We start from the raw sequence: 112917 nt of genomic DNA on the forward strand, positions 1-112917 counted from the left end.
CGGCGGCCAGCACCGCCCAGGCCAGCCACCTCGGAGCGGCGTGCGTACGGGCGGGGCGGGTCTCGTCTCTCGTCTCCATGGGACCGTCTGTACCCCGCGGACGCCCCGTTGAAGCGGGGTGTCCTGCCGCAGGCATCCGAATTGATCTTGATTACAGATCATCTGTGTGACAGCATGGTTGTATGGTCGTCCATCATCCGCAGATCCGTGAGGCGCTCCCGGCCTCGCTCGCTCGACGCGCCCTCGGACCGGGCGACCCGGCCTACCGATCGGTGTCGTCGACATATCTGCGAGGCGGCCGCCCCGCTCTCGTCCTGCGCCCGACCTCGGTCGCGGAGGTGGTGGAGGCCGTCGCCTTCGCCCGCGAGTACCGGGCGCTGCCGCTGGGCATCCGCAGCGGCGGCCACGGCATCAGCGGCCGGTCGACCAACCGCGGCGGCCTGGTGATCGACGTCAGCGCCCTCGACGGCGTCGAGGTCCTCGACGAGGCGGCGCGGCGGGTGCGGATCGGGCCGGGGGCCACGTGGAAGCAGGTCTCGGCGGTGCTGCACGAGCATGGCTGGGCAATCGGATCGGGCGACTACGGCGGTGTCGGGGTCGGCGGCCTCGCGACGGCCGGAGGAATCGGCTACCTGGGCCGGCGATTCGGGCTGACGATCGACCACGTGCGCGCCGTCGAGCTCGTGCTGGCCGACGGCAGCACGATGCGCGCCTCCGACGACGAGAACCCCGACCTGTTCTGGGCCGTTCGGGGGGCCGGCGCGAACTTCGGGGTGGCCACCAGCTTCGAGCTCGAGGCCGACGAGCTGGGCCCCGTCGGCTGGGCTCACCTGACCCTCACCACCTCCGATCTCGCCGGTTCACTGACCCGTTTCGGCCAGCTGGCCACGGCAGCGCCCCGCGACACGACGGCATTCCTGGTCGCCGGGCGACCGCACGGCACGGAGACGCACCTGGCGCTGTACGCGGTCGTCGCCGATCCGGAGCCGGACGTCATCGTGGAGCGGCTCACCCCGTTCCTCGACCTGGGCACCGTGGTGCGGCAGCAGGTGGTGGTGACGCCCTACCGCGACATCATGCAGCTGGCGCCGGACGTCGGGCCCGACGGGCACCACGGGTTCGGGGAGCCATCCTCGCGCTCGAGCTTCCTGCCCATCCTCGACGGGGACACGGCGCAGCGCATTGAGGCGATGCTCGCGACCGGCCAGATCTTCTTCCTGCAGCTGCGCACCATGGGTGGAGCGATCAGCGACGTGCCACCCGACCGCACCGCGTTCGCCCACCGTTCCCCCGCCTTCCAGCTCACCGGCTTGGGCACCCCCGACCTCGACGCCGCCTGGGCGCTCGTCGAGCCGGTGTCCGACGGGCTGTACCTGAGCTTCGAGACCCGCACGGGACCCGAGCAGATCCGTGCGGCCTTCCCCGGCGCGACGCTCTCGCGACTGATCGCGCTCAAGCACCAGCACGACCCGGAGAACCTGTTCCGGGACAACTTCAACGTCCTCGTGACCGAGGCAGACCCAGATCAGGAGACACAGCCATGAGCATCGACTACCGACACGACCTGCTGTTCGGCAGCTTCGTGACCCCCACCGCCCACGATCCGCAGCACACCGTCGATCTGGCGGTCACCTCCGAGCGCGCGGGGCTCGACCTGGTGACCTTCCAGGACCACCCCTACCAACCGGCCTTCCTGGACACCTGGACCCTCATGTCGTACGTGGCCGCCAGGACCGAGCGCATCGCCCTGAGCGGCAACGTCCTCAACCTGCCGTTGCGGCCGCCGGCGGTCCTGGCGCAGGCCGCGACGTCCCTCGACCTGCTCAGCGGAGGTCGCTTCGAGCTCGGTCTCGGCGCCGGCGCCTTCTGGGACGCCGTCGACGCGATGGGCGGACGGCGCCTCACCCCGGGGCAGGCCGTGGACGCGCTGGCGGAGGCCATCGAGGTCATCCGTCAGCTGTGGGACACCGAGCAGCGGGACCGGACCCACCTCGACGGCGAGTACTACCGCCTCCGCGGCGCGAAGCGCGGGCCCCGTGCGGCCCATCCCATCAACATCTGGGTGGGCGCCTACAAACCGCGGATGCTCGCACTCGTCGGCCGCGCCGCCGATGGGTGGCTGCCCTCGATCAACTACCTGGACGGCGGACCCGCCGCCCTGCCCGAGCTGAACGAACGCATCGACGATGCGGCGCAGGCAGCCGGTCGCCGGCCTGCCGACATCCGGCGTCTCCTGAACTTCGCGACCCCTCGGTTCAGCCAGAGGTCCGCCGGCCTGCTGGACGGCCCGGCCGGGTCGTGGGTCGACCAGCTGAGCGCGCTGGCGCTGGACCACGGCATCAGCGGGTTCATCATCGCCAGCGACGACCCCCGCACGATCGAGCAGTACGCCGCAGAGGTGGCCCCCGCGGTGCGCGAGATCGTGGCGCGCGAGCGGGCTTAGCCCGGGCACGCCGGCCGCTCAAGGATCACGAGCGCTCGGTGTCCGGCCGGCCCGACACGCGCGTCGAGTCGCTCGTCGAGCGTGGCCTCCTTCGTCGACCGAGTCCGGGGCCAGGCGCATGGCACGCGCGGGACTCACGACCGACAAGGTGGCGCAGGCCGGCGCCCAGCTGGCCGACGAGCTCGGGTTCGAGCACGTCACGATCTCCGAGCTGGCACGGCGCCTGGGCGTCCGGGTCGCGGGGCGGTCAGGACGCGATGCGCTGATAGCCCTGGCCGGCGTGTACCGCGGGTACGCGACGGAGCACCCCGGGCGCTACGACGCGGCGCGGCTGCGGCTGGCCCCGGAGGTCCCCGCCGCCAGCGCCGGGCCCCGCCTGTCCCAGATGCTGCGGGACGCCGTGCGCGGCTACGACCTGGCCGAGCCCGAGCAGACCCATGCCGTGCGGCTCGTGGGCAGCCTGTTCCACGGTTACATCAGCCTGGAGGGCAGCGGGGGTCTCGCGCACAGCGAGCCCGACTCGGCCACCTCGTGGGCCAGCATCCTGGACGCCCTTGACGTGATGCTGCGCAGCTGGCCCGCCCCCGCCCGAGCCTGAGGCCGGGCGGCCGGGCGGTCCTCACTCGGGGTTGAACCGGTACCCGAGCCCGGCCTCGGTGATGAACAGCGACGGCCGTCCCGGGTCCGGCTCGAGCTTGCGACGGATGCTGGCCAGGTGCACCCGCAGGTAGTTCGTCTCCTGCTCGTAGCCGGGCCCCCAGACCTCGTGCAGCAGGTCGACCTGCCGCACGAGGCGGCCGCGGTTGCGCACCAGCGCCGAGACGATCTTCCACTCGATCGGGGTCAGATGGATGATCTGACCGTCGCGGCTGACCCGGGAGTCGGCGGTGTCGATCAGCAGGCCACCGGCCTGCACGACGGGCTCGGCGGCACCGCTGACGGACCTCCGGGTCGCCGCCCGCACCCGGGCGAGCAGCTCCTCCAGGTCGAAGGGCTTGGACACGTAGTCGTCGGCGCCCAGGTCCAGCGCCTCGACCTTGTCGTCGGACTCGGCGCGCGCCGAGACCACGATGACCGGCACCTGGCTGAACGACCGCAGCTGGCGCAGGACCGCGATGCCGTCCAGGTCGGGCAGGCCCAGGTCGAGCAGGATGACATCGGGCATCCGCTCGTGGACGATCTCGAGGGCCGACCGCCCGTCCGAGGCCACCTCGACCTCGTAGCCGCGGGCGCGCAGGTTGATCCCCAGCGTGCGCAGGATCGCGGGATCGTCGTCGACCGTGAGCACGATGGTCATGGCATCTCCTGGGGGGTGGTGAGCTCGAGGACGAGAGTGAGGCCGCCGCCGGGCGTGTCCTCGGCGCCCAGCGTCCCACCCATCGCCTCGGTCAGTCCCTGGGCCACCGCCAGGCCGAGGCCCACGCCGTCGCCGGCGGGCACGTCGCCCAGCCGTTGGAAGGGGGCGAACAGGCGTCCGTGGCTCTCCTTGCTGACGCCCGGGCCGCTGTCCGCGATGCGCAGCAGGACCCGGCCGGCCGCACAGGAGGCGTCGATGGTGATCGGCGCGCCGTCGGGGGCGTACTTCAGCGCGTTCTCGCAGATGTTGGCGATGACCCGCTCGAGCAGCCCCGGGTCGGCCATCGCCACCGCGCCCTCGCCGATGTGCACCGCGATCCGGCTGCTGTCGGGGATCGTGTCCAGGGCCTGGCGCACGGCCGCACCGAGGTCGACCTCGGCCAGCACCGGTGTCAGCGCGCCGGTCTGGATCCGGCTCATGTCCAGCAGGTTGGCGACCAGGGCGTTGAGCCGGTCGGCGGAGTCCTCGATGGTCTCCAGCAGCGCCGCCTCGTCCTCCGGCGACCAGGCGATCGTGGTGTTGCGCAGGCTCGCGGCGGCTGCCTTGACAGCTGCCAGCGGCGAGCGCAGGTCGTGCGAGACCGCCGCCAGCAGGGCGGTGCGGGTCTTGTTGGCCACCGCGAGCTGCGCCCGCTCGGTCTCGGCCTGCTGGGCACGGGTGCGCTCGGCCAGCACCGAGGCGTGCGCAGCGTAAGCCTTCAGGAGCCGGCGGTCGGAAGCGTCGAGCTGACGGCCGCACATCGCAAGGGTGGTCGAGTCGTCGATCGAGACGGTGACGTCCGCGGTGTCCGGTGAGGCAGGTGGCGAGCCGGACGACACGATCGCCTCGGCGCGTCCATCCACCGTGGTGAAGATGGCCGCCCCTCGGGCCCCGAAGAGCTCGCAGGCACCCGCCAGCAGCGACTCGATGTCGTCACCGACGTGCAGCAGGCTGTGGGACAGCACGGTCAGCGCCTCGGACTCGGCCCGGGCCTTGCGCGCGAGCACCGTGCTGCGCGCGGCACGATCCACGACCGACGCGACCGCGATGCCCACGACCAGGAACAAGCCGATCGCGAAGGCGTTCTCCGGGTCGGAGATCGTCAACGACCGCCGCGGCGGGGTGAAGACGACGTTGAGCAGGATGCTGCTGAGCGCCGCCGAGACGATCGCCGGGATGATGCCTCCGACCAGGGCGGTGGCGACCACGACGGCCATCAGGACCATCGCCTCGGTGGGCAGCCCGTGGAGCGGATCGGTCACGACCATCACACCGCTGGCCAGCAGCGGAGCCAGAACCGCGAAGGCGTAGCCGAGGACGAGCCGCCGGCGGCTGAGGTTGCTCGAGGTGCGGACGGTGAGGTTCTTGCGGCGCGCGTAGTCGTGCGTGACGACGTGGGCGTCGATGTCGCCGGAGGCCGCGATGACCCGCTCCCCCACCCCGGGGCGCAGGAGCGTCGCGAGCCGGCCCCTCCGGCTGGCACCGATGATGACCTGGCTGGCGTTCTCGGCCCGCGCGAACTCCAGGATCGCGGTCGCGGTGTCGTCACCGACGACGCTGTGCAGCGTGCCGCCGAGATCCTCGGTCATGGTGCGCAGCTTGAGCAGCTGGTCGGGCGTCACGCCGGACAGTCCGTCGCGGCGGGCTACGTACAGCGCGAGCCACTCTCCGCCGGCACCGCGGGATGCGATCCGCGCGGCGCGGCGCAGGAGCGCCGCCGACTCCGGGCCGCCGGTCAGCGCCACCACGATGCGTTCGCGGGTGGCCCAGGTGGACTCGATGTCGTGCTTGTCGCGGTACTGGTCGAGCCCTTCCTCGACCCGGTCGGCCAGCCACAGCAGCGCGAGCTCCCGCAGGGCCGCCAGGTTGCCCTCCCGGAAGTACTGCCCGAGCGCGGCGTCGACCTTGTCGGGCGCGTAGATGTTGCCGTGAGCCATCCGGCGACGCAGGGCCTGAGGGCTCATGTCGACCAGCTCGATCCCGTCGGCCTGACGCACGAACCGGTCGGGGACCGTCTCGCGCTGGCGGACGCCGGTGATCGACTCCACGACGTCGTTCAGCGACTCCAGGTGCTGGATGTTGACGGTCGTGATGACATGGATCCCGGCCGCGAGGATCTCCTCGACGTCCTGCCACCGCTTGTCGTGCCGGGACCCGCCGATGTTGGTGTGGGCGAGCTCGTCGACGACGACGACCTCGGGCCGGCGCGCGAGGATCGCGTCCAGGTCCATCTCAAGGTAGGTGGTGCCGCGGTAGTCCATCGACCGCCGCGGCACCACCTCCAAGCCTTCGAGCGCCCGGGACGTGTTCTCCCGCCCGTGGGTCTCGACGACCCCCACGACGACATCGGTACCGCGCCGCAGGCGGCGGTGTGCCTCGTCGAGCATCGCGTAGGTCTTGCCCACGCCGGGGGCCGCGCCGAGGTAGACCCTCAGCTTGCCTCGGTTCTCCACTGGTTATCAGCCCGCCGTCTGCGTTGCCGCGTCCTTCACATCCACATTCAACCGCAGGACGTTGACCCCCGGCTCGCCGAGGAAGCCCAGCGACCGCCCATCGGTGTTGTTGGCGACCATCTGCCGGACGGCCGCGACGCCCAGGCCATTGGCCTTGGCGACCCGCTCGACCTGGATCCGGGCGTACGCCACCGAGATGTGGGGGTCCAGGCCGGAGCCCGAGGCGGTGACCGCGTCCGGCGGGACGTCCGACGGGTCGACCGACTCGGTTCTGGCGACCTCGGCACGACGTTCCTCGATCAGGGCCAGCAGATCGGTGTTGGACGGCCCGAGGTTGGAGGGCGCCGAGGCGAGCGTGTCGTAGTCGTTGGGCGACGGACGGGAGTGGAACCACTCCTCGCCGGTGAAGTTCTGCCCGATGATGGCCGAGCCGACGACACGCCCGTCCGTCGTGATCGGCTGCCCGTCGGTCTGGTGGTGCACGGTCCGTCCGACACCCCAGACGGCTGCCGGATAGGCGACGCCGAGGATCACGGTGAAGACCAGGAGGATGCGCAGTCCCGCGAGGGACTGACGGCCGAAGTCCTTGAGCATGGTGAATTACCCGATTCCTGGGATGGTGGAGATGAGCAGGTCGATGAGCTTGATGCCGACGAACGGTGCGATGACGCCACCGACACCGAACACGAGGATGTTGCGCCGCAGGATGGCCGAGGCCGACGCGGGACGGAACTTGACGCCGCGCAGGGCCAGCGGGATCAGTGCCACGATCACCAGGGCGTTGAAGATGACCGCCGAGAGGATCGCGGACTGGGGAGTCGCCAGCCCCATGATGTTGAGCGCGTCGAGCGATGGATAGGCCACCAGGAACATGGCCGGGATGATCGCGAAGTACTTCGCGACGTCGTTGGCGATCGAGAACGTGGTCAGCGCGCCGCGGGTGATGAGCAGCTGCTTGCCGATCTCGACGATGTCGATGAGCTTGGTCGGGTCGGAGTCCAGGTCGACCATGTTGCCGGCCTCCTTGGCGGCCGACGTGCCGGTGTTCATCGCGACGCCGACATCGGCGGCGGCGAGCGCCGGCGCGTCGTTGGTGCCGTCACCGGTCATGGCGACCAGGCGCCCCCCGGCCTGCTCCTTGCGAATCAGGTCCATCTTGTCCTCGGGGGTGGCCTCGGCCAGGAAGTCGTCGACGCCCGCCTCGGCGGCGATCGACTTCGCGGTGAGCGCATTGTCGCCGGTGACCATGACCGTCCGGATGCCCATCGAGCGCAGCTGGGCGAAGCGCTCGACCATGCCCTCCTTGACGACGTCCTTGAGGTGGATCACGCCCAGCACCCTGCCCTGGTCGCCGGTCCTCGACGCCACGATGAGCGGCGTGCCGCCATCGCCGGAGATCTGCTCGATCATGATGGTCAGCTCGGCCGGCATGGTCCCGCCGATCCAGCTGTGGATCGCCGATCCCGCGCCCTTGCGGATCTGGGTGCCGTCGACGAGGTCGACCCCCGACATGCGGGTCTGTGCGGTGAACTCGACGAACGACGCGCCGCTGGGCAGGTCGTTGTCGTCCGCCCCCTCGGCCAGGGCCAGCGCGACGATCGACCGGCCCTCGGGTGTCTGGTCGGCCAGGCTGGACAGCCGCGCGACATCACGCAGCTGCACCTCGGTCACGTTGCTGACCGGGACGAACCGGGCGGCCTGGCGGTTGCCGTACGTGATGGTGCCGGTCTTGTCGAGCAGCAGTGTGCTGACGTCACCGGCGGCCTCGACCGCGCGGCCGGACATGGCCAGCACGTTGACCCGCACCAGACGGTCCATGCCGGCGATGCCGATTGCGCTGAGCAACGCCCCGATCGTGGTCGGGATGAGGCACACCAGCAGCGCGATCAGCACCGTCAGGTCCTGCGGGGCACCGGCGTACTCGGCCATCGGCGCCAGCGTGGCGACCGCGAGCACGAACACCAGCGTCAGGCTGACCAGCAGGATCGACAAGGCGATCTCGTTGGGCGTCTTGCGGCGCGAGCTGCCCTCGACCAGCGCGATCATCTTGTCGAGGAACGTGTCACCGGGGGCCGACGTGATCTTGACGGTGATCTCGTCCGACAGCACCTTGGTGCCGCCGGTCACCGCCGATCGGTCGCCACCGGCCTCGCGGATGACGGGGGCGGACTCGCCGGTGATGGCCGACTCGTCGACCGAGGCGACTCCCACCACGACGTCGCCGTCGCCGGGGATGACCTCGCCCGCCGCGACGAGCACCAGGTCACCGATCCCCAGCTGGGTGCCGGGCACGGACGTCTCGGTGCCGTCGGGCCCCACGACCCGGGCGATCGTGTCGGTGCGGGCGGCGCGCAGCGATGCGGCCTGCGCCTTGCCACGTCCCTCGGCGACGGCCTCGGCGAGGTTGCCGAAGATGACCGTCAGCCACAGCCAGATCGCCAGGGAGATCGTGAAGGTGCTGGGATCGGCGAAGACTGCGATGGTGGTCGCGACCGAGCCGAGCCAGACGATGAACATCACCGGGCTGCGCCACAGGTGGCGCGGGTCGAGCTTGCGCAGCGCTGCCGGCAGCTGCGCCAGCATCTGCCTGAGAAGGAGCTGAACTGTCATGCGAGGGCCTCCGCGATGGGACCGAGGGCCAGCGCCGGGAAGAAGGTCAGTCCTGTGATGAGCAGGATGACGCCGACGAGCAGGCCTCCGAAAAGGGGTGTGGTGGTGGGAAGGGTGCCTGCGGTCTCGGGGACCTTGGCCTGCTTGGCCAGCGACCCGGCGAGCAGCAGGACCAGCACGATGGGGACCAGGCGGCCGAGCAGCATGGCCAGGCCGATCGTGATCTGGAAGAAGTCCGAGGTCACGGTGATGCCGCCGAACGCGCTGCCGTTGTTGTTGGCTCCCGAGGTGTAGGCGTAGACCACCTCGCTGAAGCCGTGCCCGCCCGGATTGCCCATCGCACCCGGCGTGCTGCCGAGCGAGATCGCCGTCCCGACGCCGACCAGGATGATCGCCGGCACCGTCAGCACGTAGAGCGCGACGTACGTCATCTGCTGCGCGCCGATCTTCTTGCCCAGGAACTCGGGCGTGCGCCCGACCAGGAGCCCAGCGATGAACACCGTGAGGATCGACATGATCAAGATGCCGTAGATGCCCGAGCCCACGCCGCCGGGCGTGACCTCGCCGAGCATCATGTTCAGCAGCGCCATGCCGCCGCCGACCGGGGTCATGGAGTCGTGGGACGCGTTGACCGCCCCCGTGGAGGTGCCGGTCGTCATGACCGCGAACAGTGACGACGCCCACTCCCCCAGACGCGTCTCCTTGCCCTCCATCGCCGCACCGGCGGCCTGCGCGGACTGCGAGTGCGCGCCGGCCTCGGCCCAGGTCACGACCGCGACGAAGGTGCCCATGAGCGCGACCATCGCGCCGAGGACCGTCAGCCCCTGGCGGCGGTTGCCCAGCATCGTGCCGAGCGTGCGGGTCAGGCAGATCGGGATCAGCAGGATCAGGAAGATCTCGAACAGGTTGGTGAAGCCGTTGGGGTTCTCGAAGGGGTGGGCGGAGTTGGCGTTGTAGAAGCCGCCACCGTTCGTGCCGAGGAGCTTGATGACCTCCTGGCTCGCGACCGGCCCGCCCGTGATCGTCTGGCTGTGACCGGCCAGCGTGTCGACCGAGGTGTCGGTGAAGTTCTGCACGACCCCGTTGCCGGCCAGGACGAGAGCGCCCACGACGGCGATGGGAAGCAGGATCCGCAGGGTCCCGCGGGTCAGGTCGACCCAGAAGTTGCCGAGCTCGCCGCTGCCCACACGGACGAAGCCGCGGATCAGGGCGACGGCCACGGCGATGCCGACCGCGGCGGACAGGAAGTTCTGCACCGCGAGCCCGCCGGCCTGCGCGGCGAAGCCCAGCGTCGACTCGCCGCCGTACGACTGCCAGTTCGTGTTGGCCACGAACGAGATCGCCGTGTTGAACGACATCCACCACGGCATGCCGGGCAGGTCACGGCTGAACGGCAGGTGCGCCTGGCCGAGCAGGATGGCCATCAGGACCACGACGCTGACCAGCGAGAAGCCGACCACGCTCATCGCATAGGCGCGCGGACTCTGCTCGGCATCGGCATTGACGCCGCCGAGGCGGTAGATGCGCCGCTCCACGAGGGAGTGACGCGAGGTCGTGAAGACCTTGGCCATGTAGTCACCGAGCGGCACGTACACGAGGGCGAGAACGCCCACGAGCGTGACGATGGTGAGCAGGCCGCTCCAGGTGTCGGACATCAGAAGCGCTCCGGGAAGATCAGGGCCGCCAGCAGGTACGCCACGAGCGCGGCGACGAGGGCGATCAACACACCGTTTTCGATACTCATGGGTGCCAGTCAACTGCCGGATCCGCGTGGATCGGGGCGCCTTGACAGCCTCTTAGCGGGTCTTGGCGCGTTCTTAACGCGGGCAGGTCGCAGCGTCCGCGCACACCCTGTTTTCGAGCGGGTCGACGCTCAGACGTCGGTGCTGGTGGCGACCCATCCGGGGGACGCGAGGGACACACCTTCGGTCCCGACGAGGTCGCGCAGCGCGGCCTCCAGCGCGGTGACCGTCTGCGCCCCCACCCGCTGCTCCCACTGCCGGCACACCTCATCGAGGATGCGTTCGCCCGCGGCCAGCATGGCCCTGCCGCGCGGCGTCACGTGCACGTGCATGCGCCGCCGGTCCAGCGGGTCCGCCGCGCGCGTGACGTACCCGCGCTCCTCGAGCACGGCGATCGTCTTCGCCGCGGCCTGCTTCGTCACGTCCGTCCTGCGTCCCAGCTCCGAGGCGGAGTCGGCGCCCGCCAGGATCGCACGCAGCGCGAAGTCATGGGCGGGACGCACGTCCTCGTAGCCGAGCTCGGCGAGGCCAGAGGTCGCCGCATCCACCATGGTGCGAAAGCCGCCCAGGAGCAGCAGGGCGAGGTCGGGGCCAGATCTGGACACGGCAGAAGCCTAGCCGGGATCTTGTGATCGACAACCGGGTTGTCTAGTATTAGACAACCGCATTGTCCATTTTGGAGCTGTCCCATGACGACCATCGATCCGATCGGCGCCACCATTTCCGGCGTCCAGCATCATCTCGACGACATCAACGGAGTCCCACTGCACCACGTCACCGCAGGAGACGCCGGGACGCCGTTCCTGCTGATCCACGGCTGGCCGGAGACCTGGTACGCCTTCCACCGCCTGATCCCCCTCCTGGCCGCGCGGCACCGGGTCGTCGCCGTCGACCTGCGGGGATTCGGCGACTCCGGGACCGAGGCCGAGGTCTACGACGAGGAGTCGACCGTCGAGGACCTCCACCAGCTGGTGGAGCGTCTGGCCATCGGTCCCGTCCATGTCGTGTGCCAGGACATCAGCGGCGGCGTCGGCTTTCGGCTCGCCGCCGAGCACCCGGGTGACGTGCTGAGCCTGACGGGCATCGAGACCTCGTTGGCCGGCTTCGGGTTGGAGATGCTGGCCGATGTCCTGCACGGCGGCTCGTGGCACGCGTCCTTCCTGGGCACACCGGGCATCGCGTCGATGCTGGCGCCCGGACACGAGCGCGAGCTGATCGCCGACTGGGCCTATCCACTGATGACCGGTCCGGCGGGCGGGATCAGCCCCGAGACGATCGACGAGATCGTCCGCGCGTACTCGCGCGACCACGGCTGGCGCGGCACCGAGGGCCTCTATCGGCAGCTGTTCATCGATGACGGCGCGACGCGGGCGCGCGCCACCGCCCATCCGGTGCGGGTGCCCGTCCTGGCCGTGGACGGCGTCAACCGCCCCTTCACCGAGAGCACGCTGCGCCAGGTCGCCGGTGGCGACTTCGAGGCGGTCACCATCGAGGGCGTCGGGCACCTCGTCGCCCAGGAGGACCCGGAGTCCCTCGCCGACGTGCTGCTGCGCTTCGCGGGGAGGGTCGACCCTCACTAGTGTGGGGCGGGACGTCATCCGAACTGACGAAGGGCGAAGACCGATGAACGGACGATCACTGCTGGAGCTGGCCGAGACCGAGCTGGCGACCGCACGCGCGGCCAGCAGCGGCCGGGCCGCCACGACGGTCTACGGGGGCCAGGAGCACGATCTGCGCCAGACGCTGATCGCACTGGCCGAGGGGCACTCCCTGGGTGAGCACGAGCCACCCGGCGAGGCCACGCTGCAGGTGCTGTCCGGGCAGGTGCGCCTCACCGCCGGGGACGACTCGTGGGACGGCGCAGCCGGCGACTACCTGATCATCCCGGGTGCACGTCACGACCTGCTGGCAGTGACCGATGCTGTCGTGCTGCTGACGGTCGCCACCGGCTCCTGAGCGTCTGCGCGCGGCGTCAGGCCGTGGCCGCCGGGCGCCGGCGGGCGGCCCGGCGGATCACCGAGCCGGGCTTGGACGCCAGCAGCGGGTCCCAGTCCTCGGTGATCTCGGTCAGCTTCGACTCGTCCACGAACACGGCGCCGTCCTTGACCTCCTGCTCGAGATCGCGCCCCAGGATCGTGCCGGCGGTCTTCATGCCGCCCCAGATCGTGGCGTTGATGCCGAACATGTGCTCGGTGCTGGCGCCACCCAGGAACAGTCCCGGGATGTGGGTCGTCACGCGCGGGCGGAACGGGCCGAGGTTGCGCATCAGCGGCGCGATGCCGTAGCAGGAGCCGTCCGAGGTCAGGGTGAAGCGCTCCTGCGTCATGGGGGTGGACGCCTCACAGAACACCATCCGCTCACGCAGGTCAGGGATCATTAGCGAGGCGGTGTCGAGGACGCGCTCGGTGAGCTCGTCCTTGAGCTTGCGGTACTGCTCGTCGCGGCCGTACTCGGCACCCTCCATCGGGTCGGTCTGCACGTTCCAGAAGGCGTGCTCCTTCGGCGCCCAGCTGACCAGCTCGAGGGTCGAGTAGCCCGGCGGCGCCGAGTGCGTGCCGTCGGGATCCTTCGCCGTGGGGCAGCTGATGCCGACCGGCATCTGCTCGGGGCAGCGTCCGGCGGCGACCTCGCGGTAGTAGCCGTCGACGTCGTTGTTCGGCCAGACCCAGGCCAGCGGCGGGGTGTCGCGCTCACGCAGGTCGACGTCGAGCGCGACGTAGACCGCGAACATCGGCTGGGTCATCTCGAGGCCCGCCAGGCGCTTGCGGAGGCGGCGGGTCAGGTGCTCGTCGCCGACCAGCTCGGTCCACGTCTTCTTGTAGTCGCCCGCGGCCACGACGATGTCGGCCCGGATCTCCTCGCCGCTGCGCAGACGCACGCCCACCGCGCGACCCTCCTCGATGAGGATGCGGTCGACGCGCGCCTTCGTGCGGACCGTGCCACCGTGGGTCTGGATCACGTCGGTGAGGTGCGCGCCGATGACCTGGCCGCCGCCGCGGGGGTAGTAGGCGCCCGCCTGGAGGTAGTGGTGCAGCAGGCCACCGTGCATGACGGCGGGCGTGCGGTGCGGCGGCCACGTGTAGTCGCCGTTCTCCGCCAGGATCACGGCCTGTGCGTCAGCGCTGAGGTTGCAGGCGTCCATGAGCGTGGTGATCGGACGCAGGCCCCATCGCAGCAGGTTCCACGCCTTGCGCCGCGGCTCCTCGCCGGCGGAGATGATCCGCAGGATCCGCACGCAGCGTCGCAGGCCCGCCTCCTCGTCGGGGAAGGCCTCGATGAGCCGCTCGAGGTAGGTGTTCCAGCCGGTCGGCGTGTGGAACGTGGTGCCGGGGATCATGATGCGGCAGTGACCCTCGGGGTCCTGGCGCAGCCAGTCGATGCGCTTAGTGAGCGACAGGCCCGACAGGGCGGTCTGCATGCGTCCGCCGGGTCCGCACTCGCCGACGTAGTGGGTGCCGACGTCGAACTCGAACTTGTTGCCCACGCGGCGGAACACCTGGGTGCTGCCGCCGACGACCTGGTTGGCCTCCAGCACGAGGACCTTCTTGCCGTTGGCGGCCAGATAGGCCGCCGTGGTCAGGCCGCCGGGGCCGGCTCCCACCACCACCGCGTCCCAGGTCTCGTGCTCGGCCTCGGGGGTCGGGGTCAGGGGCGGGGCGGTCTGCGTCATCGGGTTCGCTTCCAAGAAGGGTGAATCTAGAGTCGGACTCCAGTTAACTCGTTGGCGGCCGTCGTGCCAAGTGGACACCCCGTCAGGAGGACGACGATTCGGCGATCAGGCCGTCGAGCAGCATGAGCCCGGCCTCGATCACCGCGCCCTCGACCTGCTCCGGCGACAGCGTCAGCGCGTCGCGGCGAAGGGCCAGCGCGGCGACCCCGTTCCACGCCCCGAACAGGAAGTACGACATCAGCTCGGGGTCGACCGGGCGGATCGCCTTGCTGTCGACGGCGTCGCGGATGCTCTGCTCGAACTCGCGGCGCAGCTGGCTGAACCCCGCCACCACATCCTCCTCGGCGGGGGTGCGGGGCCCCCGCTCCCCCGTCGCCGTCAGGTACCTGAGCACTGCGGGGTGGTCGACCAGCAGGCGCAGGTAGGCCGCGCCGACGCCGGCGAAGCGCTCCAGTGGCGAGGTCTGTGCGGCGTACGCCGACCGGAGCGCGTCCGTGGCGACGGCCAGCACCCGCTCGGTCACGGCCGCCAGCAGGGCGTCCTTGGTGCCGAAGTGCACGTACACCGACGCCGGCGAGATGGACGCCTGGGCCGCGACGTCCTCGACCCGGATCTCGTCGGGCGCCCGCTGCGACAGCAACAGCTCGGCCGCGTCCAGCACCTGCGCACGCGTGCGCTCCCTGCGGCGCGAACCACGCGCAGCGGCGTCGGTCGCCGGGGCGTCGGGCTTCTCGGCGTCGGTCACGCTGACCACCCTAGGGCCGAACCTCAGCGCGCCAGCTTCACCGCTCGCCCGGGTGGGCCGGCTCCCGATGCGGCGGTGGTCGACGGCGGACCCGTACGCTCCGTCCCATGACCACAGACATCGAGACCACCATCCGCGCACTCGAGAAGCAGCGCTTCGCCACGATCGTGGCCGAGGACTGGGACGGATTCGCAGCACTCTGCGACACCGACCTGCGCTACATCCATGCCAGCGGCGCGATCGACACCCGCGACTCCTACCTCGAGAAGCTGCGCGGCGGCTTCTACGACTACCACCGGATCGACAGCGCCGTGGATCGCGTCCTGGTGACGCCCGACGTGGTGCTGCTGCACAGCACCATGTCCCTCGAGCTGCGCGCCGGCGAGCGCGAGCTGGCGCTCGAGAACGTCCTGCTCTCCGCCTGGGTGCGACGCGACACCTCGTGGCTGCTGTACATCCACCAGTCCACCGGCATCTGACAGGTCTGGTCCTCGGGCCGATTTCGCAGTAGGCTCCTGGGTGTTCATCCAACGAACACTCGTTCGCATACCGAACCGGAGTCATCACTCATGCCGGAGTCACACCTCTACGCCGCCGCTCGCACGCCTTTTGGACGATACGGAGGCGCGCTGGCGGCGTCACGGCCCGACGACCTCGCCGCCACGGCACTGTCCGGGGTGCTCGCGAAGTCGCCGGGCCTCGACCCGTCGACGATCGGCGACGTCTTCTGGGGCAACTCCAACGGATGCGGCGAGGACAACCGCAACGTCGGCCGGATGGCCGTGCTGCTCGCCGGCCTGCCGACATCCGTGCCGGCCGTGACGGTCAACCGGCTGTGCGGATCGAGCCTCGACGCGGCCATCATGGCCTCGCGTGCGATCGAGACCGGCGATGCGGACGTCGTCGTGGCCGGCGGGGTGGAGTCGATGACTCGAGCCCCCTGGGTGCTGCCGAAGCCGGCTCGTGGATTCCCCGCCACCGACATGACGGCGGTCTCGACGACACTCGGGTGGCGCTTCGTCAACCAGCGCATGCCCAAGGAGTGGACCGCGTCGCTCGGCGAGTGCAACGAGCTGCTGCAGGAACGATTCGCCATCAGCCGCGACCGGCAGGACGAGTTCGCGGCCCGCTCGCACCGCTTGGCGGCCGCCGCGTGGAGCGAGGGTTTCTACGACGACCTGATCGTCCCCGTCGACGGTGTGGAGCTCGCGCGCGACGAGTCCATCCGCGAGGGCACCACGGCCGAGAAGCTGGCCGGGCTCAAGCCCGCCTTCCGTCCCGACGGCACCATCACCGCCGGCAACGCGTCACCGCTCAACGACGGAGCCTCGTCGCTGCTGATCGGCTCCGCCGACGCGGCGTCGTCGATCGGTCTGGACCCGCTGGCCCGCATCGCCGGTCGTGGCGTCCACGCCCTCGATCCGCAGGACTTCGGCTTCGCACCGGTCGAGGCTGCCAACGCCGCGCTCAAACGTGCCGGCATCAGCTGGTCCGATGTCGAGGCCGTGGAGCTGAACGAGGCATTCGCGGTGCAGTCGATCGCCTGTGTCGACGCCTGGAAGATCGATCCGGAGATCGTCAACACCAAGGGTGGAGCGATCGCCATCGGTCACCCCTTGGGCGCGTCCGGCGCCCGCATCCTCGGCACCCTCGCGCACCGGCTCGTCGAGTCGAACCAGCGGTGGGGCGTGGCCGCGATCTGCATCGGTGTCGGACAGGCCCTGGCCGTCGTGCTCGAGAACGACCGGCTGACCTCCGGCCGTCCCGTCGCCCGATGACCGTCATCGCCCCCGATGCCGCCTCGGCCGTCGCAGACGTCCAGGACGGAGCCACCGTCCTGATCGGCGGATTCGGCATGGCAGGGATGCCCGTCGCCCTGATCGACGCCCTGATCGGTCAGGGCGCGACCGACCTGACCGTCGTCTGCAACAACGCCGGCAACGGCGACACCGGCCTGGCCGCGCTGCTGCAGGCCGGGCGGGTACGGAAGGTGGTCTGCTCGTTCCCTCGGCAGGCCGACTCCTACATCTTCGACGATCTGTACCGGGCCGGGAAGGTCGAGCTCGAGGTGGTCCCCCAAGGCAATCTCGCGGAGCGCATGCGCGCCGCAGGGGCCGGCATCGGCGCCTTCTTCAGCCCCACGGGTGTCGGCACCCCCTTGGCCGAGGGCAAGGAGAGCCGCACGATCGACGGACGCGACTACGTCCTCGAGCTGCCCATCAAGGGCGACTTCGCCCTCATCAGCGCCTACGCGGCCGATCCGATGGGCAATCTGGTCTACCGCAAGACCGCCCGCAACTTCGGTCCCGTCATGGCCACGGCGGCGGCGGTGACCGTCGTCCAGGTGAGTCACCTCGTCGATGTCGGAGCCCTCGACCCCGAGGCCGTCGTGACCCCGGGCATCTACGTCGACCGCATCGTGCGCGTCGCGGGCACCACGCACGAGCAGGAGAACCCGGCATGACGCCTGACGACCGCACGACCGAGCGTCCCGACGCTGCCCCGCTGACGCGCGACGAGATCGCCGCGACCATCGCCCGGGACATCCCCGACGGGTCGTACGTCAATCTCGGCATCGGCCTGCCGACCCTGGTCTCCAACCACTTGTCCCCCGGCTCGGGGATCGTCCTGCACACCGAGAACGGCATGCTCGGGATGGGCCCGGTCGCGGCCGGCGACGACATCGACCACGACCTGATCAATGCCGGCAAGATCCCGGTGACCGAGCTACCCGGAGCGTCCTACTTCCATCACGCCGACTCGTTCGCGATGATGCGCGGCGGCCATCTGGACGTCTGCGTGCTCGGTGCCTTCCAGGTCTCCGAGCACGGCGACCTGGCCAACTGGCACACGGGTGCTCCCGACGCGATCCCCGCGGTCGGCGGCGCCATGGATCTGGCGATCGGCGCCAAGGACGTCTTCGTGATGATGAACCTGTTCGCGAAGGACGGCTCCGCCAAGCTGGTCCCCCATTGCACCTACCCGTTGACCGGGCTCGCGTGCGTCAGCCGTGTCTACACCGAGCACGCGACCTTCCTGACCGGTCCTGACGGCGTCACGGTGCTGGAGACGTTCGGCACCACCGTCGACGAGCTCGCGACCCGACTGGACGTCCCGCTGCGCCGGCTGCAACCCTGACGCCATGACTCCCGAGCCTCGCGTCGCCGGTGAGCAGTTCGTCCAGTCGCTGTCGCGGGGGCTCTCGGTGATCACGGCCTTCGATGCCGAGCACGCCGCGATGACCCTCAGCGAGGTGGCGGTCCGCACCGATCTCAGCCGGGCCACCGCACGACGCTTCCTGCACACCCTGGTCGAGCTCGGCTACGTCCGCACGGACGGCCGGCTCTTCAGCCTCACCCCCCAGGTGCTGAGACTCGGCACGGCCTATCTGTCCGGCTCCGGCCTGCCCCAGATCGCGCAGCCCCATCTCGAACGGCTGTCCGCCGAGCTCGGGGAGTCGACCTCCGCCGCGGTGCTGGACGGCGCCGACATCGTCTACGTCGCCCGCGTCGCGACCCGCCGCATCATGAGCGTCGGCATCACGGTCGGAACCCGCTTTCCCGCGTATGCCACCTCGATGGGGCGCGTCCTGCTCGCCGGCATGACATCGGATGCGCTCGATGCCTGTTTGGCTGCGACCGACCTGGTGGCCCTCACCCCGTCGACCCTGCACACCCCGGCCGATCTGCGTGCCGAGGTGGCACGGGTCCGCGAGAACGGCTGGTCGTTCGTGGACCAGGAGCTGGAGCAGGGCCTCAGATCGCTGGCGGTGCCGGTGACCGACCCCGGCGGACGTGTCGTGGCCGCCCTGAACGTGTCGGCCTCGATGGCGGCGGGCGATCCGGCCGACTTCGTGTCGGCTGCGCTCCCGCCGTTGCAGGCTGCGGCCGCCGCTGTGAGCGCCGACCTCGCCCACACGGCCTGACGGGCCTCGCCCGTCAGGCCGTGCCGGTCACTGCTGCTCGGGGGCGAGCACGATGTCGAACGCGACCCGGCTCCAGCTGACGTCACCGAGGGCGCGGCCGTCCGGGGTGGGTGTTCCCGCCGGCTGCTCGACGAAGTCCTTGACCAGCGAGTCCTTCACGCCGAAGACGCTGTCACTGGCCAGCAGCTCGTCACCGCGCACGAAGATGTGCGTGACCAGGGTGCGGCAGCCGGGGGCGTCGACCATGAAGTGCAGGTGCGAGGCCCGCATGGGCGAGCGTCCGGTCGCGGCCAGCATCGCGCCCACGGGACCGTCGTGCGGGATCGGGTAGGGCGTGGGTGTCACGGCCCAGAACCGGAACGATCCGTCGTCGTCGCTGAACAGGTGCGCGCGTCCCGCCACCCGGTCGTCGGTGTACTGCACGTCGTAGAACCCGTCCTCGTCGGCCTCCCAGACCTCGATGCGCGCTCCGGCGACCGGCTGTCCGTCGGCGTCCCGGACGGTTCCCTCGACCCAGCAGGGCTGCCCCGAGGCGCTCCCGGCGATGTCGCCGCCGAGCTCGACCCGTGGTGAGTCCTCGACGAAGAACGGGCCGAAGACCGTGGCCTCGGTCGCATCTCCGTAGGCCTCGTTGTTGATCGCGATGGTCTGCATCGAGGCACCCAGGGTGTCCGAGAGCAGGATGAACTCCTGACGCCGGTCGTCGGTGATGTGGCCGACGGCCGTCAGGAACTCGATGGCCTGCTGCCACTCCCGCTCCGTCAGCCTGACGTCACGCAGGAAGGCGTGCAGGTGTCGGACGACGCCCTGCATCAGCTCCTTCAACCGCGCATCCGGCGTGCCGTCGAACGACGACAGGACGACCTGGACCAGCTCCTCCTCGCGATCGCGTTGTTCGTCGGACAGGCGCATGTCAGTGGTCATCGCGGTTCTGCTCCTTCCCACGCGGCCTGCAGCAGCGTGGTGATGTTCTCGACAGTGACGTCGGTGGGGTTGTCCTTGGGTGCTGCCTCGACGACGGCGCGGGCCGCCTGCTCGATGCCGTCCTCGGGCATGCCGTAGTCGCGCAGCGCGGTCGGGGCGTCGATCCGATCACGCAGCGTCGCCAGCCCGGCGACAGCGGTGGCGCTGCCGAACGCGGACGCGATCCGCTCCGCCGCCTCCGGGGCAGCAGGGACGTTGAACGCGAGCACGTGCGGCAGCACGACGGCGTGGGTCTGGGCGTGCGGCAGGTCGAACATGCCGCCCAGGACGTGACAGATCTTGTGATGCAGGCCCGAGCCGGCCGAGGCGAAGGCCACGGCTGCCAGGTAGGCGCCGTAGAGCGCCTGCTCCCTGCCGTCCAGGCCGCTCGGGTCGTCGAGGATCGCCGGGAGCCCCAGGTTCAGGGCCCGGATCCCTTCCACTGCGAGCGCAGCGTTGATCGGGTCCGCCCGAGGCGCCCACATCGAGTCGACGCAGTGCGCCAGCGCGTTCAGTCCCGATGCGATGCTCAGGTGCTGCGGCAGGCTCAGCATCAACGAGGCGTCGTAGATGACCGTGCGCGGCAGCACGCGGTCGTCCACGCCCGTCGTCTTCTTGGCCGACTCGGTCATGCCCCACACGTTGGTGGCCTCCGAGCCGGCGTACGTGGTCGGCACCGCCACGATCGGGATCCCGGACGTCAACGCGACCGCCTTGGCCAGACCGGTGGTCGACCCCCCGCCGACACTGACGATCACGTCGACCTGGTGCTCGGTGGCCACCTCCCGGGCCCGGCGCGCCACGTCGGTCGGCACGTGCATCACGACCTCGTCGTGATGCACGACCACGGGCAGCCCGGCGGTCACCCGTTCCGCGAGCTCGCGCTCCTCCGTGCCGGCGATGAGCATCGCCCGGGCCGAACCCAGCAGGTCCAGCTCGGCGGCGAGGCTCTCGCGCGCCTGTCCCGAGGCGAACCGCACCCGCTGGCCGAGTGTCTCGTGATTGAACCGCATGTCAGTCCTGACGGGACAGGATCGTCGAGAACGCCTCGCGCAGCGCGCTCTCGGGATCGTCGGCCAGCTCGTTCGACCGCCAGCAGATGTGCTTGTCCGGTCGCACCAGGAGGGCTCCGCTCTCCTCGACCTCCCGCAGCCGGGACCAGTCGAAGTACAGATCGGTGACCTCGTGGCCGGGTCCGATGACCACGGTCTTGACCGGCAGGCCCAGCTCGCGCCCAACGGTCTCCAGGGCCGCCTCCCAGGCCGATCCCGCAACACCGGTGATGAGCGTGAAGTGGTCGTACGGCGCGAGGTCCATCATGGCGACCTTGTGCCGGTGGTCGCCGACCCATGCGTGCGGCAGGTGGGACCCGGGGACCGTGGACACCTGGTAGTACAGGTCCGGGTCGCGCTCCGGCTCGGGCAGTGTCGAGCCGTCCGAGGCAATCGCCGTCGAGGTGTAGAACTGTCCCAGCTCGACGCCGTGTGCGTTGAACTCGTAGTTCTTGATCGCCATGGCCTTGACCAGCGCCGCCCGCTTCGCCGCGCCCTCGGGGGTGTTGGCCTTGCGCTCCTCGATCTGCTCGATCATCTCCTGCTCGGTCTCGGCGTCCGTGACCCCCAGCGCCACGAACAGATCGGCGAACTCGCGTCCGGACTGGTTGGCACGCTTGACGATCCGCTCCGCGACCGGCGCGCGCTCGGTGGAGTAGGTGTCCAGGAGAGCCGGACCGGCCTGCCCGCGGAGCACCGCTGCGATCTTCCACGCGAGGTTGTAGGAGTCCTGGATCGACGTGTTCGAGCCCAGCCCGTTGCTCGGCGGGTGGCGGTGGATCGCGTCGCCGGCGCAGAAGACCCGGCCCTTTTGCAGGTGCGTCGCGTAGACCTCGTTGTTGCCCCACAGCGACGTGCCCGTGATCTCGACCTCGAGCTCGGGCATGCCGAGCAGGTTGCGGACGATCTGGATGGCCGCGGCGTTGTCGACGACCGGGGGCTCCTGCGTGATGTCGAAGCCCCAGACGATCAGCCACTCGTTCCACGGGCGCACCATGCGGACGAGTCCGGCGCCGATGCCACCGACGTTCGAGCCCGGCTGGATGACCCAGTAGAGCACCGAGGGCCGGTGACCCACGAGCTCGGCGATGTCGGCCTTGAAGGTGATGTTCATCGAGCCGGCGATGTCCATCGAACCGACGAGCGGAAGGTCGATGTCGGCGGCGACCTTCGAGCGGGCGCCGTCGGCCCCGATCAGGTACTTCGCGCGAATCGTGTAGGCCTGGCCGGTCAGGCGGTCCACGACCGACACGTTCACCCCGTCGGCGTCCTGCTCGTGCGACACGTACTCGGTCGAGAACTGAGTCTGGGTTCCGCGCATCGTGGCGTTCTTGACCAGGATCGGCTCGAGGTAGGTCTGGGGGATGTCGACCGTCAGGCACGGCGATGCGAGCTGGTAGTCGGCCTCCCGGTCGGCCCCTGTGCCCCAGGTCCGGATGCGTCCGATCTCCTCGCCCGCGATCGAGGTGCAGAAGACGGTGTCGCCGACGAGGCCGTGCTCGGTCGCGTCCGCGAGCACCTGGTCGTCGATGTCCATGTCGCGGAAGATCTCCATGGCCCGCTGGTTGGTGATGTGCGCCCGCGGCGTGTTCGCCGTCCAGCGGTACTTCGTGATCATGATGTTCGGGATCCCGAGCGTCGACAGGAACAGCGCCGCCGACGATCCGGCCGGGCCGGAACCGACGATGAGCACGTCGGTCTCGATCACCGAGGAATCGGGCAGGGCGGTCATCTGCTGACCGTCATCGAACACGGGCATCCGGGTCACCTCTCGTCATGCTCGCTGCGCGCGAGCGTCCCGATCAGTGTCGTGCGTCACACGCGCGAGGAGGCCCCACGGCGCCGATCACGGCGCAAAGCCCAAGAAGTGGCCGATTCAGGAAGCGGACATGGCCCGCGCCGCAGCAGCGTCGCGGCGGACGTCGGAGGCGCGCTCGGAGAACTTCAGCACGAAGGCGTTGGAGAAGTGCGCGGCCGAGGCGAAGCCGCAGTGGTGCGCGATCTCGGCGATCGTCATGGACGCCGCCGCTGGCTTCTCCAGCAGGGCACGGGCCACGTCGAGGCGACGCGCGAGGATGTACCGCGGCACGCTGACACCGTCGGCGGCGAACACCCGCGACAGATGCCTGGCGCTGATGCCGATCGCGTCGGCGACCTTCGTCGCCGACAGGGACGGATCGCTGATGCGACCCTCGATGAACGCCTTGGCGGCGGCTCGATGAGCCGTGTTCAAGTCGTCGCGTGCCCCGCTCGCCAGCACGGAGACCAGCTCGAGGATCGCCTGCTCGTCCGGCGGCACGCGCTCGTTCGAGCGGGTCGCGCGGTTGACGTGCTGCGCCAGCGCCGCCGCGTGCGCATTGCCGCCCTTGCTGAAGTCGAAGACCATCGGATCGGTCAACGCCCTGATGTCCGCCACGTCGGCGAAGATCGAGCGGGGCATCTTGATGACCAGCTCCTCCAGGCCTCGCGAGAATCCGCGCATGAACGCCTTGTCGGCGTCGCACAGCAGCAGCTGGCCCGGCCGAACCGTCCGCACGCCGTCCTCGGAGTAGAAGAAGGCGTCTCCCACCAGGCTGAAGTACATGACGACCGAGTCGGACGGCCGGCGACGGATCAGCTCGGCGTCACGCTCGACCACGTGAGACGTGCCGACCACGCGCGCCAGTCCGATCGAGTTCAGCTGGACGTTGACCTCGGTGGCCTCGAGCTGCGACGCCTCCAAGGTCCGGCACCGCAACCCGATCAGGGCATCGGCGTTGTGTCCCTCCCACAGCTCGATGCGCTCCTGGTCCGGCAGCCCCACCGTGGAGAACTCGACCGGCGAGAGGGCACTCATGGCCGACCTGTCCGGGCGGTGCGGTGTGACGTACGCCATAGCACGCAGACTACTCGACGGACCGGTCACGGCGTACCCGGAAGGTGACGGGGAAGAGTGAGAACCGGCCCCGCGACAGCAGGCTCCAGACACCACGGGGGGCCACCAGCACGATGAGGATCGCCACGACGCCCAACGCCACCAGGTACCAGGTGCCCTGCTGGGCGAGCTGCTGCTGCAGCACGAAGAAGATCACCGCACCGATGATGGGACCCTCGATCGTGCCGATCCCGCCGATGACGACGATGAAGATCATGAAGGCGCTGTAGTTGACCGAGTAGATGGAGTCCGGGGCGACGCGCAAGGTGTTGATGGCGATGAGCGCGCCGGCCAGGCCTGCGCCTGCGGACGAGAGGACGTACACGATGCGCTGGGACCTGCGGACCGAGACACCGAGACTGGCGGCCGCCGTGGGATCGTCCCGGATCGCCAGCAGGGCCAGACCCATGCGCGACCGCATGAGCAGATAGGTGCCGGCGACCACGAGCACGGCCAGCGTCAGACCGAGCCAGTAGACAGTGGCGACCCGCTCGGTCCGATCCACGCCCCTGAATGCCTCCAGCGACAGGCCCGAGCCGCCGCCGAGCAAGTCGATCTGGGTCGTCAGCAGCTTGAACACCTCGGCCACGACCCAGGTGCCGATCGCGAAGTAGCCGCCCACCAGGCGAAACACCAGGAAGGAGGTCGGAAGTGCCAGCGCGGCGCACACCACGGCGGCCAGCAGCACAGCAGCCACCAGCGGGACGCCGAGCTGGTCGGCCACGTAGATGACGCCGTATCCGCCGGCCCCGACGAATGCCTGCTGACCGATCGAGACGAGTCCGCCGTAGCCCGCCAGCAGGTTCCAGGTGGTGGCCATGATGATCAGCACGAACAGCCCCACCAGGTCGGTCAGCGCGCCGAGCGACACGTTGTACGGCACCCAGAGGGCCAGGAACAGCACCCCGGCGGCGAGGCCCGCCAGGCCGACGAGAGAGCGTCGCCCCCCTCGGTCGACGCGCGATGGCGTGGAGGTCGTGGCCGGGGCGGTCGTGGTCATGCGGTCACCATCTTTGGCATCAGGCCGCTGGGGCGGAAGGCGAGCACGGCAAGGAACACGAGGTGGCCGGCGAGCACGCCGTACGCGGGGTCGATCTGGGCACCGATGGTCTGCGCGACGCCCAGGACCAGCCCGCCGAGCAACGTGCCCCACAGGGATCCGAGACCGCCGATGATCACGGCTTCGAAGGCGAAGATCAGCACCAGGTCGCCGTAGCCGGGTGTGAACTGTGTGCTCATCCCGATGAACGCGCCGGCGAGGGCGACACTGCCGACCCCGATGGCCGTGGCGAGCGCGTAGAGGTGACGGTCGTTGATGCCCATGAGCTGCGCCGCCTCCCGGTCGTCACTGGTGGCCCGCATGGCGCGACCCACCCGCGTCCTGGCCAAGAAGAGCTGGATGCCGGTGATCACCACGAGCGCCACGACGAAGGTCACCAGGGAGAACACGCCGACCGACAGCCCGGAGACGATCCGGATGCTGGCGGTCCCGAGATCGCCGATGTCGATGCTGCGCGAGTTGGCGCTGGCGGTCTCCTGCAGGACGTTGACGACGATGACCGCCAGTCCGAACGTCACCAGCAGGGGCGCCAGCTCACCGCGGGACAGGGCGGCGTTGAGCAGGCCGCGCTGCAGCACGTACCCGACGCCGGCCGCGACGGCCACGGCCAGCGCGAGCGCGATCGGCAGGGGTGCGCCGACGGTGTCCACCAGGAACAGCACGACATAGGCCGAGGCCACGGCGAGCGCCCCGTGCGCGAGATTGACGATGCGCATGACGCCGAAGATCAGCGACAGACCGCACGCCAGCAGGGTGTACTGCCCGCCGAGCAGAAGTCCCTGGACGAAGGCGTTGATCCAATCCATCAGCGGGCCTCCAGACCGAAGTAGGCCGCTGCCACGTCGTCCCGCGTCACCGAGGCGGCCGATGCCTCGAGCACCGTCCGGCCCTCGAGCAGGCACTGCACGTGGTCGGCCACGGAGAGCGCCTGCGACACGTCCTGCTCGACGATCAGGACGGTGGTGCCCCGGGAGCTGATCACGGGCAGGGCCTGGTAGATGTCCTTCACGACGACAGGAGCCAGACCGAGCGACACCTCGTCCAGCAGCAGCAGGCGAGGATTCGCCATGAGGGCGCGGCCGATCGCGGTGGCCTGCTGCTCACCACCGGACAGGTGGATCCCGGTCCGGCTGCGACGCTCCGCCAGCAGCGGGAACGCCTTGAACACAGCGGCGAGATCCCAAGGGCCCGGGCGGCCGCTGTACCCGCCGACCAGCAGGTTCTCCTCGACCGTCAGCGACTTGAACACCCGGCGTCCCTCGGGGACCAGGGAGATGCCCGCGGCGACGCGCTGGTGCGGTGCCATGCCGGCCAGGTCCTGCCCGCCGAAGCGAACCGCTCCCGCGGATGTGGCCATCAACCCGGCCACTGCCTTCAGCAATGTCGACTTGCCGGCGCCGTTCGCGCCCATCACGGCCAACGTCTCGCCCTCGTCCAGGCTCAGGGAGACGCCATGGATGGCCTGGAAGTCCCCGTAGTGGACGTCCACCGACTCCAGATCGAGCAACGCGGTCACGGGGTCTCACCCTCCGGCTCGGGGATGCTGCCGAGATACACCTCGGTGACCTCGGGGCTGCGCATCACGGTGTGCGGATCGCCGGTCGCCACGACATCGCCCATCGCGAGACACATGAGGCGGTCCACGACCTGCAGCAGCGCGTGCACGATGTGCTCGATCCAGATGATCGCCATCCCGTCGTCCCGCAGGCGGGCGATGACCTCGATCAGCTCGGGCAGCTCACGGTCGGTCAGGCCACCGGCGATCTCGTCCAGCAGCAGCAGCCGGGGCGAGGTGGCCAGGGCCCGGGCGAGCTCGAGCCGCTTGCGGTCGAGCAGGCGCAGACTTCCGGCCTGCACGTTCTCCAGGTGGGTCAGTCCTGCAGTCTCGATGGCGTCATGGGCTCGCCCGAAGGCCTCCCCTCGCCGGGTCTGTCCGGCGAAGGTCGCTCCGACGAGCACGTTCTCGAACACCGTCAGCCCGCCGAACGGCCGCGGAATCTGGTGGGTGCGGGCGATACCGCGCCTGCCCCGCGCGGCGGCGTCCAGGGACGTCACGTCCTGGCCGTCGAAGTGGATGCTCCCGGCGTCCGGACGCTGACCGCCGTTCACCAGGTCGAGCAAGGTGGACTTGCCGGCACCGTTCGGGCCGACCACCCCCAGCACCTCCCCCGCGCTGACGTGGAAGGAGACGCTGTTGGCGGTCGTGACCCGGCCGAACCGCTTGGCCAGACCTTGCGCCCGCATGATCGGGGCCACCCCCGTGGCGGTGCTCATGGGAGCGGCTCAGCCTTGCCGCCCAGCGGGACCTCGGGAGCCAGCTTGTTCGACACGACCACCAGGTCGAAGGGGTGGTCCGTGCCCGGTCGCCACTGACCGCCCGCCACCGGGGTCTTGGCAACGTACGGCGGGACGTTCGGGTCCTTGCCCCAGGCCACGTCACCGACGACGGTCGACACCGCGAGGGACTTCATCGCCTTGGTGATCGCCTCCGGATCGGTCGAACCGGCCTTCTCGACGGCGGCTGCCGTCACCTCGAACAGGGCGTGGGCGAAACCGAGCGGCTGGGTCCACTGCTGCCCGGTCTTCTGCTCGTACGAGTCCGCGAGCTCCTTGGCGCTCTGTCCCGTCAGCGAGCTCTTGTAGGGAGCCGTCGGCGTCCACCAGACCTCGCTGGACAGGTTCGTCGCGATCTTGCCCAGCGCCTCGACCGAGGACGGGAAGAGCAACGCCTTGCCGATGGTCGCGACCTTCGGCTCGTAGCCCTGCTGCTTGGCCTGCTTCCAGAAGGTCGTGAAGTCCGGCGGGATCGGGACACCCAGGAGGATGTCGCTGCCCTTGAACGCCGAGATCTGCGCCGAGAAGTCCTTCGTGCCGTTCGCGTAGTTGCCGGGATCATCGATCGTGACCCCGGAGTCCTTCGTCAGCGTCGGGAAGTTCGCTCCCCAGGCCTGACCATCGGGATCGTTCGGGAACAGGCCACCGGCCTTTCCGTTGTTGTCCACCTGGCTCCAGATGTCGGAGTAGACGGCAGCGACGTCCTCGAGTCCCCAGAAGAAGTGGTGGCTGTACTTGAGATCAGCCGGCTCGTCGCCGCTGCGGATCGCGAACGGCTGCCACGGTGCGACCGTCGTGATGCACGGGACCGAGTTGGCCTCGCACTGCTCGGACACGGGGTTCACGATGTCCGGCGTCGACGAGGCGATCACGACATCGACGTTGTCGCGGTTGATCAGCTGCGAGGCGACCTCGCCAGCACGCGTGGAGTCGCTCTGCGCATCACGGACGACGATCTTGACGTCGTACGTGTCGGCCCCGACCTTCAACGGATTCTTCTTGAAGTACGCCTTCATCTCGTCGACGACGAACGTGTTCGCCTCGCCGAACGGTGCCGACGCCCCCGTCGTGGTCGACACGAAGCCGATCGTCAACGTCTTGTCGCTGGCCGAGTCCCCACCGCCCACCGAGCCCGAGCAGGCCGACAGGGTGACTGCCATGACGGCAGCTGCCGTCGGGACGAGTGTGCGTGAGATTCTCATGGAACCCTCCTGAAACCGTGTGCCGTGGGCAACGACGTGCAGAGCCTCTGCACGCCACAGTCTGTGACCTGCGTCATGGTCCACCCGGTGTCGAGGACCATTCAGGGCACATCTGCGAACCGATGGCGGTTTCGGACAGGCCGATCCCGGAAGGGACCGGCCCGTCCGCGCGGGTCAGCGCTCCGGAGTGAGCTCGAGGTGACCGGGAGCGACGGTGACGAACAGCATCCAGCGGTCGCCCTGACCGCGGGTCAGGTGCCCGTCGCCCGTGACGTCGTCGATGTAGGCGATGTCGCCCGCCACCGGCGAGGTGATCGTCCCGTCACCGGTCTCGTTCTCGGCGCATCCGTTGAGGGTGATGCCGAGCTGTGAGCGCGGCCCGTTGTGCCACACCCCTGGGACGTAGCCGTCGTCGCCGTAGTCGCGCCGGGTGACGAAGGCGCCGCGGGACCTCGGCCACTGCTCGACGGGCGGGACCGGCGCCAGGTCACCGGGCCATCGCAACGGCTCGGAGCGCGAGGTCCCGGCGTCGTCATAGATCCAGGTCAGCAACGGCCGACCGGCGCGCTTGACCGCATCGGGCCGTGCCTCGTTGTCGCCGATCTCGGGCAGCCAGCCGTCGGTCGTGAAGTAGAGCAGCCATGCGAAGCCGTCCCACGACAGCTCGAGCGCATCGTCACTGTGGACGTCGGCGAACAGCACGTCCCCAGCGGTCAGCACGGTGCGCTGTGCCCCGCGCGGCTCCACCCCCACCTCGCCGGACAGCACGACGACCGCGTGGCTGCCCAGCGCGGCCGGGGCCGGCACGTCATCCGTGCCGGCCCGCGTGAGCCAGAACGCCGTCGCAGGGATGACGTCCGCCGGCCCCTTCACCCGCGAGTCCCGGTGGGGCAGGTACCCGCTCTCGGCGTCGACCCCGGTGGAGGTCTCGCGGACCCGCAGAACCCTCATGCGCTCGTCAGGCCGACGGCGCGTAGGGGCCGGTCAGCTGCGGAGGCGTCCTGCCCTCGTTGCCGGCCTCGGTCCACTCCAGACGCGTCTGGCGGCTCCACGTGCGGTGCAGGTCGTCGCGGATCGAGATCGTCAGACGTCCCAGCTCGCCCACCTCGAGATCGATCTGGTCGCCGTCCTGGAAGGAGTGCAGACCACGGTGGTTGGTGCCGGTCGCGATGATGTCGCCGGGCTCGAGGGTGTGCATCGCCGACACGAAGGCCACCGACTCAGCGATGTCGTACGCCATGTCGCTGGTGTTGAAGTCCTGCTTCAGCTCGCCGTTGTTCCACAGCTTGACCGGCAGGTTCTGCGGGTCCGGCACCTCGTCGGCCGTCACCAGGTAGGGACCGATCGGGCAGAACGTCTCGCGCGACTTCATCTGGTAGAACGCGTTCTGCATGGGCGGGATGCCACGTGCCGAGCCGTCGATCAAGTTGGTGTAGCCGAAGATGTAGTCGAACGCCTCGGACGCGGGGACATTCTGCGCGCGCTTGCCGATGACGATCGCGAGCTCGGCCTCGCCCTCGAAGATCGTGGCCGGGATGTCGGGCAGCACCATCGTGTCGCCGTGCCCGATGATCGAGTTCGGCGACTTGGCGAAGCCGTTGATCGGAGGCCGCTCCGAGAGGGTGCCGTTCTCCATGTAGTTGCGCGCCATGCAGTCGATGTTGAGCGGACGAGGCAGGGGCGGACGGACGCGAACGGCCTCCAGCGGGACGCCTGCCCCGGCGCTGACCGCCGCCTCCAGGCGAGGCTGGAACTCGCTCCAGCCGGCGATGACCGCGTTCATCAGGTCCTGCGGGTGGGCGGCAGGGACGTCCTTGACCTCGCCGCTCACGTCGATGACCTTTCCGTCATGCAGGACGCCGAGCTTGAAGTCGTCGAAGAACATCAGCTTCATGGGGTGGTGCCTCTCTGATGGGGTGGGTCTGGTGGTGAGAACGATGGGATGCAGGTGGTCAGGGCTGCTGGTGCGGCACGAAGCGCCCGTACTGGCCGCGGAAGAAGACCAGGGCGTGGCCGTCCTCGACGGCGTCGAGGGCCGCGACCCGGGCGACGACGATCGTGTGGTCGCCGGCGCCGTACTCGGCGTACATCTCGCAGTCGAGGCGCGCGACGGCGCCGTCCAGCGCCGGGCCGGCAGGCTCGTCGTGCCACGTCTCACCGGCGAAACGATCCTCGCCGGGGGCGGAGAACCGGCGACTCGTCTGCTCGTGATGATCGGCCAGGACGCTGATGCAGAACCGTCCGGCGGACCGGATGCGGGGCCACGAGGTCGAGGTCCGGGCGACGCAGATCGACACCAGCGGCGGGTCCAGCGAGACCGAGGTGATGGAGTTGACGGCCATCCCGACGGGTCCCGACGCGGTGTGCGCTGCGACCAGGACGACGCCCGTCGGCAGATGCCCCAGCACCTTGCGGAACTCGCGTCCGGTCTCTGCCGCCTCGAGGGCGGCGTCCGACTTCGGGGAGAGTGCCGTCATGGTGCCTGCTCCGTCCGAATGTGATTCCGTCTGATGAAATATGATTTCATCAGATCGTAGGGCACAGATTTCGGGACCGTCAACCCCTCGGACGAAAGGGCGCGGGACGGACCTTCTCGGGCCCTCGGCTCAGAGAGCTTCTTCGTCGGGCTCGGCCAGGTCCAGCGCCGACGCCGGCAGGTCGCCGGCACCCTTGAGCCGCTCGGACATCTCGCGAGTCAGGGCCAGCATCTGCTGGACGATCTCCTCGTCCTGCGCCGGATCGATCTTGCCCAGGCACAGCATCGCGGCGATCGGACGCCCCTCGGTGTCCATCACGGGCGCTGCGATGCCTCGACCGACGGCGAACCGCTCGTAGTTGTCGACGGCGTAACCACGTTCCTGGATCGCGACGAACTCCCGCTCGATCGCCTCCGGGTCCGTGATCGTGTTGGGCGTGAACATCCGCAACGGCTCGGCCTCGTACAGCCAACGACGCTGCTCCACCGGCATGTACGACATCAGAAGCTTGCCGTCAGCCATCGCGTGCGCCGGCTGCGGATGCCCCGGCTCGAACTCGATGAACTCCGTGGCAGAACCCGCCACGCGGGTCAGCTGCACCGTCTTGAAGCCCACCAACGTGCTCAGCACCGCGTCGTGACCCGACCACTGAGCCAGCCGGGACAGGAACATCCGCGCATCGTGGAGCACCGGGTTGGAGACCAGGCCCACCATGCCCACACCGACGGCCTGCATGCCCAGCCGGTACTTCGCCGTGCGGGTGTTCTGCTCGACCCACCCCACCTGCACCAGCGTCACCAGGATCCGGTGCACGCTCGCGGGCGACAGCTGCACGAATTGCGCCAGCTCGACGATGCCCAGGGGGAAGGGATGCTCGGCCAGTGCCGTGACGATGCGGGTCGCGCGCGCCACCGCACGTACCTGCCCCGAGTCGCGGCTCTTGCCACCGGACGACGTGGATCCGGACACGGCAACCTGATCGCTCACGACATCTCCATACCAGGATTATGTCCTACTGCGTGCCCTCTGCGCACTGTTGTCACAGTATGATTCGCGCCTCCGTCTGGTCCACCACGTCCTGGAATTCCACCCCGGGCGCCAGCTCGCGCACGATGAAGGCGTCCTCGGCAACGTCCAGGACGGCCAGGTTCGTGATGACCCGATCGACGACGCCACGCCCGGTGAGCGGCAGGGTGCACCGCGTGAGGAGCTTGGGCGCACCGGTGCGGTCCGTGTGCTCCATGACCACGATGACCCGCCGCGCGCCGGCGACCAGGTCCATCGCGCCACCCATTCCCTTGACCAGCTGTCCCGGGACCATCCAGTTGGCCAGGTCACCGCCCAGCGACACCTGCATGGCACCCAGGATCGTGACATCGACGTGTCCCCCGCGGATCATCGCGAACGATGTCGACGACGACACGAACGACGCACCCGGCAGCACCGTGATCGGCTCGGTGCCCGCGTTGATCAGATCCGGGTCCAGTTCTTCGGGACGTGGCGACGGACCGGTCGCCAGCACACCGTTCTCGCTCTGCACGACGACGTGCACGCCTGCCGGGACATGGTCTGGGACACGAGTCGGCAGACCGATGCCGAGGTTGACGCACTGGCCGTCCTGCAGCTCCTGGGCGGCGCGGCGCGCGAGCTCGTCGCGGCCCCAGCCCTTGCCCGTCATTCGATGATCTCCTCTGGCACCTCGACGACACGCTGGACGAAGACACCGGACAGGTGAACCATGTCGGGGTCGAGCATCCCCGGCTCGACGATCTTCTGGGCCTCCACCACGGTGACCCGACCGGCCATGGCGACGTCCGGGTTGAAGTTGCGGGCCGCGGCATGGAAGATCGCGTTGCCGTGGCGGTCGGCGACCGCTGCCCGCACGAGGGCGAAGTCCGTGACGATCCCCTCCTCCAGCACGAAGTCGCGCTCACGCCCGTCGACGGTGAATCGACGGACCTCCTTGGGCGGCGACGCCGTCACCACTTCCCCGCCGGGGCCGTGACGACGCGGCAACCCGCCGTCGGCCACCAGCGTCCCGACCCCCGTGGGCGTGTAGAAGGCGGCGATCCCCGCTCCGCCCGCGCGCAGACGTTCGGCGAGGGTCCCCTGGGGATTGAACTCGACCTCGATCTCACCGGCGAGGTACTGACGTGCGAACTCCTTGTTCTGGCCGATGTACGACGCGATCACCCGCTCGATGCGGTGGTCGTGCAGGAGCATCGCGAGACCGGCGCCGTTCACGCCACAGTTGTTGGTGACGACAGTGAGGCCCGACGCACCTTGGGCGCGAAGGGCCCGCACGAGGGCCCACGGCACCCCGGACGTGCCGAAACCCCCCACGGCGACGGTCGCGCCGTGGGGGATGTCGGCGATCGCCTCGGCGGCGGACGTGACGAGCTTGTCCACCCGTCAGCACCCCGACTGGAGCGTCACAGCAGGACCAGCCCGCCGTCGGGACAGATCGTCTGGCCCGTGAGGGCCTGCGCCTCGGGTCGCGCCAGGAAGGCCACGACCTCTGCGACGTCGGCAGGGACGAGCGGGCGGGTGAGCGCCTGCCTGGACTGCACGTCCTCGCTGACCTCCTCCGTCATGACCTTGACGGGCGGGGGTGTGAGGCCCGGCGCGACACAGTTGACCGTGATCCCCGATGGACCCAGGGACCGGGCCAGTGACCGCGCTGCGCCGATGAGCGCTCCCTTGCTCATGATGTAAGGGAGCATGTCCGACACTGGCGGCGGGTTGTAGAACGTGTCCGACACGAGGAACACGATCCGCCCGAACCCCCGTTCACTCATCGACGGCTGCAGCTCCTGGGTCAGCCACAGGGCGGCCTCCACGTTGACCGCCATGACGTCCCGCAGCAGCGAGGCGCTGAGATCGCCGAGGGTCGCGCGGTGGAACGAGACCCCCGCGTGCACCAGCACGTCGACCCGACCGTGCTCGGCGAGCACGCTGCGCGCGGCAGCCCGCACCGCCTGCTCGTCGGAAAGATCCACGGCGATGTCGCCGCCCTTCAGGTCGAGCACGACGACACGGTGGCCCGATGCGCGCAGCAGCTCGACGATCGACGAGCCGATGAACCCGGCCCCCCCGGTCACCAGGGCGACCGGGGATTCGGTGCTCTCAGGCACCGAACTGGCTGTTCAGACCGTTCAGGGCGCCGTCAATGTCCGCGCCGATGCCCATCCGCGCCATGTCCTGCATCTCGTCGGGCACGTCGGCCTCGATCGCGTACTCGACCTCGGAGCCCTCGCCCGCCTCGCGCACCGTGAAGGTCGCTGCCAGGTGCTGCATGGGTCCGGGCTGTCCCGGCACGAGCTCGTACGTCAGGGTGCGAGCGGCGTCGTCCTGGCTGGCGATGCGGTCGAACACGGAGTCGCCGCGGGTGAAGTCGACCTTGCGGTCACCGTTGGGCTGCATCTCGACGGCGTCGATGTGCGGCTGCCAGGAGGCGTAGCCGCCGAAGTCGCTCACGAACGCCCACACCGTGTCGGCGTCGGCGGGAAGGGCGGTCGTCTTGCTCAGCTGGACAATCGTCATGGTGGTGTTTCCTCTTCTGGTCGGCATCTTGCCTGGTGCACGATGCTGGGGTGTGTCGCAGGTGCGACGTGGTGCTGGGTGCTCGGCTACTTCTTGGTCGCCTCGGCGAGGCGCGCCTTCGCGTCCTCGACGGACTGCATCTCCATGACGCCGGGGAGCGGACCGCTCATGCCCTGCAGGAAACCGCCCTCGTGCAGGTCACCGGTGTCGACGGCCACGCCGCCCACGGTGGCCAGCAGCTCGGCGACCTTCTTCTTCGCATCGGCGTCGTCGCCCGCGACGTACACCGCGTGCTCCGATCCGTCGCCGGTCCCCAGCGTGGTCGCCATGATGTGGATGGGGGTCACGTTCAACGCCTTGACCAGGCGCGCGCCCGGCACGTACTCGGCGACGATCTCGCTCGAGATGCGTCCGTCGATGTCGATGAGCCCGTCCGGGCCCGGTGCACGGCGGTTGTTCGTCGTGTCGACGACGATGCGGTCGGTCCAGTCGTCGACGACGGAGACCGCCTCGGCCGTCTTGGCCCACGGTGTCGCGAGGATGACGATGTCAGCGCCTTCCACGGCGTCGCTCACGGTGCCGGCGGAGCAGCGCTCGTTGAACTCCTCGACGACGTCGGTCAGTGACTCCGGACCCCGCGAGTTGCTGAGCACGACGTCGTGGCCCGCCCGGGTGAACAGTCCGGCCAGCGCCTGGCCCATACGGCCTGCGCCGATGATTCCGATCTTCATTTTTCTCCTCTTGATGGTGTCATTGATGTGTGGTCGTGGGTGGACGGATCCAGATCGCTGTCCTCCCACTGCTCGCCGCCCAGATAGCTGGCCCGCAGCAGGCTCTGATCCTGCCGTAGTGCCGCCGCGTCGTGACTGGCCGAGATGTCACCGTGCGCCATGAGATAGGCGCGGTCGGCGATCTCGAGTGCCAGCTGGACGTGCTGTTCGACGAGCAGCACCCCGCAGCCCGTGTCATCGGCGAACCGGCGGATGACCGGAAGCAGGCTCTGCACGATGACAGGGGCCAGTCCCAGGCTCAGCTCGTCGAGCAGGAGGAGGGCCGGCCCCCTCGCGAGGGCCCGCCCGACCGCGAGCATCTGCTGCTCGCCGCCCGACAGGACTCCGGCCTGCCGTGTCGTCAGGTTGCGCAGTGCTGGGAAATAGCCGTACGCGATGTCCGCGTCCAGGTGTTCACCCCTCCTGCTGAGCTTGAAGTGCTCGGCAACGGTGAGGCCCGAGAAGATGCCGCGGTCCTCCGGCACGTGGGCGATTCCGCGACGGGCGCGATGCGTCGGTGAGACGCCTCCCAGGTCTTCACCCAGGAGCTTCACCGTGCCGCCGAAGGACTTGACCAGACCCGAGACCGACTGGAGCGTGGTCGTCTTGCCGGCCCCGTTGGGCCCGAGCAAGGCCACGACCTCGCCGGCGCCGACCTCGATCGCGATGTCGCGCACGACGACCGACCGCTTGTAGCCGGCCGAGAACTGCTGGACGCTCAGTACCGAGCTCATGACTGATCCCCTTCTCCTGCGGGTTCTTGCCCGAGGTAGGCCGCGATGACCCGTGGATCGGACCGGATGACGCTCGGCTCCCCCGAGGCGATCACCTGGCCGAACTCGAGCACGACCACGTGATCGCACGTGCCGAACACGAACGAGATGTCGTGGTCGATCAGCAGCATGGGCGTGCCTTGGTCGCCCAGCCTGCGCAGCTGCTTGCCGAGGTGCGCGCTCTCCGCGGTGTCAAGACCCGCGGCCGGCTCGTCCAGGCACAGGACCTTGGGTCGCGCCGCGAACGAACGAGCGATCCCGACCAGCTTGCGCTGCCCCTCGGACAGCTCGGGCGGGAAGGCCTCGGCCAGCTCGGAGATGCCGACGTCCTCGAGGGTGTCACGAACACTCGACACATCCCCTGAGTGGCGACCGACCAGGTCGCGGACGGTGGACCGCAGGCTCAGCCGCCGTGAGGCGACAGTGAGGTTCTCCTCGACGGTCAGGTCGTCGAAGAGCTCGACCCCCTGCCAGGTGCGACTCAGACCCGCGCGGACCCGCGCGTGCGGCCGCTGATGGCTGATCTCCCGGCCCCCGATCTGGACCGATCCGGTCGACGGCACGAACCCGGTGATGGCGTCCACGAAAGTGGTCTTGCCGGCACCATTGGGTCCGATCAGTCCGACGATCTGGCCGGGTCGAACCTCCAGATCGACGCCGCGCAGGGCGCGGACGCCACCGAATCGAACCTCCACCCCGCGGGCAGCAAGCACCGTGGCGCTCATCAGCGCACGCTCCCTTCGAGCTGTGGTGCGGGCGCCGTCGCCCGGGGCCTTTGTGCCTTGTTCTGCTTCTTGACCGAGCTCGCGACGAGCAGGCCGTCGGGGAAGAACCGCAGCTGGATCAGCAGTCCGCCGCCGATGAGGAGCTGGACGTACAAGGACACCCGGTCCTCGGGCAGGACCCACTTCTGCAGGATCAACGGGATGACCGAACCGATGGCTCCGAATCCGGCCAGCACGGCTCCCTGCGCCAGGGTGACGCCCAGGACGTACACGCTGGCCACCAGGGTCAGGGCCACCGTGATCGAGTAGCTGTTCGCCGAGACCGTGCCGAACTGGTAGGCGTACATGACGCCGGCGATGCCGGCCAGGGCCGAGGTGATCCCGAAGGCGACGATCTTGACCGAGCGCACGTTGACGCCCGACGCGGCGGCCGCCCGCTCATTGGAGCGGATCGCCAGCATCTGGCGACCCAGGTCGCTGCTTCGCAGGTGGGCGACAAGGATGTACATGAGCGTCGCGACGACCAGTGCCACGAATCCGAAGACCGGGCTGGGCAGCGAACCGTCCAGACCGCGCAGGCCGGCGTCAGGACCGAAGTTGAGGCCGAACAGGCTGGGCGAGTCGACCCGCGCACCCGTCTGACCGCCGCCCCACTGGGAGTTGGCGAAGACGAAGTTCTCGATCGCCACGGCAGCCGCGAGTGTCACGACCACCAGCGTCACCCCGCGTACGCGAAGCGCCGCCGCGCCGATCGCGATGCCCAGTGCGGTGGCCAGGACGATCGCGATGATCGGGGCCAGCGGGAACCCCAGCCCGAACTCGGTACCCAGCCGCGACACTGCGAACGCCGCGAAGCCTGCCAGGGCGAGCTGGACGACGGACAGCTGACCGACGTAGCCCATGATGACCACGAACGACAAGCACAGGACCGTGGCCACCAGACCCACCGTCACCGCTTGACGGAACTCCGATGGCAGCACGACCAGGGCCACGGCACCGGCGACGAACACCGGTGCGACCTTGCGCATCAACCGTTCCTGGCGCGGCACGGGCGGCAGGGACCGACCCGCGATCTCCCCTCTTTGCGGCAGGGTCGAGCCACGCCACCAGAGGGCGATGACGATCAGCAGGAACTCCGCGAGCTGCTGGAGGCCTGGCAGCGCCAGCCCGTCCTGGGACGGGAACCACGGCTGGGTCGAGGCGTACGACAGCAACGACTCGGCGATGCCGATGAGCAGCCCCGCCGCGCAGGCGATCCCCAGCGAGGTGAAGCCGGCGAACAGTGCCGCGGCCAGGGCCGGGATGATCAGCAGCGGCAGCGTCGAGGCACTGATCCCCACGATGGATGCAGCCAGGATGCCCACGAAACCCGCGGTCACGTACGCCAGGACCGAGTTGGCCATCGAGATCGATGCCGGCGAGAGACCCGCGAGCACCGCCGATCGCTCGTTCTCGGACGCGGCGCGTGTCGCGACGCCGAAACGCGTGAAGCGGTAGAGCGCCGTCAGCGCGAGCGCGATGGCCACCACGACGCCCGCCAGGATGAACTGGGCGACGGGCACCGTCGCGCCGGCCACCGTCACGACCGACTCGGTCAGCACGGGCGGGCTGTTGAGCGGCGACGTGCCGAAGACCAGCTGCACGACCGACTGCAGCAGCAGCAGCACGCCGATCGACGCCACCAGCTTGGCCAGTGGCGAAGCCGATCGCAGCGGCTTGACCGCGGCGGTCTCGACGAGCACCGCGAGCACGGCCATCAGCACCAGGGTCAGGACCAGCGCCGCCGGGGTCGTCAGCGCGGGGAAGAAGAATCCCGTGCGAAGGGCCCAGAAGAGGTACCCGGCCACCATGACGACCGCTCCCGCGGCGATGTTGATCGTTCCGCTGCCACGCCAGCTCAGCACCACGCCGATCGCGATGCTCGCGATCAGCGCGCCGGATCCCAGACCCAGAAGAGCGAACAGAAGCAGAGTCTGCATCTGCGTCACACCTCCCGGGTGGGGCTCGCGACGGCCGGCATCACGCGCGGATGTCCAGCTGCAGGTCGAAGTGCTGCTGTGCGACGACCGTCGCGTAGGCCTCGTACTGCAGGCCGATGTTGGTGCGCGCGGTCGAGATGTCGCGGTAGTACCGCTGCATCTTGGAGCCGTTGCTGCCGCCCTCGCTGGTTCCGGAGGTCCGGAACAGCAGCTCGACGGCTTCCCAGATCAGGTTCACGGCGTGGTGCGTGCTGGAGTTGATGCTCTGCAGCTCCTCGGCGTCGAAGCCTGCGCCGGTCACGGCCTTCTCGCTCAGCTCGGCGAAGTACTCGCTCATCTGCAGCAGGACGTCCTCGGCGGCGTGGATCTTGCCGGAGGCCAGGCCCCAGTAGCGCTGGAAGTCCTTGTTGTGGAAGCGCGGCACCGGGTTGGGGCCCAGCGTCTTCTTCTCGCGCAGGATCCGCTCGTACTCGTCAAGCGCTGCGTAGCCACATCCCACGAGGACCGAGGTGATCTCCAGCTGCAGGAAGCCGGTCGAGTGCCCGGCGTACATCGCGTTCTTGTGCACCTCGTACCCGGGGGTATCCAGACCGCCCTCGAGCTGGAGCACGTTGCCGCGCACGACGAACTCGTCCGGCACGCGGGCACCCTCGACGATGATGCTGTTCGAGCCGCTGCCTCGCATGCCGAAGGCGCGGTGGCGCCAGTCGTCCTGCAGGATCCAACCATTCCGCGGGACGAGGGCCAGGCCCTGCCCGGTCATCTCGTCGCCCTCCATGATGCGGACGCCGACGATGGCGTGGGTGGCGTACGGCGAGCCGGAGCAGTAGTCCCACTTGCCCTCGATCGCCCAGCCGCCGTCGTCCTGGCGGGTCGCGGTGCCCATCGGGATGCCGCGCATGGGCGCGATGAACTCGCCGTTCTCGCCGATCGCCTGGCTCTGCGCCTTCTCGCCCCACAGGCTGCCGATCTGCAGGCCGTGACCGGCGCCGAGGCTCAGGCACCAGCCGGTGCCCGGGCATCCGCGGGCGATCTCGACGACCATCTTGACGAAGGTCTTGACGTCGAACTCGAGTCCACCGAAGCGGCTCGGCACCAACGTGCGGTACAGGCCGGCCTCGCGGAACAGCTCATGTGTCTCGGGTGAGTAGGTGCCGCGGTCGTCGGTGGCGTCCTGCTCGCTGCGCAGGTGGTCGCGGAAGGATCGCGCCCGCTCGATGAGGTCTTCGGGGCTCAGACCTGGATCGGACTGTTCGGACTGGGCGTTAGCGATCGCGGTCACGATGGCCTGCTTTCTCGGAGATGGAAGTGGTGTGTCGAAAAGGAAGGGCCCGGTCGGCCGGCGGACCGGCCGACCGGGATGGAACTACTTCGCCGACGGGTCGAGCCAGTCGGTGAGCGCCTTGTACGCGCCGTTGCCGGAGTACTCGAACACTCGGGTCTGCGCGCCGCAGAGACCCGGCGCGGTCGAGTCGCTGCCGCACGAGAGGGTCTGGCTGCCCAGCAGCAGAGGACCTGCGAAGGACTTGGCCTGCTCGGCGATCGTCACCTCGGTGGCGTCGGCGCCACCTGCAGCATTGGCCAGACGAGCAGCGGTGAACACCAGGCCCCACGCGAGGGCCGCGTCAGGAGTTGACTGCGACTGCGGCGACAGTCCTGTCTTGGAGGACGCCTCCACGTACGTCTGGACGTCGGGCTGCGACTTGTCGGCGACATTGGTCTGGGTGGAGATCTGCTGCCACTTCGGCGCCTCGCCGCCGAGGCCCTGAGCCACCGGCGCCGAGAAGCAGAAGGCTCCGGCCGACACGACGGGGGCCTTGACCTTCAGGGTGTCCAGGGCCTTGGCCGCGGCGACGCACGCCGGCGGCGACGAGACGAGCGGAATGATCGCGTCGGCGTCCGCAGCGCCGGAGGCGACCGCCGCCGACGTCAGGTTGGTGGTCGACGGGTCGAAGCCGACCGCCTTGACATCGATGTCGAGGGCGCCGAGAGCCCGCTCGAGGACCTTCACGCCATCGGCGCTCTGTGCGTCCTGGGGATAGATCACCGAGACCTTCTTGGCCTTCACGACGGTCCCGAGGTAGGTCGCCAGACCGCGGAAGATCGAGCCCGGGTTGCCGTTGAAGATGAACACGTTGTCGGCCTGGGCGTCGGTCGAGCTGATCGAGTTGGCCATCAGGACCGGCTTCTGTCCCTTGTTGACTGCCAGGAACGACTGGTTGCCGGTGATCGTGGAGCCGAACAACACGGTCTTGACGGCCTTGTTGTTGACCAGCTTCAGCCCGCAGGCGTTGCCGTCCTGCTCGTTCTCGACGACGAAGCACGTCTCGAGCTTCACGGGGTGCCCGCCGATGCCGCCGAGATTCTTGTTGATGTACTTGACGGCCGCTTCGGCCCCGTCGGTGGCGCTCGGGAACCCGAGGGCGCCGCCCTGCTGGTTGACCCAGCCCAGTGTCACCGGCTCCAGGCTGTCGTCGGCTGCGCCGGCCGAGCCTCCGGTGTACTTGACCAGATCGGTGACGGCGGCCGGGTTGTCGGCCACGGCGGTGGGTGTGTCCCCGCCCGCCGAGCCGTCGGCCGCGTTGCCGCCGTCGGACTCCGCGGCACACGCCGCGGTCACGAGCGTCAGCGCGATGAACCCCGCGGCCATGCGCGCGGTCCTGGTACGGACGGTCTTGGTGACCGTGCGACCCACAAGAGAGTTTGCCATTTCCAGTACTTCCTTCGAGAGCATCCGGCGGAGATGCGCACGCGCTTCCCGAGCGGCTCGCACGACAACTGTGGAATATGTTTCCGAGGTACGGAATGGATCGTAGCCATGTGGGCCCGGTCACACAACCTATTTGGCGATCTGTTTTTCCGGCCGTTGCCGCGGCGGGGGAAAGTCAGAAAAGCGGGGCCGTCAGCGCGCGCGCCGACCCGGCAGGAGCCAGCGCGACGTCGAACCGGACGCTGGCCCACTCACCGTCCAGGGCGCGGCCGTCGGGGGCCGGCGTCCCGCTCGGGTGGTGCGCGAAGCGCTGGACCAGCCCGTCGCGAACCCCGAACACGCAGTCGTCCTCGAGCAGCGGGTGGCCCGCGACGAAGACATGGGTCACCACGGTACGAAGGTGCTGCGCACTGACGCGCAGCCTCAGGTGAGGGGCGCGATGCCCAGCGCGCCCCAGCGCGTGGAGCAACGTGCCGACCGGGCCGTCCTGTGGCACCTCGATCGGCGAGGGGACCGATCCCCAGAAGGCGTAACGCCCTGACGAGTCGGTCATGACGTGGGCTCGCGGCGCTGCCCGTTCATTTCCGTACTCGGCGCCGGCACGTCGGTAGTCGTCGGTCTCCCAGACCTCGACGCGGGCGCCACGAACGGGGCGCCCAGCAGCGTCCGTCACGGTCCCCTCGATCCAGCAGGGCACCCCCTCCACGCGAGGGAGGACGTCACCCACGGCGATCTCAGGACTGTCGTCGATGACGTACGGCCCGATCACGGTCGGTGGGGTCGAGCCGCCGGGCACCGTGTTGAGCGCCACGACCTGGGCCGACGCCCCCAGGACATCGCACAGCAGCACCAGCTCTCGGCGCTCGTCGTTGGTGAACTGGCCGACCGAGACGAGGAAGTCGAGCGCCTTCGCCCATTCCGTCTCGGTCGGCCGCACCTCCTGCAAGAAGGCGTGCAGGTGCTCGGTCAGCGAGCCCATGACGGTCTTCAGCCGCGGATCCTGACAGCGGTCGAACGATCCGACGACACGGGACACCAGGAGGTCTCCCGCATCGTCTGCTCGGTCACGGGTCGTGCCCGAGGTGGTCACGCCATCCATGGTCAGTGCAGGTGCTTGTCGTAGAACTCGAACACCCGGATCCAGCCGTCGACCGCCTGGGCTTGTTGATAGTGCGGATGATCCGACGCGAAGAAGCCGTGCCCTGCACCGTCGTATCGGTGGAACTCGAACTCCTTGCCGAGCCTCGTGAGCTCAGCCTCGATCGCGTCGACCTGGGCCGGATCGGGGTTGGTGTCGTCGTTGCCGAAGATGCCCAGCAGCGGGGCTGACATGTCGGGCGCGCGGTGGATGACACCACGTGACGGCGCATTGGGCTTGTCGGGGTCGGCCGGCTGCGGCATGATGCTGCCACCCCAGCAGTCGACCGCCGCGTCCAGCGTCGGCACGTCGCACGCAGCCAGGAATGCCTGGCGGCCGCCTGAGCAGAAGCCGATCACGCCGGTCTTGCCGTTCGAGGTCGGCTGCGACTTCAGGTGGTCGACGGCGCCGGAGATGTCACCCATGACCTGGTCGTTCGGCATCGCCTTGCCGAGCCCTTCGGCGCGCGCCGCAGCAGCGACGTCCGCCCAGTGGCCGGGACCGCGCCGGTGATACAGATTCGGCGCCAGCGCCGCATATCCGCCCTCCGCGAACCGGCGCACGACCTCCCGGCACCAGAAGTCGAGCCCGGGCGCGTGGTGCAGGACGACCACGCTGCCCATCGGCTCGGTCGTGGTCGGCCGTGCCGAATAGCCTTCGATGATGTCGCCGTTGTGACCGGGAAACCCGATCACCTCGGCGATCATTCCGTCCTTCACCGTTGGTCCTCTATTTCCTAGGCCGCGACCATGTCGTCGAGCACCTTCATCAGCTCTGCCTCGGACAGGTGCAGGTCGATGGGCTCGCTGAACGGCTGGGGCCAGTTGATGCCGGTCGGCCAGTAGACCTCGACGCGGTTGCCCTCGGGATCGCGGAAGTAGCAACCGATGGCGTTGCCGTGGTTGCTGATGTGGTCGACCTCGTACTTGCGCTCGACGATCTCGGCGTAGAACTGGCGCAGGTCGGCCAGGTTCTGGACGTGGAACGACAGCTGCTGCGGGTCGGTGTGGCGCTCCTCGTTCTTGGCGAGGAGGAGCTCGTGGTGCTCCTCCTCCGGACGAGCGCTGAGGAAGACCCGTCGCTCGTCGCGGTCGGTGACCGTCATCCCGAGGAAGTTGGAGTAGAAGTCGAGCATGATCTCGGTGTCCTTGACGAACAGTCCGACGTGGCCGAGACGGGTGACAGCGGGCATGATGATGGAGCCTTTCGTGTGGGTGTTGCCGTGGTTGAGTGGGTGCGAGCGGGTCCGGGCTAGGCCCAGGACACCGATCCGGTGATGACGTCGAGCAGCCGGTCGAGGTCGTCGGGCAGCGCGTCGCCGCGCCAGGCCACGTGGTGGTCCGAGCGGATGAGCGCCGCGCCGGTCTCGTAGAGCATCGTGAGCTCGGCGAGGTCGGGCTCCTCGACGGTCAGGACCTGCAGGGGGACGCCGCGGGACTCGGCCAGCCGGACGAGCTCTCCGGCGTCGAGGTCGCCCAGCACCAGCAGGGTGAAGCCGTTGCCGAGGTGGTCGTAGAGCGACGATCCGTCCTTGAGCCAGTGGTGCGGCGCGCGGTTTCCGGGCGCGGACGACGGCACGTAGTCCTCGAAGGACGGCGCCGGCTGATCCGTGCCGTCCCGGAAGATGACCGGTGAGGACGAGTAGCGGTAGCCGAGCTGTCCGCCCATCCGCTTGAACTGGCGCGCCTTCTGGATCTTGATGTCCTCGGCGACCTGGGCCCGCACGGCGTCACCGATCGGGCCGTCCTCCTCGATGCCGTCGCGCACGAGCTCACGCGGTCCGACCGCCTGGTTGCTCTCGCAGCCCTTGAGGATGAACCGTGCCGCCTCGCCGCGCTCGATGCTGTAGCTGGGGATCAGCGCCGGGCCGCCCCAGCCGTCCAGGACGGCGGCAAGCTTCCAGCCGAGATCGGCTGCGTCGCCGATGCCGATGTTCATGCCGAACCCGCCCATGGGCGACACCATGTGGGCGGAGTCGCCGATCAGCAGGACGCGCCCGAAGTCGTACCGGGGAGCCTGGATCGAGTGGGTGATGAAGGTTCCGCCCGCCAGCGGCTCGACCTCGAACTCCTCGCCGATGGCGCGGAACAGCATCGCGCGGCAGGCCTCCCAGTCGTCGCCGTCGACGCCGTCCGGGACGGGCGAGGCGAAGTAGGCCCAGTGATCGGTGCCGGACTGGGGCACGAGGCTGTCGCCGGCGCGGTCCTCGTTGTAGAACAGCAGCATCGACGACATCTCGGTGGCCTTCCACAGCTCGGCCAGGCCCGGGGCGTAGATGTGCCAGAGGAAGCTGCGCGCCAGGTTCGGGTGACCTTCCATGCGGACGTTGAGCCCCTCACGACGCAGCTTGCTGCGACTGCCCTCGGCCACCACCAGGTACTGGGCGGTGTGTGACTCCTCGCCGTTCGGGCCGTCCACCGTCACCGTGACACCCTGGTCGTCCTGCTCGAAGGACAGGACCTCGCTGTCGAAGCGCAGGTCGATGATCGGGAGGGATCGGACGCGGTCGCGCAACGTCTTCTCGATGGCCTCGTTCGGGGCCCACTCGGCCACCTCGGACGCGATCGGCAGCCGCTCCGACCACTCGTACGCGCGGGGGAACCGCAGGATCTCGTGACCGCTCAGGCGGGTGACGAATGCGACGTCGCGCTGGACCTCGGTGCTCACCGGGTCGTTGTCGCGCAGCGCATCGGCGATCCCCCAGCGGCGGAAGTGCTCCATCGAGCGCACGTTCGTCATGTTGGCCCTAGCGACGATCCGCTCCTCCTCCGAGCGCTTCTCGAACAGCACGCTCGGAATGCCCCGCAGTGCGAGGTCGATGGCCAGTGCCATCCCGACGGGACCCGCGCCCGAGATGGCGACCGGGGGAACATCCTGACGAACTGACACGAGCGCTCCTAGGGCGAGAAACAGATATGTGATTCCGTCTAGCGGTATCGGTTTCCACGGTAGCAGCGCACGTGGGCCGTGTCCAGCGTCACATCAAGCCGGCTGGACGGTTTCAGCCGACGGGGCCGGGGGCCCGCAGAATGCAGCGAAATCCGATGTGCGACATCGACGACTCGATCGGCTGGGCCTGGCGAGCGGCCGGGCGATACCGCTGGCAGTAGTTGTCCGAGCACAGGTGCGACCCGCCCTTGAGGACCCGGCGCGGAATCCGCGCAGCGGTGTCCCCCGCGTCATCGCCGCCCTCGGGGGTGGCCACGCGCGGATTCTGCTGCGGTCCGCAGCACGCGCGGCCGCTGGTCTCGGCATGGTCGGATCGGTAGAAGTCCGACGTCCACTCCCAGACGTTGCCGGTCACGTCGTACAGCCCGTAGCCGTTGGGCGGGAAGGAGCGCACGGCCATCGTGCGCTGCTGGCCGGCAGGATCGAGGTTGCGCCACGGGAACTCCCCCACCCAGTACTTCGCCAGGCGCCTGCCGTACGGAGACCGCTCGTCACCCCAGGCGTAGGTCGCACCGTCGAGCCCGCCGCGCGCGGCGCGCTCCCACTCGGCCTCGGTGGGCAGGTCCTTGCCGGCCCAGGCCGCGTAGGCCGAGACGTCCTCCCACGCCACGTGCACCACCGGGTGGAGCTCCCGACCGCGCGTGTCGGATCCGGGGCCCTCCGGGTGCTTCCAGCTCGCGCCGGGCACGTAGCGCCACCACGTCCGCCAGTTGTCCAGCGGCACCGGGCCGGCCGTGGGCGTGAACACCAGGGAGCCGGGCACCAGCAGCGAGGCCTCCACCCCCGGGTAGTCGTCGGGGTCGATCGGTCGTTCGGCCACGGTCACGTGACCGGTCGCCTTCACGAAGCGCCTGAACGCGGCCACGGTGACGGGAGACTCGTCCATCCAGAAGCCGTCCACGGTGACGTCGTGCACCGGGCCCTCCTCGGGATACTCCGCGAGGTCAGAGCCCATGGCGAACCGTCCACCGGGAATCCATCGCATCGATCGCGTCGACACGGCGGTAGATGCGGGCGGTGCGGCCTGGGTCGAGGTCATGATCGTCACCGTACGTGAGAGGCAGGCTCACAGACCTGGTCGATCACGACTCAGATCTGCTCGTGCGGCGCGAAGGTTCCGTAGGAGCCGCGGAAGAACACGAGCGCGCGGCCATCATCCGTGGACCCCAGGTCGCGGACCTGCGCCACCACGATGGTGTGGTCACCGGCCGCGTACTCGGCGTAGACGTCGCAGTCCAGCCACGCGACGGCATCGTCCAGGGCCGGACCACCCGACTGCGAGCGCCATGACGCTCCTGCGAACCGGTCGGGGTCGGGCCCCGCGAAACGGCGGCTGGTCTGCTCGTGATGCTCCGCCAGGATGCTGATGCAGAAGCGGCCCATCGACCGGATCCTCGGCCACGTCGAGGAGGTTCGAGCGATGCAGATCGAGATCAACGGGGGGTCGAGCGAGACCGAGGTGATGGAGTTGACCGCCATGCCGATCGGCCCGTCCGGGCCGCTCGTCGCCACCACGGCGACCCCCGTCGGCAGGTGCCCCAGAACATTGCGGAAGTGCCGCCTGGGATCGACCTCGATAGCGGGAAGGGTGGATGCGGTCAGGGTCATCAGGACTCCTAGTTTCACCTGGCGGAATGTGATTTCACAACCAAGTTACGGTGTGACCCAGATCGCGTCAAGCCGAACGCTGCCGAAAAGCGCCTCAGTTTCCCGCCGGCACGGGGTGCAGCTGCTGCAGGAGGCGGGCGAGCTCGTCGAGCAACGCGATCGAGCTGCGGTCCATGCTCTGGGTCGACGCCACCTCACCGCCCTCACCGACGACCTGGCGAACACCGGAGATCGCCACGGCGTCGAAGACCGGGATCATCCTCACCGTCGCGACGATCTGCACCAGCTGCTGGACCGCTCGGGTACCCGCTGCGACCCCGCCATAGCTCACGAACCCGACGGGTTTGTCCCGCCACTCGGCGTGCAGGAAGTCGATCGCGTTCTTCAGCACCGCGCTCGGCCCGTGGTTGTACTCGGGCGTCACCAGCACCACCGCGTCGGTCGATCCGACCAGCGCCGCCCAGTCACGAGTGTGCTGGTGCGCGTAGTCCCCGAGTCGGGGGTGCCGTGGCTCGTCGAAGAATGGCAGAGCGATCTCTGCCAGGTCGGCCACCACGGGCTCGAACTGCCCGTGCTCGCGGACCCGGTACTCGAACCAGCGCCCCACGTGGTGACCCAGCCGACCGGGTCTCGAGCTGCCGATGACGATGAGGAGCCGAGGAAGATCCGAAGATGACATGCGCCGATGATGGCATCGCCGCGGCGACGGCGAGCGGGCGCATCGACCGGTCGAGGACCAGCAGACACGACAAAGGCCCTCACAGATGAGTCTGTGAGGGCCTTCGTGGTGGTAGCGGGGACAGGATTTGAACCTGTGACCTCTGGGTTATGAGCCCAGCGAGCTACCGAGCTGCTCCACCCCGCGTCGGTGGTTCAAGTCTACTGGAGAACTCCCCCACCCCCAAATCGCCCCCACCCGCGAACAGGTCAGGAAGCCACGGCACCGAGGATCTGCTCGTAGCGGGCCTTGGGGTCGAGCGTGAGTCCGGACTTGATGAACCGCGCCCAGTCGTCCCCCAGCACCTCCTGCGCGCCGGACTCGATGGCGTCCAGAGCGGCGCTCGCCAGGTCCGCGGGCGAGACCTTCGGCCCGTCGAGGCCGCGGACCATGTCGGTGTCGACCAGCCCCATGTGCACCCCGACCACGTGGGTGCCCTGGGACGCAAGCTCCAACCGCGTGCTGTCGGTCAGCATCCAGTTCGCCGCCTTCGACGCGGCGTAGGCCCCGTCGCCCGGCGACGTGAACCACGACAGGGCCGAGACAAGGTTGAGGATCGCGCCGCCTCCATTGGCCGCCAGCACAGGTGCAAAGGCGCGGGTCAGGAGCAGTGGACCGTAGAAGTTCGTGTCCATCTCGCGCCGGATCTGTTCTTCTGGCCCGGTCACCAACGGAGTGCCGGTCGAGATCCCTGCATTGTTGATCAGCACCTGGACGTCGCCGGCCTCACGCACCGCAGCGCTGATGTGATCGGGATTGGTGACGTCGAGCTCCAGCGCATGGATGCCCTCGCCGTCGAGGGCACTCACATCGCGCGCGCCCGCATAGATCTTGGCCGCTCCACGCTTCTTGAGCTGCTCGACAAATGCCGCTCCGATGCCCCGATTTGCTCCGGTGACCAGCACGACCGCGCCTTCGATGTTCATGACAAACCCTATTCTGTAGTGATCGCTATTGATAGCTCGGCCAGCGTAGCACGTTCTGTATCGATCACTACGGTATGCTGGGGCGCATGGCAGGAAGACCACGCAGCTTCGACCGGGGCGCAGCCTTGAGAGTCGCCGTTGAACAGTTCTGGCGGTCCGGCTACGAAGGGACGTCCGTCGCGATGCTCACGGCGGCAATGGGGGTGACACCACCGAGCCTCTATGCCGCCTTCGGCGACAAGCACCACCTGTTCGAGGAGGCCTCGACCTGGTACTTCGAGCGGACGTGCGAGGCCGTCGATCACGCGGCGGCTCTGCCGACCGCGTACGAAGCGATCAGGCAGGTGCTGGACGACGCGGCCCGGGCGCACACCGACTCGGCCACCCCGCCCGGCTGCCTGCTGCTCACGGAGCCACGCCTCGGGCCGCAGCGCGAGGTCATCCGTCAGCGGCTCAAGAGCCGCCTCGACCAGGCTCAGCGGGACGGGGACCTGGACGCCACGGCAGACACCGAGCGACTCGCCTCGTTCCTGGTGGCGGTGATGCGCGGCATGTCGGGCTGCGCGCGCGACGGAGGCACCGCCGAGGAGGTCTCGGCCATCGCAGAGGTCGCCGCGACGGCCCTGCTGAAGGCCTCGCGACCGAGTCAGGCCGCACCAGCGTGAACCGATGATGCGAAAAGGCCCGGGATTCTGAGAATCCCGGGCCTTTTCGATCTGGTAGCGGGGACAGGATTTGAACCTGTGACCTCTGGGTTATGAGCCCAGCGAGCTACCGAGCTGCTCCACCCCGCGTCGCGTGATCGACTCTACCCACACGACCGAACGCGAGCGACCCCGGGGTCCGTGGGCCCCGGGGTCGCTCGCGTTGCCGTGCTACTTCTTCTCGGTGCCGAGGCTGTCCTGGGCACCTTCGATGGCGTCGTTCATCACTTCGATCTGCCGCTGGTAACCGGCCAGATCGCCACCCTCCAGCGCCTTCTGGGCCGCGTTGTAGGCGTCCGACGCATCCTTCAACCACTGCTGGGTGGTCTTCTCGGCGGGCTTGTCACCCTCGGCCGGGGGCTTGGCGCCCTCGTCCTCCGCAGGCGGCGCCGTGCCCTCCTCGATGCCCAGCGCCACACGCAGCGCCTCGTCCAGCGTCGTGCCGAAGCCGACCGACTCACCGAACGTCGCAGCCACGAACTGCAGCACCGGGAAGCTTCCCTCGGCGGCACTGCGCTGGATGTAGACCGGCTGGACGTACAGCAGCGATCCGCCCACCGGCAGCGTCAGCAGGTTGCCGCGCAGGATCCGCGCCTCCCTGGACTGCTCGAACTGCAACAGCGCCTGGGTGACCCCTCGGTCGGTCTGGAAGCTGTTGGCGATCTGGCTCGGACCCGGTATCTGGGTCTCGCTCGGCAGCTGCAGGATCTGCATCTTGCCGAAGTTCTCGGTGTCGGTCGCCTCGGAGTTGACCGACACGAACGCCGCCAGGTTCTGCCGGCTGTTGGGCAGGTAGACGCTGGTGACCGAGAACTTGGGCTCGGTCTCGCCCGGGCGCGCCGTCGACAGGTAGTACGGCGGCTGCAGGGCCCGCGAGCTCGCAGGCGCCGTCGGGTCCTCGGGCACCTTCCAGCGCTCGCCGTCCTCGTAGAACGTCTGCGCGTCGGTCACGTGGTAGCGCTGCAGGACGTCACGCTGCACCTTGAACAGGTCGACCGGGTAGCGCAGGTGCTCCAGCAGGCTCTGGTCGATCGACGACTTGGACTCGACGATCCCGGGGAAGACCTTCTTCCACGTCTTCAGGACCGGGTCCTTGGTATCCCACTCGTACAGCTTGACCGTGCCGTCGTACGCGTCCACGACGGCCTTGACCGAGTTGCGCATGTAGTTGACCTGGTCGGTCGGCAGCGCGGCCTGCGCGTTGCCGTCGGTCAGGGTGTCGGCCGTGGCCTCGCGCAGCGAGCGGTGCTGGGAGTACGGGTAGGAGTTGCTCGTCGTGTAACCGTCGACGATCCACACCACGCGACCGTCGACGACGGCCGGGTAGGTGTCGCCGTCGACCGTCAGCCACGGAGCGACCTTCTTGACCCGGTCACGCGGCTCACGGTCGTACAGGATCTTCGACTCGGAGTTGACGCGCCCCGACAGGACGATGTTGGGCTCGGCGAACTTGAACGCGTACAGCATCTTGTGGAACAGGTTCCCGATCGGGACGCCGCCCTTGCCGTCGTACGTGTTCTGGGTGACGTTCTCGGCGTCGGTGTCGGCGGACGCGGCCGCGCCTCCGCGGGGGATGTCGACCTCGATCGGCTTGGCGCCCTTCGGGCGTCCGACGATCGAGTAGGACGGGGACTGCTCGCCGAAGTAGATACGCGGCGGCGTCGTCGTCTTGATCTCACCGGCCGGCGGGATGTCCTTGGCCGTGAAGACCGGCTCACCATTGGGTCCGCGCTGGTTGCCGCGGGCCGCGATGATGCCGTAGCCGTGCGTGTACACGGTGTGGTCGTTGGCCCAGTTGCGCTGGTTGGACTGCAGGCCGCTGAGGTTGAGCTCGCGGGCCGCGATGATCGTGTCCTGCGGCTGGGTGTCACCCGGCAGCGTGTAGCGGTCGACGTCCAGCGTCGTCGGCACCGAGTAGTAGCCACGCACCTGCTGCAGCTGCTCGAAGGCGTCCGAGATCAGCGTCGGGTCGAGCAGACGGGTGCTCACCCGCGACTCGGCGGACGCGGCGAGCGCCTGCGGCGTCAGGTCGGTGGTCGCGCTGTACGACTCGACCTCGGTGTCGGCCACGTCATAGGCCTGTCTGGTCGCCTCGATGTTGCGCGCGATGTACGGCGCCTCCTTGTCGGGCTCCGACGGCTTGACCTGGAAGCCCTGCATCACGGCGGGCCAGATGGCGCCCAGCAGGATCGAGGTGACCGCCAGGAGGCCCAGGCCGATCGCCGGCAGCGCCCACGAGCGGAAGAAGGCCGTGGCGAAGAACAGCAGCGCGCACGCGATGGCGACCCAGATCAGGATGTTCTTGGCCGGGATGCGCGCGTTGATGTCGGTGAAGGTTCCACCGTCGACCAGTCCCCCGTCGGAGATCAGCATCCCGAAGCGGTCCAGGTAGTACGAGACCGCACGGGTCAGGATGCCGATGCCCACCAGCACCGACAGGTGGATCTGCGCGGCGCGGGTCAGCTTGGGCCCACGGCCGGCGATGCGGATGCCGCCGAACACGTAGGTGACGAAGACGACCGCGAGCACCGTGACGATGATCATCGCGAACGAGAACGACGTCACGAAGCGCCACCACGGGTAGTCGAAGACGTAGAAGCTGACGTCCTTGCCGAACTGCGGGTCCTTCGTGCCGAACGACGTGCCGTTGCGCCACATCTTGAACGTGTCCCAATGGCTGGCGGCCACCGAGCCGGCGAATGCGGTCAGGACCACGAACAGGCCGATGCCGATCGGCTTGAGGATCGGCGTCAACGCCAGGCGGTACCGGTAGGCCGGGTCGTCACGACGGGCCGGGACGGTGTCGGGCCGCGTGCGGTACGCGATGTAGAGGTTGGCCATCACGAACAGGCCGAAGAACAGGCCCATGATCACGAACAGCGCGATCCGGCTGAACAGGACGCTGCGGAACACATCGCTGTAGCCGACGGACTTGAACCAGAGGCGGTCCGTCCAGACGCTGGTGAAGATCGAGCCGAGGAACAAAAGCACGGCCAAGGTGATGAGGGTGGGGATCAGCACCTTCTGACGGCGGCCGGCCGGCGGACGCGGCTGTCGTGGTCGGGGGGTTCCGAAGATGTCGCTCACAGGGCTCCTGGGTAGGGGTGGTTCATGACTCTATGTCAGGGTGTCGCGCAGGTGCTCGATCAGACCGGGGACCAGATCAGGGCCCTCCAGCAGCTCGGCGTCGGCGGGCTCCTTGGCGCGGACGGCGCTGTGCGCCTGCTTGCCGCGGGTGACCGCTGCGACCAGCCGCACCTCGCGGCGATCCGGGTGCGCCGCAGCGGCCGCCAGCAGGGCGTCCGGGTCCTGCGGCAGCGACTCCTCGGCCTCGGGCGGCAGCATGATCCGCTCGATTACCGCGGCGCAGCCGATCACCGAGTCGGGCCACTCGATCTCGGTGAGCAGGTCCTCGAGCTCACGGTCGTGGTCGAGCTCCTGCTCGATCGGCGTGATGCTCGCCGGATCGGAGGACAGCTGGTCGGCCAGCGCGGGCTCGCGGGCGATCAGGTCGGCCGTGGGCACCAGCGCGAACAGCCGAGGAGGCTGGTCCCAGCCCTCGGCCGCCACGTGCCGCTCGATCTCGAGGGCTGCCTGGCGCAGGGGTGAGTCGGGCATCAGCTGCATGCGGGAACCTTTGCGTCGGGATTCTTCGCGAGCGCCTCGAGGGAGGAGATCGCGTCGTCGAGTTTAGTGATCTTGACCAAGGTCAAGCCGTCGTCGTCGCCGTCGGTCGCCTCGGCACAGTTGGCGGCCGGTACCAGGAAGATCGACGCCCCCGCATTCGCGGCTCCGCGCATCTTCTGGCGGACGCCGCCGATCGCGCCGACCACACCGTCCGCGGTGATCTCACCGGTGCCGGCGATCTTCTTGCCGCCGGTGAGCTGGCCGGGAGTGAGCTGGTCGTAGATCGCGAGGGCGAACATCGATCCTGCGCTGGGGCCGCCGACATTGCCGCCGACATTGTTCGTGATCTCGATCGGGTACGTGTACTTGGTGCCCAGCGCGATGCCGATCCGCGGCACCGCCGGGTCCGCCTCGTCCGGCCTGGTCACGATGTCGAAGCTCTGGTCCTTGCCGTCGCGCTCGATTCCGATGTCGACCGGGTCGCCGGGCTTGACCTTCGCGATGGCCGTCACCGCGTCACGGGCGGAGGCGACCTTCGTGCCGTTGACGGAGGTGATGATGTCGCCCGCCTTCAGGACCGCCGCCGCCGGACCGTCCTTGACGACCGAGTCGACCTGCGGCCGCGCGGTCACGGTGTACCCGGCTGCGCGCAACGCGGCCACGGTCGAGGCGTCCTTGGAGCTGTCGAGCTGCGCGGCTGCCTCGGCATTGGACTGCTTCGCGCTCTCGTCGTCGGGATAGCGCAGCGACCTCGGGACCACGGCCACGTCGCGTTCGAAGTACGCCCGCACCGCGTCCGCGAGCGACAACTTCGCATCCGGCGGCGACACCGAGACCGTCGTGAAGTCCAGCGCGCCGGTGGTGGGATAGGTCTTGACGCCCGCACCGAAGCTGAACACCGGCTTGCCGTCGAACGTGCCGAGCGTGTTGAAGGCCGGGCCGGGTCGCATCGTCACGTACGGCACCGGAATGAGGTACGCGACGCAGGTCAGGACCACCAGGGAGATCGTCGCCACGACCATCGTCGAGTAGCGACGGCTGAGTCGTGCGGGGTCTGACACAGGGTGAATCCTAGTGACTCCGGGCAACCTAGTGGGGATGCACCCACTCGGCGTCGCCGGAGACGAAGGTCTGGTGCTTCCAGACCGGCACCTCGGTCTTCAGCTCGTCGATGAGCCGACGGCACGCCTCGAAGGCGTCGGCACGGTGCGCGGCGGACGCGGCGACGACCACGGCGAGGTCGCCGATGGCCAGGTCACCCACCCGGTGAACCCCTGCCAGGGCGACGACATCGCACTCGGCGGCGATCCGCTCGGCGACCTCACGCAGCCGTGCCGCAGCGGTCGGGTGCGAGGAGTAGCCCAGCGCCGCGACGGCCTGGCCGGTGTCGTGATCGCGCACGGTCCCGACGAAGACGCAGATCCCGCCGGCGGTCGGGTCGGTGACCGCACCGTAGACCTCGTCGAGGCTCAGCGGGGTGTCACGGACGTCGATGAGGCGGACGGCAGGGTTCACCGATTCATCGTAGGGCGAACACGATCGGTGAGGGGTTGTCGATCGCAGTCGGTAGTGTTGGCACATGGCCGATGACGACAAGGAAGAGCCCCAGAACCCGTTCGCGGGCACCCCGATGGAGCAGATCTTCGGAGCGTTCTCGAGCGGCCAGATCGACATGAACCAGATCCTGGGCCAGATGCAGAAGATGTTCGCGCCGCACGAGGGCAGCGTCAACTTCGATCTGGCCAAGGACGTCGCCCGGCACACCCTCGCCGCCGCGGGCCCCGATCCGTCCCCCACGGCGAACCAGCAGAGCGCCGTCGACGACGCCGCACGCCTGGCCGAGATGTGGCTGGACACCGCGACGTCCTTCCCCGCCGGTGCCACCAGCGCCGTCGCGTGGAGCAAGGCCGAGTGGATCGAGGCGACCGCCGGCACCTGGCAGCAGCTGGTCGAGCCCATCGCCGCGCACGTCGTCACGGCCATGAGCCAGGCCCTTCCCGAGGAGGCCAAGGCCATGGCGGGCCCGCTGCTGGGCATGCTGTCGCAGGCCGGCGGCGCGATGTTCGGCCAGCAGGTCGGTCAGGCGCTGGGCGGTCTGGCCGGTGAGGTGCTGTCGTCGACCGACATCGGCCTGCCGCTGGGCCCGCCGCGCGTGGCAGCGGTGCTGCCCTCGGGGATCGCCGCCTTCGGCGACGGGCTGGAGCACCCGGCATCGGACGTCCTGCTCTACGTGATGCTGCGCGAGTGCGCGCACCATCGCCTGTTCCAGCACTCCCCCTGGCTGCGGTCGGCCCTGGTCGGCGCGATCGAGGAGTACGGCCGCGGCACTCGCATCGACGTCGCGTCGATCGAGTCGCAGATGCGCGGCCTCGACCCGTCGCGCCCCGAGGACATCCAAGAGGCCCTGGCCGGTGGCCTGTTCGAGCCCGAGCGCACGCCGGAGCAGCAGCGCGCCCTCGACCGGCTGGAGACCCTGCTGGCCTTCATCGAGGGTTGGGTCGACGAGGTCGTCGCCCAGGCCACGAACGGGCGGATGCCGGCGGCGGCCCCGCTGGCCGAGGCGATGCGCCGCCGCCGGGCCACCGGCGGGCCGGCCGAGCAGACCTTCGCCGCCCTCGTCGGGCTCGAGCTGCGTCCCCGCAAGCTGCGTGAGGCGACGACCCTGTGGGCCGCGCTGCGCGACCGCCAGGGTGCCGAGGCACGCGACGCGGTCTGGCGCCATCCCGACCTGATGCCCGTCGCCGCGGACCTGGACGATCCGCTCGGCTTCGCGCAGGGCGAGGGTCGCACCCAGAGCGATGACGACTTCGATGCCGCCATCGGCGAGCTGCTCGACGGCCAGGACCCACAGGAGTGACGCTGCGCGACGATGCGCACGACGTCCTGTCCCGGTGGGAGGCTCCCGACCCGCAGCAGCAGCGACTCCGCGGGCTCTACCTGGACCACCTGGTCGCCCGTCCCGATGCGATGAGCCGCGCGTGTCATCCCGATCACCTCACCGCCAGCGTGCTGATCGTCTCGGCGGACCACACCCGGGTGCTGCTGACGCTGCACCACATCATCAAGCGGTGGCTGCAGACCGGCGGCCACTGCGAAGCCGGTGATGCCACGCTCGTCGACGCCGCGCTGCGCGAGGGACGCGAGGAGAGCGGGATCCACGACCTGGTCGTCGATCCCGTCCCCGTGCTCCTGTCCCGTCACGAGGTGCCCTCCTGCGGGCCGATCCGGCCCTCGCACCACCTCGACGTCCAGTACGTCGCCGTCGCTGCGGCGGACGCGCAGGAGGTCATCAGCGACGAGTCGGACGATCTGGCCTGGTTCGGTGTCGACGACCTGCCGGTCGACACCGATCAGTCGGTCCGTGACCTCATCGCTGCTGCCACGACACGCCTTCGAGGAACCCCTTCGCCCGCTCAGCCTGCGGGTAGTCGTTGACCAGGGCCCAGAACCTGTCGCTGTGATTGGCCTCGATGAGGTGCGCCAGCTCGTGGACGAGCACGTAGTCCACGACGAATGGCGGCATCCCCTGGAGCCGGTGGGACAAGCGGATGCTGCGGTCGGCGCTGGAGCACGAGCCCCAGCGCTTGTCCATGTTGGTGACCCAGCGCACCGATGACGGCACGGCCCGGCCGGCGAACCACTCCCGCGACAGGGCGGTGGCCCTGGTGAGCAGCTCGTCGTCGCTGGGACGGACCCGTTGCTCGCGCTTGTCCAGGCGTGCCAGCAGGCTGCGGACGTGCTCCTGCTCCACTGCCCGCGGGAGGTTCGCGGGCATCAGGACGATCGTCTTGTCGCCCTCGCGGTAGGCCCGCACGGTGCGCTTGCGCCGTGCGCTGCGACGGATCTCCACATCTCCCACCTGGGCAATCTATCCGGCGACGTCCACCATCGGTCATCCACAGGCCGGAATCGACGAAGGTGCTGGTCACCCGGGCGGAAGACGGCCGCTCGGCGCGGTCGCGCACAGCTTGTGCACCGCTTCGTCCACAGGGTTTCGCGGCGATCCCCACAGGTTGTCCCCAGTTGCGTCCACAGGCGTGGAAAAGCAGGGACCGGAATCGGTTGACGTGGCGGTTCCGTGGCCATAGCGTCAGCCCACACCAGGCTCCGGGTGGCGCGCGCAAGGGGAAGGCATGCGCCGCCCGGGGCCGTCTTTTCGTGCCCGGACACAAAACTGCGGAAGGCCCGGACGTGCCGGGCCTTCCGCGAGATGTGGGGAAGTCACGGGACATGGGGTCCCGTGGCGTGGATTCAGGCCTTGCCGAGAATCCGGTTCAGCTTCGTGCCACAGACCGGGCAGACTCCCTTGGCCATGCGAGTGCCCTTGTCACTGACGTGGACCTCTCCTGACGTCTCGCGCTTCTCCTTGCACTTGACGCAGTAGAACTCGCCACTCCATGTTTCCGACATTGCGGCCTCCTTGCCGATGTGGTGCTGATCACTGTCAGCGTACGCGGGAAGGGGTCATTTCACGCTCCGTGCGGACCAAAACGCCCCGGCGAGTCGCACAGGGCTCTCGCGGGGGCGCCGCCGGCCCGGCCCCACTGTGGACGGACGGTTGGTCGCACGGCGTCATCGGAGCGACGCTGACGGCATGTCCTACCGTCCCGCGCTGCGCCCCGGAGCTCCCCTGTTGCGCCGCGATGCGACCCACCTGCAGATCGGCACCTCCCCCGGGATCGTCGTGGCCGACCGCCCCGGCCTCCTGCCCCTGCTGCGCCTGCTGGACGGGGTCCGCGACATCGACCGGCTGGAGGCCATCGTGCGGGTCACGGTGCCGGAGCTCGAGGGCACCGCCGCCGCGGCGCTGGCCGAGCTGCGCGCCGCCGGGGCCGTCGTCGATGCAGGAGGAGGCGCCGGCCGTCACCGGGCACGGGCCAGACGGCGGGTCGGCTTCGAGATCGCACCAGGCACGGACGACGTCGCGGCCGCCGCCCGCTCGATCCTCGCGGCTGCCGGTGTCGCCCAGCTCGCCTCGCCGGAGCCGGAGCTGCTGGTCATCGCGTCGTTCGGCGAGCCGGCCCGCAGCGTCTATGAACGACCCGCGCTGCTGGGCATCGACCATCTGCCGGTGGTCGTCGACGAGGACCGCGTCCGCCTCGGCCCGCTCGTGCGGCCGGGGCGGACCCCCTGCGTCGGCTGCCACGACCGCTACCGCACCGACTGGGACCCGGCGTGGCCGGTGCTGCTGCACCAGCTGGGGCGGCGACCGCCCCTGCCCCGGGTCACGGCGCTGGACCCGTTGACGTCCCACGCCGCCGCCATCGAGATCGCGGCGGAGGTCCTGGCCCATCTGGACGGTCAGGTGCCACGCACGACCGGCCACTGCCTGTACATCGGGCCGCGCCACGACGAGCGGACGTCCCGATTGGTGGCATTCCACCCCCGGTGCGCCTGCGATCTGTTGTCCGCGGCGTGATGCCGGCGTCCGGACTATCCTGACCACGTGCCCGACACCCCCGAGAAGGATCCCGCCAAGGGACGGCCGCTCAACGGCAGCGCGTTCGCCCGCACGGCCCGCCTCGCGTCGCTGCCCGTCGGTTTCGCCGGCCGCACGACCCTCGGTCTGGGCAAGCGCATGGTCGGCGCCCCCGCCAACCTCGTGATGGACGAGGTGCAGCGCCGCACCGCCGACCAGATCTTCAGCGTCCTGGGTCAGCTCAAGGGTGGCGCGATGAAGTTCGGCCAGGCCATGAGCATCTTCGAGTCCGCCCTCCCCGAGGAGCTGATCGGGCCCTACCGCGAGACCCTCGTCAAGCTGCAGGACTCCGCGCCGCCGATGCCCCCGGCGACGGTCCACCGGGTCATGGCCCAGGAGTTCGGCGCCGACTGGCGCGACCGCTTCCCGTCCTTCGAGGACAAGCCGGCCGCATCGGCGTCCATCGGCCAGGTGCACCGGGCGACGTGGGAGGACGGCCGCGCGGTCGCGGTCAAGCTGCAGTACCCGGGCGCCGCGAAGGCACTGATCTCCGATCTCAAGCAGATCTCGCGCCTGGCCCGGATGTTCGGCGTCATCGCACCCAACCTCGACGTCAAGCCGCTGGTCAGGGAGCTGCAGGACAGGGTCGCCGAGGAGCTGGACTACAGCCTCGAGGCCGGCGCCCAGGGCCTCTTCGCCGAGGAGTTCAACGGCGACGCCGACATCGTCATCCCCGAGCCGCTGGCCCACACCGAGCGAGCACTGGTGTCCACCTGGCTGGAGAGCGACTCCTCCCTCGCCCAGATCATCACCACCGGCAACCAGGAGGAGCGCGACCGCTACGGCGAGGCCTATGTCCGGTTCCTGTTCGCCGGCCCCAGCCGGGTCGGGATGTTGCACGCCGACCCCCACCCGGGCAACTTCCGGATCATGCCCGACGGACGTCTCGGCGTCGTCGACTTCGGCGCGGTCGCCCGCCTCCCCGAGGGACTCCCGCTCTCGATGGGCCGGCTGGTGCGGTACGCCGTCGACGACCGCTACGACCTCGTCCTGGAAGGGCTGCGCGACGAGGGCTTCCTGAAGAGCGCCTCGGATCTGGACCCCGAGACGATCGCCCGGTACGTCGGTCCGTTCGTCGAGCCGGCCCGGGTCGAGCGGTTCAGCTTCAGCCGCGAGTGGATGCGGGAGCAGACGCTGCGGGTCAGCGCCCCGACCGCCGAGGGCATGGGCACCGCGATGAAGATCAACCTGCCGCCGCAGTACCTGCTGATCCACCGGGTCTGGATCGGCGGCATCGGGGTGCTGAGCCAGCTCGGCGCGACCGCACCGTTCCGCCAGATCCTGGAGGAGTCCCTACCGGGATTCGGCGACGAGGCCTAGCACCTCGTCCGCGTACTGGTCCAGCTTGGCCGGCCCGACCCCGGGCAGCCGGGCGAGCTCTGCGGCGTCGGCCGGTTTCGCCTCCGCGATCGACTGCAGCGTCGCATCGGTGAAGATGACGTAGGCCGGCTTGCCCTGCTCGGTGGCCTGCTCACGGCGCCAGGTGCGCAGCGCCTCGTACAGCTGCTCGTCGTAGGTCGCGGGGCAGTCCTCGCAGCGTCCGAGCTTGCGATCGGCGACCGCCAGAACCGTGTTGCAGACGCGGCACTTGGCGACCTTGCGCTGGCGGGCCTGCGAGGAGACCTGACGCGCGGAGTGGTTCGCCGGCAGCAGCGTGTCGAGGAAGCGGGTCGGCTGGCGGTTGCCACGCCCGCCGGCCTTGCGAGCCGCAGCCCACGAGATCATCAGGTCGTGGCGGGCCCGGGTGACGCCGACGTAGAACAGCCGGCGCTCCTCCTCGACCATCTCCGGGGTGTCGGCGTGGATGCTGGGCATCATGCCCTCGTGCATGCCGACGCAGAACACGGCGTCCCACTCCAGGCCCTTGGCCGAGTGCAGCGTCGCCAGCGTGACGCCGTCCGCGGCCGGCGCGTGGGCCTGCTCGATACGGCGGTCGAGATCGGCGACCAGCTCGGTCATGCCGGCGGTCGGGCGTGCCTCGGCCAGGTCGGACGCCATCGAGACGATCGCGTGCAGCGACTCCCACCGGTCGCGGACCGCACCGGCCCCGCTGGGCGGCTCGTCGGTGTGCCCCATCGTGGACAGGATCGCGCGGACGTCGTGGACCAGGTCGGTGCCCTCGGCCTCCTGGGCGCGGGCCGAGCCGCGCAGCAGCGTCACGGCCTGGCGCACCTCGGGCCGGTTGAAGAAGCCCGTGGCACCCCGCATGACGTACGGGATGCCGTGCTCGCCCAGCGCCTCCTCGAAGGCCTCCGACTGGGCGTTGATGCGAAACAGGATCGCCATCTCGCGGTACGGGACGCCGCGGCGGTGCAGCAGCGCGATCTCGCTGGCCACCGCATTGGCCTCGGCGGGCTCGTCGGGGTAGCCGATGTAGCTGACCGGGTCGCCGGGCTCCTGCTGTGACTGCAGGCGGATGTCGCCGGTCGTCGGGGTGCGCGCGAACACCGCATTGGCCGCGGCCACGATCTGCGGCGTCGACCGGTAGTTGCGGACCAGCTCGATGCGCTGGGCGCCCTCGTGGCGGCGGGCGAAGGAGGCCAGGATCTTCGGCGAGGCACCGGCGAACGAGTAGATCGTCTGGCGGGGGTCACCCACCACGCAGATGTCGTCGCGACCACCCAGCCACAGCTCGAGCAGCGTCGACTGCAGCGGGTTGACGTCCTGGAACTCATCGACCACGAACCAGCGGTACTGCTGGCGGACACGGGCGGCGATCCGCTCGTCATCGGCCAGGATCGCGGCCGTGACCAGCAGGATGTCCTCCATGTCGATGCGGCCGCGCTCGCGCTTGACCTCCTCGTAGGCGGCCAGGACGTTGGCGACCTCGCCGGGGCTCAGCTCGGCCACCTCACGGCGGGCCGGGCCGGCCGCGTCGGCATACGCCGTCGGGACGATGTTGGAGACCTTGGCCCACTCGATCTCGGCGGACAGGTCGCGCAGCAGCGGGGTGTCCGCGCGCTTGCCGAGGCGTCGCACGGCCTCGGCGACCAGGGCGAACTTGGACTGCGTGACCTCGGGGAACTCACCGCCGTAGACATGCGGCCAGAAGTACCGGGCCTGCCGCAGCGCCGCGGAGTGGAACGTCCGGGCCTGGACGCCCTCGGCACCCAGGTCACGCAGCCTCACGCGCATCTCGTTGGCGGCCTTGGTCGTGAAGGTCACCGCGAGGACCTCTGTGGGCTTGTAGACGCCGGTCGCGACCCCGTAGGCCATGCGGTGGGTGATGGCCCGGGTCTTGCCGGTGCCCGCTCCCGCGATGACGCTCACCGGCCCGCGCAGGGCCAGGGCGACCTCCCGCTGCTCGGGATCGAGACCGGTCAGCAGGTCGTCGGCGTCGGGCACTCAGTCTCCTCGTGGAATGGCCATGGGCCACAGTGTGTTGAGATGTCCAGAATAGTCGTCGAAGGAGACACCCAATGGCCGGCACGTTCACGATGTACTCCACCCCCTGGTGTGGCTACTGCCACCGACTCAAGGGACAGCTGAAGCGCGAGGGCATCAGCTTCGAGGAGGTCGACATCGAGCAGCAGCCCGAGGCTGCGCAGATCGTCGAGAAGGCCAACAACGGCAACCAGACCGTCCCGACGCTGGTCTTCGAGGACGGCACCGCGCTGACCAACCCCAGCCTGGCGCAGATCAAGGCCCAGCTCGAGCTCGCGTCCCAGGCCTGACACCGCACCCCACCTCACCTCACCCGCACCCCATCCGCTGACGCGTGGGTTGCGCACCGTGACGCGTGGGTTAGCGCGACGCCAACCCACGCGTCGGCGTGCGCAACCCACGCGCCAGCGTGCGCAACCCACGCGTCACCAGGTGCCGTGGATGGCGCCCTGGTGCCACTGCTGCAGGAGCCAGCGGGAGATCGAGACGTTCGGCGGGAGCAGCAGATCGCTGGACGCGGTCATCGCGGTGACCTCGTCGCGGCTGAACCACCGGGCCTCGGCGATCTCGTCGTGGTCGACGTGGATGTCGGTGCTCAGCGCCTCGCCGAAGAATCCCAGCATCAGGCTGGACGGGAACGGCCACGGCTGGCTCGACGCGTAGCGGACCTCGCCGACCTCGATGCCGACCTCCTCCATGACCTCACGGCGCACTGCGTCGTCGAGCGCCTCCCCCGGTTCGACGAATCCGGCCAGCGTCGAGAACCGTCCCTCGGGCCACACCGGCTGGCGACCCAGCAGCGCACGATCGTCCCCGTCGGTGATCAGCATGATCACGGCCGGATCGGTGCGTGGGAAGTGGTGGCCGCCGCAGGCCGGGCACACGCGGACGTGCCCGGCCTTCGCCACATCGGTCGGGTGCCCGCACCGGGCGCAGAAGGTGTGCGTCTGGTGCCACCGGGCGATGCCGACGGCGTGCACCGCCAGCGATGCCTCGTCGGGCGCGATGGTCGGGCCGATCACCCGCAGGCTGGCCGGGTCGAGCTCGGCCGGGACCCGGTCGACCATGACGGCGGCGTACCGCTGGTCGCCCTGGGTGCCGAGGAAGATCGCGTCCCCCTGCGGCGCCTCCTCCAGCGTGACCCAGCGAAGGCCGCGCCCGCCGACGGTCGCGACGTGCTCGCCGCCGATCACCAGCACCTTGACGTCGGGACCACCGCCCCGACGCCAGGCGTCATCCTTGCGAAGATGTGCGGCGCGATCGTGCTGGGCGTGTTCGAAGGCGAAGTCCACGCCCTTGACAGTAGTGCGGTCAGGCCAGCCCGAGCCGCTGCTCGAGCTCGGCCCGGTCCGGCAGGTCGGTGAACCGCTTCACCTCGCCCAGGCGCACGTAGTAGAAGACGCCGGTCACGCAGGACGGATCGACGCCGCGCAGCTCGGCCCAGGCAAGCCGGTAGATGGCCAGCTGCAAGGGATCGGCGTTCGCCGACCGGTTGGTCTTCCAGTCGACGACCTCGAATCCGTCGGACGTCTCGTAGACCGCGTCGATGCGCCCCATGACCTGCTGGCCGCCCAGCAGGATCGAGAACGGCACCTCGGCCCACTGGGGGGGCTTGTCCGCGTACGGCCCCTCGTCGAACAGCTCGGTCAGCTCGCGCAGCTCGGCATCTGACTGGATGTGGGGGTCGGCCTGTCCGGGCAGGTCCGTCGGGTCCAGCAGGGTCTGCTGACCGAACCGCGCCTCGACCCAGGCGTGGAAGCGGGTGCCGAACCGGGCCGCCGACGAGGGCCGGCGTGGCATGGGCCGGGCCAGGTGGCGCGCGAACGCCGCCGGATCGGACTCCAGCTCGAGCGCGGCCGTCGCCGAGATGGTCGGCGGCAGGCTCACGCTGCGCACGGGGTCGGCGGCCCGTTCAGCCTCGGCGATGAGCATCTCCAGCTCCCCCTCGATGACGTCGAGCTCGCGCAGGGCCGCGTGGTCCTCCGGCAGCGGCTGGGGCCGTTCGGGCACGATCCCGTCCAGGTGCGCCTCGACCAGATCGGCCAGCATCCTGCGCCGGTCGAGCCGCGGGAGGCCGGCCGGCCATGCCATCCGGTCCTGCAGCTCGGTCATCGGGTTGACCGCATCGGGCTCGGGCTGCGGCTCCCACAGGCGGACCTCGCCAGCGCCGGAGGCGACGACCCAGTCGCGGGTGCCCAGCAAGAAGGACGAGGGACCACGGGCGCCGACCTGCGTGCGCCCCCACCAGTGGCCCGACAGGTGCAGATCGTGCTTGGCGCGGGTGTAGGCGACGTATCCGAGCCGACGCTCCTCCATCAGGGCGTCGGCCTTGTTCGCCGCGGCGAACACCTTCTCGGCCGCAGCCGTGTAGTCCTCGAGATCGGGGACGTTCGCCGCGTCGCCGCGCAGCGGCACCGGCAGCACCGACGGGCTGGAGAACCAGCGGTTGCGGCCCTTGCCACCGGGAAAGACCTTCGCGGACAGGAAGGGCACGAACACGGTGTGCCACTCCAGGCCCTTGGCCTTGTGGACCGTCAACAGCTTGACCGAGTCGGCGGTGGACGGCGTGGAGACCTCCATGCCGTCGTTGAACTCCTCCTCGGCCGCCAGGTACGCCAGCAGACCCGACAGCGAGGCGAACCGGTCCTCCTCGGCGTAGGCGGCGATCGCATCGTGCAGCAGGGCCAGGTTGTCCAGACCGCTGGGATGCCCGACCGCCTCGAGCTCGACGTCGAGGTCGAGCGCGTACATCGCCCGGCGGGCGAGCTCGGGCAGCGGTTCGCCGACGTGGCGACGCAGCCCGGCGACCATCCGGCTCAGCGAGCTGAACCGGACGCGTGCCTCGGTCGAGTACGACAGGTCGCCCGGATCCTCGACCGCATCGGCCAGCGACACGATCTCGGTCGGGTCGGCACCCTCGACGGCACGGGCCAGCTGGGCCATCAGGTGGTCGTCGGACACGTGACCGGCCACGCGTCCGCTCAGTGCCAGCGCCCGGCGGCCCAGCAGCCGCAGGTCGCGCTGACCGATGCGCCAGCGGGGCCCCGTGAGGAGTCGCAGCATCGCGGGGTTGTCCGTGACGTCGTCGAGCACGCCGAGCAGCGCCAGCAGGTCCTGGACCTCAGGCTGCGACAGCAGCCCGGACAGGCCGACCACCTCGAAGGGCACACCCGCGGTGCGCAGGGCTCGGACGATCGCGTCGTTCTCGCGGGTGATGCGCACCAGGATGGCGATCTCGCTACGTGGCACCCCGTTGGCGACGGCCTTCTGGACCTGCACGACGAGATCGTCGATCTCGTCGGCGACGGTCTCGTGCAGGGCGACCGACACGTGGCCGTCGGGGCTGTCGGCGTGGGCCGCCAACGGCTGCACGACCTCGGAGGTCGCGTAGAAGTCGGCGGCCAGGTCGTTGGCGGCGCCGATGACACCCACGGCGCAGCGCCGGCTCTCGACCAGCGCGTACGGGACACCCGGCGCCCCGTCGGCGGCCGGGAAGTCGGTCAGGAACTCGGTCAGGTTGCCCGACGCCGCGCCGCGCCAGCCGTAGATGCCCTGCGCCGGGTCACCGACCGCCGTCAGGCTCGGCGCGTCATCGCGTCCCGGCGCCCAGGCGAACAGGTGCTGCAGCAGATCGCGCTGGGCGACGGAGGTGTCCTGGTACTCGTCGAGCAGGACCGCGTCGTACCGGCCGCGCAGCTCGGCGCCGACGTCCTCGATCTCGGACAGCTCGGCGCCCCAGGCCATCTGGTCGGAGAAGTCCATGACGCCGTCGCGCATCTTGGCTGCGCGGTACAGGTCGACCAAGCGGCTGAGCTCGATGCGGCGCTGGCTGGCCTCCACGACGGCCTTGTGCAGCGCGTAGGCCTTGTCGGCCTTGGCCACCTCGGCGATGACCTCGGTGTCGAACCGGCGCAGCTCGTCGGTGCCGACCAGGTGATCGGACAGCTGGCCGTCCAGCACCATCGTCTGGTTGATCAGGGTCGGGACGTGGGTCGACACGTGCCGCAGCGGCTGGTCGTACGCCTCGACGACGCGCGCCATGCGCTGGAACCGTGAGGCGTCCGACAGGATCCGCAGGTCGGTCTCGCGACCCAGGCGCAGACCGTGCTCGGTGATGAGGGTGCCGGCGAAGGCGTGGTACGTGGACGTCAGCGGATCGGCGGGCGCCTCGTCGGCGTCGGCCAGCAGGGCGGCCAGTGCCCGCCGCACCCGCATGCCCAGCTCGGCGGCCGCCTTGTTGGTGAACGTCAGTCCCAGGATGCGGTCGGGCTCCAGGCCGTGGTGGCCGACGAGCCACACGACGCGCGCCGCCATGACGGTCGTCTTGCCCGATCCTGCGCCGGCGATGATGACCGACGGGCGGTCCAGCGGCGCCGTGATGGCCTCGACCTGCGGCGGCGAGAACGCGAACGGGCCCCCGAACAGGCGCGAGAACACCGCGTCGAGGTCATCCATCGTCTCCAGGCGTGTCATGAGGCTCCGTCCAGGATCGTGCCGCCATCGGGCTGGGCCGGGCAGACGCGGCGGAACTCACAGCGCCGGCAGACCTTGTCGGACGGGCTGGCCTCGAAGTGTTCGTCGACGATCGTGCGCACCGCGCCGGCGAGCTGGTCGACCGCGAACGACGGCTCGCCGGGGGTCGGCGCCGCCTGCTGCTGCACGATCGGCTGGTCGGGGGTCTTGGCCCCGGACTGGCGCAGCTGCACGAGCTCGGCGCCGCCGGGAGGTGCGCCCGGCGCGATGCCCTCGGTGGCGCCCAGCCCGACCGCCAGCTGGTAGAAGCCCAGCTGGGCGTGCCGCTCGACCTCCTTGCCGCTGACCTTGCCGGTGCCGGTCTTCAGGTCGACGACGTGCACGGCGCCGGCCTCGTCGACCTCGACCCGGTCCATCGACCCACCGAGGCGGACGGCCCGCCCGTCCACGACCGCCGATGCCTCGAAGTCGTACTCGGCCGCGAGGGCCCGGCGACCGTGCGCGTCGTGCCACGTGACGAAGCGGTGCAGGGCGGCCCGCGCCTCCTCGCGTTCGCGGTCGGCGATCCACGGGGCGGCGTGGTCCAGCCGCGCCCAGACCGCGTCGACCTGGGCGTCCAGCACCTCCAGGTCCGCGGGCAGCCGCCCGGCGACGACCTCTGCCGCGATCGCGTGCACGACCGAGCCGAACCCCTGGGCCGCGGACGTGCCGCTGGATCCCTTGGCCTCGTGCGACAGGAACCACTGCAGGGAGCACTCGGTGATGCCGCTGACGGTGCTGCCCGACATCGCCAACGGCTCGCCGGGATCGCGCAGCGGCTCGGCCGATGCCGTGGCCTCGACCAGGCCCCACCACCGGTCCGGATGGGCGGCGCGGGTCTGGCCGGACCCGCGGGCCGCGAGGGTCGCCAGCAGCTGCGCCACCCGGTCGCGGACGGCCGGGCTGTCGGTGGACTCCCCCATCCGGCGCAGGGCAGCGATCGATCCACGCAGCGACAGCGGCCGGACCGGCCGGGTGCGCGGGCTGCGGGCGGGCACCCGCTCCGCGCCGGAGTGCAGGTGCTCCCACAGCTCGGCGACGAACACCGACGGCTGTTCGGCGTCCTCGCGGACGTTCTCGACCGCCGTCACGACGAGCCGGCGACGCGCCCGCGTGCAGGCGACGTAGAACAGCCGGCGTTCCTCGGCCAGCAGCTCGCGCGGCGACGGCGGGAGCGTCTCGCCGTAGGGGCCGAGGCGGTCCGAGCGCAGGAACGAGCCGCGTCCCCGCGCGGACGGCCAGGTGCCCTCCTGGACGCCGGCGACCACGACCAGATCCCACTCCAGGCCCTTGGACCGGTGGGCCGTCATGAGCTGCACGGCGCGTCCGACCACGGGCCCCTGGGCGAGCGAGTCGGCCGGAATGGCCTGCGCGTCGAGCTCACGCACGAACGCGGCGACCGAACGGCGCTGCTGCCGGTCCTCGGTGCGTGCGGCCTGGGCGAACAGGGCACACACCGCGTCGAGGTCGTGATCGGCGCCAGCCGCCTCCTCACCGTCGCCGAGCGCTGCCTCGCGCAGCCGGCGGGGCCAGTCGGTGCCGTCCCACAGCGTCCAGAGCACCTCCTCGGGAGTGGCGTGGGAGGTGATCTGCTCGGCCGCGTGGTGCAGCAGCGCGGACACCCGCAGGGCACCCTGCGCGGCGACCGCCAGCGGCGAACCGGGACGGGCCGACAGCAGCCGCAGCTGGGCCGGGTCCTGCAGGCTGGCGGCCCGCAGCATCGCGGAGGGACGCGGGGCGTCCCCGTCCGCGGCGTCCGCCGTGCGCAGCGCCCGGCCGAGCCGCCGCAGTGCCGTGGCGTCGAGGCGTCCGAGCGGCCCGGTCAGGACCGTGTCGACGACGTCGACGGTCAACGGCCGGCCGTGCGCCAGGTCGTCCGCGACGCCGAGCGCCACCAGCAGCGTCCGGACGGCGGACTCGGCGCGCAGGGGCATCTCGTCACCGGCGACCTCGACGGGCACCCCGCCTGCGGCCAGCGTGCGGCGCAGACGCGTCAGCTGGCTGGAGGTCCGCACCAGCACGGCCATCTGCGACCACGGGACACCGTCGTCCAGGTGGGCCCGCCGCAGCATCAGCGCCAGGTGCTCGGCCTCGGCGGCGGGGGTCGCGAACGTCTCGACCTCGACCGTCCCGTGCTTGGGCTCGCGCGGCACGAGGCGGCGCAGCCCCGCATGGGCCCCGCCGTCGACCGCGCCCAGCACGCCCCGGTTGGTGATGATCGAGCCGGCGGCCGCCGAGATGCGCGCCCCGTAGCGGCTCGTGCGGGTCAGCGTGATCTGCGGCGCGGGCCGCCCGCCGGCGGTGCGGAAGCGGTCGGGGAACTCGATGATGCCGCGCACGTCCGAGCCGCGGAAGCCGTAGATCGACTGGTACGGATCGCCGACCACCACCAGATCGCGTCCCTGGCCGGCGAGCAGCTGGAGCAGCTCGACCTGCAGCGGGTCGGTGTCCTGGTACTCGTCGACGACCACGAGCCGGTACCGCGAGCGCACCTCGTCACCGCGCGCGGGATCACGCAGCAGCTGCACCGCCTGGTAGACCAGATCGGTGTGGTCGATGACATTGGCCAGCGAGGAGACCTCGGCGTACTCGCGCAGGAACTGCGCCGCGGCCGACCACTCGTCGCGTCCGGACGCCGCGGACACCCGGGCGAGATCCTCCGGGTCCATGTCCAGCGAGCGGGTCGCGGCGATCAGTCGTTGCATCTCGGCGGCCAGGCCCCGGGTCTGCAGCGCCGGGCGCATGAAGTCGGGCCACCGGCGCGCGTCGCCGTCCCGGATCAGGTCGGCGATCATCGCCTCGTGCTCGGCGGCGCTCAGCAGCCGCACCGGCTCGGCGTACGACTCCGGGTCGAGCGCCTCACGCACCAACCCGTAGCAGAAGGAGTGGAAGGTCATGGCCGGCGTGGACGCGGTGGTGCGCGCGAGCCGGCGCGCGATGCGCGACTTCAGCTCGTCGGCGGCCTTGCGGCTGAACGTCAGGACCAGGATCTGCTCGGGCGCCACCCCACGGGCGACCCGGTCGGCGACCACCTCGACCAGTGTCGACGTCTTGCCCGCGCCGGGCCCTGCCAGCACCAGCAGCGGGCCGCCCGGGTGCTCCACGACGGAACGCTGCTCGTCGTCCAGCGTCGGGACGTACGGGGGCGCGGCAGCAGGCGCCTGCAGCACGTACTCGGTAGGCATGACCCCATCCCATCAGACGGGTCCGACACTCACTCGTGGAACGTCCACAGAGCCTGTCGCATGTCGACCGCCGAGCCACTGGCCCGCATCGGGGTGCCCTCCTCGGCGTAGTGCTCCTGCGCGCCGATGCCGTGCGCCGCGGTCAGGCTGCCGTCGGCACGGACGACCCGCCACCAGGCGACCGCGCCGCCCTCCATCGCCATGACGCGGCCCACCTGACGGGGGCCGCCCTCGCCGAGGATCTCGGCGATCGCCCCGTACGACAGGACCTGGCCGGGCGGGATCCGCTCGACCAGGTCCAGGACCCGTTCCGTGAACTCAGCGTTCATGGCACCCCTACCCGCTGAGTGCGACGTTTGCGACGCGGGCGCCGCGGGGACGGGCGCAGAAACGTCGCACTCAGCGGGGTGGTGGGTCAGTAGGTGGGCTGGCTCGGGTCGATCTGGTTGACCCAGGCCACGACACCGCCACCGACGTGGACGGCGTCCTTGTACCCCGCGCCCTTGAGCACGGCCAGCGCCTCGGCCGAGCGGACGCCCGACTTGCAGTGCAGGACGATCTGCTTGTCGTTGGGCAGCTGCTCGAGCGCCTTGCCGTTGAGGAACTCGCCCTTGGGGATCAGCACCGAGCCGGGGATCTTGTTGATCTCGTACTCGTTCGGCTCACGCACGTCGACCAGGACGAAGTCACGGCCCCCGTCGCCCCGCTCCTTCAGCCAGCCGTCCAGCGTCGCCACCGAGATCGTCGAGTCGGCTGCCGCATCGGCGGCCTCGTCGCTGATCGCTCCGCAGAACGCCTCGTAGTCGCTCATCAGCTCGGTCGGCAGGACACCGTTGGGGTCACGACGGATCTTCAGCGTCGAGTACCGCATCTCCAGCGCGTCGTAGACCATCAGACGGCCGATGAGCGGATCACCGATACCGGTGATGAGCTTGATCGCCTCGGTCACCATGATCGAGCCGATCGAGGCGCACAGGACGCCCAGCACGCCGCCCTCGGCGCACGACGGGACCATGCCCGGCGGCGGCGGCTCGGGGTACAGGTCGCGGTACTGCGGTCCCTCCTGGGCCCAGAACACCGACACCTGACCCTCGAAGCGGTAGATCGAGCCCCAGACGTACGGCTTGCCCAGGATGACCGCGGCGTCGTTGACCAGGTAGCGGGTCGCGAAGTTGTCGGTGCCGTCGACGATCAGGTCGTACTGGCTGAAGATCTCGAGCACGTTGTCGGTGTCGAGACGCTCGTTGTGCACGATCACGTTGACGTACGGATTGGTCTCCGCGACCGACGCGGCGGCCGACTCGGCCTTCGGCTTGTCGATGTCGGACTGGCCGTGGATGATCTGGCGCTGCAGGTTGGACTCGTCCACGACGTCGTCGTCGATGATGCCCAGCGTGCCGACACCGGCCGCGGCCAGGTACAGCAGCGCGGGGCTGCCCAGTCCGCCGGCACCGATGACCAGGACCTTGGCGTTCTTGAGACGCTTCTGACCGGTCATCCCGACGTCGGGAATGATGAGGTGGCGGCTGTAACGGCGCACCTCGTCGATCGTGAGCTCGTCTGCGGGTTCCACGAGTGGGGCGACCACGGGTTCTCCTCTGGTACGTGCGTAGTGCACGGCATAACGCCGCGTACGGTCCCCATTGTTCCCGGTCCCCGCACAACCGCCGCCGCCCGTCCGCATCATGGGCCAGCCGCTAGGGTGAGGACGTGACCGAAGCCATTCCGATGCGTCCGCGCACCAGCCGTCTGCCGCGCACCGCGCGCCGGGCCCAGCTGCTCGAGGTTGCCCTCGAGGTGTTCGTCGAGCAGGGATACCACTCCGCGTCGATGGACGAGATCGCCGAGCGTGCCGGGGTCTCCAAGCCGGTCCTCTACCAGCACTTCCCGGGCAAGCTCGACCTGTACCTGGCGCTGCTGGAGACCTCCTGCGACACCGTCATCGAAGGCGTCCGGACGGCTCTGGCCTCGACGCAGGACAACCGCAAGCGCGTCCAGGCCACGATGGAGCTCTGGTACGACTACGTCGCCGACCAGGGCGCCGCGTTCCGCCTGGTGTTCGAGTCCGACCTGACCAGCGACCCGTCCGTGCGCGAGCAGGTCGACCGGGTCGTCGAGGAATCGGCAGCCCTCGTCGCCGAGGTGATCCGCGAGGACACCGGCCTGCCGCTGGCCGCATCCCACCTGCTCGCCGTGAGCCTGGTCGGCATGGGTCACGTGGGAGCGCGCAACTGGCTCTCGCAGGACTCGAGCCTGACCCGCAGCGAAGCAGTCCAGCTCGTCGCCGGCCTCGCCTGGCGAGGTATCGGCGGATTTCCCCGCAACGAAGATGACAACATCCAAGGAGTTGAGTGACCGTGGAGGTCAAGATCGGCGTGCAGTACGCGCCTCGTGAGCTGTCCGTGTCGACCGAGCAGGAGCCGGCCGCCGTGCTGGCGCAGCTCGACGACGCGCTGAAGAACGGCACCGTCTTCACCCTGACCGACACCAAGGGACGCACCGTGGCGGTCCCCGCCGAGAAGGTCGCCTACCTGGACTTCACCTCGGACGCCGGCCGCAAGGTCGGCTTCGGGCTGGCCGCCAGCGAAGCGGTCACCGCCAACAGCTGAGCCCTTCGCCCCTTGGGCTTGTCGAAAGGCCCTTTCGACAAGCTCAAGGGGCGTTTGCTCGCTCAAGGGGCGTTTGCTTGCTCAAGGGGCCTTTCGACAAGCTCAAGGGGCCTAGGCGGCGAGGCCGAGCTTTTCCATGCGGGCCGCGTGGGCCTCGGTGAGGCGGGTGAACATCCGGCCGATCGCGGCCAGGTCCATGCCCGGGTGGTCGACGCCGCCGACGAGCACGGTGCTGAGCGCATCACGCTCGGCCACGACCATCTGCGCCTGGCTGAGCGCCTCACCCATGAGCCGGCGCCCCCACAGCGCGAGGCGGCCGCCGAGACGGGGGTCCTGCTCGATCGCCGCGCGGATCGCCTCGACGACGAACTCCGAGTGCCCCGTGCCGCTCAACGTCTCCAGCACCAGCTCGCGGGTCTCGGCGTCCAGGTAGGCGGCGATCTCGCGGTAGAAGTCCGCCGCCAGGCCGTCCCCCACATAGGCCTTGACCAGCCCCTCCAGCCAGTCCGACGGCTTGGTGTGCTGGTGGTAACGCTCGAACGTGGCGGCGAACGGCCGCATGGCCTCGAACGGGTCCTCACCGATGGCGACCAGGTGGTCGCGCAGCTTCGCGAAGTGGCCGAACTCGGCCGACGCCATCGCGGCGATCTCGACCTTGAGGCGCAGATCGGGGGCCATCTTGGCGTCCTCGGCCAGCCGTTCGCACGCGCTGATCTCGCCGTAGGCAAGCAGGCCGAGCAGCTCCAGCACGCCGGTGCGGTACACCGGATCGTCGACCGTCGACGGGGGCGGGACGTCATTGAGGACCATGCTTGGCAGCGTAGCGCGTGGCGACGGCCCGTCAGCCGGTAGACTGGAAGCAGAAATCCCACGAATCTGAAGAATTCGAGAAGACCCTGACTACGTTCAAAGATCTGGGCGTCACGCCCGAGATCGCCGACGCGCTGATCGCCGTCGGCATCGAAGAAGCTTTCCCGATCCAGGAGATGACGCTCGGCGTCGCACTCCAGGGCACCGACCTCATCGGCCAGGCACGCACCGGCACGGGCAAGACGCTGGCATTCGCCATCCCGGTCATCCAGCGCATCTCGCTGCCTGCCGACGCCGATTACGACGAGGAGCTCGCCGGCAAGCCGCAGGCCCTCATCGTGGCGCCCACGCGCGAGCTCGCGATCCAGGTCGCCAGCGATGTCGCCGTGGCCTCCAAGGGCCGCGGCACCCGCAACCTGACGATCTACGGCGGTGTTCCCTACGAGTCGCAGCTCGACGCCCTCACCGCCGGCGTCGACATCGTCGTCGGAACCCCCGGTCGTCTGCTCGACCTGGCCAACCGCGGCGCGCTCGACCTGTCGCACATCCGCACGCTGGTGCTGGACGAGGCCGACGAGATGCTCGACCTGGGCTTCCTGCCCGATGTCGAGTCGCTGCTGGCCAAGACGCCCGAGTCGCGCCAGACGATGCTGTTCTCGGCGACCATGCCCGGCGCGATCGTCGGCCTGGCGCGCAAGCACATGCGCCACCCGATGAACATCCGTGCGGAGTCCGGTGACGACGACAGCCAGATGGTGCCCGCGACGGCGCAGTTCGTCTGGCAGGCGCACGACATGGACAAGCCCGAGATCGTCGGCCGCATCCTGCAGGCCGAGGACGTGGGCCGCGTCATCATCTTCACCCGCACCAAGCGCACCGCGCAGCGGGTCGCCGACGAGCTGATCGACCGCGGCTTCCCCGCGTCGCCGCTGCACGGCGACATGGCCCAGCCGGCCCGCGAGAAGGCGTTGACCCGCTTCCGCGAGGGCAAGATCGACATCCTGGTCGCCACCGACGTCGCCGCCCGCGGCATCGACGTCGCCGGCATCACGCACGTCATCAACTACAACTGCCCCGAGGACGACAAGACGTACGTCCACCGCATCGGTCGCACCGGCCGTGCCGGCGCCTCCGGCATCGCCGTGACCTTCGTCGACTGGGCCGACATCACCCGCTGGAAGCTCATCAACAAGGCCCTCGGCCTGCCGTTCGACGAGCCGCAGGAGACCTACTCGACGTCCGAGCACCTGTTCCACGACCTGGGCATCGACCCGAACGTCAAGGGACGCCTGAAGCCGGCAGCCCCCCGCGAGCCCAAGAAGGACGACGACCGCGGTGGTCGTTCGCGCAGCGGTGGCGGACGTGGCGAAGGCGGCGGACGTGGCGAGGGCGGCGGACGCAAGGGTGGCTCCCGCGGTGGCGACCGCAACGGCGGACGCTCCGAGGATCGCGGCGGACGGCAGAAGTCATCGGGCGGCGGCAAGCCCGCGGTGACCGAGGACGCCCCGGCGCCCCTGCCCACCGGCGAGGACGCGCCCCGCCTCCGCAAGCGCACGCGGAGCCGCACCCGCGGCAGCCAGCGGGCCGGCAGCGCCGAATAGCCCGTCAGGAACAAGAGAATCTGGGTCTGTCCGCACCACTGCGGACGGACCCAGATTTCTTTGTCCCCGGCCCGGGTCAGGGAGTGACGACGACCCGGGTGCCGACGGGGGCGAAGTCCCACAGGGCGATCGCGTCGGGCTTCCACTGGCGCACGCAGCCCGCCGACAGCGGCGTGCCGAGCTGGGCCCGGGTCTGCTCGAGCTTGCCGGAGTTGTCGCGCGGCACGGAGTGGAAGCCGATCGGCTCGCTGAATCCTGTCGCGAAGCGGACGAAGTACTCCATCGTCCCGCTGGCGTCGAACGCCGTGGCGTGGCGCGTCTTCGACTGGACGGTGTACGAGCCCGGCTCGAGGTTGTCGAAGCGGCTGCCCGACACCGCATAGGTGCGCTCGGCCGTGCCGTCGGAGCGCACGAGCCAGACCCGCTGGTCGCTCTGGTCGAACACGATTCGCCGCCCTGTCCCCGATCCGGCCGGCACGGCTGGATCGGGTTGCGGCACGGGCGGAGGAGCCTGGACGACCGGCGGCTGGACCCACGACGGGGACGCCTCAGCGAGCACCGTCGCCACCGTGGACGTCGCCGGCGTACCGGCCGTCGCGGCCCCGGACATCAGCTGCGGCACCACGGCCACGGCGGTGGCACCGGCCACGATCGTGACGCCGAGCGCGAGTGCGACGCGGTTCACGCCCCCGCGGCTGCGGGTGGTGCGATGCTCGGCGCGGTGCTTGGACACGTCCTCATTCTACGGCGGGGACAGGATCGCTCGCCTCGGCCGGGCACCGGCGCAGAGGCTCAGGGCGCCAGCAGGCCTGCGGCGACCTGCCGGTAGGCATCGGCGCCCTTGTGGCTGGACGCCGTCGAGAGGACGGAGCGGCCGAACGCGGGCGCCTCGGCGAACCGGATCGTCTTGGGGATCGGCGGTGTGACGACGGGCAGCCCGTACGTGTCGCCGATGGCCTGCAGGACGTTCTGGGCGTGCTTGGTGCGACCGTCGAACATCGTGGGCAGCACCCCCCAGATCTCCAGCTTGGGATTGATGAACTGGCGGACGTCATGGATCGTGTCGAGCAGCTGGCCGACACCGCGGTGCGACAGCGTCTCGGCCTGCAGCGGGATCAGCACCCGCTGGGCGGCGGACAGTGCACCGACGGTCAGCACTCCCAGCGTGGGCGGGCAGTCGATCAGGATCCAGTCGTAGTCGTCGGCGATCTTGTCCAGCGCGACCCGCAGGCGCTGCTCGCGGCCGGTGCGGCCGACGAGGCTCTCCTCGGCCTGGGTCAGCGTGATGTTGGCCGGCAGCAGGTGCATCCCGTCATCGGTGATGACGATCGCGTCATCGGCCTGCTTGGTGCCCAGCAGCACCTGGCCGACCGTGACGTCCAGGTCCTCGGGGTCGATGCCCAGCGAGAACGTCAGGCTGCCCTGGGGGTCGACGTCGACCAGCAGGACCCGCTGCCCGGCCTCGACCAGCGCTGCCCCGAGGGACACCACCGTGGTCGTCTTGCCGACCCCACCCTTTTGGTTCGTCACCGCGATCGTCGTCGTCACGATCGCCATTGTGTCATTGATGACACCTGTGGGGACCCCGTCAGCGCGGGGGTTTGGCATGCTTGGTGCATGACACGTCGCGCCCTGGTCACAGGAGCAACCTCGGGCATCGGCCACGCCTTCGCCGTCGAGCTGGCCAAGCGTGGTCACAACCTGGTCATCGTGGCCCGGACGACCGATCGGCTCGAGTCCGTGGCCGCCGAGATCCGCACCAAGTACCGGGTGGACGTCGGCGTCGTCACCGCAGATCTGTCCACCCTCGAGGGCATGCAGACGGCCGCCAACGCGCTGACCGACAGCGCCCAGCCGGTGGACCTGCTGGTCAACAACGCGGGGGCCTCGCTGGCCGGCTGGTTCGGGACGACCGACATCGCCGACGAGGACAGCCAGCTCAATCTGCTCGTGCGCGCCCCGATGCACCTGATGGACGCTGCGATCAAGACCATGGCCGGACGTGGCGGAGGCCAGATCATCAATGTCTCCAGTGTTGCGGCCTTCACCCCGCGCGGTGTGTACTCCGCGCACAAGGCGTGGCTGCTGAACCTGTCGCGGTGGGCGGACGTCCACTACGACGACGTCAACATCTCCGTGCAGGCGCTGTGCCCCGGGTTCGTGCGCACCGAGTTCCACCAGCGCGGCGACATGGACGTCTCGGACGTGCCCCGCTGGATGTGGCTCAAGCCCGAGCAGGTCGTCAAGGCGTCCCTGACCGATCTCGCCCACGACCGCGCCGTCTCGATCCCCTCGCTGCGCTACAAGTTCCTCGCGTTCCTGGCCCGCCACCTGCCCGCGGGCGTCGTGACCCGGGCCGCCAAGCGAGGACGGTGAACCGATGAGCGTCCCCCGGACCCTGCAGCTGCCTCCCGGCGTCACCAAGTCGTTCGAGCTCGGGGGTCTGCACGGCGACGTCGCGATGTTGTCGGCCAAGGCGATCGGGCCGAGCAAGGGCAAGGTGCTGCTGATCCCCGGCTGGACCGGCAGCAAGGAGGACTTCCTGCCCCTGCTGCCGCTGCTCGCGGCGGCCGGGTACGACGCGACGGCTTACGACCAGGCCGGCCAGTACGAGAGCGATCCGGGCGACGACTACACCCTGGAGAGCTATGCCCGGGGCGCCTTGCGGCTGGCGCAGATGGACAGCTCCCGCACGCACCTGCTGGGGCACTCGTTCGGCGGGCTCGTCGCCCAGCAGGCCGCCCTCATCGACCCTCCACAGGTGCGGAGCCTGAGCCTGCTGTGCTCCGGTCCCGGGGCGCTCGGCGACTCCCCCACGCGTCCGCTGCGGCGGGTCGTCGACGCGATCGGCAAGGTCCCGCTGCTGCAGATCCACCAGCTGCGCGAGCAGGGCATCAAGCGTCCCGCGCAGATCACCGCGTTCCTGGCCAAGCGGTTCACGGCCAACGATCCACGGTCGCTGCGCGCGATGACCCAGCTGCTGATCGACGCGCCCGATGTCGTCGACGCGGTCCGCGCCACCGGCGTCCCCACGTGGGTCGGCCGTGGCACCGACGACGACGCGTGGCCACACGACGTCCAGGAGATGATGGCGAAGCGCCTCGGCACCGAGATCGCGGTCGTCCCCGACTCGGCCCACTCCCCCGCGGTCGAGAACCCCGAAGCACTCATGCAGGCCTGGCTACCGTTCCTGGAGGCGCACTGATGGCACACTTCACCCGCGGATTCACCGGACGTCCACGTCGCGGCGGCAACGACCGGCTGCCGCCCGGCCAGTACGACACCGGCGAGAGCTGGCCGACCCTCACCGCCGAGCTGACCCCGACGATCGACGTCGACGAGTGGACCATGGCCGTCGACGGCCTGGTCGACACGCCCACGACCTGGGACTGGCGCGGCATCCACGCCCTCCCGCCGTCCAGCTACTTCGGCGACATCCACTGCGTCACGACCTGGTCGAAGTTCGACACGACGTTCAGCGGGGTCAGCGTCGATGCCCTGCTGGACGTCGCCGGCGTCAAGCCCGAGGCGACGCACGTCTTCGCCACGTCGACCACCGGCTACACGACCAATTTGCCCTTGGCCGACGTTACCGGCGGCAAGGCGTGGATCGTGTGGGACTTCGACGGCAAGCCGCTGCCCCCCGAGCACGGCGGACCGGTGCGGCTGCTGGTCCCGCACCTGTACTTCTGGAAGTCGGCGAAGTGGATCACGCGCCTGGAGCTGCGCGATCACGACGAGCCGGGCTTCTGGGAGCGCAACGGCTACCACGACCGCGGCGACCCGTGGCTCGAGCAGCGCTACCAGGGTGACGCGTGAGCGACCTGACGCAGGAGACCACCAGCGCTGTCGCCAGCAGCTGGACGACGGGCACTGTCCGGGAGGTCGAGCACCTCGGCGAGAACTTCGTCAAGCTGCGCCTGGAGGTCGCCGACCGCCACGACCACGTCCCCGGACAGCACTACGTCGTGCGCCTGCGCGCGCCCGACGGGTACACCGCGCAGCGCTCGTACTCCATCGCATCGGATCCGGCCGATCCGCTGGTCGAGCTGATGGTGGAGTGCCTTCCGCGCGGCGAGGTGTCCGGCTTCCTGCACGATGTCGTCGAGGTCGGCGACGAGCTGGAGGTCCGCGGTCCGATCGGGCGCTGGTTCGTGTGGGGCGGCACGACGCCGTCGCTGTGCGTCGCGGGCGGCTCGGGAGTCGTCCCGTTCGTCTCGATGATGCGGTACGCCCGGCGCACCGGCACCGAGCACCTGCTGCGGGTCGTCGCCTCGGCCCAGACCCGGCAGAAGCTGCCGTACGTCGAGGAGCTCGAGGAGTTCGGCGCCTTCATCGCGCTGACGCGGGAGAACCAGCCCCTGCCGGACGGTTCGGAGCGGGTCGCGGCACACATCTACCCCGATGAGCTCGTGCCGCTGGCCGAAGGTGTCGAGCGGGCCTACGTCTGCGGCTCGGTGGGCTTCGTCAGCTTCGTGGGACGCAGCCTCGGCGAGGCCGGTGTCCGCAGCGACACCGTGCGCGTCGAGCAGTTCGGGCCGACCGGCTAGCTGGACGGTTACCTGGAATCACAGGATCCACTCCGCAATCAATGGCACACCCATCAGCCGGCTGAACAACCTGCCTGGACATCACAGCTAGCCGAACAGCCGCTCGAACTCCTCGGGCGCTGTCGTGCGGGCGCCCAGGTGGAACTCCGGGCCCTTGCCAGTGCCGTGGTAGTCGCTCGAGCCGGTCACGGCGAGGCCCAGGTCGGCGGCGATCGCGCGCAGCTCGGCTCGCACCTCCTCGGAGTGGTTGACGTGGTCGACCTCGATGCCGCCGAGCCCCTGCCGCGCGAGATCGGCGATGACGTCGGGGCTCAGCACCCGCCGCCCCTTGCGGGCCCAGGGGTGGGCCAGCACCGTGACGCCGCCCGCGTCCCTGACCAGCCCGATGGCATCGGCCAGCGGTGTGCCGTACCGCTCGATGTAGACCGGCCCGTTGTCGTAGAGCCAGTCACGGAACGCCTCGTCCCGGTCGGCGACGTAGCCGGCCGCGACCATCGCGTCGGCGACGTGCGGACGGCCCGATGCCGCGGCGCTGCCCGACTGGGCTGTGACGTCGTCGACGGTCAGCGGCATGCCGTGCTCGGCGAGCTTGCGGACCAGGCCGGGCAGGCGGTCGTCCCGGCCGTCGAGGACGCGCTGCAGCTCTGCGAGCAGCGCCGGATCGGTCGGGTCGAAGCCGTACCCGAGCAGGTGGACGCTGGTCCCCTCGCGCATCGTGGAGATCTCGATGCCACGCACCAGGGTGATGCCGACCCGGTCGGCAGCCTGCTGCGCCTCGTCCCAGCCGGCGGTCGAGTCGTGATCGGTGATCGCCACGACGTCCAGCCCCGCGATCTTGGCCTTCTCCACCAGCTCCGTGGGGGTGTCGGTGCCGTCCGAACGATTCGAGTGGGTGTGGAGATCGATGCGCACGACGTCAGGCTATCGGCCGCGCAGGACTTCGTCCCCTGCCCCGGGGACGCGCCGCACGGCAGAGTCGAGCGCTGGGCAGCCCCCAGTTCCCCGACCCGGCAGGTAGGCATCTGACATGACACGCACCCGGTCCTCGCGTCTGGTGGCCGTCGTGACCATCTGCACCTTCACGGTGCTGGGTCTGGCGGCCTGCGACTCGTCCAGTGACAGCGACGGCGACACCCGCACCTCGTCGACGCCGACCCCGACGTCCGACGGCCCCACCGCAGAACAGGGCTCACGGACCAGCGAGGACGCGGCCGAGCTGGCCGCACAGGTCAGGAGCAAGTTCAAGCAGCAGGTCTACGAGGACTCCAAGACCGGCTCGTCGCTGCCGTACAACATCTTCCTGCCCGATGGGTACGACTCGTCCAACGAGTACCCGCTGGTGCTGTTCATCGCCGACTCCAGCTTGGTGGGTCAGGACGTCAAGGCACCGCTGTCGCAGTACGGGGCACTGGTGTGGGCCAGCGATCGGGACCAGCAGCGGCAGAAGAGCATCGTGGTCGTCCCGGAGTACCCCAGCGTCATCATCGACGACCAGGAGTCGTACACGACGTCGGAGTACGTGGAGCTGACCGCGCGACTCATCGACGATCTCGAGGACAGGTACGAGGTGAACGACAACGCGATCTACGGCACCGGGCAGTCGATGGGCGCCATGGCGATCCTGTACCTGGCCGCCGAGCATCCCGACCTGTTCGCCGCCGAGCTCCTGGTCTCGGGTCAGTGGGACAAGGAGCAGCTGGGCGGCCTGACCGAGCAGAAGTTCTTCTACATCGCTGCGGGCGGCGACTCGCGGTCCACGGGCGGCCAGAAGGACCTGCAGGAGCTGCTGGACGAGGCCAAGGTCCCCTACGGCACCGCCACCTTCGACGCGACCTGGTCCGAGAGCAGGCTCGACGCCGCGGCGCAGAAGCTGTTGGACGACGGGTACAACGCACACTTCGCGACCTTCAAGACCGGCACGGTGCTCAGCGCCGCCGGACAGGACGCCGGCGGCACCGGCCAGGACGCAGGGGCCGCCGAGCACATGGCGTCCTTCGAGCCGGCCTACAAGATCCCCGCGGTGCGCGACTGGCTGTTCGCGCAGGTCAACGACTGACGGCGCCGAACCCGGCTGCGCCTACTGCTGGGCCGAGACGTTCCACCGTCGGACGACCGGGGTGCCGCGGTCGTCGCCGAGCACCGAGATCGTGGCGGTGTCCAGGTCGAACATCCGTCCGCCGGCGACCTCGAGGCCGAGCCACCGGGCCGCCAGGACGCGCAAGGAGTGCCCGTGGGCGAACACCAATGTGCGGCCGTCGACCGCGCGCGCCCGCTGCACGACCCGGTCGAGGCGCGCGGCGACCTCGGCCGCGGACTCACCACCGGGGCTGTCGTGCGTCCAGACCGACCAGCGGGGCACGCTCTCCTGGATCTCCGGCGTGGTCATGCCCTCGTAGTCGCCGTAGGCCCACTCGGCCAGGTCCTCGTCGGGCTCGGCCGAGGCGAAACCGGCCAGCTCGGCAGTACGCCTGGCTCGCTTCCGGGGGCTCGTGAGCACCTGGGCGAAGTCGACCCGCGACAGCGGGGCGGCCAGGCCCTCGGCCACCGCCTCGCCGTTCGCGGTGAGCTCGAGGTCGGTGACCGACGTGTGCTGGCCGTTCATGCTCCAGGCGGTCTCGCCGTGGCGCACGAGCCACAGCTCGTGCAGCTCGTGCGAGGGCATGGTCATCGCGGCACGAGCGCCCAGTAGTCGAGATCGAGCAGGACGCCCGGCGCGTACTTGCCGGTCCCTCCTGAGCCTGTCGAGGGGTCGCCGTCACGCAGCGTCATCGACTCGTCGCGCCCCTTGGTCGCCACGAGCCGCAGGCGCAGCGCGCCGACACCGGGGGCGGCCGTCTCGGCCTTGTCGAGCACCTCCGACCACGCGTACACCGTGTCGCCGGCGAAGGCAGGCGCGGTGTGCGCGCCGGCGTTGATCGCCGCGATGAGCTGCGCATTGGCCAGGCCGTTGAACGACAGCGCCCGCGCCATCGAGATGATGTGGCCGCCGTAGATCAGGCGCGTGCCGTCGGGGCGAGCCTCGGTGTTGAAGTGCACCTTGGCGGTGTTCTGCCACAGCCGCGTGGCCAGCATGTGCTCGGCGTCGGTCAGCGTGACGCCGTCGACGTGATCGATCTTCTCGCCGACCTCGTAGTCGTCCCAGCGGTGCGGCTCGCCGGCCGCGGCGAAGTCGTACGTCGTGAAGTCCAGCCCCTCCGGCAGCACCAGCTCCTCCGGAGCGACCACGGCGGCCAGCTCGGGCACGACCGTCTCCGGCGCGGGTGCCGCGGCGTCCCGCTTGTGGACCATGACCCACCGGGCCCAGTCCAGGGCGATCTCACCGCGCTGGTTCGTGGCGGTCGATCGCACGTACACGACCCCGGTGCGGCCATTGGAGTTCTCCTTGAGGCCGATGACCTCCGACGCCGTGCTCAGGGTGTCCCCCGGGACGACGGGACGGTGGAACCGGCACTCGGCGTAGCCGAGATTGGCCACCGCGTTCAGCGACACGTCCGGGACGGTCTTGCCGAAGGCGATGTGGAAGGCGATCAGGTCCTCGACCGGCGCGGGATCCAGACCCACCGATGCCGCGAACTGCGCCGACGACGGAATCGCGAACCGGGTCGGGTACAGCGCACCGTACAGAGCCCGATCACCCTCGGTGACGGTGCGCGGCGTGGCGTGCTCGAGCACCTGCCCGACCTTGAAGTCCTCGAAGAAGTGGCCGGGATTGGTCTTGGTCATGCGGTTCCTCTGGATGTCTCAGGCGAAGGGATTCTGGGCGGGGTTGCCGGGCATCTCGGCCAGCAGGGCCGTGCCGTCGGCCAGGAACTTGTGCTCGACGAGCACCTCGTACTTGGTCGCGACGACCTTCTGGACCGAGCTGAAGTCACGCTGCCCGCGGGTCGCGGCATAGCCGAACGCGCCGGAGATCAGGCCAAACACGATGCCGAAGGCGATACCGCCCAGGATCGTACCGATGACCGAGCCGGGCTCGGCGAAGATGCTCAGGATCGCGCCGATCAGCAAGCCCAGCCAGGCGCCGGACGCCGCGCCGGCCGACAGCACCTTGGCCCACGTCAGGCGACCGGTGACCCGCTCGACCTGTTTGAGCTCGGTGCCGACGATCAGCACGTTCTGGACCGGGAAATCATGGTCGGACAAGAAGTCGACCGTCTTCTGGGCGTCTGCGTACTGGTCATAGACACCCAACGACTGCGGGTACTCGAGCTCGAAGATTCCGTTCTGGGCGGGGGGCATGGCCCCAGCGTAGACGCCTCGGGACGCCGTGGGACGGCGCGAGGCCCCGGACTCGTCCGGGGCCTCGCGCTTCGGCGGGTGCGTGCTACTTCACGCGGACCTTCAGGACCTTCATGGTCGACCCGATCTTGACGCCGAGGTTCCACTGCCTCTGGCGCTGCATGCCGTTCTGCATAGTCACCGACAGAGCCCAGCGGTTCTTGCCGGCCTTCTTGAAGGCGTGGTCACGCTTGAACGGCTTGCGCGGGGAGACCTCGGCGTCGTAGTAGACCGGGCGCGCCGAGCGGCCCGCCACGACCAGACGGTAGGACCGTCCCGCCGTGACCGTGTACACCCCGTTCGAGAACCGCGCACCGTCGATGTACACCCGCCGCGTCGTGTAGCTGACCGAGGTGCGGGCGGTGTTGCCAGCCCGGTCCTTGGCGATGGCGGTGACCGTCGTGCGGTCCCCTGTGGTCCGCCGGGACACCTTGCAGGACTGGACGCCCGACAGGGAGTCCGATGCGGAGCACCGCGCGGCGGGTGCCTGGCCCGCGTAGCTGCGCCCGGCCTTGACCTTGCTGACCTTCACGCGCGGGGTGGAGCGGTCGATCGCGATGCCGTCGACGCTCACGCTCGCCACGCCGCCGTCGGTCGAGGACACCGTGCGCGCGAGCGCCGGCGCGACGCCCTCGGCGCCGACCGTGACGGGCGACGGGCACGCAGACACCAGCGGCGCGCCGTTCGGCGTGCAGGTGAAGGTCACGGTGACGGGAGTGCGGTACCAGCCGGACGCCGCCCGGGGTGCCGCGCTGCTGAGCGATGCGGTGATGGCCGGGTCGTTGCGGGTCAGCGAGGTCGACGAGCCGGCGAAGTCGGCTGCGCCGGAGTAGCTCGCGGCCACCAGGCGGGACTGCCCGGCCGGGACCGCGTACGACAGCACGGCCTCGCCCGCGGCGACGGATGCGGTTCCCACCGACGTGCCGCCGACCATGAAGTCGACCGTCCCGGCGGGCAGACCGGCACCGGGTGCCGTGACGGCGATCTTCGCGACCAGCCGGTCGGGCTCGACGGTGAGGGTCGTGGTGGTCGCGGCCTGCCCGACCACGATCTCCTGGCGTGCCTGGGTCGCGGCAGCGTGGTCGCGGCTGCCGGCGCGATCGGCCACGACGGTGCACAGGCCCGCGTGGTCGAACGACACCACCCCAGCCGCCAGCGAGCAGGCGGCGCCCTCGACGCCCAGCGCGACCGGCTGTCCGCCCGCGCTGGTGGCGACGGTCGGCGTGTAGGTCGCCCCGACGACCGCGGCCGACGGGGTCGAGTCGAATGCCACGGTCTGCGCGGTCTTGGCGACCGTGATGGTCTCCTGCGCCGTCGGAGCCGCGTTGAACAGCGCGGTGCCGGCCTGGTCGGCCAGCACGGTGCAGGCCCCGGCGTGGTCGAAGGTGACGATCGCGCCCTTGATCGAGCAGACGTCCGCGCTGCCCGGGGCGAGCGAGAAGGTCACCGGCTCACCGGAGCCGCCACCTGTGGCGGTCACGGTGTAGGACGAGCCGATCGCGGCCGGATCGGGACGCGTCGACGTGATCGTGACCGTCTGGTCCGTCTTGACGACGGGCTCGTAGGCGACGACCTCGTAGTCACTGCTGTAGTTCAGGGCAGTGATGTCTCCGATGCGGTAGCCACCCAGGCCCGCGAGCGTGTGCAGGCACAGCCGCTCATCGCCCGTCAGCATGTCGCAGGTGCCCAGCTGCACCGGCGCGCCGGCCGGGGCGAAGCCCCACGACCACGCCGTCTTGTAGTACCACTCCGACCCGTTCACCAGATGGGTCTGAGCGCCTCCGCCGACCTGCGGGGCGATCGCCTCGGCCCGAGGGGCGGCTGCCGCGAGCAGCAGGGTGTCGCTGCCGGTAGCCCGCCCGGCGAGCAGGATGTAGGGGCCGTCGCACGGGTCGAGGATCTTCTCGGCCGCCTCCCCGAACGGTGTGTCGAAGGTGCTGGAGTAGCACTGCTTCCAGCCGCCGCCGGTGACCGTCGACACCGGCACGTTCTTCTGTGGGCCGGACGGGTAGTAGGTGGGCGCGGGATCGGCGACGGCGGTCGCCGCCGGGGCCGTGACGACCGGAACGGCGGCGACCAGGAGCGCCGCGACGAAGGACGCGAGGACGCGTCGGGACAACATCATGAAAGGACCTCAAGACTCGCGAGCAGGGCTCGCGCCAACGACGGGGGAAGGCCGGTCACACTCAGACGGGCCACGCCATCGTAGGGGTCCAGGAAGCACACCGATGTAGTTTTGCCAACATCGGTCGAGCTCGGGCTCTTCTCAGAGCTTGTACTCCTTGAGCAGCGCGCGACCGATGATCATCTTCTGGATGTCGGACGTCCCCTCGCCGATCAGCATGAAGGCTGCCTCACGGTAGAGCCGCTCGATCTCGTACTCCTTGGAGTAACCGTAACCACCATGGATGCGGAATGAGTCCTGGACGACCTCGTTGCAGTACTCCGAGGCGATCATCTTGGCCATGCCGGCCTCGACGTCGTTGCGCTTGCCGGCGTCCTTGAGACGGGCGGCCTTGACCACCATCGCGTGCGCGGTCTCGACCTTCGTGGCCATCTCGGCGATACGGAACAAGATCGCCTGGTGCTGCGCGATGGGCTTGCCGAACGTCTCGCGCTGCTGCGCGTAGGCCACGCCCAGCTCGAAGGCGCGGTTGGCGATGCCGACGGCGCGGGCGCCGACGTTGACGCGACCGACCTCGACGCCGTCCATCATCTGGTAGAAGCCCTTGCCGGGGACCCCACCGAGGATCTGGTCGGCGGTCGTCCTGTGCTTCTCCAGGATCATCTCGGTGGTGTCGATGCCCTTGTAGCCCATCTTGTCGATCTTGCCCGGGATCGTGATGCCCTGGGCCGTCTCGCCGAAGCCGGCTTCCTTCTCGATCAGGAACGTCGTCATGTTCTTGTAGACCGAGTCCTGGCCCTCGTCGGTCTTGACCAGGACGGCGACCAGCGTCGAGCTGCCACCGTTGGTCAGCCACATCTTCTGGCCGGTGATCTCGTAGCCGCCGTCATCGGTCTTGGTGGCCTTGGTGCTGATCGCCGAGACGTCCGAGCCGAGGCTCGGCTCGCTCATGGAGAAGGCGCCGCGCACCTCGCCGGTGGCCATCTTGGGCAGGTACTTGGCCTTCTGCTCGTCCGTGCCGTGCTGCATCAGCAGGTACGCGACGATGAAGTGGGTGTTGATGACGCCCGAGACGCTCATCCAGCCGCGGGCGATCTCCTCCACGACCAGCGCGTACGTCAGCAGCGACTCGCCGAGTCCGCCGAACTCCTCGGGGATCATCAGGCCGAAGATGCCCAGCTCCTTGAGCCCCTCGACGATGTCGGTCGGGTACTCGTCCTTGTGCTCGAGCTCGGTCGCGACCGGGATGATCTCCTTCTCGACGAACTGGCGGACCAGCTTCAGGATCTCCTGCTGATCCTCGGTGAGACCTTCGGTGCTGACAAGACGACCCATGAGGGAGGCTCCTCCGTTGCTGCGACGATGACCCGCCGACTGTACCCATTGGTAACCTCCGCGTCTCGTCCTGGTGACGCGCGCCACCCCGAGCAGGACCGGGTCAGTCGGCGAGGGCGGCCTCGGGCGGCGGACGCCGTACGACGACCAGCACGAGGCCGGCCAGGATGAGCGCCAGCCCGGCGTACACCCCCACGGGCGGCGTCTGGCCGAGGAAGATGCCGGCCAGCAGCGCGGCGCCCGGGACCTCCAGCAGCAGCAGGAGCGAGATCAGCCCCGGGCTCATGACCGCCAGCAGGTGGTTCAGCACCGAGTGCCCCAGCAGCTGGGCGCAGATCGTGACCCCGATGATCGCCAGCCAGGTGCGACCGGAGAAGTCGACCATCTCGACCTGGCCGACCAGGCACGCGCCGGCCAGCACGAGCGCGCAGATGCCGTAGCAGGCGACCGTGTACGACCCCGTCGAGACGCGTTCGCGCACCTGGCTGCCGGCGATCAGGTACAGCGCGGCGGTCAGGCCGCCCACCAGCGCCAGCAGGTCCCCGGTCAGCGCACGGGCGGACAGCGTGAAGTCGACGCCGGTGATGACCAGCACGCCGACGACCGCCAGCCCCATCCCGGCGACGACGGCGCGCGGCGCCACCTCTCCACGCAGCCGATCGATCACGACGACGAACACGACCTGCATGCTGACCATCGCGGTGGCCGCGGCGACGGACGTCATCTTCAGGGCGGTGACCCACGTGCCGAAGTGGGCGGCCAGCATCACGCCGGCGAACACGGTCGTCCGCCAGCCGCTGCGGCCGAGCGACCCGAGCTCACCCCGGGCCCGGGGGGCTGCGAAGGGCGCGACGGCCAGCGTCCCGAGCGCATTGCGCCAGAACCCGATCGCCAGGGCTGGTGCCGATGCCCCGGCCATCAGCGGGCCGGACGCCGAGACGCCGAGGATCGCCACGACGGCGAGGAGCGCGTTCACCCGATCAGTGTGCACGTGCCACGCTGTCGCCACGACACAGCGGCAGCGCTGGCTAGCCCCAGCTCTCCTCGAGCTCAGCCAGCGACGACTCCAGGTGCGTCAGCAGGCGCTGCAGGTGAGGGACGGACTTGCGGCAGCCGACGAGCCCGAAGTCCAGGTGACGGTCGCGGCTGGTCAGCGTGATGTTCAGCGCCTGGCCGTCCAGCACGATCGACGCCGGGTACATCCCGTCCAGCCTCGCGCCGTTGAAGTACAGCTGCTCCGTGGGTCCGGGCACGTTCGAGATGATGACGTTGAACGGCGGGCGGGTGTACCGGACGAATCCGGGCACGGGCGTCAACGCCAGCGGCAGCACCTGCAGCGCCGAGAACGCCAGGATCTGGGTCGGCGTCAGGTCGCCCATGATCTTCTTGGCCTGGCGCGAGGAGTAGGCGATCTCCTCCAGCCGGGTCGCGCCGTGCTCGTGGTCGGTGGCCAGGTTGACCACGATCGCCCCGGTGGCGTTGCCGGGTTCCGCGTCCTCGGCCGAGCCGGCCCGCAGCGCGAGCGAGACCGGCACCATCGCGGTCATCGGCTCGTCCGGCAGGGCGTGCTGCTCCAGGAGGTAGGTGCGCAGCGCCCCCGAGACCATGGCCAGCACGACATCGTTGAGCGTCGTGGCCGACGACTTCGCGACCTGCTGGATCCGCTCGATCTCCCACGACTGGGCAGCGAACCGGCGCGCTCCCCCGACCGAGCCGTTGAGCATCGTCTTGGGTGCGATCGGCAGTGTCACGTCCCCGTCGCGGACGATCTGGCCGGCGATGCGCAGCGACGCGGGCAGCAGCCCGGCGATCTCGCTGACCGCTCCTGCACCCGCCCGCAGGAGGCCGATCGGGTCGATGCCCCTGCTCGGCGCCCGGTCTGCGTCGCGGCTGCGGAGCGCCCACGGGGGCACGCAGTCACGGGCGTCCGGATCAGGGCTCAGCGAGCGTTGCATGAGGCGCAGGCCCGAGACGCCGTCCAGCATCGAGTGATGGATCTTGGTGTAGACCGCGATGCGCCCGTCGGCCAGCCCCTCGACCACGTGGGCCTCCCACAGCGGGCGGTGCCGGTCCAGCAACGACCCGTGCCAGCGTGAGGTGAGCTGCAGCAGCTCGCGGATCCGGCCCGGGTGCGGCACCGCGGAGTGGCGCACGTGATAGTCCAGGTCGAGCGTGGGGTCGACCTTCCACCACGTGCTGCCGCGCGACGCGACCGGCTCGGCGGGACGCTGGCGGAACAACGGCGACGTCTCGTGCGCGGTGAAGGCGTCCAGCATGTCGCGGACGAACTCCGGACCCGCGTCCGGCGGCGGTGAGAAGAGCTGGAGTCCCCCGACGTGCATGGGGTGCTCGCGGGACTCGGCGAGCAGGAACATCGAGTCGGTGGGCGGCATGAACGGCATTGAGCGGGTCCTTCTGCGGGAGTGACGTACCGAGAGTACGCTGTGAATGATGTGGCGCAAGTCACTTCCTGTGCAATAGTGAGCGCCGCTGCCACCCGGCGGCGCTCGGGAAAGGCAGGATCCATGGCACATCTGGCGCTCGCAGCCCGACCGACGTACGTCCGCGGCTCGAGCCTGAGGTCCAAGGTCCTCGGGCTCGGCCTGCGGCACACCCTGCGTCCTCTGCTGGGCCTGTGGGGCCATCTGCCGTTCGACGTCTTTCCGCCCAATGTCGTGGAGCACGCCGCCAAGCTGCTGCCGGTGCACGAGGGCACGATGTGGCGCACCATCGACCTGCCGACCACCACCAGCGAGTGGCTCCAGGCCAAGGGCGTCGACGAGATCAGCGGGGGCAACGACAAGGCGATCCTGTACTTCCACGGGGGCGCCTTCTTGACCTGCGGCCTCAACACCCACCGACGGCTCGTCTCGCGCATCTCGTATGCGGCCAAGCAACCGGTGCTCAACGTCGGCTATCGCCAGATGCCGTACGAGCCCATCAACGAGTCGGTCGCCGACGGCGTGGACGCCTTCGCGTGGCTGCTCGACCGCGGCTACCGCGCGGAGGACATCACGATCACCGGCGACTCGGCCGGCGGCTACCTGGCCTTCAGCGTCGCCCGAGCGGTCATCGACAAGGGCTGGGGGCGGCCGGCCGGCGTCGTGGCCCTCTCGCCGCTGCTGGACTTCGACCCCGCCGGCAAGAAGGCGCACCGCAATGCCGATCGGTGCCAGCTCTTCCCCCTGCACGCCGTCGCCAAGCTCACCGACGTGACGCTGCGCATGGACACCCGCCGTGGCATCACGACGGCGCGCGTCGACCCGGTCAACATGCCGCTGGCCGACATGCCGCCGGCGATGATCCACGTCGGCTCCCGGGAGGTCCTGATGGCCGATGCCGAGCTGATGGCCAACCGTCTGGTGTCGGCCGGGGTCCCCTGCGAGCTGCAGGTGTGGGAGAAGCAGATCCACGTCTTCCACGCGGCCGCGTCGTGGGTGCCCGAGGCGCGGCTCGCGATCGAGGAGATCGGCGCCTTCGTGCGGGGTCTGGCCGAGCGCGAGGTCCCGTCCAGCGCGGCGGCGCCGGTGGCCGCGGCGGTGCCGACGACCGACACGGCCGCGGCATCGGGCCTCTGACGGTCCCCGCTCCCCACTCCCGGGTAGCGCACGTGGCGTCCCCGCCGGACAATGAAAGCCACGAGGGAAGAGGCAGCCATGTCCAAGTCGCACCACATCGACGAGTCCGAGCTCGAGGTCCACTATCCCAAGAACGCCGCGGCGGGAATCACCGGCGTACGGGTCGCGCTGACGCGGTCGCTGGCCAACATGGGGGTGACCCGGTCGGCGCGGACGCTGCTCAAGCTCAACCAGACCGACGGCTTCGACTGCATGAGCTGCGCGTGGCCCGATCCCGACCCGGAGAACCGGCACACCGCCGAGTTCTGCGAGAACGGCGCGAAGGCCGTCGCCGACGAGGGCACCCGCAGCCGCGCCACGCCCGAGTTCTTCGCCCGGCACAGCGTCCGCGAGCTCGAGGCCCAGGACGACTACTGGCTCAACGAGCAGGGCCGCATCACCCACCCGATGGTCAAGCGCCCCGGCGCCACCCACTACCAAGCGATCCCGTGGGACGAGGCCTTCGGGCTGATCGCGGGGCACCTGAAGTCGATCGACCCCGACGAGGCCGTCTTCTACACCTCGGGCCGAGCCTCGAACGAGGCCGCCTTCTTGTACCAGCTGTTCATCCGCGCCTACGGCACCAACAACATGCCGGACTGCTCGAACATGTGCCACGAGTCCAGCGGCACCGCCTTGACCGAGTCGATCGGCATCGGCAAGGGCAGCGTGAGCCTGCGCGACATCTACGACGCCGAGCTGATCGTGATCGCCGGGCAGAACCCCGGGACGAACCACCCGCGCATGCTGTCGGCGCTGGAGATCGCCAAGCGCCGCGGCGCCAAGATCGTGTCGGTCAACCCGCTGCGCGAGGCCGGGCTGGTCAACTTCCGCAATCCGCAGGTCCCGCGTGGCGTCGTGGGACGGGGCACCGACATCGCCGACGTCCACCTGCCGATCCGGCTCAACGGCGACCTGGCCCTGTTCCAGGGCATCGGCTCGCTGCTGGTGGAGTGGGATGCCCTCGACCATGACTTCGTCGCCGAGCACACCGATGGCTTCGAGGAGTGGGCCGAGCACGTCCGGGCGGTGGACTGGCCGGTCATCGAGAGCACGACCGGCCTGACCCGGCAGCAGATCACCGAGGTCGCCGAGATGATCCGCGACTCGAACGCCACGATCTACTGCTGGGCGATGGGCCTGACGCAGCACCGCAACTCCGTGGCGACGATCAAGGAGATCGTCAACGTCGCCCTCGCGCGCGGCGACATCGGCAAGCGCGGCGCCGGGCTGTGCCCCGTCCGCGGGCACTCCAACGTGCAGGGCGACCGCACGATGGGCATCTGGGAGCGCGCCCCGGAGCACTTCCTGGACTCCCTGCAGGCCGAGTTCGGCTTCGACCCGCCGCGCGAGCACGGCCTGGACACGGTCGACGCGATCCGCGCGTTCCGCGACGACAAGGCATCGTTCTTCATGGGCCTGGGCGGCAACTTCGTCGCAGCGGCGCCCGACACCGAGGTGACGGCCAAGGCTCTGAAGAAGGCCGCGATGACGGTGCAGGTCGCGACCAAGATCAACCGCTCGATGCTCGAGTGCGGCGAGACCGCGCTGATCCTGCCCACGATGGGCCGCACCGAGAAGAACATGAGCGGCTCGGGCGAGCAGTTCATCACCGTCGAGGACTCGATGTCCGCGGTGCACGCCTCCCGCGGCGTGCTCGAGCCCGCCAGCCCCTACCTGCGCTCGGAGGTCGCGATCATCGCCGGCATCGCCGAGGCGACGATCGGCAAGCGTCACGGCATCGACTGGGCCGCGATGGCCGAGGACTACGACATCATCCGCGACCACATCTCGCGCGTCGTCGCGGGGTGCGAGGACTACTCGCGCAAGGCCGATCGTCCCGGCGGCTTCGTGCTGCCCCATCCGCCGCGGGACTCGCGGACCTTCGAGACCAAGACCGGCAAGGCGCACTTCGTCGCCTCGCCGCTGGAGGTCCTGCAGGTGCCCGACGGTCACCTGGTGCTGCAGACGCTGCGCAGCCACGACCAGTTCAACACCGTCATCTACGGCCTCAGTGACCGCTACCGCGGCATCGAGGACGGTCGCCGGGTCGTGTTCGTGCACCCCGACGACATCGTCACCCAAGGCTTCCACGACGGCGATCTCGTCGACATCGTGGCGCACTGGGAGGACGATGACGTCAAGCGCGTCGCCGAGGGATTCCGCATCGTCGCGTACGACACCCCCCGCGGGTCGTCGGCGGCCTACTACCCCGAGACCAATCCCCTGGTGCCGCTTGACTCGACCGCGACCGGGAGCAACCAGCCCAGCTCGAAGTCGGTCATCGTCCGGCTGGTTCCGGCGGGCACGGGCCAGGAGGCCGGCGCCGAGCAGGGTGCGTCGCAGGACAGCGTGGGCTCGGACGAGGGCCACAAGTCCGACCGGCAGCCGCGGCACCTGTCGTGACGGGCGCCGATCCGTACGATCTGCAGCGCTTCGTCGACGCCCAGGACAACGGCACCTACGAGCGCGCCGTCGCCGAGCTGCGTGACGGGCACAAGACGACGCACTGGATGTGGTTCGTCCTCCCCCAGGTCGCCGGGCTCGGCCGCAGCGAGACGGCGGCCCGCTTCGCGATCTCGGGGCGCGACGAGGCGCTCGCCTACCTCTCGCACCCGGTGCTGGGCCCGCGCCTGCTCGAGTGCACGCAGATCATGGCGGACGTCCAGGGCTCGGCCACCGATGTCCTGGGCGGCGTCGACGCCCAGAAGCTGTGCTCGTCGATGACCCTGTTCGCCGCGGTCAGCGACGACCCGGGGCCATTTCGTGCCGTCCTGGACCGGCACTTCGACGGCCGGGACGATCCCGCGACGCTCGAACGCCTCTGAGCGTCAGAACAGGTTGGCCGCCTTCACCACGGTCTCGTAGATCCCGTAGGCCAGCGGCACCGCCACGACGATCCATGCGATGACCAGCAGCGGTCCGGCCTTGTCCACTGCGATGTCGTGGCCGCCGCCGGGAGCCGCACTCTCTGGGGCCGGCGCGTCGGTCTCCGCGGTCGTCTCCTCGTGGAAGCGGTCGGCCACCGGACGGATCAGCAGGTTCGCCACGAAGCCGATCGCCAGGATCGCCACCATCGTCAGCAGGGCGGGACGGTAGTCCCCGGCGTTGAGCTTGCCGGGCTCGCCCTGGGCGTCAAGGAAGCCGTTGACGATCAGCGGCCCCACGACGCCCGCGGCAGCCCACGCGGTCAGCAGCCGTCCGTGGATCGCGCCGACCTGGTAGGTGCCGAACAGGTCACGCAGATAGGCAGGTGCCGTCGCGAATCCGCCGCCGTAGAAGCTGATGATGACGCCGGCCAGCAGGGCGAACAGGATCGTCGACGACGAGCCCTGGAAGGCCAGGAATGCGTACAGGACCATGCCGAGGCCCAGGTAGCCGACGTAGATGTTCTTGCGACCCACGACGTCCGAGGTCGACGACCAGATGAAGCGTCCCGACAGGTTGAACAGCGACAGCAACCCGACGAAGCCCGCCGCGGATGCGGCGCTCACCGTCGAGGTGGACCCCTCCCGGAAGAAGTCCTGGATCATCGGGGCGGCCTGCTCCAGGATGCCGATCCCGGCCGTCACGTTGCAGAACAGCACGATCCACAGCAGCCAGAACTGGCGGGTCCGGATGGAGTTGGCGGCCGAGACGTTGTCGGTCGTCACCAGCGCCTTGCTCTTGACCGACGCGGGATCGAAGCCCGCGGGCTTCCAGTCGTCGGCGGGGACCCGGATGAGCCACGCGCCGAACAGCATCAGCACGAGGTAGATCAGGCCCAGCGTCACGAACAGCTTGGCGACCGCCGATCCCGAGGCGATGCCGGTCGCGGTGTCGAACTTGTCGTCGTAGATGCCCAGCAGCTTGGCCGACAGCGGGCTGGCGATCATCGCTCCACCGCCGAAGCCCATGATCGCCATGCCGGTCGCCAGACCGGGACGGTCGGGGAACCACTTGATCAGCGTCGAGACCGGCGAGATGTAGCCGATGCCCAGGCCGATGCCGCCGATGACGCCGTAGCCGAGGTACACCAGCCACAGCTGGTCGCTCGCGATGCCCAGCGCCCCGACCAGGAAGCCGCCGGACCACAGCAGCGCCGCGGTGACCATCGCCCGACGCGGACCGCCGGTGTCGACCCAGGTGCCGAAGACCGCTGCGGACAGCCCCAGCATCACGATCGCGATGGAGAAGATGATGCCGATCTGCGTCAGGCTCGCGTCGAAGTGCTTGACCAGCGACGACTTGTAGACGCTGGTCGCGTACGCCTGCCCGATGCACAGGTGCACCGCGAGCGCAGCCGGCGGGATCAGCCACCGGTTGAATCCCGGCTTGGCGATGGTGTGCCGACGGTCAAGGACAGCGATGGCCATGTCTCCCCCAGGAGGTCGATGTGTGACTCATGTCTCACCGTAGGGTCCAAAGGCCCGGTCCGCACGTGTGAACGGCGCGCGGACGCGGACAGCGCTGGCCCGGTACGACCCCCCTGCCCCCGGTAGAGTTCTGGCGTGAGCGCTACCCCCGGTCGGATCTTCCTGTCCCGCATCGTCGGGCAGGCCGTCTACGACCCCGCCGGAGACCAGGTCGGCAAGCTGCGCGACGTCGTGGTCGCCGTCCGCTCGGCCAAGCAACGTCCCCGCGTGCTCGGCATCGTGGTCGAGGTGCTCGGTCGCCGCCGGGTGTTCCTGCCGATCACCCGCGTCACGTCCATGGACTCCGGGCAGATCATCACCACCGGCGTCCTGAACGTGCGCCGGTTCGAGCAGCGCAGCACCGAGACGCTGGCGATCCACGAGCTGCTCGACCGCAGCGTGACCCTGCCGGACGGCAGCCCGGGCACGGTCTACGACCTCGCGATGGAGCAGGACCCACGTCGCGACTGGTACATCTCCAACCTCGCCGTGCAGGCGGCCGGCAAGCGGTTCGGGCGCCGGGGCCCGCAGCAGGTCCTGGAGTGGGACGAGGTCAAGGGCCTCACCAGCGAGGAGACCACGCAGGGCGCGACCCACCTGCTGGCCACGATGGACGAGATGCGCGCCGCCGATGTCGCCAACGCGCTGCGCGACCTGCCGCCCAAGCGCCGGATGGAGGTCGTCACCGAGCTCGACGACGAGCGCCTCGCCGATGTCCTGGAGGAGCTGCCCGAGAAGTACCAGGTCGAGATCCTCGGCGTGCTGGACCCGGGACGTGCCGTCGACGTGCTGACCGAGATGGACCCCGACGACGCCGCCGACCTGCTCGGCGAGCTGCCCCCCGCCACGGCCGAGCAGCTGCTGGCCCAGATGGAGCCCGACGACGCCGAGGACGTCCGGCGCCTGCTGTCGTACGAGGAGCGCACGGCCGGCGGCATGATGACGACCGAGCCGGTCGTGCTGCCCGCCGATGCGACGATCGCCGAGGCGCTGGCGCGCGTCCGCAACCCCGATGTCATCCCGGCCCTGGCGTCGATGGTCTACGTGTGCCGCTCGCCGCTGGAGACCCCCACCGGCAAGTTCCTCGGCGTCGTCCACTTCCAGGCGCTGCTTCGCGAACCGCCGTCGACCTTGGTCGGCGCTATCGTCGACAACGACATCGACTGGCCGCGCCCCACCGCATCGCTGGAGCACGTGGCCAATCTGCTGGCGGCCTACAACATGGTCGCGCTGCCCGTCGTCGACGAGAACGCCCGCCTGCTCGGCGCCGTCACGATCGATGACGTGCTCGACCACCTGCTGCCCAAGGGCTGGCGGGAGAGCGATCCCGACACCGGGGAGGTGATGAGCCGTGGCTGAGCGCGCCCGTCTCGACCAGCCCCGCGAGGTCCGTCGCAGCTTCCGCCCCCGCCGCGGCGAGATAGACCCTGAGCGCTTCGGTCGCTTCGCCGAGTCGACGGCCCGTTTTCTCGGGACGGCGACGTTCATCGCCTGGATGACGCTGTTCGTGGTGATCTGGATCGGCTGGAACATGCCCTACGGCCCCGATCGTCCGCGCTGGGACGAGTACCCGTTCATCTTCCTGACGCTGATCCTGTCGTTGCAGGCGTCCTACGCCGCACCCCTGATCCTCCTGGCGCAGAACCGCCAGGAGGCTCGCGACCGCGTCACGCAGGAGCAGGACCGCGGCACTGCCGCGCAGACCACCGCCGACATGGAGTTCCTGGCCCGCGAGGTCGCCAGCCTGCGCATGGGCATCGGCGAGGTCGCGACGCGTGACTTCATCCGCGGCGAGCTGCGCAACCTGGTCCAGGACCTGGATGAACGGCGCGACGAGGCCGACGACCCGCGGGACGCCGAGCAGGGCTGAGACCCGGCCGGCGTCTGCGGCTCAGGTCTGGCGCAGGACGGCCCGCGCGAGGCTCTCAACCGAGTGCGCCGGGTCCCCGTCGAACGGCTCGCGCGAGATGTCCACCGTGGTGAACCGGCTCAGGTCGGCATCGGCCGGGACGGTCACGGTGCCGCCCTCGGGTCCGACGACCCCGAGGGCGAGCATCTCGTTGGTCAGGGGGTCCAGCAACCAGGCCTCGACGTACCCGGGGCCGGTCACGGCGCGGGAGAACGTGATCGTCAGCGACCGCGAGCGGTCCCCGGGGCTGATCGCGATCTGGCCGGTGACGTCATCGCGTCCGACGGGGGTGAGCGTCCCGACGGCGACGGGGTCGCGCGGATCGGCGACCGTCCGGTCCCCCGACCCGTCATCGGCCAGGAGATAGCCGCCGACCCCACCGAGCACGATCCCGGTCAGGGCTGCGGCGACGGCGACCACCATCGGGCGCCGGCCCCGACGGGGTGCCGCGGAACGGTCCGGCCCGACAGAGGGCTGCGCGTCGGACGCTGCGAGCTCGGCCTGGATGCGGTCCCACACCGCGCTGGACGGTGCGACCAGCGCGTCGGGTTCGAGAGCGGGCCCGATGGCCGCCGCCGCCCCGACCAGACGACTCATGGACTGCAGCTCGGCCGCACACTGCTCACAGTCCTCGACGTGGCGCCGGACGTCCTCGTCGGACGAGCCATCGCGCGCGAGCTGCAGCAGCTCGTCGACCTCAGGATGGTTCATCCGTGGCCTCCAGGTGGGAGCGCAGGTCAGCGAGCCCGCGGCGGATATGACTCTTCACGGTACCGAGCGGCAGTCCCGTCCGTGCCGCCACCTCCGCATGGGTGTGGTGTCCGAGGTAGGCCAGCTCCAGGATCCCTCGGCGCGGTTGCGGCAGCTGGTCCAGGAGATGACCCACGTACACCGCATCGGCCACGTCGACGGACTCGACCGACGGCGCGGCCAGCCGCACCAGGCGCAGCGCGAGATTGCGCTCCCGGGCCCGCATCGCCATCCGATCGGCGATCGCGTGCCGGGTCACGCCGGTCAGCCAGGCCGGCAGGGGACGGATCGCGGCGTCATAGCTGCCGCGACTTCGCCAGGCCTGCACGAAGACCTGCTGGGTCACGTCATCGGCGTCCGCCGCGTGCCCCAGGCTGCGCAGTGCGATCGTGTGCACCAGCGGCGCCCAGCGGCGGAACGCCTCGGCCAGCGCCCAGTCGAGGCCGGCCGCGAAGGCCGACGCGATGTGCTCGTCGGGAGCCTCGGTCGGGTTGTCCGCCGCGGCCCGAGCCGGATGTCCGTCGTCGTCCAGCGATGAGCCGACGCCCATGACACCCTCCTTCGCTCGACCCTTGTCAGCATCTCAGAACCCTGCGGTTCCCGCGCATCCAAATCGGGCCCCCGGGCCGAAAGGAGTGAGGACCGGAATCTGCTGGTCCGCAACGAAAGGGAACACCCATGAGAACCAGGTCATGGCGAGTACTCGTCGCAGCCGTTGCCGGCTTCGCACTGGTCGGAGCGGGAACCACGACCGCTCAGGCCGCCACTCACTCGAGCTTTGAGAACGGTGACACCCGCGTCGTCGTCGCTCCCGAGGTCTACAAGCTCGTCGCCGGGGCCGGCATCAAGCCGAGCGCGATCAAGCCGGCCACCGCGGGCCCGGCGGGCAGCACCTTGGCTGCCCGCTTCCCGATCAGCTCGATCAACGTCTCGAAGCTCCAGATCAGCCACACGGGCGGCATCAAGCTGGCGGCCGGAAAGGCGAAGATCTCGCTGCGCAACTTCAAGATCGACGTCAACAAGCTGCGCGTCTACGGCAAGGTCAGCGGATCCAAGGCCAATGCCAAGTCCGCTCTCCTGTTCACCCTCGAGAGCAGCGACCGGACCAAGTACGGCCCGCTCAAGCTCGTGCTGACCAAGACGTCGGCCGGCGCGCTCAACGCGACCTTCGGCGTGGACGCCTTCGCCAAGGGTGCGACCTTCGGTTACGCCAAGGTCCGCCCGAAGGGCTGACCCACTCACGAGACCTGATGCATCGTGGCCGCAGGCCGATGCATCAGGTCTCGCTGTGTCTCAGGCGCGTGTCGCCTGGACGATCCCGTCGTGCATCGTCCCCGAGTGGCCCTGCCTGCGGACCGTGGCCGTCTCGATCGAGGTCCAGTCGTCCGCATCGAGCCACTCCACGGCCTCCTCGGGCGTCCAGCGGATGTCGGGGAAGTCGTGGTCGCCGGGCCGCTCGTCGATCGGATGGTGACCCACCAGCAGCAACGTCCCACCGGGGGCGACCCCGTCACCCAGCTGCCTGTACAGCGTCGGCAGCGCCGGCGGCGGCAGGTACATGAACTGCGCCGACACCAGGTCGTAGGCGCCCGGCTCCCCCGCCCACGCGCTGAGATCGACCCGGTGCCAGGTGATGGCGTCCGCCACCCCGGCATCGGCCGCGTGGCGCGCGGCCCGGTCCAGCGCGACCTGCGAGACGTCCAGCGCCGTGACGGTCCAGCCCTGCTGGGCCAGCCAGATCGCGTCCGCCCCCTCCCCGCAGCCGACGTCCAGGGCACGGCCGGGCGCCATTGCGGCGATCCGGTCGACGAGCTGCGGATTGGGCTGCCCGCTCCAGATGCGGTCCTCCGATGCGTACCGATCGTCCCAGTAGTCCTCGGTGAACAAGTCCTGGCTCATACGTTCCTCACTGCTCCGGATCGACCTGCGACCCTCTGCTCGTCCCACACCGGTTCGTCCGACTCATACAGCCTGCCATCGGCACCGAAGACCACGAAGCGGTCGAATCCGCGGGCGAACCACCGGTCGTGCGTCACCGCCACGACGGTGCCCTCGAATGTCGCCAGCGCCGACTCCAGCGCCTCGGCCGACTCCAGGTCGAGGTTGTCGGTCGGCTCGTCCAGCAGCAGGACCGTCGCGTGCGCCAGCTCCAGCAGCAGGATCTGGAACCGCGCCTGCTGTCCACCGGAGAGCTGCTCGAAGACCTGGTCGCCGGCCTTGGCGAGGCCGTAGCGGTCCAGCGCCTTGGCCGATCCCTCGTGGCCCATGCCGCGGCGGTGCCCGTCCCCGTGGTGCAGGATCTCCAGCAGCGTCCGCCCCATCAGCGACGGATGCTCATGGGTCTGCGCGAACCAGCCCGGACGCACCCGCGAGCCCAGCCGGACCATGCCGGTGTGCTCGACCGGCGGCGGGACGATGTCGCCCACCGGCTCGTGCTCGGTGTCCGGCCGGGAGCCGCCCGCGGCCAGCAGCCGCAGGAAGTGCGACTTGCCCGAGCCATTGCTGCCCAGCACGGCCACCCGCTCCCCGAACCAGATCTCCAGGTCGAACGGCTTCATCAGCCCGGTCAGCTCGACCTGCTCGGCGACGACGGCGCGCTTGGCGGTGCGTCCGCCGTCCAGCCTCATCCGCAGGGTCTGGGCGATCGGGACGGCCTCGGGCGGGCCCTCACGCTCGAACCGATCCAGGCGCGTCTCCGCGGCATGCAGGCGGGACGCCATGTCGGAGTTGAAGGTCGACTTCTGCCGGTACATGATCACCAGCGCCTTCAGCTTGGCGCGCTCCTCGTCCCAGCGCAGCCGCCGCTCCTCCAGCTTGGCGTTGCGGTCGATCCTCGCCTGCAGATAGGTCGAGAAACGTCCCGGGTGCACCCACAGGGTGCTGCCGCCGGGGCCCGGCTCGAGCGTCGCGATCCGGTCGGCCACCCGCTCGATCAGCTCGCGGTCGTGACTCACGAACAGGACGGTCTTGGGACTGTCGACCAGCTGCTGCTCCAGCCAGCGCTTGGCCGGGACGTCGAGGTAGTTGTCCGGCTCGTCCAGCAGGAGCACCTGCTCGGGCCCGCGCAGCAGGGCCTCCAGCACGAGCCTTTTCTGCTCGCCGCCGGACAGTGTCGAGACCTGCCGGTACTGCGCCTGCTGGAACGGCAGGCCCAGGGCCGCCATCGTGCAGACGTCCCACATCGCCTCGTGCTCGTATCCCCCGGCGTCACCCCAGTCGACGATGGCCTGCGCATAGGCCATCTGGTCCTGCTCCTCGTCGCGCTCGATCATCATCAGCTCGGTGCGGTCGACCTCGAGCGCGGCCAGGCGGACCGTGGCGGGAGCGACCGAGACGAGCAGGTCGCGGACCGTGGTGTCGTCGCGGACCGACCCGATGAACTGGCGCATGACGCCGAGCCCGCCGGTCACCGTCACGGCGCCCGAGTGCGGGGCCAGGTCGCCGGTCGCGATGCGGGTCAGCGTCGTCTTGCCCGCGCCGTTGGGGCCGATCAGGGCCACCTTGGCGCCCTCCCCCACCCGCAGGCTGACCTCGTCCAGCAGCGGTCGCCCGTCGGACAGGGTGAAGTCGATCGAGCTCAGGTCCAGGTGTGCCACCGCACCATCCTCGCAGCCGCCTCCGCGGTTAGGTCACACTCAGCCTGATCGGCCACCAGCCCCACGTACCATGGAGCAATGGCTGCAGTCACCGAAGAACAGATCCGCACGGCCCTTGCAGGAGTCAACGACCCCGAGATCAAGCGTCCCATCACCGAGCTCGGGATGGTCGACACGATCACGATCGAGGACACGCAGATCACCGTGCGCATCCTGCTGACGGTCTCGGGCTGCCCCCTCAAGGAGACGCTGACGCGCGACGTCACCGCAGCGGTCGTGACGGTGGCCCCCGCCGCCGCGGTGGTCGTCGAGATGGGCGTCATGACCGACGAGCAGCGCAAGGACATGCAGACGATGCTGCGCGGCGGCCGCGCCGACCGTGAGGTGCCCTTCGCCCAGCCCGGCTCACTGACCAAGGTCTACGCGATCGCGTCGGGCAAGGGCGGCGTCGGCAAGTCGACCGTCACGGTCAACCTCGCGCTCGCGATGGTCAAGCGCGGGCTCAAGGTCGGCATCGTCGACGCCGACATCTACGGCCACTCGATCCCCGACATGCTCGGTGTGGGCGACGTCCGCCCCACCCAGGTCGAGGACATGATCATGCCGGTCCCGATCAAGGGCCTGAAGGTCATCAGCATCGGCATGCTCAAGCCGCGCAAGGACCAGGTCGTCGCATGGCGCGGCCCGATGCTCGACCGCGCGCTCGTCCAGATGCTCAGCGATGTCTACTGGGGAGATCTGGACGCGCTGCTGCTCGACCTCCCGCCGGGCACCGGCGACATGGCCATCAGCCTGGGCCAGCACCTGCCCAATGCCGAGGTCATCGTCGTGACCACGCCGCAGCCTGCTGCCGCAGAGATCGCCGAGCGGGCCGGCACGATGGCCTCGATGATGCACCAGCGCGTCGTCGGTGTCGTCGAGAACATGTCGTACCTGCAGATCCCCGGTGGCGAGCGGATGGAGATCTTCGGATCCGGCGGCGCGGCCAAGGTCGCCGAGACCCTGAGCGCACGCTTCGGCTACGACGTGCCCCTGCTCGGGCAGATCCCGCTCGACCAGACGCTGCGCGAGGGCGGTGACGCCGGTGACCCGATCGTCCTGGCCGATCCCGACTCGGAGTCCGCCAAGGTCCTGCAGGGCGTCGCCGATCAGCTCAGCGGACGCTCGCGGGGCCTCGCCGGCATGCAGCTGGGGCTCGCCCCCGCCGGCCGCCTGTAGGGTCGCACCATGTTCGGCATGGGCATGCCCGAGATCGCGGTGATCATGGTGCTCGCCCTGCTGCTGTTCGGTCCCGAGAAGCTGCCCGAGCTGGCCAAGCAGGCGGCCGGCTTCGTCCGGACCGTGCGCAAGATGGCCGACAACGCCAAGAACGATCTCAGCCGCGAGCTCGGCGAGGACTTCTCGGACCTCGACCTGAGCAGCCTGGACCCGCGCGAGATCGTGCGCCGCAACATCCTGGACGACGACACGACGCCCGCGGCGGTCAGGGAGACCCGCATCCTGCGCCCGGGTGAGTCAGCACCCTTCGATCCCGAGGCGACCTGACCTCAGGCGGCACCGATCCACGCCGACATGCGGTCCAAGCCGTCGCTGACGCGTTCGCCCATCCCCCGCTCCTGCGAGCCGCCGGGCAGCTCGTCCACCGCCCGCTCGACGCGGTCGACCGGCAGATCCGTCACGATCGTGAAGACCGTCCCGTCGTCGTCCCAGGTCACGACCATCGGCTCGCTGTGACGCACCCACACCTGCGAGCGGCCCAGCTGCTCGGGCCGGAAGCCGTCGAGCCGGTCGGTGTCCAGGGCGCCAGCCTGCTCGAACAGGTTCAGCCGGGAGACGCCGTCGGAGTAGCTCAGCGCGATGACCTCGGTGCCGTCGGCGAACGCGCCCGAGACGCGGCGCAGATCGCCGGCCAGCACGTCGTGGCAGGCCCAGCCGTACTCGCTCAGGTCGTCCATCGCGGCCGCAGTGATCACGTCGCCGGGACGCGCGGACGAGCGCCCTTCGAAGTCCTCGACGTACCGGTTGTACGGCGGGGCGACCTCGTCGCCCATGCGCTCGGCGCCCCCACCGACCACGTACGCGGCCCCGATGACGGCCAGCGAGGCGCTGACCAGCACGACGCCGGCTCGGAACGGCGCGGAACGGGCGAGGCGGGTCCACCATCCCTCGCGCTGCGGCGGGACGCTGGCCAGCTCGGTGAGGGACGCCAGCAGGGCCGGCGGCGGCCCGGGGGTGGTCACGGTCGACATCCGCGACTTCAGCAGCCTCTGCTGCCGGACGGCCTTCTCGCACTCGTCGCAGGTCTGCAGATGGGTCACCGCATCGCGCATCGCGGAATCGGACAGCTGTCCGTCCACGTATGCGGCGACATCGGCACCCAGATGCGGCATGACTACGCCCCGACCGGGCCCGCGAACCTGGTGCGTCCCTTGCTGGGCGCGCGGTGGGCCAGCGTCTCGCGCAGCTGCGTGCGGCCGCGGTGGATCCGCGACCGGACGGTGCCGAGCTTGATGCCCAGTACGTCGGCGATCTCCTCGTAGGACAGACCCTCGATGTCGCACAGGACCACCGCGACGCGGAACTCATCGGACAACGACGCCAGGGCCTTCTCGATGTCCGGATCGAAGTTCGCGTCGTGCACGGCCGACTCCGGCAGCACCTCGTGGCTCAGCAGCCGGTCCTCGGCGCCGTCGCCGAAGCCATCCATCCGGAGCCGCGACTTGCGACGCACCCGGTCCAGGAACAGATTGGTCGTGATGCGGTGCAGCCAGCCGGGGAAGTTGCCCGGCTCGTAGGAGTCCAGCGACCGGAACACCCGGATGAACACGTCCTGCGTGAGGTCTTCGGCGTCCTGCCGATTGCCGCTGAGACGGTAGGCCAACCGGTAGACGCGTGCCGAGTGCTCCGCGACGATTCCCTCCCAGTCCATGGGAGTCCCGTCGAGGGTCGTCGTGGTCACTTCATCCGCCTTCATGCGTCGATCGTTGTGCCTTCACCTGAGAGAACGCACAGAACGCCCTGACTGTTCCGCAATTTCGCGTCGCGGCCTCCCCCGTCTGGCGGCTCCGCGCCGATAGGCTGGGGCCACACCATCGAACGAGGAGTCTGACATCACCACCGCAGCGAGCCTGGCATTTGCCGAGGACCACCAGAGCGAGGACGAGCATCTCGTTGCTGCACGACGACGCGCCGACGAGGTGGAGGTCACCCCGATCGGACCCGGGGCCGGCGCCGCACTGTCCTTCCTCGCCTCCGCGATCGGCGCCAAGTCGGTCGCCGAGATCGGCACCGGTACCGGTGTCTCGGGGCTGTGGCTGCTGCGCGGCATGCAGCCCGACGGCACGCTGACCTCGGTCGATCTCGAGGCCGAGCACCAGCGTCTCGCACGCGAGACGTTCACCGCGGCGGGGTACGCCCCGCAGCGCTTCCGGCTGATCGCCGGTGCAGGTCTGGACGTCATGCCGCGGCTGACCGATGCCGGCTACGACATGGTGTTCCTGGACGGCGACAAGGTCGAGTACGGCGAGTACCTCGACCAGGCGCTGCGCCTGGTCCGTCCCGGCGGCCTGATCGCCTTCGACAACGCCCTGTGGCACGACCGCGTCGCCGATCCGGCCCAGCGCGATGCCGAGACCACGGCCATCCGCGAGGTCATCCAGCGAGTCGCCGACGACGACCGCCTGCGCAGCATGCTCGTCCCCCTCGGCGACGGCCTCCTGGTCGCCCAGCTCCTCCCCTGACGCTGACGCGTGGGTTACGCACGCTGACGCGTGGGTTATAGACGCCGACGCGTGGGTTGCGCACGCCGACGCGTGGGTTCTAGACGCCGACGCGTGGGTTGCGCACGCTGACGCGGGGGTTACGCACGTGCGCAAGCCACGCCTCACCGTACGCAAGCCACGCGTCACCGTACGGAAGGCACGCGTCACCGTGCGCAAGGCACGCGTCAGCGTGCGCAAGCCACGCGTCAGCGACGGGGGTGGTCAGTCTTCTTGGGGCTCGTGCTCGAAGTGGCTGGACGAGCGGAAGCCCGCAGGACCGCGGACGACGGCCACGATCTCGCACGGCTCGATCAGGATCGGCGCAGAGCCGATGAGCTTCGAGCCGGGCGCGTCCGCAGCGCCCGGCTCGAAGGATGCCTGGAACGCCGCACGCGCCTCGTCGGACACGAAGACATAGCTGCCCTCGAACCACTCGCCCTTGCGGACCCGCCAGGTCTTGAACCGCAGACCGTCCAGGCCGGCGAACTTGGCGTACGACTCGTCCTCGACATAGGCCCTCAAGGCCTTCAAGGTCCCCTTCGGTGCGTCGGCCAACGACCAGCGCACGGTCAGGCCGTACATCTACACGGCTTTGAGTGCGTCGCCGAGAGTGGCCGCTTCCTCGTTGTTGAGCTCGACGACCAGACGTCCACCACCCTCGAGCGGGACGCGCATGACAATGCAGCGTCCCTCCTTGGTGACCTCCATCGGTCCGTCTCCGGTCCGTGGCTTCATGGCGGCCATCAGTTCCCCTCTCGTCCTGGTGCTCAACCGCAACGGTCGAAGCGTGCCTACCATTATCGCCTATGCTCGGACCGCTGACGACCGCAGTCCCCCGCAGGAGCCCTCCATGAGCGATCCAGACGTCCAACCTGTCTCGTATGACGTCGCCGACGGGATCGCCACCGTGCGACTGCGCCGGCCCGATGCTATGAACAGCCTGACACTTGAGACGAAGGTTGCGCTGCGCGATGCGCTGCACGCCGCCGCGGCCGACAGCGCCGTCCGCTGCGTCGTCCTGACCGGTTCAGGGCGCGCCTTCTGCGTCGGCCAGGACCTCCAGGAGCACGTGGCCTGGCTGGCTGGTGACGAGGAGCTCGGCGGCGCCACGACCGTCGTCGATCACTACAACCCCATCGTCACGGCGATAGCCACGATGCCCAAGCCGGTCATCGCCGCGGTCAACGGCATCGCCGCCGGAGCCGGGTCGTCGATGGCCTTCGCAGCCGACTTCCGCGTCCTGGGCCGCTCCGCCGGATTCAACACGGCCTTCGCCGCGATCGCCTTCTCGTGCGACACCGGCGCGTCGTGGACGCTGCCGCGGCTGATCGGCCACGCCCGGGCCACCGACCTGCTGATGCGGCCCCGCACCGTCGGCGCCGACGAGGCGCTCAGCCTCGGGCTGGCCACCTCGGTCGTGGACGACGAGCAGCTCGACGCCGCGGTCGCCGAGCTGGCCCGGGAGCTGGCCGACGGGCCGACGCTCGCCTATGGCGCGATCAAGCGGGTGCTGGTCCACTCGGCCAGCCACGACCTGGCGTCGTCGCTGGAGCAGGAAGGGCAGAAGATGGCGATCACCGGCGCGTCCTCGGATCACCGGGTGGCCGTCGAGGCCTTCCTGGCCAAGCAGAAGCCGGTGTTCACCGGCCGGTGAGGCGCCGGGTCAGGCGAACTTGCGCCGGCTCTCCTCGGAGGCGGCTTCCTGCCAGGCGAGCAGCTCGGCACGGACCTGCAGCTCGGCGCTCTCGCTGGCCGCAAGCGCATCGCTGGCGCGGCGCAGGTCGATGCGGGCGGACTCCAGGTCCGACTGCGCCGAGTTGGCATCGGACTCGAGGGCAGCGCTGCGGGCACGCTCGGCCGACACCCGCTCGCGGGCCTGGGCGAGCTCGATCTCGGCGGTGACCATGGCATCGCGCAGGCTCGCGATCTGCTCGTCCCGCACACGGACGCGCTGCCCCATCTCGTCGGCGAAGGCGATGTGCTCGCGCGAACGCGCGACGGACGCATTGCGGTTGCTGTCGGCGAGCTGGGCGCGGTCGGCGGCCCAGTCGCGGCGCAGCTGGGCGACCTCGTCGGTCAGCAGGCGCGCGGCGACGCCACCGGCGACCACGGCGTACAACGTGGAGACGATGAGGACGGGAACGGTCGAGACGATGATCCCGACCAAGGCCACGAGCACGGCGCTCAGCAGCAGGACGACGGCGCCGATCGCGCGGCGGGAGCGAGGAATTCTCCGGTTCGACATGACCGGATCGTAAGCCGCCGGGGCCGCCATCTCGCGGCGCCACGCCTGGCCACGGCGCGACGGATGTGGCACGGGTGTCAGGCGGGCACCCGTCCTGTGCGGACGATGCAGTCGGCGAGGTGGTCGTTGACCATGCCGGTGGCCTGCATCAGCGCATAGGCCGTGGTCGGTCCGACGAACCGGAAGCCGCGCCTCTTGAGCTCCGCGGCCATCGCCACCGACTCCGGCGTCGTGGCCGGCACGTCGGCCGCCGACCGCGGAGCCGGACGCGGACCGGGGGCGAATGACCACAACAGGTCGCTCAGCGGCTGGTCGAGGTCGAGCACGGCACGGGCGTTGCTGATCGTCGCCTCGATCTTTCGGCGATTGCGCACGATGCCGGGATCGGTCAGCAACCGCTCGACGTCGGGCTCCCCGAAGGCGGCAACGGCCTGCGGGTCGAAACGGCCGAACACCTCGCGGAACCGCTCGCGCTTGCGCAGGATGACCGCCCAGGACAGGCCGGACTGGAAGGCCTCCAGCGACAGCCGCTCGAACAGCTCGCGGTCGCCGCGCAGCTCACGGCCCCACTCGGTGTCGTGATAGGCCGTCATCGCCGGGTCGTCGCCCCAGGGGCACCGGACGATCACCTCGCGACTGTCGTTCACCGCCGGTCAGGTGTCCTTGCCGACGAAGTAGGACACGGCCTCCTGGACGTCATCGGTGACGTGCAGCATCCCGATGTCGTCGGGTCCGATCTTGCCGTCGACCGCCATCGTGTCGCGCAGCCAGTCCACCAGCCCACCCCAGTAGGCGCTGCCGAACAGGACGATCGGGAACGACGTGACCTTGCGTGTCTGGGCCAGCGTCAGCGCCTCGAACAGCTCGTCCATCGTGCCGAAGCCGCCCGGCAGGACGATGAAGCCCTGCGCGTACTTGACGAACATCGTCTTGCGGACGAAGAAGTACCGGAAGTGGATGCCGAGGTCGACCCACTCGTTCATCCCCTGCTCGTGCGGCAGCTCGATGCCGAGACCGACCGAGACCCCTCCGCACTGGCTGGCGCCCTTGTTGGCGGCCTCCATCGCGCCCGGTCCACCGCCGGTGATGATCGCGTAGCCCTCGCCGCACAGGGTCCGGGCGATCTCTTGGGCCGCGGCGTACATCGGGTCCTCGGGCTGGGTGCGGGCGGAGCCGAAGATGCTCACCGCGGGCCCCAGCTCGGCGAGGGAGCCGAATCCCTCGACGAACTCGGCCTGGATGCGCAGGACCCGCCACGGGTCGGTGTGCACCCAGCCGGCGTCGCCGCGCGAGTCGAGCAGCCGCTGGTCGGTGGTGCTGTCGGGGAGCCTGCCACGTCGCAGCTCCACGGGGCCCATCCGGTGGGCGCGGGAATCGGTCATGTCTGCAGCCATCTCGTGAGGGTCTCGTGCACCCGGTGCAGGTGCTCGACGGGTACCTGTTCATCCGCCTTGTGGGCGTAGATCGGGTCGCCCGGGCCGTAGTTGACGGCCGGGATGCCCAGCTGGGTGAACTGGGCGACGTCGGTCCAGCCGAACTTGGGCCGCGGCTGCGCACCGACGGCCGTCACGAACGCTGCGGCTGCCGGTCGCGACAACCCGGGCAGGGCGCCGGGGGCCGAGTCGGTGATGGTCAGCTCGAAGCCGGCGAACACGTCCTGCAGGTGCTGGTGGGCCTGCTCCTCGGAGCGGTCGGGGGCGAACCGGTAGTTCACGGTCACGACGGCCTCGTCGGGCACGACGTTGCCGGCCACGCCGCCGCGGATGCCCACGGCGTTCAGCCCCTCGCGGTAGACCAGCCCGTCGATCTCGACCTCGCGTGCGGTGTAGGTGGTGAGAGTTTCCAGCACCGGGGACAGCGCGTGGATCGCGTTGCTGCCCATCCACGACCGGGCCGAGTGCGCCCGCTCCCCCGTCGTACGGATCTCCACGCGCATCGTGCCCTGGCAGCCGGCCTCGACACCGGCGTCGGACGGCTCCATCAGGATCGCGAAGTCACCGGCGAGCAGCTCGGGGCGTTCGCGGGCGAGCCGTCCCAGACCGTTGTGCTCCGCGGCGATCTCCTCGCCGTCGTAGAACACGTAGGTCACGTCGCGGACCGGGTCGGGCACGGTCGCGGCGAGCAGCAGCGCCACGGCGACGCCGCCCTTCATGTCACACGAGCCGAGGCCGAACAACACGTCGCCGTCCAGGCGCGAGGGGAAGTTGTCGTTGGCCGGGACGGTGTCGAGGTGGCCGGCGATGACGACCCGCTCGGGTCGTCCCAGGGCGGTGCGCGCGACGATCGTGTTGCCGTCGCGCACGACCTCGAGGTGGTCCAGCGGCTGCAGCGCGGACTCGACCGCATCGGCGATCTCCTGCTCCTGCAGGCTCTCGGACGCGATGTCGATCAGTGCCGCGGTGAGCGTCACGATGTCTGAGGTCAGGTCGATGGTGGCCACGTCGTCACTCTGCCACGCGCCGCGCGAGCCCATTTGCTCAACGGTGCTCGAAGACGCAGAACTCGTTGCCCTCGGGGTCGGCCATGACGGTCCACTGCTCGTCCTCGGTCGGTTCCGCGAGCACCGTCGCGCCCTTGGCGACGAGATCGTCGACGCTCGCGCCCGGCTCCAGGACGACATCCCAGTGGATGCGGTTCTTGACCGTCTTGGGCTCGGGCACCGGGACGAAGTCGAAGGACTCGACCGGGGCGCCCGGGATGTCGTCCAGGTAGGTGTACTCGTCGTCCTCGCCCAGCGTCCCGCCCCACACCTCGGCCCACCAGGCACCGATCGCGCGATGATCGACCGAGTCGACCACGACGTCCTTGAGGCCGGGCGGTCGCCGGTCGCCGACGAACACGCAGAACTCGTTGCCCTCCGGGTCGGTGAAGGTCGTCCAGGGGAACTCGCCGTCCTCGGTGACCTGGGGGACGCCGGCGAAGTCGTCCAGGGACTCGGCACACAGGTCGAGGTGGACGCGGTCCTTGACCGCCTTCGCCTCCGGGACGAGATTGATCCAGACCGTCTGCGACTGGCGGGTGCCACGCAGCACCGCCGAACCGTCATCCTCGAAGAACTCGCTGTCCAGGTGCAGCGCCCTGGACCAGAATCCCTCCATCGCGGACACGTCGTTGGCGTCGATGATCAGGTCCTTGAAGGTCACGATCGGCATGTCGTCACGGTAGTGGTCCCGACCGACGGTTGCGAGCGATCGAGGCTGCTATTCCTGGACGGCCTTGATGATCGTGATCGCCGCGGTGACGCCGTCCGGCTCGCCGTCCTGGATCGCCCACATCGCCCGGTGCGCCTCCCGGACGACGACCCAGTCGCGCGCCCGGTCCTCGTCCAGCCCCGCGTCGTCGACCACCGTGTGGAAGCGTCGTCTGATCGCGGTCCGCAGGTCCCCGGACGCCACGGCCTCGGCCCAGCGGTTCCACAGCAGGGGCGCCACCTCGTAGTGCGGGTCCCCGGACACCGGCTTCGGGTCGATCGCCAGCCACGGGGCACGGTCGCCGGCCAGCACGTTGCCGTAGTGCAGGTCGCCGTGGACGAGCCGCCCGGTGCTGTCGTCGTCGGACACCAGGGCCCGGCCCAGGTGCACGGCCTGCTCGACGACACGGCGCGGCAGCGAGGCGTCGCGGGGCAGCACGGCCAGCTCCTCGGTCCACCGCGAGACGTAGGCGGTGAGCGGGACGAGCTGCGGTGGCGCCGGGACGTGGAGCCGCCCGAGCAGGCCCGCGACGACCGAGCAGGCCTCGAGCACCGGCACCTCGCCCAGGTCGCGCCCGTGCAGGCGTTCCAGGAGCAGCGCATCGCGTCGCGGATCGGCCCGCACCAGGCGCACGGCGCCGCGTCCGTGCCAGTGCTGCAGCGCGAGCGCCTCGTGCCGGGCCTCCTCGTGCGGCATGACGACCTTGAGCACCAGCCGCTCCCCCGCTGCGGTGACCGGCACGACCAGCGCGGTGTGACCGTGGACGGGCTCGCCATCGACCGCGAGCTCCCAGTCGTCCAGCAGGTCGCGCACGAGCCGCGGCAGCCCGGCGATCCACCGCGCCCAGTCGTCGCCCCGTCCGGCGTACGCCTGGAGGGCCTGCGGCAGGTCGAACGGCAGGAGGGCCATGGGAGCCAGCCTGCCATCGTGGCGGCCGCGTCTGTGGTGCGGTGGGACACACTGAAGACATGACGAGCGCGTTCGCGGGTCACATCGCCGGACTGGGCACCTCGTCGGGCACCCGCATCGTCGTCGGCATCTGGGACACCAGCCCGTTCGGGCCGTTCGCGGACGTCATGCTCGAGCAGCCATCCGGTCATCGCATCCTGCTGGCGCCGCGCCAGGACATCGCCGACTTCGTGGCGTCGACGTACGCCTTCGACGAGGTGCGGATCGAGCCGGTCTCCGTCGCCCGTGGTGAGGAGTGGTCGGTGCACACCCGCTCCCTGCAGGCCCGGTTCACCCCCGGGCGACGGCTGTGGGTCTCCCCCGTCCTGCGCCTGGTGCCCTCGACGATCCGCCGCAGGTCCGCGTGGGCCAGAGCGTGCAACCCGGTGGCCCGGCGCATCATGCCCGGCGTCCAGACCTTCGGGACGGCCGGCGGGGGGCGCACCGAGTGGTACGCCGCGACCCAGGTGCGCCGACTCACGTGCGCCCGCGCGACGTGGGAGGGCGAGGAGCTCGGCGAGCTGGCCCCCGTCACGCCGCCGGTCCACTTCGGTTTCGCGTCCTCGCCCGCCCGACCAACCGTGACGGCCCTGACCTCGTACGTCCGCGAGGCGTAGCCAGGCCCGTCCAGGCCCGTCGAGACCGATATCACACCCCGATTCGACTAGATCACATCGAATCGATGGGGCATTCTGCCCTCTCGCGCGCGAGGCTTGTGCGTGGCTTCACAAGAGCCACTGCATGTGCACCAGACCTACGACCCGAAATTCTTGGTGATCCTCGCGTGACTGACAGCTCTTCCCTCGTCATCCGGAACGGCAGCAGCCCGGCGGTCGTCCACACGGACGTCCTGCTCGTCGGCGGCGGCATCATGAGCGCCACGCTCGGGGCCCTGGTCAAGAACCTCGAGCCGAGCTGGAGCATCAGCCTGTTCGAGCGGCTGGCCGAGCCGGCCAAGGAGAGCTCGGACCCCTGGAACAACGCGGGCACCGGCCACTCGGCTCTGTGCGAGCTGAACTACACGCCTCAGCGTCCCGACGGCACCATCGACGTCTCCAAGGCGATCAAGGTCAACCAGCAGTTCCAGCTGTCGCGGCAGTTCTGGTCCCACGGCGTCACGCAGGGCTTCCTCGGCGACCCGCGCACGTTCATCAACGCGGTGCCGCACGTGAGCTTCGCCCGCGGCGAGGCCGATGCGGCCTATCTCAAGGCCCGTCACGAGGCCCTCGTCGACAACCCGCTGTTCGAGGGCATCCAGTACATCGACGACCGCGACGACATCGCCCGTCGCCTCCCGCTGATGTCCGCCGGACGCTCCGACGACGAGAAGCTGGCGCTCAACTGGAGCGAGGGCGGCACCGATGTCGACTTCGGCTCGCTGACCCGCCAGCTGCTGGATCACCTGGGGCAGTCCGGCGCCGAGCTCCACTACAACCACGAGGTCCGCAACCTCAAGCAGAACTCCGACTCGACCTGGACCGTCCTGGTCAAGGACACCACCACCGGCAAGAAGACCCGCGTCAACGCGCGGTTCGTCTTCGT

At 69.8% G+C, this 112917-nt stretch carries 115 protein-coding genes and 2 tRNA genes (2 of these 117 running past the window's edge); 36 read left to right on the forward strand and 81 right to left on the reverse strand.

What is annotated here, in order from left to right; genetic code table 11:
• On the reverse strand, positions 1-79 hold the start of the coding sequence (locus tag NQV15_RS13510; protein WP_232401694.1) for a hypothetical protein. Its footprint begins 698 nt before the window's first position; the window shows 79 of its 777 coding nt (coding positions 1-79); the start codon lies at positions 77-79; its stop codon lies beyond the left edge, outside the window.
• A 103-nt stretch (positions 80-182) separates the two neighbouring features.
• Between NQV15_RS13510 and NQV15_RS13515 the strand changes: the two genes are divergently transcribed.
• The 3 genes from NQV15_RS13515 to NQV15_RS13525 all read left to right on the forward strand — a co-directional run bounded on the left by NQV15_RS13515 (position 183) and on the right by NQV15_RS13525 (position 3041).
• Positions 183-1544: an FAD-binding oxidoreductase gene (locus NQV15_RS13515; RefSeq protein ID WP_232401692.1), complete on the forward strand. Its 1362-nt coding sequence runs from the start codon at positions 183-185 to the stop codon at positions 1542-1544.
• Positions 1541-2443 carry an LLM class flavin-dependent oxidoreductase gene (locus tag NQV15_RS13520; protein WP_232401689.1) on the forward strand — a complete coding sequence of 301 codons (903 nt, stop codon included), beginning with the start codon at positions 1541-1543 and terminating at the stop codon, positions 2441-2443. The genes NQV15_RS13515 and NQV15_RS13520 overlap by 4 nt, the downstream gene beginning before the upstream one ends.
• Positions 2444-2561: 118 nt before the next feature.
• Positions 2562-3041 carry a TetR-like C-terminal domain-containing protein gene (locus NQV15_RS13525; protein WP_232401687.1) on the forward strand — a complete coding sequence of 160 codons (480 nt, stop codon included), beginning with the start codon at positions 2562-2564 and terminating at the stop codon, positions 3039-3041.
• A gap of 21 nt (positions 3042-3062) precedes the next feature.
• Here NQV15_RS13525 and NQV15_RS13530 read toward each other — a convergent pair whose 3' ends face one another.
• From NQV15_RS13530 to NQV15_RS13560, 7 genes are all read right to left on the reverse strand, one after another.
• A complete protein-coding gene (locus NQV15_RS13530; protein WP_232401685.1) occupies positions 3063-3740 on the reverse strand; it encodes a response regulator in 678 nt (225 codons plus the stop codon).
• The gene (locus NQV15_RS13535; RefSeq protein WP_232401683.1) at positions 3737-6232 is read right to left on the reverse strand and encodes a DUF4118 domain-containing protein; all 2496 of its coding nucleotides are present in this window, start codon (positions 6230-6232) and stop codon (positions 3737-3739) included. The genes NQV15_RS13530 and NQV15_RS13535 overlap by 4 nt, the downstream gene beginning before the upstream one ends.
• A gap of 6 nt (positions 6233-6238) precedes the next feature.
• Positions 6239-6826 (reverse strand): potassium-transporting ATPase subunit KdpC, encoded by a 588-nt coding sequence (gene kdpC / locus NQV15_RS13540; RefSeq protein WP_232401681.1) that lies wholly within the window; start codon positions 6824-6826, stop codon positions 6239-6241.
• A gap of 6 nt (positions 6827-6832) precedes the next feature.
• On the reverse strand, positions 6833-8842 hold the full coding sequence (gene kdpB, locus NQV15_RS13545) for a potassium-transporting ATPase subunit KdpB (RefSeq protein ID WP_255670076.1): 2010 nt from the start codon (positions 8840-8842) through the stop codon (positions 6833-6835).
• On the reverse strand, positions 8839-10497 hold the full coding sequence (gene kdpA / locus NQV15_RS13550; protein ID WP_232401679.1) for a potassium-transporting ATPase subunit KdpA: 1659 nt from the start codon (positions 10495-10497) through the stop codon (positions 8839-8841). The genes kdpB and kdpA overlap by 4 nt, the downstream gene beginning before the upstream one ends.
• Positions 10497-10586 carry a K(+)-transporting ATPase subunit F gene (kdpF, locus tag NQV15_RS13555; protein WP_232401669.1) on the reverse strand — a complete coding sequence of 30 codons (90 nt, stop codon included), beginning with the start codon at positions 10584-10586 and terminating at the stop codon, positions 10497-10499. Before kdpF ends, kdpA begins: the two co-directional genes overlap by 1 nt.
• A 129-nt stretch (positions 10587-10715) precedes the next feature.
• Positions 10716-11189 carry a MarR family winged helix-turn-helix transcriptional regulator gene (locus tag NQV15_RS13560; RefSeq protein ID WP_232401665.1) on the reverse strand — a complete coding sequence of 158 codons (474 nt, stop codon included), beginning with the start codon at positions 11187-11189 and terminating at the stop codon, positions 10716-10718.
• Positions 11190-11273: 84 nt separating this feature from the next.
• Between NQV15_RS13560 and NQV15_RS13565 the strand changes: the two genes are divergently transcribed.
• Positions 11274-12164: an alpha/beta fold hydrolase gene (locus tag NQV15_RS13565; protein WP_232401663.1), complete on the forward strand. Its 891-nt coding sequence runs from the start codon at positions 11274-11276 to the stop codon at positions 12162-12164.
• Positions 12165-12207: 43 nt separating this feature from the next.
• Positions 12208-12540 carry a cupin domain-containing protein gene (locus NQV15_RS13570; RefSeq protein ID WP_232401661.1) on the forward strand — a complete coding sequence of 111 codons (333 nt, stop codon included), beginning with the start codon at positions 12208-12210 and terminating at the stop codon, positions 12538-12540.
• Positions 12541-12556: 16 nt separating this feature from the next.
• Here the strand turns inward: NQV15_RS13570 and NQV15_RS13575 are convergent, their stop codons facing one another.
• Both NQV15_RS13575 and NQV15_RS13580 read right to left on the reverse strand, forming a co-directional pair.
• Positions 12557-14254 carry a phytoene desaturase family protein gene (locus NQV15_RS13575; RefSeq protein WP_232401659.1) on the reverse strand — a complete coding sequence of 566 codons (1698 nt, stop codon included), beginning with the start codon at positions 14252-14254 and terminating at the stop codon, positions 12557-12559.
• Positions 14255-14336: 82 nt separating this feature from the next.
• A complete protein-coding gene (locus NQV15_RS13580) occupies positions 14337-14999 on the reverse strand; it encodes a TetR/AcrR family transcriptional regulator (protein WP_232401657.1) in 663 nt (220 codons plus the stop codon).
• Positions 15000-15106: 107 nt separating this feature from the next.
• On the opposite strand from NQV15_RS13580, the gene NQV15_RS13585 reads away from it, so the two are divergent.
• The 5 genes from NQV15_RS13585 (at position 15107) to NQV15_RS13605 (ending at position 18924) form a co-directional block, all read left to right on the forward strand.
• Entirely contained in the window at positions 15107-15478 is a 372-nt protein-coding gene (locus tag NQV15_RS13585; protein WP_232401655.1) for a nuclear transport factor 2 family protein, read from the forward strand.
• Between the two features lie 90 nt (positions 15479-15568).
• Entirely contained in the window at positions 15569-16777 is a 1209-nt protein-coding gene (locus NQV15_RS13590) for a thiolase family protein (RefSeq protein ID WP_232401654.1), read from the forward strand.
• Positions 16774-17463: a 3-oxoacid CoA-transferase subunit A gene (locus tag NQV15_RS13595; protein WP_232401652.1), complete on the forward strand. Its 690-nt coding sequence runs from the start codon at positions 16774-16776 to the stop codon at positions 17461-17463. The genes NQV15_RS13590 and NQV15_RS13595 overlap by 4 nt, the downstream gene beginning before the upstream one ends.
• Positions 17460-18137: a 3-oxoacid CoA-transferase subunit B gene (locus NQV15_RS13600; protein ID WP_232401650.1), complete on the forward strand. Its 678-nt coding sequence runs from the start codon at positions 17460-17462 to the stop codon at positions 18135-18137. Before NQV15_RS13595 ends, NQV15_RS13600 begins: the two co-directional genes overlap by 4 nt.
• Positions 18138-18141: 4 nt before the next feature.
• The gene (locus NQV15_RS13605; RefSeq protein ID WP_232401648.1) at positions 18142-18924 is read left to right on the forward strand and encodes an IclR family transcriptional regulator domain-containing protein; all 783 of its coding nucleotides are present in this window, start codon (positions 18142-18144) and stop codon (positions 18922-18924) included.
• 27 nt (positions 18925-18951) lie between these two features.
• Here NQV15_RS13605 and NQV15_RS13610 read toward each other — a convergent pair whose 3' ends face one another.
• From NQV15_RS13610 to NQV15_RS13765, 32 genes are all read right to left on the reverse strand, one after another.
• The gene (locus NQV15_RS13610; protein WP_232401646.1) at positions 18952-19848 is read right to left on the reverse strand and encodes a dioxygenase family protein; all 897 of its coding nucleotides are present in this window, start codon (positions 19846-19848) and stop codon (positions 18952-18954) included.
• Positions 19845-20900 (reverse strand): maleylacetate reductase, encoded by a 1056-nt coding sequence (locus tag NQV15_RS13615; RefSeq protein ID WP_232401644.1) that lies wholly within the window; start codon positions 20898-20900, stop codon positions 19845-19847. Before NQV15_RS13615 ends, NQV15_RS13610 begins: the two co-directional genes overlap by 4 nt.
• Before the next feature lies 1 nt (position 20901).
• Positions 20902-22698 (reverse strand): FAD-dependent oxidoreductase, encoded by a 1797-nt coding sequence (locus NQV15_RS13620; RefSeq protein WP_232401642.1) that lies wholly within the window; start codon positions 22696-22698, stop codon positions 20902-20904.
• A 117-nt stretch (positions 22699-22815) separates the two neighbouring features.
• Positions 22816-23775 carry a helix-turn-helix domain-containing protein gene (locus tag NQV15_RS13625; protein WP_232401640.1) on the reverse strand — a complete coding sequence of 320 codons (960 nt, stop codon included), beginning with the start codon at positions 23773-23775 and terminating at the stop codon, positions 22816-22818.
• A gap of 49 nt (positions 23776-23824) precedes the next feature.
• Complete coding sequence (locus tag NQV15_RS13630; protein ID WP_232401638.1) at positions 23825-24853, reverse strand: branched-chain amino acid ABC transporter permease; 1029 nt, start codon at positions 24851-24853, stop codon at positions 23825-23827.
• Complete coding sequence (locus NQV15_RS13635) at positions 24850-25719, reverse strand: branched-chain amino acid ABC transporter permease (RefSeq protein ID WP_232401635.1); 870 nt, start codon at positions 25717-25719, stop codon at positions 24850-24852. Before NQV15_RS13635 ends, NQV15_RS13630 begins: the two co-directional genes overlap by 4 nt.
• Positions 25719-26429 carry an ABC transporter ATP-binding protein gene (locus NQV15_RS13640; protein ID WP_232401634.1) on the reverse strand — a complete coding sequence of 237 codons (711 nt, stop codon included), beginning with the start codon at positions 26427-26429 and terminating at the stop codon, positions 25719-25721. The genes NQV15_RS13635 and NQV15_RS13640 overlap by 1 nt, the downstream gene beginning before the upstream one ends.
• Positions 26426-27187 (reverse strand): ABC transporter ATP-binding protein, encoded by a 762-nt coding sequence (locus tag NQV15_RS13645; RefSeq protein ID WP_232401632.1) that lies wholly within the window; start codon positions 27185-27187, stop codon positions 26426-26428. Before NQV15_RS13645 ends, NQV15_RS13640 begins: the two co-directional genes overlap by 4 nt.
• On the reverse strand, positions 27184-28449 hold the full coding sequence (locus tag NQV15_RS13650; protein ID WP_232401630.1) for an ABC transporter substrate-binding protein: 1266 nt from the start codon (positions 28447-28449) through the stop codon (positions 27184-27186). Before NQV15_RS13650 ends, NQV15_RS13645 begins: the two co-directional genes overlap by 4 nt.
• A gap of 174 nt (positions 28450-28623) precedes the next feature.
• On the reverse strand, positions 28624-29400 hold the full coding sequence (locus tag NQV15_RS13655; RefSeq protein WP_232401628.1) for a cupin domain-containing protein: 777 nt from the start codon (positions 29398-29400) through the stop codon (positions 28624-28626).
• Between the two features lie 7 nt (positions 29401-29407).
• Positions 29408-30343, reverse strand: a complete 936-nt coding sequence (locus tag NQV15_RS13660; protein WP_232401626.1) for a fumarylacetoacetate hydrolase family protein — start codon at positions 30341-30343, stop codon at positions 29408-29410.
• A gap of 58 nt (positions 30344-30401) precedes the next feature.
• Entirely contained in the window at positions 30402-30926 is a 525-nt protein-coding gene (locus NQV15_RS13665) for a flavin reductase family protein (RefSeq protein WP_232401624.1), read from the reverse strand.
• 129 nt (positions 30927-31055) lie between these two features.
• On the reverse strand, positions 31056-31913 hold the full coding sequence (locus tag NQV15_RS13670; protein ID WP_232401622.1) for an IclR family transcriptional regulator: 858 nt from the start codon (positions 31911-31913) through the stop codon (positions 31056-31058).
• A gap of 52 nt (positions 31914-31965) precedes the next feature.
• On the reverse strand, positions 31966-32604 hold the full coding sequence (locus NQV15_RS13675; RefSeq protein WP_232401620.1) for a 3-oxoacid CoA-transferase subunit B: 639 nt from the start codon (positions 32602-32604) through the stop codon (positions 31966-31968).
• Positions 32601-33335 (reverse strand): CoA transferase subunit A, encoded by a 735-nt coding sequence (locus NQV15_RS13680; RefSeq protein WP_232401610.1) that lies wholly within the window; start codon positions 33333-33335, stop codon positions 32601-32603. The genes NQV15_RS13675 and NQV15_RS13680 overlap by 4 nt, the downstream gene beginning before the upstream one ends.
• Positions 33336-33358: 23 nt before the next feature.
• Positions 33359-34060, reverse strand: a complete 702-nt coding sequence (locus NQV15_RS13685) for an SDR family NAD(P)-dependent oxidoreductase (RefSeq protein ID WP_232401608.1) — start codon at positions 34058-34060, stop codon at positions 33359-33361.
• The gene (locus NQV15_RS13690; protein ID WP_232401606.1) at positions 34053-34469 is read right to left on the reverse strand and encodes an SRPBCC family protein; all 417 of its coding nucleotides are present in this window, start codon (positions 34467-34469) and stop codon (positions 34053-34055) included. The genes NQV15_RS13685 and NQV15_RS13690 overlap by 8 nt, the downstream gene beginning before the upstream one ends.
• Positions 34470-34555: 86 nt before the next feature.
• On the reverse strand, positions 34556-35200 hold the full coding sequence (locus NQV15_RS13695; protein ID WP_232401604.1) for an NADPH-dependent F420 reductase: 645 nt from the start codon (positions 35198-35200) through the stop codon (positions 34556-34558).
• Positions 35197-35973 carry an ABC transporter ATP-binding protein gene (locus NQV15_RS13700; RefSeq protein ID WP_232401602.1) on the reverse strand — a complete coding sequence of 259 codons (777 nt, stop codon included), beginning with the start codon at positions 35971-35973 and terminating at the stop codon, positions 35197-35199. The genes NQV15_RS13695 and NQV15_RS13700 overlap by 4 nt, the downstream gene beginning before the upstream one ends.
• Positions 35970-36737, reverse strand: coding sequence for an ABC transporter ATP-binding protein (locus NQV15_RS13705; RefSeq protein WP_232401594.1), 768 nt, complete (start codon positions 36735-36737; stop codon positions 35970-35972). The genes NQV15_RS13700 and NQV15_RS13705 overlap by 4 nt, the downstream gene beginning before the upstream one ends.
• The gene (locus tag NQV15_RS13710) at positions 36737-38716 is read right to left on the reverse strand and encodes a branched-chain amino acid ABC transporter permease (protein ID WP_232401592.1); all 1980 of its coding nucleotides are present in this window, start codon (positions 38714-38716) and stop codon (positions 36737-36739) included. Before NQV15_RS13710 ends, NQV15_RS13705 begins: the two co-directional genes overlap by 1 nt.
• Positions 38717-38756: 40 nt before the next feature.
• Positions 38757-39998 carry an acyl-CoA dehydrogenase family protein gene (locus NQV15_RS13715; protein WP_232401590.1) on the reverse strand — a complete coding sequence of 414 codons (1242 nt, stop codon included), beginning with the start codon at positions 39996-39998 and terminating at the stop codon, positions 38757-38759.
• Positions 39999-40082: 84 nt separating this feature from the next.
• A complete protein-coding gene (locus NQV15_RS13720) occupies positions 40083-41426 on the reverse strand; it encodes an ABC transporter substrate-binding protein (RefSeq protein WP_232401588.1) in 1344 nt (447 codons plus the stop codon).
• A 175-nt stretch (positions 41427-41601) separates the two neighbouring features.
• Positions 41602-42516: a dioxygenase family protein gene (locus NQV15_RS13725; protein WP_232401586.1), complete on the reverse strand. Its 915-nt coding sequence runs from the start codon at positions 42514-42516 to the stop codon at positions 41602-41604.
• Positions 42517-42527: 11 nt separating this feature from the next.
• The gene (locus NQV15_RS13730; RefSeq protein ID WP_232401584.1) at positions 42528-43283 is read right to left on the reverse strand and encodes a dienelactone hydrolase family protein; all 756 of its coding nucleotides are present in this window, start codon (positions 43281-43283) and stop codon (positions 42528-42530) included.
• Between the two features lie 17 nt (positions 43284-43300).
• Positions 43301-43756 (reverse strand): VOC family protein, encoded by a 456-nt coding sequence (locus tag NQV15_RS13735; RefSeq protein ID WP_232401583.1) that lies wholly within the window; start codon positions 43754-43756, stop codon positions 43301-43303.
• 59 nt (positions 43757-43815) lie between these two features.
• The gene (locus NQV15_RS13740; protein ID WP_232401581.1) at positions 43816-45453 is read right to left on the reverse strand and encodes an FAD-dependent monooxygenase; all 1638 of its coding nucleotides are present in this window, start codon (positions 45451-45453) and stop codon (positions 43816-43818) included.
• Positions 45454-45565: 112 nt separating this feature from the next.
• On the reverse strand, positions 45566-46552 hold the full coding sequence (locus NQV15_RS13745) for a formylglycine-generating enzyme family protein (protein WP_257125054.1): 987 nt from the start codon (positions 46550-46552) through the stop codon (positions 45566-45568).
• 50 nt (positions 46553-46602) lie between these two features.
• Positions 46603-47121: a flavin reductase family protein gene (locus tag NQV15_RS13750; RefSeq protein WP_232401577.1), complete on the reverse strand. Its 519-nt coding sequence runs from the start codon at positions 47119-47121 to the stop codon at positions 46603-46605.
• 94 nt (positions 47122-47215) lie between these two features.
• Positions 47216-47800, reverse strand: a complete 585-nt coding sequence (locus NQV15_RS13755) for an NADPH-dependent FMN reductase (protein WP_232401575.1) — start codon at positions 47798-47800, stop codon at positions 47216-47218.
• A 109-nt stretch (positions 47801-47909) separates the two neighbouring features.
• Positions 47910-47986 (reverse strand) — tRNA-Met (locus NQV15_RS13760).
• Positions 47987-48048: 62 nt separating this feature from the next.
• Positions 48049-48765, reverse strand: a complete 717-nt coding sequence (locus tag NQV15_RS13765; protein WP_232401573.1) for an SDR family oxidoreductase — start codon at positions 48763-48765, stop codon at positions 48049-48051.
• Positions 48766-48851: 86 nt separating this feature from the next.
• On the opposite strand from NQV15_RS13765, the gene NQV15_RS13770 reads away from it, so the two are divergent.
• The gene (locus NQV15_RS13770; RefSeq protein WP_232401571.1) at positions 48852-49430 is read left to right on the forward strand and encodes a TetR/AcrR family transcriptional regulator; all 579 of its coding nucleotides are present in this window, start codon (positions 48852-48854) and stop codon (positions 49428-49430) included.
• A 52-nt stretch (positions 49431-49482) separates the two neighbouring features.
• On the opposite strand, the gene NQV15_RS13775 is transcribed toward NQV15_RS13770, so the two are convergent.
• The 5 genes from NQV15_RS13775 to NQV15_RS13795 form a co-directional block, all read right to left on the reverse strand.
• Positions 49483-49559: transfer RNA gene (locus NQV15_RS13775), tRNA-Met, on the reverse strand.
• A gap of 81 nt (positions 49560-49640) precedes the next feature.
• Positions 49641-52556 carry a UPF0182 family membrane protein gene (locus tag NQV15_RS13780; RefSeq protein ID WP_232401569.1) on the reverse strand — a complete coding sequence of 972 codons (2916 nt, stop codon included), beginning with the start codon at positions 52554-52556 and terminating at the stop codon, positions 49641-49643.
• A gap of 30 nt (positions 52557-52586) precedes the next feature.
• On the reverse strand, positions 52587-53096 hold the full coding sequence (locus tag NQV15_RS13785) for a PPA1309 family protein (RefSeq protein WP_249373548.1): 510 nt from the start codon (positions 53094-53096) through the stop codon (positions 52587-52589).
• A complete protein-coding gene (locus NQV15_RS13790; RefSeq protein ID WP_232401566.1) occupies positions 53087-54157 on the reverse strand; it encodes a YlbL family protein in 1071 nt (356 codons plus the stop codon). The genes NQV15_RS13785 and NQV15_RS13790 overlap by 10 nt, the downstream gene beginning before the upstream one ends.
• A 28-nt stretch (positions 54158-54185) precedes the next feature.
• Complete coding sequence (locus tag NQV15_RS13795) at positions 54186-54611, reverse strand: molybdenum cofactor biosynthesis protein MoaE (protein ID WP_232401564.1); 426 nt, start codon at positions 54609-54611, stop codon at positions 54186-54188.
• 64 nt (positions 54612-54675) lie between these two features.
• Here NQV15_RS13795 and NQV15_RS13800 point away from each other — a divergent pair, with 64 nt between their 5' ends.
• Together NQV15_RS13800 and NQV15_RS13805 are read left to right on the forward strand one after the other, a co-directional pair.
• Complete coding sequence (locus tag NQV15_RS13800) at positions 54676-55953, forward strand: zinc-dependent metalloprotease (protein WP_232401562.1); 1278 nt, start codon at positions 54676-54678, stop codon at positions 55951-55953.
• On the forward strand, positions 55950-56531 hold the full coding sequence (locus NQV15_RS13805) for an NUDIX hydrolase (RefSeq protein WP_232401560.1): 582 nt from the start codon (positions 55950-55952) through the stop codon (positions 56529-56531). Before NQV15_RS13800 ends, NQV15_RS13805 begins: the two co-directional genes overlap by 4 nt.
• On the opposite strand, the gene NQV15_RS13810 is transcribed toward NQV15_RS13805, so the two are convergent.
• Together NQV15_RS13810 and NQV15_RS13815 are read right to left on the reverse strand one after the other, a co-directional pair.
• A complete protein-coding gene (locus NQV15_RS13810; protein WP_232401558.1) occupies positions 56464-56955 on the reverse strand; it encodes a M48 family metallopeptidase in 492 nt (163 codons plus the stop codon). The genes NQV15_RS13805 and NQV15_RS13810 overlap by 68 nt on opposite strands.
• Before the next feature lie 392 nt (positions 56956-57347).
• Positions 57348-57506, reverse strand: coding sequence for a DUF5679 domain-containing protein (locus NQV15_RS13815; RefSeq protein WP_168217181.1), 159 nt, complete (start codon positions 57504-57506; stop codon positions 57348-57350).
• Positions 57507-57690: 184 nt separating this feature from the next.
• Between NQV15_RS13815 and NQV15_RS13820 the strand changes: the two genes are divergently transcribed.
• Both NQV15_RS13820 and NQV15_RS13825 read left to right on the forward strand, forming a co-directional pair.
• Entirely contained in the window at positions 57691-58515 is an 825-nt protein-coding gene (locus NQV15_RS13820) for a hypothetical protein (RefSeq protein WP_232401556.1), read from the forward strand.
• Positions 58516-58542: 27 nt separating this feature from the next.
• A complete protein-coding gene (locus NQV15_RS13825; protein ID WP_232401554.1) occupies positions 58543-59895 on the forward strand; it encodes an ABC1 kinase family protein in 1353 nt (450 codons plus the stop codon).
• On the opposite strand, the gene NQV15_RS13830 is transcribed toward NQV15_RS13825, so the two are convergent.
• Entirely contained in the window at positions 59869-61920 is a 2052-nt protein-coding gene (locus tag NQV15_RS13830; protein ID WP_232401552.1) for an ATP-dependent DNA helicase UvrD2, read from the reverse strand. The genes NQV15_RS13825 and NQV15_RS13830 overlap by 27 nt on opposite strands.
• Before the next feature lie 74 nt (positions 61921-61994).
• On the opposite strand from NQV15_RS13830, the gene NQV15_RS13835 reads away from it, so the two are divergent.
• Complete coding sequence (locus tag NQV15_RS13835) at positions 61995-62249, forward strand: mycoredoxin (RefSeq protein WP_232401549.1); 255 nt, start codon at positions 61995-61997, stop codon at positions 62247-62249.
• Positions 62250-62384: 135 nt separating this feature from the next.
• Here the strand turns inward: NQV15_RS13835 and nudC are convergent, their stop codons facing one another.
• The 5 genes from nudC to moeZ form a co-directional block, all read right to left on the reverse strand.
• Positions 62385-63251 carry an NAD(+) diphosphatase gene (gene nudC, locus NQV15_RS13840; protein ID WP_232401539.1) on the reverse strand — a complete coding sequence of 289 codons (867 nt, stop codon included), beginning with the start codon at positions 63249-63251 and terminating at the stop codon, positions 62385-62387.
• A gap of 19 nt (positions 63252-63270) precedes the next feature.
• The gene (locus tag NQV15_RS13845) at positions 63271-66432 is read right to left on the reverse strand and encodes an ATP-dependent DNA helicase (RefSeq protein WP_232401536.1); all 3162 of its coding nucleotides are present in this window, start codon (positions 66430-66432) and stop codon (positions 63271-63273) included.
• A complete protein-coding gene (locus NQV15_RS13850; protein WP_232401535.1) occupies positions 66429-69656 on the reverse strand; it encodes an ATP-dependent helicase in 3228 nt (1075 codons plus the stop codon). Before NQV15_RS13850 ends, NQV15_RS13845 begins: the two co-directional genes overlap by 4 nt.
• A gap of 29 nt (positions 69657-69685) precedes the next feature.
• Entirely contained in the window at positions 69686-69985 is a 300-nt protein-coding gene (locus NQV15_RS13855; RefSeq protein WP_232401532.1) for an MGMT family protein, read from the reverse strand.
• A gap of 86 nt (positions 69986-70071) precedes the next feature.
• Entirely contained in the window at positions 70072-71244 is a 1173-nt protein-coding gene (gene moeZ, locus NQV15_RS13860) for an adenylyltransferase/sulfurtransferase MoeZ (RefSeq protein ID WP_232401530.1), read from the reverse strand.
• A 122-nt stretch (positions 71245-71366) separates the two neighbouring features.
• Here moeZ and NQV15_RS13865 point away from each other — a divergent pair, with 122 nt between their 5' ends.
• Together NQV15_RS13865 and NQV15_RS13870 are read left to right on the forward strand one after the other, a co-directional pair.
• On the forward strand, positions 71367-72011 hold the full coding sequence (locus NQV15_RS13865) for a TetR/AcrR family transcriptional regulator (RefSeq protein ID WP_232401527.1): 645 nt from the start codon (positions 71367-71369) through the stop codon (positions 72009-72011).
• Complete coding sequence (locus NQV15_RS13870) at positions 72008-72265, forward strand: DUF3107 domain-containing protein (RefSeq protein ID WP_306459345.1); 258 nt, start codon at positions 72008-72010, stop codon at positions 72263-72265. The genes NQV15_RS13865 and NQV15_RS13870 overlap by 4 nt, the downstream gene beginning before the upstream one ends.
• 111 nt (positions 72266-72376) lie before the next feature.
• On the opposite strand, the gene NQV15_RS13875 is transcribed toward NQV15_RS13870, so the two are convergent.
• Positions 72377-73075, reverse strand: a complete 699-nt coding sequence (locus NQV15_RS13875; protein ID WP_232401526.1) for a ferritin-like fold-containing protein — start codon at positions 73073-73075, stop codon at positions 72377-72379.
• Between the two features lie 17 nt (positions 73076-73092).
• On the opposite strand from NQV15_RS13875, the gene NQV15_RS13880 reads away from it, so the two are divergent.
• Positions 73093-74676: a DEAD/DEAH box helicase gene (locus tag NQV15_RS13880; RefSeq protein WP_439647525.1), complete on the forward strand. Its 1584-nt coding sequence runs from the start codon at positions 73093-73095 to the stop codon at positions 74674-74676.
• A gap of 76 nt (positions 74677-74752) precedes the next feature.
• On the opposite strand, the gene NQV15_RS13885 is transcribed toward NQV15_RS13880, so the two are convergent.
• Both NQV15_RS13885 and NQV15_RS13890 read right to left on the reverse strand, forming a co-directional pair.
• Entirely contained in the window at positions 74753-75409 is a 657-nt protein-coding gene (locus tag NQV15_RS13885; protein ID WP_232401524.1) for a L,D-transpeptidase, read from the reverse strand.
• 59 nt (positions 75410-75468) lie between these two features.
• A complete protein-coding gene (locus NQV15_RS13890) occupies positions 75469-76233 on the reverse strand; it encodes a ParA family protein (RefSeq protein ID WP_232401522.1) in 765 nt (254 codons plus the stop codon).
• Between the two features lie 60 nt (positions 76234-76293).
• Between NQV15_RS13890 and NQV15_RS13895 the strand changes: the two genes are divergently transcribed.
• The 4 genes from NQV15_RS13895 to NQV15_RS13910 are packed head-to-tail and all read left to right on the forward strand — an operon-like array spanning position 76294 to position 79226.
• Positions 76294-77052 (forward strand): SDR family NAD(P)-dependent oxidoreductase, encoded by a 759-nt coding sequence (locus tag NQV15_RS13895; RefSeq protein ID WP_232401521.1) that lies wholly within the window; start codon positions 76294-76296, stop codon positions 77050-77052.
• 4 nt (positions 77053-77056) lie between these two features.
• Positions 77057-77881, forward strand: a complete 825-nt coding sequence (locus tag NQV15_RS13900) for an alpha/beta fold hydrolase (protein ID WP_232401513.1) — start codon at positions 77057-77059, stop codon at positions 77879-77881.
• Positions 77881-78495 (forward strand): sulfite oxidase-like oxidoreductase, encoded by a 615-nt coding sequence (locus NQV15_RS13905; protein ID WP_232401510.1) that lies wholly within the window; start codon positions 77881-77883, stop codon positions 78493-78495. Before NQV15_RS13900 ends, NQV15_RS13905 begins: the two co-directional genes overlap by 1 nt.
• Positions 78492-79226 (forward strand): FAD-binding oxidoreductase, encoded by a 735-nt coding sequence (locus tag NQV15_RS13910; RefSeq protein ID WP_232401508.1) that lies wholly within the window; start codon positions 78492-78494, stop codon positions 79224-79226. The genes NQV15_RS13905 and NQV15_RS13910 overlap by 4 nt, the downstream gene beginning before the upstream one ends.
• An 87-nt stretch (positions 79227-79313) precedes the next feature.
• On the opposite strand, the gene NQV15_RS13915 is transcribed toward NQV15_RS13910, so the two are convergent.
• Positions 79314-80138 (reverse strand): PHP domain-containing protein, encoded by an 825-nt coding sequence (locus tag NQV15_RS13915; protein ID WP_232401499.1) that lies wholly within the window; start codon positions 80136-80138, stop codon positions 79314-79316.
• Positions 80139-80253: 115 nt separating this feature from the next.
• Here NQV15_RS13915 and NQV15_RS13920 point away from each other — a divergent pair, with 115 nt between their 5' ends.
• A complete protein-coding gene (locus NQV15_RS13920; RefSeq protein WP_232401483.1) occupies positions 80254-81282 on the forward strand; it encodes a carboxylesterase family protein in 1029 nt (342 codons plus the stop codon).
• Between the two features lie 21 nt (positions 81283-81303).
• On the opposite strand, the gene NQV15_RS13925 is transcribed toward NQV15_RS13920, so the two are convergent.
• The 7 genes from NQV15_RS13925 to NQV15_RS13955 form a co-directional block, all read right to left on the reverse strand.
• Entirely contained in the window at positions 81304-81894 is a 591-nt protein-coding gene (locus NQV15_RS13925; RefSeq protein ID WP_232401451.1) for a histidine phosphatase family protein, read from the reverse strand.
• Positions 81891-82949, reverse strand: a complete 1059-nt coding sequence (locus NQV15_RS13930) for a MaoC family dehydratase (protein WP_232401449.1) — start codon at positions 82947-82949, stop codon at positions 81891-81893. The genes NQV15_RS13925 and NQV15_RS13930 overlap by 4 nt, the downstream gene beginning before the upstream one ends.
• 18 nt (positions 82950-82967) lie before the next feature.
• Positions 82968-83465 (reverse strand): general stress protein, encoded by a 498-nt coding sequence (locus NQV15_RS13935; protein WP_257125055.1) that lies wholly within the window; start codon positions 83463-83465, stop codon positions 82968-82970.
• Between the two features lie 85 nt (positions 83466-83550).
• Entirely contained in the window at positions 83551-85629 is a 2079-nt protein-coding gene (locus NQV15_RS13940) for an Ig-like domain-containing protein (RefSeq protein ID WP_232401445.1), read from the reverse strand.
• A gap of 141 nt (positions 85630-85770) precedes the next feature.
• Positions 85771-86964, reverse strand: a complete 1194-nt coding sequence (locus NQV15_RS13945; RefSeq protein WP_232401443.1) for an acyl-CoA dehydrogenase family protein — start codon at positions 86962-86964, stop codon at positions 85771-85773.
• 103 nt (positions 86965-87067) lie between these two features.
• The gene (locus tag NQV15_RS13950) at positions 87068-87940 is read right to left on the reverse strand and encodes a DMT family transporter (protein ID WP_232401441.1); all 873 of its coding nucleotides are present in this window, start codon (positions 87938-87940) and stop codon (positions 87068-87070) included.
• A 52-nt stretch (positions 87941-87992) separates the two neighbouring features.
• Positions 87993-89366: a WS/DGAT/MGAT family O-acyltransferase gene (locus NQV15_RS13955; protein WP_232401438.1), complete on the reverse strand. Its 1374-nt coding sequence runs from the start codon at positions 89364-89366 to the stop codon at positions 87993-87995.
• 123 nt (positions 89367-89489) lie between these two features.
• Here NQV15_RS13955 and NQV15_RS13960 point away from each other — a divergent pair, with 123 nt between their 5' ends.
• From NQV15_RS13960 to NQV15_RS13970, 3 genes are all read left to right on the forward strand, one after another.
• Positions 89490-90542 carry an alpha/beta hydrolase gene (locus tag NQV15_RS13960; RefSeq protein WP_232401436.1) on the forward strand — a complete coding sequence of 351 codons (1053 nt, stop codon included), beginning with the start codon at positions 89490-89492 and terminating at the stop codon, positions 90540-90542.
• Positions 90543-90620: 78 nt separating this feature from the next.
• Positions 90621-92987, forward strand: coding sequence for an FdhF/YdeP family oxidoreductase (locus NQV15_RS13965; RefSeq protein WP_232401434.1), 2367 nt, complete (start codon positions 90621-90623; stop codon positions 92985-92987).
• Entirely contained in the window at positions 92984-93409 is a 426-nt protein-coding gene (locus NQV15_RS13970; RefSeq protein WP_232401422.1) for a DUF1810 domain-containing protein, read from the forward strand. Before NQV15_RS13965 ends, NQV15_RS13970 begins: the two co-directional genes overlap by 4 nt.
• A gap of 3 nt (positions 93410-93412) precedes the next feature.
• On the opposite strand, the gene NQV15_RS13975 is transcribed toward NQV15_RS13970, so the two are convergent.
• Positions 93413-94936 (reverse strand): OFA family MFS transporter, encoded by a 1524-nt coding sequence (locus NQV15_RS13975; protein ID WP_232401420.1) that lies wholly within the window; start codon positions 94934-94936, stop codon positions 93413-93415.
• 135 nt (positions 94937-95071) lie between these two features.
• On the opposite strand from NQV15_RS13975, the gene NQV15_RS13980 reads away from it, so the two are divergent.
• Positions 95072-96334, forward strand: a complete 1263-nt coding sequence (locus NQV15_RS13980) for a magnesium transporter MgtE N-terminal domain-containing protein (protein WP_232401418.1) — start codon at positions 95072-95074, stop codon at positions 96332-96334.
• Positions 96327-96845, forward strand: coding sequence for a DUF1003 domain-containing protein (locus tag NQV15_RS13985; protein ID WP_232401402.1), 519 nt, complete (start codon positions 96327-96329; stop codon positions 96843-96845). Before NQV15_RS13980 ends, NQV15_RS13985 begins: the two co-directional genes overlap by 8 nt.
• A gap of 21 nt (positions 96846-96866) precedes the next feature.
• Here NQV15_RS13985 and NQV15_RS13990 read toward each other — a convergent pair whose 3' ends face one another.
• Both NQV15_RS13990 and NQV15_RS13995 read right to left on the reverse strand, forming a co-directional pair.
• Positions 96867-97595 carry an anti-sigma factor gene (locus NQV15_RS13990; protein ID WP_232401401.1) on the reverse strand — a complete coding sequence of 243 codons (729 nt, stop codon included), beginning with the start codon at positions 97593-97595 and terminating at the stop codon, positions 96867-96869.
• Positions 97582-98184, reverse strand: a complete 603-nt coding sequence (locus tag NQV15_RS13995) for an RNA polymerase sigma factor (protein ID WP_232401399.1) — start codon at positions 98182-98184, stop codon at positions 97582-97584. Before NQV15_RS13995 ends, NQV15_RS13990 begins: the two co-directional genes overlap by 14 nt.
• Before the next feature lie 128 nt (positions 98185-98312).
• Here NQV15_RS13995 and NQV15_RS14000 point away from each other — a divergent pair, with 128 nt between their 5' ends.
• Complete coding sequence (locus NQV15_RS14000; protein ID WP_232401397.1) at positions 98313-98867, forward strand: hypothetical protein; 555 nt, start codon at positions 98313-98315, stop codon at positions 98865-98867.
• Between the two features lie 60 nt (positions 98868-98927).
• On the opposite strand, the gene NQV15_RS14005 is transcribed toward NQV15_RS14000, so the two are convergent.
• Positions 98928-99533 (reverse strand): SAM-dependent methyltransferase, encoded by a 606-nt coding sequence (locus NQV15_RS14005; RefSeq protein WP_232401396.1) that lies wholly within the window; start codon positions 99531-99533, stop codon positions 98928-98930.
• Positions 99530-101230, reverse strand: a complete 1701-nt coding sequence (locus NQV15_RS14010; protein WP_232401394.1) for an ABC-F family ATP-binding cassette domain-containing protein — start codon at positions 101228-101230, stop codon at positions 99530-99532. The genes NQV15_RS14005 and NQV15_RS14010 overlap by 4 nt, the downstream gene beginning before the upstream one ends.
• Before the next feature lie 78 nt (positions 101231-101308).
• Here NQV15_RS14010 and NQV15_RS14015 point away from each other — a divergent pair, with 78 nt between their 5' ends.
• Together NQV15_RS14015 and NQV15_RS14020 are read left to right on the forward strand one after the other, a co-directional pair.
• The gene (locus NQV15_RS14015; RefSeq protein WP_232401386.1) at positions 101309-102448 is read left to right on the forward strand and encodes an Mrp/NBP35 family ATP-binding protein; all 1140 of its coding nucleotides are present in this window, start codon (positions 101309-101311) and stop codon (positions 102446-102448) included.
• Positions 102449-102457: 9 nt separating this feature from the next.
• The gene (locus NQV15_RS14020) at positions 102458-102775 is read left to right on the forward strand and encodes a sec-independent translocase (RefSeq protein WP_232401384.1); all 318 of its coding nucleotides are present in this window, start codon (positions 102458-102460) and stop codon (positions 102773-102775) included.
• Positions 102776-102777: 2 nt separating this feature from the next.
• On the opposite strand, the gene NQV15_RS14025 is transcribed toward NQV15_RS14020, so the two are convergent.
• Together NQV15_RS14025 and sigE are read right to left on the reverse strand one after the other, a co-directional pair.
• Positions 102778-103620, reverse strand: coding sequence for an anti-sigma factor family protein (locus NQV15_RS14025; RefSeq protein WP_232401382.1), 843 nt, complete (start codon positions 103618-103620; stop codon positions 102778-102780).
• A gap of 2 nt (positions 103621-103622) precedes the next feature.
• Entirely contained in the window at positions 103623-104204 is a 582-nt protein-coding gene (gene sigE / locus NQV15_RS14030) for an RNA polymerase sigma factor SigE (RefSeq protein ID WP_232401380.1), read from the reverse strand.
• A 223-nt stretch (positions 104205-104427) separates the two neighbouring features.
• Between sigE and NQV15_RS14035 the strand changes: the two genes are divergently transcribed.
• Entirely contained in the window at positions 104428-104970 is a 543-nt protein-coding gene (locus NQV15_RS14035) for a class I SAM-dependent methyltransferase (protein WP_439647524.1), read from the forward strand.
• A 243-nt stretch (positions 104971-105213) separates the two neighbouring features.
• On the opposite strand, the gene NQV15_RS14040 is transcribed toward NQV15_RS14035, so the two are convergent.
• Positions 105214-105573, reverse strand: coding sequence for a hypothetical protein (locus NQV15_RS14040; protein WP_232401372.1), 360 nt, complete (start codon positions 105571-105573; stop codon positions 105214-105216).
• Positions 105574-105735 (reverse strand): DUF3117 domain-containing protein, encoded by a 162-nt coding sequence (locus NQV15_RS14045; RefSeq protein ID WP_019145023.1) that lies wholly within the window; start codon positions 105733-105735, stop codon positions 105574-105576.
• A gap of 106 nt (positions 105736-105841) precedes the next feature.
• Here NQV15_RS14045 and NQV15_RS14050 point away from each other — a divergent pair, with 106 nt between their 5' ends.
• Positions 105842-106645 carry an enoyl-CoA hydratase/isomerase family protein gene (locus NQV15_RS14050; protein ID WP_232401370.1) on the forward strand — a complete coding sequence of 268 codons (804 nt, stop codon included), beginning with the start codon at positions 105842-105844 and terminating at the stop codon, positions 106643-106645.
• Between the two features lie 9 nt (positions 106646-106654).
• On the opposite strand, the gene NQV15_RS14055 is transcribed toward NQV15_RS14050, so the two are convergent.
• The 6 genes from NQV15_RS14055 to NQV15_RS14080 all read right to left on the reverse strand — a co-directional run bounded on the left by NQV15_RS14055 (position 106655) and on the right by NQV15_RS14080 (position 111336).
• Entirely contained in the window at positions 106655-107236 is a 582-nt protein-coding gene (locus NQV15_RS14055) for a hypothetical protein (protein WP_232401368.1), read from the reverse strand.
• Positions 107237-107313: 77 nt separating this feature from the next.
• Positions 107314-107883: a DNA-3-methyladenine glycosylase I gene (locus tag NQV15_RS14060; RefSeq protein WP_306459346.1), complete on the reverse strand. Its 570-nt coding sequence runs from the start codon at positions 107881-107883 to the stop codon at positions 107314-107316.
• A 6-nt stretch (positions 107884-107889) separates the two neighbouring features.
• Positions 107890-108618, reverse strand: coding sequence for an LOG family protein (locus NQV15_RS14065; RefSeq protein WP_232401366.1), 729 nt, complete (start codon positions 108616-108618; stop codon positions 107890-107892).
• Complete coding sequence (dapE, locus tag NQV15_RS14070; RefSeq protein WP_439647526.1) at positions 108615-109667, reverse strand: succinyl-diaminopimelate desuccinylase; 1053 nt, start codon at positions 109665-109667, stop codon at positions 108615-108617. The genes NQV15_RS14065 and dapE overlap by 4 nt, the downstream gene beginning before the upstream one ends.
• Before the next feature lie 46 nt (positions 109668-109713).
• Positions 109714-110388, reverse strand: coding sequence for a VOC family protein (locus NQV15_RS14075; RefSeq protein WP_232401362.1), 675 nt, complete (start codon positions 110386-110388; stop codon positions 109714-109716).
• Positions 110389-110436: 48 nt separating this feature from the next.
• On the reverse strand, positions 110437-111336 hold the full coding sequence (locus NQV15_RS14080; RefSeq protein WP_232401360.1) for an aminoglycoside phosphotransferase family protein: 900 nt from the start codon (positions 111334-111336) through the stop codon (positions 110437-110439).
• A gap of 59 nt (positions 111337-111395) precedes the next feature.
• Between NQV15_RS14080 and NQV15_RS14085 the strand changes: the two genes are divergently transcribed.
• Both NQV15_RS14085 and mqo read left to right on the forward strand, forming a co-directional pair.
• Entirely contained in the window at positions 111396-111992 is a 597-nt protein-coding gene (locus tag NQV15_RS14085) for a hypothetical protein (RefSeq protein WP_232401358.1), read from the forward strand.
• 167 nt (positions 111993-112159) lie between these two features.
• Positions 112160-112917: the 5' portion of a malate dehydrogenase (quinone) gene (gene mqo / locus NQV15_RS14090; RefSeq protein ID WP_232401356.1), read on the forward strand. The gene runs 772 nt beyond the window's last position; only the first 758 of its 1530 coding nucleotides appear in the window; the start codon lies at positions 112160-112162; the stop codon falls past the right edge of the window.

The organism is Aeromicrobium wangtongii (assembly GCF_024584515.1).
Classification (GTDB): domain Bacteria; phylum Actinomycetota; class Actinomycetes; order Propionibacteriales; family Nocardioidaceae; genus Aeromicrobium; species Aeromicrobium wangtongii.

Bases quoted from the DNA above. Each gene is read 5' to 3' on its own strand.
- NQV15_RS13515 (WP_232401692.1), top strand. From the start codon at position 183: ATGGTCGTCCATCATCCGCAGATCCGTGAGGCGCTCCCGGCCTCGCTC.
- NQV15_RS13520 (WP_232401689.1), top strand. From the start codon at position 1,541: ATGAGCATCGACTACCGACACGACCTGCTGTTCGGCAGCTTCGTGACC.
- NQV15_RS13525 (WP_232401687.1), top strand. From the start codon at position 2,562: ATGGCACGCGCGGGACTCACGACCGACAAGGTGGCGCAGGCCGGCGCC.
- NQV15_RS13530 (WP_232401685.1), bottom strand. From the start codon at position 3,740: ATGACCATCGTGCTCACGGTCGACGACGATCCCGCGATCCTGCGCACG.
- kdpC (WP_232401681.1), bottom strand. From the start codon at position 6,826: ATGCTCAAGGACTTCGGCCGTCAGTCCCTCGCGGGACTGCGCATCCTC.
- kdpB (WP_255670076.1), bottom strand. From the start codon at position 8,842: ATGACAGTTCAGCTCCTTCTCAGGCAGATGCTGGCGCAGCTGCCGGCA.
- kdpA (WP_232401679.1), bottom strand. From the start codon at position 10,497: ATGTCCGACACCTGGAGCGGCCTGCTCACCATCGTCACGCTCGTGGGC.
- kdpF (WP_232401669.1), bottom strand. From the start codon at position 10,586: ATGAGTATCGAAAACGGTGTGTTGATCGCCCTCGTCGCCGCGCTCGTG.
- NQV15_RS13565 (WP_232401663.1), top strand. From the start codon at position 11,274: ATGACGACCATCGATCCGATCGGCGCCACCATTTCCGGCGTCCAGCAT.
- NQV15_RS13570 (WP_232401661.1), top strand. From the start codon at position 12,208: ATGAACGGACGATCACTGCTGGAGCTGGCCGAGACCGAGCTGGCGACC.
- NQV15_RS13575 (WP_232401659.1), bottom strand. From the start codon at position 14,254: ATGACGCAGACCGCCCCGCCCCTGACCCCGACCCCCGAGGCCGAGCAC.
- NQV15_RS13585 (WP_232401655.1), top strand. From the start codon at position 15,107: ATGACCACAGACATCGAGACCACCATCCGCGCACTCGAGAAGCAGCGC.
- NQV15_RS13590 (WP_232401654.1), top strand. From the start codon at position 15,569: ATGCCGGAGTCACACCTCTACGCCGCCGCTCGCACGCCTTTTGGACGA.
- NQV15_RS13595 (WP_232401652.1), top strand. From the start codon at position 16,774: ATGACCGTCATCGCCCCCGATGCCGCCTCGGCCGTCGCAGACGTCCAG.
- NQV15_RS13600 (WP_232401650.1), top strand. From the start codon at position 17,460: ATGACGCCTGACGACCGCACGACCGAGCGTCCCGACGCTGCCCCGCTG.
- NQV15_RS13605 (WP_232401648.1), top strand. From the start codon at position 18,142: ATGACTCCCGAGCCTCGCGTCGCCGGTGAGCAGTTCGTCCAGTCGCTG.
- NQV15_RS13610 (WP_232401646.1), bottom strand. From the start codon at position 19,848: ATGACCACTGACATGCGCCTGTCCGACGAACAACGCGATCGCGAGGAG.
- NQV15_RS13615 (WP_232401644.1), bottom strand. From the start codon at position 20,900: ATGCGGTTCAATCACGAGACACTCGGCCAGCGGGTGCGGTTCGCCTCG.
- NQV15_RS13620 (WP_232401642.1), bottom strand. From the start codon at position 22,698: ATGCCCGTGTTCGATGACGGTCAGCAGATGACCGCCCTGCCCGATTCC.
- NQV15_RS13625 (WP_232401640.1), bottom strand. From the start codon at position 23,775: ATGAGTGCCCTCTCGCCGGTCGAGTTCTCCACGGTGGGGCTGCCGGAC.
- NQV15_RS13630 (WP_232401638.1), bottom strand. From the start codon at position 24,853: ATGACCACGACCGCCCCGGCCACGACCTCCACGCCATCGCGCGTCGAC.
- NQV15_RS13635 (WP_232401635.1), bottom strand. From the start codon at position 25,719: ATGGATTGGATCAACGCCTTCGTCCAGGGACTTCTGCTCGGCGGGCAG.
- NQV15_RS13645 (WP_232401632.1), bottom strand. From the start codon at position 27,187: ATGAGCACCGCCACGGGGGTGGCCCCGATCATGCGGGCGCAAGGTCTG.
- NQV15_RS13650 (WP_232401630.1), bottom strand. From the start codon at position 28,449: ATGAGAATCTCACGCACACTCGTCCCGACGGCAGCTGCCGTCATGGCA.
- NQV15_RS13655 (WP_232401628.1), bottom strand. From the start codon at position 29,400: ATGAGGGTTCTGCGGGTCCGCGAGACCTCCACCGGGGTCGACGCCGAG.
- NQV15_RS13660 (WP_232401626.1), bottom strand. From the start codon at position 30,343: ATGAAGCTGATGTTCTTCGACGACTTCAAGCTCGGCGTCCTGCATGAC.
- NQV15_RS13665 (WP_232401624.1), bottom strand. From the start codon at position 30,926: ATGACGGCACTCTCCCCGAAGTCGGACGCCGCCCTCGAGGCGGCAGAG.
- NQV15_RS13675 (WP_232401620.1), bottom strand. From the start codon at position 32,604: ATGACGGGCAAGGGCTGGGGCCGCGACGAGCTCGCGCGCCGCGCCGCC.
- NQV15_RS13690 (WP_232401606.1), bottom strand. From the start codon at position 34,469: ATGACGATTGTCCAGCTGAGCAAGACGACCGCCCTTCCCGCCGACGCC.
- NQV15_RS13695 (WP_232401604.1), bottom strand. From the start codon at position 35,200: ATGAAGATCGGAATCATCGGCGCAGGCCGTATGGGCCAGGCGCTGGCC.
- NQV15_RS13700 (WP_232401602.1), bottom strand. From the start codon at position 35,973: ATGAGCTCGGTACTGAGCGTCCAGCAGTTCTCGGCCGGCTACAAGCGG.
- NQV15_RS13705 (WP_232401594.1), bottom strand. From the start codon at position 36,737: ATGAGCGCCACGGTGCTTGCTGCCCGCGGGGTGGAGGTTCGATTCGGT.
- NQV15_RS13710 (WP_232401592.1), bottom strand. From the start codon at position 38,716: ATGCAGACTCTGCTTCTGTTCGCTCTTCTGGGTCTGGGATCCGGCGCG.
- NQV15_RS13720 (WP_232401588.1), bottom strand. From the start codon at position 41,426: ATGGCAAACTCTCTTGTGGGTCGCACGGTCACCAAGACCGTCCGTACC.
- NQV15_RS13735 (WP_232401583.1), bottom strand. From the start codon at position 43,756: ATGCCCGCTGTCACCCGTCTCGGCCACGTCGGACTGTTCGTCAAGGAC.
- NQV15_RS13745 (WP_257125054.1), bottom strand. From the start codon at position 46,552: ATGACCTCGACCCAGGCCGCACCGCCCGCATCTACCGCCGTGTCGACG.
- NQV15_RS13750 (WP_232401577.1), bottom strand. From the start codon at position 47,121: ATGACCCTGACCGCATCCACCCTTCCCGCTATCGAGGTCGATCCCAGG.
- NQV15_RS13755 (WP_232401575.1), bottom strand. From the start codon at position 47,800: ATGTCATCTTCGGATCTTCCTCGGCTCCTCATCGTCATCGGCAGCTCG.
- NQV15_RS13765 (WP_232401573.1), bottom strand. From the start codon at position 48,765: ATGAACATCGAAGGCGCGGTCGTGCTGGTCACCGGAGCAAATCGGGGC.
- NQV15_RS13770 (WP_232401571.1), top strand. From the start codon at position 48,852: ATGGCAGGAAGACCACGCAGCTTCGACCGGGGCGCAGCCTTGAGAGTC.
- NQV15_RS13785 (WP_249373548.1), bottom strand. From the start codon at position 53,096: ATGCAGCTGATGCCCGACTCACCCCTGCGCCAGGCAGCCCTCGAGATC.
- NQV15_RS13800 (WP_232401562.1), top strand. From the start codon at position 54,676: ATGGCCGATGACGACAAGGAAGAGCCCCAGAACCCGTTCGCGGGCACC.
- NQV15_RS13815 (WP_168217181.1), bottom strand. From the start codon at position 57,506: ATGTCGGAAACATGGAGTGGCGAGTTCTACTGCGTCAAGTGCAAGGAG.
- NQV15_RS13820 (WP_232401556.1), top strand. From the start codon at position 57,691: ATGTCCTACCGTCCCGCGCTGCGCCCCGGAGCTCCCCTGTTGCGCCGC.
- NQV15_RS13835 (WP_232401549.1), top strand. From the start codon at position 61,995: ATGGCCGGCACGTTCACGATGTACTCCACCCCCTGGTGTGGCTACTGC.
- NQV15_RS13845 (WP_232401536.1), bottom strand. From the start codon at position 66,432: ATGACACGCCTGGAGACGATGGATGACCTCGACGCGGTGTTCTCGCGC.
- NQV15_RS13850 (WP_232401535.1), bottom strand. From the start codon at position 69,656: ATGCCTACCGAGTACGTGCTGCAGGCGCCTGCTGCCGCGCCCCCGTAC.
- NQV15_RS13855 (WP_232401532.1), bottom strand. From the start codon at position 69,985: ATGAACGCTGAGTTCACGGAACGGGTCCTGGACCTGGTCGAGCGGATC.
- NQV15_RS13875 (WP_232401526.1), bottom strand. From the start codon at position 73,075: ATGGTCCTCAATGACGTCCCGCCCCCGTCGACGGTCGACGATCCGGTG.
- NQV15_RS13890 (WP_232401522.1), bottom strand. From the start codon at position 76,233: ATGGCGATCGTGACGACGACGATCGCGGTGACGAACCAAAAGGGTGGG.
- NQV15_RS13895 (WP_232401521.1), top strand. From the start codon at position 76,294: ATGACACGTCGCGCCCTGGTCACAGGAGCAACCTCGGGCATCGGCCAC.
- NQV15_RS13900 (WP_232401513.1), top strand. From the start codon at position 77,057: ATGAGCGTCCCCCGGACCCTGCAGCTGCCTCCCGGCGTCACCAAGTCG.
- NQV15_RS13905 (WP_232401510.1), top strand. From the start codon at position 77,881: ATGGCACACTTCACCCGCGGATTCACCGGACGTCCACGTCGCGGCGGC.
- NQV15_RS13920 (WP_232401483.1), top strand. From the start codon at position 80,254: ATGACACGCACCCGGTCCTCGCGTCTGGTGGCCGTCGTGACCATCTGC.
- NQV15_RS13925 (WP_232401451.1), bottom strand. From the start codon at position 81,894: ATGACCATGCCCTCGCACGAGCTGCACGAGCTGTGGCTCGTGCGCCAC.
- NQV15_RS13930 (WP_232401449.1), bottom strand. From the start codon at position 82,949: ATGACCAAGACCAATCCCGGCCACTTCTTCGAGGACTTCAAGGTCGGG.
- NQV15_RS13935 (WP_257125055.1), bottom strand. From the start codon at position 83,465: ATGCCCCCCGCCCAGAACGGAATCTTCGAGCTCGAGTACCCGCAGTCG.
- NQV15_RS13940 (WP_232401445.1), bottom strand. From the start codon at position 85,629: ATGATGTTGTCCCGACGCGTCCTCGCGTCCTTCGTCGCGGCGCTCCTG.
- NQV15_RS13945 (WP_232401443.1), bottom strand. From the start codon at position 86,964: ATGGGTCGTCTTGTCAGCACCGAAGGTCTCACCGAGGATCAGCAGGAG.
- NQV15_RS13955 (WP_232401438.1), bottom strand. From the start codon at position 89,366: ATGCCGTTCATGCCGCCCACCGACTCGATGTTCCTGCTCGCCGAGTCC.
- NQV15_RS13960 (WP_232401436.1), top strand. From the start codon at position 89,490: ATGGCACATCTGGCGCTCGCAGCCCGACCGACGTACGTCCGCGGCTCG.
- NQV15_RS13965 (WP_232401434.1), top strand. From the start codon at position 90,621: ATGTCCAAGTCGCACCACATCGACGAGTCCGAGCTCGAGGTCCACTAT.
- NQV15_RS13975 (WP_232401420.1), bottom strand. From the start codon at position 94,936: ATGGCCATCGCTGTCCTTGACCGTCGGCACACCATCGCCAAGCCGGGA.
- NQV15_RS13990 (WP_232401401.1), bottom strand. From the start codon at position 97,595: ATGAACCATCCTGAGGTCGACGAGCTGCTGCAGCTCGCGCGCGATGGC.
- NQV15_RS13995 (WP_232401399.1), bottom strand. From the start codon at position 98,184: ATGGGCGTCGGCTCATCGCTGGACGACGACGGACATCCGGCTCGGGCC.
- NQV15_RS14000 (WP_232401397.1), top strand. From the start codon at position 98,313: ATGAGAACCAGGTCATGGCGAGTACTCGTCGCAGCCGTTGCCGGCTTC.
- NQV15_RS14005 (WP_232401396.1), bottom strand. From the start codon at position 99,533: ATGAGCCAGGACTTGTTCACCGAGGACTACTGGGACGATCGGTACGCA.
- NQV15_RS14015 (WP_232401386.1), top strand. From the start codon at position 101,309: ATGGCTGCAGTCACCGAAGAACAGATCCGCACGGCCCTTGCAGGAGTC.
- NQV15_RS14020 (WP_232401384.1), top strand. From the start codon at position 102,458: ATGTTCGGCATGGGCATGCCCGAGATCGCGGTGATCATGGTGCTCGCC.
- NQV15_RS14025 (WP_232401382.1), bottom strand. From the start codon at position 103,620: ATGCCGCATCTGGGTGCCGATGTCGCCGCATACGTGGACGGACAGCTG.
- sigE (WP_232401380.1), bottom strand. From the start codon at position 104,204: ATGAAGGCGGATGAAGTGACCACGACGACCCTCGACGGGACTCCCATG.
- NQV15_RS14040 (WP_232401372.1), bottom strand. From the start codon at position 105,573: ATGTACGGCCTGACCGTGCGCTGGTCGTTGGCCGACGCACCGAAGGGG.
- NQV15_RS14045 (WP_019145023.1), bottom strand. From the start codon at position 105,735: ATGGCCGCCATGAAGCCACGGACCGGAGACGGACCGATGGAGGTCACC.
- NQV15_RS14050 (WP_232401370.1), top strand. From the start codon at position 105,842: ATGAGCGATCCAGACGTCCAACCTGTCTCGTATGACGTCGCCGACGGG.
- NQV15_RS14055 (WP_232401368.1), bottom strand. From the start codon at position 107,236: ATGTCGAACCGGAGAATTCCTCGCTCCCGCCGCGCGATCGGCGCCGTC.
- NQV15_RS14065 (WP_232401366.1), bottom strand. From the start codon at position 108,618: ATGACCGATTCCCGCGCCCACCGGATGGGCCCCGTGGAGCTGCGACGT.
- NQV15_RS14075 (WP_232401362.1), bottom strand. From the start codon at position 110,388: ATGCCGATCGTGACCTTCAAGGACCTGATCATCGACGCCAACGACGTG.
- NQV15_RS14080 (WP_232401360.1), bottom strand. From the start codon at position 111,336: ATGGCCCTCCTGCCGTTCGACCTGCCGCAGGCCCTCCAGGCGTACGCC.
- NQV15_RS14085 (WP_232401358.1), top strand. From the start codon at position 111,396: ATGACGAGCGCGTTCGCGGGTCACATCGCCGGACTGGGCACCTCGTCG.